This is a genomic window from Pseudomonas sp. PvP009 (assembly GCF_017832995.1).
Lineage (GTDB): Bacteria > Pseudomonadota > Gammaproteobacteria > Pseudomonadales > Pseudomonadaceae > Aquipseudomonas > Aquipseudomonas syringae.
The window spans coordinates 3603980-3719322 of the sequence record NZ_JAFIBG010000001.1 but is presented as its reverse complement, the minus strand read 5'-3'; the positions used below and the strand labels follow the sequence as shown (position 1 = coordinate 3719322).

General features: G+C 59.8%; 101 protein-coding genes and 1 other RNA gene (2 of these 102 running past the window's edge). 55 read left to right on the top strand and 47 right to left on the bottom strand.

What is annotated here, in order from left to right; all coding sequences use genetic code 11:
• The 4 genes from JOE29_RS15730 to JOE29_RS15715 all read left to right on the top strand — a co-directional run.
• On the top strand, positions 1-8393 hold the 3' portion of the coding sequence (locus JOE29_RS15730) for a non-ribosomal peptide synthetase (protein ID WP_210079684.1). It extends 673 nt beyond the left edge of the window; 8393 of the gene's 9066 nt are visible here — the last part of the coding sequence; the start codon falls outside the window, past its left edge; it ends in the stop codon at positions 8391-8393.
• Positions 8390-12502, top strand: a complete 4113-nt coding sequence (locus tag JOE29_RS15725) for a non-ribosomal peptide synthetase (RefSeq protein ID WP_210079683.1) — start codon at positions 8390-8392, stop codon at positions 12500-12502. The genes JOE29_RS15730 and JOE29_RS15725 overlap by 4 nt, the downstream gene beginning before the upstream one ends.
• Positions 12502-21681, top strand: coding sequence for a non-ribosomal peptide synthetase (locus JOE29_RS15720; protein ID WP_210080020.1), 9180 nt, complete (start codon positions 12502-12504; stop codon positions 21679-21681). The genes JOE29_RS15725 and JOE29_RS15720 overlap by 1 nt, the downstream gene beginning before the upstream one ends.
• Positions 21682-21776: 95 nt before the next feature.
• Positions 21777-22646, top strand: coding sequence for a TauD/TfdA family dioxygenase (locus JOE29_RS15715; protein WP_024662583.1), 870 nt, complete (start codon positions 21777-21779; stop codon positions 22644-22646).
• Between the two features lie 42 nt (positions 22647-22688).
• On the opposite strand, the gene JOE29_RS15710 is transcribed toward JOE29_RS15715, so the two are convergent.
• Positions 22689-23204 carry a GNAT family N-acetyltransferase gene (locus JOE29_RS15710; protein WP_003348960.1) on the bottom strand — a complete coding sequence of 172 codons (516 nt, stop codon included), beginning with the start codon at positions 23202-23204 and terminating at the stop codon, positions 22689-22691.
• A 154-nt stretch (positions 23205-23358) separates the two neighbouring features.
• Between JOE29_RS15710 and JOE29_RS15705 the strand changes: the two genes are divergently transcribed.
• Together JOE29_RS15705 and JOE29_RS15700 are read left to right on the top strand one after the other, a co-directional pair.
• Positions 23359-24486 (top strand): saccharopine dehydrogenase NADP-binding domain-containing protein, encoded by a 1128-nt coding sequence (locus JOE29_RS15705; RefSeq protein ID WP_210079682.1) that lies wholly within the window; start codon positions 23359-23361, stop codon positions 24484-24486.
• Positions 24487-24754: 268 nt separating this feature from the next.
• Complete coding sequence (locus JOE29_RS15700; RefSeq protein ID WP_016567635.1) at positions 24755-26683, top strand: methyl-accepting chemotaxis protein; 1929 nt, start codon at positions 24755-24757, stop codon at positions 26681-26683.
• Between the two features lie 205 nt (positions 26684-26888).
• On the opposite strand, the gene JOE29_RS15695 is transcribed toward JOE29_RS15700, so the two are convergent.
• A complete protein-coding gene (locus JOE29_RS15695; RefSeq protein WP_210080019.1) occupies positions 26889-27821 on the bottom strand; it encodes a DMT family transporter in 933 nt (310 codons plus the stop codon).
• Positions 27822-27895: 74 nt separating this feature from the next.
• Here JOE29_RS15695 and JOE29_RS15690 point away from each other — a divergent pair, with 74 nt between their 5' ends.
• Positions 27896-28750: a LysR family transcriptional regulator gene (locus JOE29_RS15690; RefSeq protein WP_003423353.1), complete on the top strand. Its 855-nt coding sequence runs from the start codon at positions 27896-27898 to the stop codon at positions 28748-28750.
• A gap of 44 nt (positions 28751-28794) precedes the next feature.
• Here the strand turns inward: JOE29_RS15690 and JOE29_RS15685 are convergent, their stop codons facing one another.
• The 3 genes from JOE29_RS15685 to JOE29_RS15675 form a co-directional block, all read right to left on the bottom strand.
• On the bottom strand, positions 28795-29079 hold the full coding sequence (locus JOE29_RS15685; protein ID WP_074997002.1) for a type II toxin-antitoxin system RelE/ParE family toxin: 285 nt from the start codon (positions 29077-29079) through the stop codon (positions 28795-28797).
• Positions 29069-29308: a CopG family ribbon-helix-helix protein gene (locus tag JOE29_RS15680; RefSeq protein WP_024648170.1), complete on the bottom strand. Its 240-nt coding sequence runs from the start codon at positions 29306-29308 to the stop codon at positions 29069-29071. Before JOE29_RS15680 ends, JOE29_RS15685 begins: the two co-directional genes overlap by 11 nt.
• Before the next feature lie 158 nt (positions 29309-29466).
• The gene (locus JOE29_RS15675; protein WP_003423368.1) at positions 29467-30483 is read right to left on the bottom strand and encodes a 1-aminocyclopropane-1-carboxylate deaminase; all 1017 of its coding nucleotides are present in this window, start codon (positions 30481-30483) and stop codon (positions 29467-29469) included.
• Positions 30484-30669: 186 nt separating this feature from the next.
• On the opposite strand from JOE29_RS15675, the gene JOE29_RS15670 reads away from it, so the two are divergent.
• On the top strand, positions 30670-31176 hold the full coding sequence (locus tag JOE29_RS15670; protein ID WP_003315203.1) for an Lrp/AsnC family transcriptional regulator: 507 nt from the start codon (positions 30670-30672) through the stop codon (positions 31174-31176).
• Positions 31177-31324: 148 nt separating this feature from the next.
• Entirely contained in the window at positions 31325-32233 is a 909-nt protein-coding gene (locus JOE29_RS15665; RefSeq protein WP_032660395.1) for a DUF808 domain-containing protein, read from the top strand.
• Between the two features lie 176 nt (positions 32234-32409).
• Here the strand turns inward: JOE29_RS15665 and JOE29_RS15660 are convergent, their stop codons facing one another.
• From JOE29_RS15660 to puuE, 6 genes are all read right to left on the bottom strand, one after another.
• Positions 32410-33195 (bottom strand): outer membrane protein OmpK, encoded by a 786-nt coding sequence (locus JOE29_RS15660; protein WP_003396313.1) that lies wholly within the window; start codon positions 33193-33195, stop codon positions 32410-32412.
• Between the two features lie 365 nt (positions 33196-33560).
• On the bottom strand, positions 33561-34853 hold the full coding sequence (locus tag JOE29_RS15655; RefSeq protein ID WP_003423374.1) for a urate hydroxylase PuuD: 1293 nt from the start codon (positions 34851-34853) through the stop codon (positions 33561-33563).
• Between the two features lie 5 nt (positions 34854-34858).
• Positions 34859-35371, bottom strand: coding sequence for an ureidoglycolate lyase (locus tag JOE29_RS15650; RefSeq protein WP_003396316.1), 513 nt, complete (start codon positions 35369-35371; stop codon positions 34859-34861).
• Positions 35372-35648: 277 nt separating this feature from the next.
• Positions 35649-36644: an allantoicase gene (gene alc, locus JOE29_RS15645; RefSeq protein ID WP_016567640.1), complete on the bottom strand. Its 996-nt coding sequence runs from the start codon at positions 36642-36644 to the stop codon at positions 35649-35651.
• A 41-nt stretch (positions 36645-36685) separates the two neighbouring features.
• Positions 36686-37201, bottom strand: a complete 516-nt coding sequence (uraD, locus tag JOE29_RS15640) for a 2-oxo-4-hydroxy-4-carboxy-5-ureidoimidazoline decarboxylase (protein ID WP_044311676.1) — start codon at positions 37199-37201, stop codon at positions 36686-36688.
• Entirely contained in the window at positions 37198-38127 is a 930-nt protein-coding gene (gene puuE, locus JOE29_RS15635; RefSeq protein ID WP_210079681.1) for an allantoinase PuuE, read from the bottom strand. The genes uraD and puuE overlap by 4 nt, the downstream gene beginning before the upstream one ends.
• 398 nt (positions 38128-38525) lie before the next feature.
• On the opposite strand from puuE, the gene uraH reads away from it, so the two are divergent.
• Positions 38526-38879 (top strand): hydroxyisourate hydrolase, encoded by a 354-nt coding sequence (gene uraH / locus JOE29_RS15630; protein ID WP_003396325.1) that lies wholly within the window; start codon positions 38526-38528, stop codon positions 38877-38879.
• A gap of 111 nt (positions 38880-38990) precedes the next feature.
• Positions 38991-39740, top strand: a complete 750-nt coding sequence (locus JOE29_RS15625) for a GntR family transcriptional regulator (protein ID WP_210079680.1) — start codon at positions 38991-38993, stop codon at positions 39738-39740.
• Between the two features lie 102 nt (positions 39741-39842).
• Here JOE29_RS15625 and guaD read toward each other — a convergent pair whose 3' ends face one another.
• The 4 genes from guaD to xdhA are packed head-to-tail and all read right to left on the bottom strand — an operon-like array spanning position 39843 to position 45976.
• Positions 39843-41156 (bottom strand): guanine deaminase, encoded by a 1314-nt coding sequence (guaD, locus tag JOE29_RS15620; RefSeq protein ID WP_177231928.1) that lies wholly within the window; start codon positions 41154-41156, stop codon positions 39843-39845.
• 17 nt (positions 41157-41173) lie between these two features.
• Complete coding sequence (gene xdhC, locus JOE29_RS15615) at positions 41174-42013, bottom strand: xanthine dehydrogenase accessory protein XdhC (protein ID WP_074996999.1); 840 nt, start codon at positions 42011-42013, stop codon at positions 41174-41176.
• On the bottom strand, positions 42010-44529 hold the full coding sequence (xdhB, locus tag JOE29_RS15610; RefSeq protein ID WP_210079679.1) for a xanthine dehydrogenase molybdopterin binding subunit: 2520 nt from the start codon (positions 44527-44529) through the stop codon (positions 42010-42012). The genes xdhC and xdhB overlap by 4 nt, the downstream gene beginning before the upstream one ends.
• Entirely contained in the window at positions 44522-45976 is a 1455-nt protein-coding gene (gene xdhA, locus JOE29_RS15605; RefSeq protein WP_074996997.1) for a xanthine dehydrogenase small subunit, read from the bottom strand. The genes xdhB and xdhA overlap by 8 nt, the downstream gene beginning before the upstream one ends.
• A gap of 276 nt (positions 45977-46252) precedes the next feature.
• Here xdhA and JOE29_RS15600 point away from each other — a divergent pair, with 276 nt between their 5' ends.
• The 5 genes from JOE29_RS15600 to JOE29_RS15580 all read left to right on the top strand — a co-directional run bounded on the left by JOE29_RS15600 (position 46253) and on the right by JOE29_RS15580 (position 55473).
• Positions 46253-46912 (top strand): GntR family transcriptional regulator, encoded by a 660-nt coding sequence (locus JOE29_RS15600; RefSeq protein ID WP_032660415.1) that lies wholly within the window; start codon positions 46253-46255, stop codon positions 46910-46912.
• A gap of 4 nt (positions 46913-46916) precedes the next feature.
• Entirely contained in the window at positions 46917-50405 is a 3489-nt protein-coding gene (gene smc, locus JOE29_RS15595; RefSeq protein WP_003423392.1) for a chromosome segregation protein SMC, read from the top strand.
• Between the two features lie 250 nt (positions 50406-50655).
• Complete coding sequence (gene zipA / locus JOE29_RS15590; protein WP_003343047.1) at positions 50656-51519, top strand: cell division protein ZipA; 864 nt, start codon at positions 50656-50658, stop codon at positions 51517-51519.
• Positions 51520-51648: 129 nt separating this feature from the next.
• Complete coding sequence (ligA, locus tag JOE29_RS15585; protein ID WP_003423394.1) at positions 51649-54012, top strand: NAD-dependent DNA ligase LigA; 2364 nt, start codon at positions 51649-51651, stop codon at positions 54010-54012.
• Between the two features lie 294 nt (positions 54013-54306).
• A complete protein-coding gene (locus tag JOE29_RS15580) occupies positions 54307-55473 on the top strand; it encodes a putative zinc-binding metallopeptidase (RefSeq protein WP_003423396.1) in 1167 nt (388 codons plus the stop codon).
• Between the two features lie 56 nt (positions 55474-55529).
• On the opposite strand, the gene JOE29_RS15575 is transcribed toward JOE29_RS15580, so the two are convergent.
• Positions 55530-56018 (bottom strand): GNAT family N-acetyltransferase, encoded by a 489-nt coding sequence (locus JOE29_RS15575; RefSeq protein WP_003423397.1) that lies wholly within the window; start codon positions 56016-56018, stop codon positions 55530-55532.
• On the opposite strand from JOE29_RS15575, the gene JOE29_RS15570 reads away from it, so the two are divergent.
• Both JOE29_RS15570 and ffs read left to right on the top strand, forming a co-directional pair.
• Positions 56017-56181: a hypothetical protein gene (locus JOE29_RS15570; RefSeq protein WP_154232056.1), complete on the top strand. Its 165-nt coding sequence runs from the start codon at positions 56017-56019 to the stop codon at positions 56179-56181. The two genes, JOE29_RS15575 and JOE29_RS15570, sit on opposite strands and share 2 nt — an antisense overlap.
• A 62-nt stretch (positions 56182-56243) precedes the next feature.
• An RNA gene (gene ffs / locus JOE29_RS15565) (signal recognition particle sRNA small type) lies at positions 56244-56340 on the top strand.
• Positions 56341-56521: 181 nt separating this feature from the next.
• On the opposite strand, the gene JOE29_RS15560 is transcribed toward ffs, so the two are convergent.
• A complete protein-coding gene (locus tag JOE29_RS15560; protein ID WP_210080018.1) occupies positions 56522-57175 on the bottom strand; it encodes a DUF1826 domain-containing protein in 654 nt (217 codons plus the stop codon).
• A 336-nt stretch (positions 57176-57511) separates the two neighbouring features.
• Here JOE29_RS15560 and JOE29_RS15555 point away from each other — a divergent pair, with 336 nt between their 5' ends.
• Positions 57512-58636: a mechanosensitive ion channel family protein gene (locus JOE29_RS15555; RefSeq protein WP_032660424.1), complete on the top strand. Its 1125-nt coding sequence runs from the start codon at positions 57512-57514 to the stop codon at positions 58634-58636.
• A gap of 5 nt (positions 58637-58641) precedes the next feature.
• Here the strand turns inward: JOE29_RS15555 and acpA are convergent, their stop codons facing one another.
• Together acpA and JOE29_RS15545 are read right to left on the bottom strand one after the other, a co-directional pair.
• Positions 58642-60327 (bottom strand): acid phosphatase, encoded by a 1686-nt coding sequence (gene acpA, locus JOE29_RS15550; RefSeq protein WP_032660428.1) that lies wholly within the window; start codon positions 60325-60327, stop codon positions 58642-58644.
• Positions 60328-60420: 93 nt separating this feature from the next.
• Positions 60421-61215 carry an ABC transporter substrate-binding protein gene (locus tag JOE29_RS15545; protein WP_024693052.1) on the bottom strand — a complete coding sequence of 265 codons (795 nt, stop codon included), beginning with the start codon at positions 61213-61215 and terminating at the stop codon, positions 60421-60423.
• A 100-nt stretch (positions 61216-61315) separates the two neighbouring features.
• Here JOE29_RS15545 and dnaX point away from each other — a divergent pair, with 100 nt between their 5' ends.
• The 4 genes from dnaX to pdxB all read left to right on the top strand — a co-directional run bounded on the left by dnaX (position 61316) and on the right by pdxB (position 65575).
• Positions 61316-63541 (top strand): DNA polymerase III subunit gamma/tau, encoded by a 2226-nt coding sequence (gene dnaX, locus JOE29_RS15540; protein ID WP_032660433.1) that lies wholly within the window; start codon positions 61316-61318, stop codon positions 63539-63541.
• Positions 63542-63602: 61 nt separating this feature from the next.
• On the top strand, positions 63603-63929 hold the full coding sequence (locus JOE29_RS15535; RefSeq protein ID WP_002552818.1) for a YbaB/EbfC family nucleoid-associated protein: 327 nt from the start codon (positions 63603-63605) through the stop codon (positions 63927-63929).
• Between the two features lie 159 nt (positions 63930-64088).
• On the top strand, positions 64089-64343 hold the full coding sequence (tusA, locus tag JOE29_RS15530; RefSeq protein ID WP_003315171.1) for a sulfurtransferase TusA: 255 nt from the start codon (positions 64089-64091) through the stop codon (positions 64341-64343).
• An 89-nt stretch (positions 64344-64432) separates the two neighbouring features.
• A complete protein-coding gene (pdxB, locus tag JOE29_RS15525; RefSeq protein ID WP_074996994.1) occupies positions 64433-65575 on the top strand; it encodes a 4-phosphoerythronate dehydrogenase PdxB in 1143 nt (380 codons plus the stop codon).
• A 74-nt stretch (positions 65576-65649) separates the two neighbouring features.
• On the opposite strand, the gene JOE29_RS15520 is transcribed toward pdxB, so the two are convergent.
• A complete protein-coding gene (locus tag JOE29_RS15520; RefSeq protein ID WP_003315168.1) occupies positions 65650-65820 on the bottom strand; it encodes a PA1571 family protein in 171 nt (56 codons plus the stop codon).
• Between the two features lie 287 nt (positions 65821-66107).
• Here JOE29_RS15520 and JOE29_RS15515 point away from each other — a divergent pair, with 287 nt between their 5' ends.
• On the top strand, positions 66108-67877 hold the full coding sequence (locus tag JOE29_RS15515; RefSeq protein ID WP_210079678.1) for an ABC transporter transmembrane domain-containing protein: 1770 nt from the start codon (positions 66108-66110) through the stop codon (positions 67875-67877).
• Positions 67878-67936: 59 nt separating this feature from the next.
• Here the strand turns inward: JOE29_RS15515 and JOE29_RS15510 are convergent, their stop codons facing one another.
• Together JOE29_RS15510 and JOE29_RS15505 are read right to left on the bottom strand one after the other, a co-directional pair.
• Complete coding sequence (locus JOE29_RS15510) at positions 67937-68218, bottom strand: pyrimidine/purine nucleoside phosphorylase (RefSeq protein ID WP_003343080.1); 282 nt, start codon at positions 68216-68218, stop codon at positions 67937-67939.
• 112 nt (positions 68219-68330) lie between these two features.
• Positions 68331-68873, bottom strand: coding sequence for an exonuclease domain-containing protein (locus JOE29_RS15505; protein ID WP_003315164.1), 543 nt, complete (start codon positions 68871-68873; stop codon positions 68331-68333).
• A gap of 252 nt (positions 68874-69125) precedes the next feature.
• Between JOE29_RS15505 and JOE29_RS15500 the strand changes: the two genes are divergently transcribed.
• A complete protein-coding gene (locus tag JOE29_RS15500) occupies positions 69126-69965 on the top strand; it encodes a transporter substrate-binding domain-containing protein (RefSeq protein ID WP_004418445.1) in 840 nt (279 codons plus the stop codon).
• 38 nt (positions 69966-70003) lie between these two features.
• Here the strand turns inward: JOE29_RS15500 and JOE29_RS15495 are convergent, their stop codons facing one another.
• Both JOE29_RS15495 and eat read right to left on the bottom strand, forming a co-directional pair.
• Complete coding sequence (locus tag JOE29_RS15495; protein ID WP_003315162.1) at positions 70004-70171, bottom strand: DUF2897 family protein; 168 nt, start codon at positions 70169-70171, stop codon at positions 70004-70006.
• Between the two features lie 118 nt (positions 70172-70289).
• On the bottom strand, positions 70290-71654 hold the full coding sequence (gene eat / locus JOE29_RS15490; RefSeq protein ID WP_003423452.1) for an ethanolamine permease: 1365 nt from the start codon (positions 71652-71654) through the stop codon (positions 70290-70292).
• Between the two features lie 291 nt (positions 71655-71945).
• Between eat and pyrF the strand changes: the two genes are divergently transcribed.
• The gene (pyrF, locus tag JOE29_RS15485; protein ID WP_016567669.1) at positions 71946-72644 is read left to right on the top strand and encodes an orotidine-5'-phosphate decarboxylase; all 699 of its coding nucleotides are present in this window, start codon (positions 71946-71948) and stop codon (positions 72642-72644) included.
• A gap of 77 nt (positions 72645-72721) precedes the next feature.
• On the opposite strand, the gene JOE29_RS15480 is transcribed toward pyrF, so the two are convergent.
• Complete coding sequence (locus tag JOE29_RS15480) at positions 72722-73729, bottom strand: NADP-dependent oxidoreductase (protein ID WP_003315157.1); 1008 nt, start codon at positions 73727-73729, stop codon at positions 72722-72724.
• A gap of 404 nt (positions 73730-74133) precedes the next feature.
• Between JOE29_RS15480 and JOE29_RS15475 the strand changes: the two genes are divergently transcribed.
• A complete protein-coding gene (locus tag JOE29_RS15475; protein WP_210079677.1) occupies positions 74134-75069 on the top strand; it encodes an LD-carboxypeptidase in 936 nt (311 codons plus the stop codon).
• A gap of 28 nt (positions 75070-75097) precedes the next feature.
• Here the strand turns inward: JOE29_RS15475 and JOE29_RS15470 are convergent, their stop codons facing one another.
• Together JOE29_RS15470 and JOE29_RS15465 are read right to left on the bottom strand one after the other, a co-directional pair.
• Entirely contained in the window at positions 75098-76291 is a 1194-nt protein-coding gene (locus JOE29_RS15470) for a benzoate/H(+) symporter BenE family transporter (RefSeq protein WP_029573361.1), read from the bottom strand.
• A 116-nt stretch (positions 76292-76407) separates the two neighbouring features.
• Positions 76408-76878: a MarR family transcriptional regulator gene (locus tag JOE29_RS15465; RefSeq protein WP_003423460.1), complete on the bottom strand. Its 471-nt coding sequence runs from the start codon at positions 76876-76878 to the stop codon at positions 76408-76410.
• Between the two features lie 82 nt (positions 76879-76960).
• Between JOE29_RS15465 and JOE29_RS15460 the strand changes: the two genes are divergently transcribed.
• From JOE29_RS15460 to JOE29_RS15450, 3 genes are read left to right on the top strand one after another with little or no spacing between them, the layout of a single operon-like run.
• Positions 76961-78127: a PLP-dependent aminotransferase family protein gene (locus JOE29_RS15460; protein ID WP_074953124.1), complete on the top strand. Its 1167-nt coding sequence runs from the start codon at positions 76961-76963 to the stop codon at positions 78125-78127.
• Positions 78128-78166: 39 nt separating this feature from the next.
• Positions 78167-78769: a glutathione S-transferase family protein gene (locus JOE29_RS15455; RefSeq protein WP_003315150.1), complete on the top strand. Its 603-nt coding sequence runs from the start codon at positions 78167-78169 to the stop codon at positions 78767-78769.
• 30 nt (positions 78770-78799) lie between these two features.
• Positions 78800-79186 (top strand): lysozyme inhibitor LprI family protein, encoded by a 387-nt coding sequence (locus JOE29_RS15450; protein ID WP_210079676.1) that lies wholly within the window; start codon positions 78800-78802, stop codon positions 79184-79186.
• Positions 79187-79207: 21 nt separating this feature from the next.
• On the opposite strand, the gene JOE29_RS15445 is transcribed toward JOE29_RS15450, so the two are convergent.
• Together JOE29_RS15445 and folE are read right to left on the bottom strand one after the other, a co-directional pair.
• Positions 79208-79585 (bottom strand): glutathione S-transferase N-terminal domain-containing protein, encoded by a 378-nt coding sequence (locus JOE29_RS15445; protein ID WP_003315148.1) that lies wholly within the window; start codon positions 79583-79585, stop codon positions 79208-79210.
• A 73-nt stretch (positions 79586-79658) separates the two neighbouring features.
• Positions 79659-80204: a GTP cyclohydrolase I FolE gene (folE, locus tag JOE29_RS15440; protein WP_003343112.1), complete on the bottom strand. Its 546-nt coding sequence runs from the start codon at positions 80202-80204 to the stop codon at positions 79659-79661.
• A gap of 488 nt (positions 80205-80692) precedes the next feature.
• Here folE and JOE29_RS15435 point away from each other — a divergent pair, with 488 nt between their 5' ends.
• Together JOE29_RS15435 and JOE29_RS15430 are read left to right on the top strand one after the other, a co-directional pair.
• Positions 80693-80902 carry a hypothetical protein gene (locus JOE29_RS15435; RefSeq protein WP_003343114.1) on the top strand — a complete coding sequence of 70 codons (210 nt, stop codon included), beginning with the start codon at positions 80693-80695 and terminating at the stop codon, positions 80900-80902.
• Positions 80903-80993: 91 nt separating this feature from the next.
• Positions 80994-81161, top strand: coding sequence for a hypothetical protein (locus JOE29_RS15430; protein ID WP_003405800.1), 168 nt, complete (start codon positions 80994-80996; stop codon positions 81159-81161).
• A 465-nt stretch (positions 81162-81626) separates the two neighbouring features.
• Here JOE29_RS15430 and JOE29_RS15425 read toward each other — a convergent pair whose 3' ends face one another.
• The 3 genes from JOE29_RS15425 to JOE29_RS15415 all read right to left on the bottom strand — a co-directional run bounded on the left by JOE29_RS15425 (position 81627) and on the right by JOE29_RS15415 (position 83286).
• A complete protein-coding gene (locus JOE29_RS15425) occupies positions 81627-82184 on the bottom strand; it encodes a Smr/MutS family protein (RefSeq protein ID WP_003315144.1) in 558 nt (185 codons plus the stop codon).
• Positions 82185-82229: 45 nt separating this feature from the next.
• On the bottom strand, positions 82230-82547 hold the full coding sequence (locus JOE29_RS15420; protein WP_003396385.1) for a hypothetical protein: 318 nt from the start codon (positions 82545-82547) through the stop codon (positions 82230-82232).
• Positions 82548-82695: 148 nt separating this feature from the next.
• Positions 82696-83286, bottom strand: a complete 591-nt coding sequence (locus tag JOE29_RS15415; protein ID WP_003315142.1) for a cysteine hydrolase family protein — start codon at positions 83284-83286, stop codon at positions 82696-82698.
• 261 nt (positions 83287-83547) lie between these two features.
• Here JOE29_RS15415 and prmB point away from each other — a divergent pair, with 261 nt between their 5' ends.
• Positions 83548-84456 (top strand): 50S ribosomal protein L3 N(5)-glutamine methyltransferase, encoded by a 909-nt coding sequence (prmB, locus tag JOE29_RS15410; protein WP_103363379.1) that lies wholly within the window; start codon positions 83548-83550, stop codon positions 84454-84456.
• Positions 84457-84530: 74 nt separating this feature from the next.
• Here prmB and JOE29_RS15405 read toward each other — a convergent pair whose 3' ends face one another.
• Positions 84531-85334 carry a hypothetical protein gene (locus JOE29_RS15405; RefSeq protein WP_003396390.1) on the bottom strand — a complete coding sequence of 268 codons (804 nt, stop codon included), beginning with the start codon at positions 85332-85334 and terminating at the stop codon, positions 84531-84533.
• 133 nt (positions 85335-85467) lie between these two features.
• Positions 85468-86496, bottom strand: coding sequence for an alpha/beta hydrolase (locus JOE29_RS15400; RefSeq protein ID WP_210079675.1), 1029 nt, complete (start codon positions 86494-86496; stop codon positions 85468-85470).
• Positions 86497-86637: 141 nt separating this feature from the next.
• Between JOE29_RS15400 and aroC the strand changes: the two genes are divergently transcribed.
• The 6 genes from aroC (at position 86638) to JOE29_RS15370 (ending at position 91828) form a co-directional block, all read left to right on the top strand.
• Positions 86638-87729 (top strand): chorismate synthase, encoded by a 1092-nt coding sequence (aroC, locus tag JOE29_RS15395; RefSeq protein ID WP_044311660.1) that lies wholly within the window; start codon positions 86638-86640, stop codon positions 87727-87729.
• Between the two features lie 30 nt (positions 87730-87759).
• Positions 87760-88923 carry an MFS transporter gene (locus JOE29_RS15390; RefSeq protein ID WP_010425964.1) on the top strand — a complete coding sequence of 388 codons (1164 nt, stop codon included), beginning with the start codon at positions 87760-87762 and terminating at the stop codon, positions 88921-88923.
• Positions 88920-89534, top strand: coding sequence for a methylthioribulose 1-phosphate dehydratase (locus JOE29_RS15385; RefSeq protein ID WP_003405783.1), 615 nt, complete (start codon positions 88920-88922; stop codon positions 89532-89534). Before JOE29_RS15390 ends, JOE29_RS15385 begins: the two co-directional genes overlap by 4 nt.
• An 80-nt stretch (positions 89535-89614) precedes the next feature.
• Positions 89615-90160: an acireductone dioxygenase gene (locus JOE29_RS15380; RefSeq protein WP_074953132.1), complete on the top strand. Its 546-nt coding sequence runs from the start codon at positions 89615-89617 to the stop codon at positions 90158-90160.
• 16 nt (positions 90161-90176) lie between these two features.
• On the top strand, positions 90177-90860 hold the full coding sequence (gene mtnC / locus JOE29_RS15375) for an acireductone synthase (RefSeq protein ID WP_074953135.1): 684 nt from the start codon (positions 90177-90179) through the stop codon (positions 90858-90860).
• A 245-nt stretch (positions 90861-91105) separates the two neighbouring features.
• Positions 91106-91828 (top strand): LuxR family transcriptional regulator, encoded by a 723-nt coding sequence (locus JOE29_RS15370; protein ID WP_099314946.1) that lies wholly within the window; start codon positions 91106-91108, stop codon positions 91826-91828.
• 110 nt (positions 91829-91938) lie between these two features.
• On the opposite strand, the gene JOE29_RS15365 is transcribed toward JOE29_RS15370, so the two are convergent.
• Entirely contained in the window at positions 91939-92217 is a 279-nt protein-coding gene (locus JOE29_RS15365; protein WP_003315128.1) for a DUF3509 domain-containing protein, read from the bottom strand.
• A gap of 346 nt (positions 92218-92563) precedes the next feature.
• Between JOE29_RS15365 and JOE29_RS15360 the strand changes: the two genes are divergently transcribed.
• The gene (locus tag JOE29_RS15360; RefSeq protein ID WP_003396406.1) at positions 92564-93109 is read left to right on the top strand and encodes an ankyrin repeat domain-containing protein; all 546 of its coding nucleotides are present in this window, start codon (positions 92564-92566) and stop codon (positions 93107-93109) included.
• Positions 93110-93209: 100 nt separating this feature from the next.
• Entirely contained in the window at positions 93210-93728 is a 519-nt protein-coding gene (locus tag JOE29_RS15355) for a hypothetical protein (protein ID WP_004418424.1), read from the top strand.
• Here JOE29_RS15355 and JOE29_RS15350 read toward each other — a convergent pair.
• Positions 93725-94651: a ZIP family metal transporter gene (locus tag JOE29_RS15350; RefSeq protein WP_016567677.1), complete on the bottom strand. Its 927-nt coding sequence runs from the start codon at positions 94649-94651 to the stop codon at positions 93725-93727. The genes JOE29_RS15355 and JOE29_RS15350 overlap by 4 nt on opposite strands.
• A gap of 156 nt (positions 94652-94807) precedes the next feature.
• Between JOE29_RS15350 and JOE29_RS15345 the strand changes: the two genes are divergently transcribed.
• From JOE29_RS15345 to JOE29_RS15310, 8 genes are all read left to right on the top strand, one after another.
• Positions 94808-94999, top strand: a complete 192-nt coding sequence (locus JOE29_RS15345) for a PLDc N-terminal domain-containing protein (protein ID WP_003315122.1) — start codon at positions 94808-94810, stop codon at positions 94997-94999.
• 200 nt (positions 95000-95199) lie between these two features.
• Positions 95200-96060 carry a polyamine aminopropyltransferase gene (gene speE / locus JOE29_RS15340; RefSeq protein WP_003305106.1) on the top strand — a complete coding sequence of 287 codons (861 nt, stop codon included), beginning with the start codon at positions 95200-95202 and terminating at the stop codon, positions 96058-96060.
• Positions 96061-96323: 263 nt separating this feature from the next.
• A complete protein-coding gene (locus JOE29_RS15335; RefSeq protein WP_210079674.1) occupies positions 96324-98411 on the top strand; it encodes an LTA synthase family protein in 2088 nt (695 codons plus the stop codon).
• 190 nt (positions 98412-98601) lie between these two features.
• Positions 98602-98838, top strand: a complete 237-nt coding sequence (locus JOE29_RS15330) for a hypothetical protein (protein ID WP_003315118.1) — start codon at positions 98602-98604, stop codon at positions 98836-98838.
• Positions 98839-99085: 247 nt separating this feature from the next.
• Entirely contained in the window at positions 99086-99427 is a 342-nt protein-coding gene (locus tag JOE29_RS15325) for a ribonuclease E inhibitor RraB (protein WP_003315117.1), read from the top strand.
• A 464-nt stretch (positions 99428-99891) separates the two neighbouring features.
• On the top strand, positions 99892-101301 hold the full coding sequence (locus JOE29_RS15320; RefSeq protein WP_004418420.1) for a circularly permuted type 2 ATP-grasp protein: 1410 nt from the start codon (positions 99892-99894) through the stop codon (positions 101299-101301).
• 12 nt (positions 101302-101313) lie between these two features.
• Positions 101314-102273 (top strand): alpha-E domain-containing protein, encoded by a 960-nt coding sequence (locus JOE29_RS15315; protein ID WP_003315113.1) that lies wholly within the window; start codon positions 101314-101316, stop codon positions 102271-102273.
• On the top strand, positions 102270-103100 hold the full coding sequence (locus JOE29_RS15310; protein WP_210079673.1) for a transglutaminase family protein: 831 nt from the start codon (positions 102270-102272) through the stop codon (positions 103098-103100). Before JOE29_RS15315 ends, JOE29_RS15310 begins: the two co-directional genes overlap by 4 nt.
• A 55-nt stretch (positions 103101-103155) precedes the next feature.
• On the opposite strand, the gene JOE29_RS15305 is transcribed toward JOE29_RS15310, so the two are convergent.
• Positions 103156-103527: a rhodanese-like domain-containing protein gene (locus JOE29_RS15305; RefSeq protein WP_003415870.1), complete on the bottom strand. Its 372-nt coding sequence runs from the start codon at positions 103525-103527 to the stop codon at positions 103156-103158.
• 609 nt (positions 103528-104136) lie between these two features.
• On the opposite strand from JOE29_RS15305, the gene JOE29_RS15300 reads away from it, so the two are divergent.
• Complete coding sequence (locus JOE29_RS15300; protein WP_024665202.1) at positions 104137-104865, top strand: amidotransferase; 729 nt, start codon at positions 104137-104139, stop codon at positions 104863-104865.
• A gap of 63 nt (positions 104866-104928) precedes the next feature.
• Here JOE29_RS15300 and JOE29_RS15295 read toward each other — a convergent pair whose 3' ends face one another.
• From JOE29_RS15295 to JOE29_RS15285, 3 genes are all read right to left on the bottom strand, one after another.
• Positions 104929-105900 carry a magnesium and cobalt transport protein CorA gene (locus tag JOE29_RS15295; protein ID WP_003396697.1) on the bottom strand — a complete coding sequence of 324 codons (972 nt, stop codon included), beginning with the start codon at positions 105898-105900 and terminating at the stop codon, positions 104929-104931.
• 123 nt (positions 105901-106023) lie between these two features.
• The gene (locus tag JOE29_RS15290; protein ID WP_122220080.1) at positions 106024-106713 is read right to left on the bottom strand and encodes a crotonase/enoyl-CoA hydratase family protein; all 690 of its coding nucleotides are present in this window, start codon (positions 106711-106713) and stop codon (positions 106024-106026) included.
• Positions 106714-106838: 125 nt separating this feature from the next.
• Positions 106839-107132 (bottom strand): DUF6388 family protein, encoded by a 294-nt coding sequence (locus JOE29_RS15285; RefSeq protein ID WP_003396701.1) that lies wholly within the window; start codon positions 107130-107132, stop codon positions 106839-106841.
• Between the two features lie 152 nt (positions 107133-107284).
• On the opposite strand from JOE29_RS15285, the gene JOE29_RS15280 reads away from it, so the two are divergent.
• Positions 107285-107614, top strand: a complete 330-nt coding sequence (locus tag JOE29_RS15280; protein WP_003343170.1) for an EthD family reductase — start codon at positions 107285-107287, stop codon at positions 107612-107614.
• 1 nt (position 107615) lies between these two features.
• Here JOE29_RS15280 and JOE29_RS15275 read toward each other — a convergent pair whose 3' ends face one another.
• The gene (locus JOE29_RS15275; RefSeq protein ID WP_074908223.1) at positions 107616-108035 is read right to left on the bottom strand and encodes a DUF4124 domain-containing protein; all 420 of its coding nucleotides are present in this window, start codon (positions 108033-108035) and stop codon (positions 107616-107618) included.
• Positions 108036-108192: 157 nt separating this feature from the next.
• On the opposite strand from JOE29_RS15275, the gene JOE29_RS15270 reads away from it, so the two are divergent.
• A complete protein-coding gene (locus JOE29_RS15270; RefSeq protein ID WP_003315102.1) occupies positions 108193-108363 on the top strand; it encodes a DUF6021 family protein in 171 nt (56 codons plus the stop codon).
• Between the two features lie 66 nt (positions 108364-108429).
• Here the strand turns inward: JOE29_RS15270 and JOE29_RS15265 are convergent, their stop codons facing one another.
• The 3 genes from JOE29_RS15265 to JOE29_RS15255 form a co-directional block, all read right to left on the bottom strand.
• Complete coding sequence (locus tag JOE29_RS15265; RefSeq protein WP_099314950.1) at positions 108430-108798, bottom strand: c-type cytochrome; 369 nt, start codon at positions 108796-108798, stop codon at positions 108430-108432.
• A gap of 66 nt (positions 108799-108864) precedes the next feature.
• Positions 108865-109395, bottom strand: coding sequence for a hypothetical protein (locus tag JOE29_RS15260; protein ID WP_032660476.1), 531 nt, complete (start codon positions 109393-109395; stop codon positions 108865-108867).
• 261 nt (positions 109396-109656) lie between these two features.
• Entirely contained in the window at positions 109657-110160 is a 504-nt protein-coding gene (locus JOE29_RS15255) for a cupin domain-containing protein (RefSeq protein ID WP_210079672.1), read from the bottom strand.
• Between the two features lie 214 nt (positions 110161-110374).
• Here JOE29_RS15255 and JOE29_RS15250 point away from each other — a divergent pair, with 214 nt between their 5' ends.
• The 3 genes from JOE29_RS15250 (at position 110375) to JOE29_RS15240 (ending at position 112958) form a co-directional block, all read left to right on the top strand.
• Positions 110375-110632, top strand: a complete 258-nt coding sequence (locus JOE29_RS15250) for a DUF1652 domain-containing protein (protein ID WP_003315097.1) — start codon at positions 110375-110377, stop codon at positions 110630-110632.
• A 603-nt stretch (positions 110633-111235) separates the two neighbouring features.
• On the top strand, positions 111236-111898 hold the full coding sequence (locus JOE29_RS15245; protein WP_210079671.1) for a hypothetical protein: 663 nt from the start codon (positions 111236-111238) through the stop codon (positions 111896-111898).
• A complete protein-coding gene (locus JOE29_RS15240; protein ID WP_210079670.1) occupies positions 111885-112958 on the top strand; it encodes an XRE family transcriptional regulator in 1074 nt (357 codons plus the stop codon). Before JOE29_RS15245 ends, JOE29_RS15240 begins: the two co-directional genes overlap by 14 nt.
• 222 nt (positions 112959-113180) lie before the next feature.
• Here the strand turns inward: JOE29_RS15240 and JOE29_RS15235 are convergent, their stop codons facing one another.
• The 3 genes in view from JOE29_RS15235 to JOE29_RS15225 are tightly spaced (at most 22 nt apart) and all read right to left on the bottom strand, a layout consistent with a single transcriptional unit that may run on beyond the window.
• Entirely contained in the window at positions 113181-113678 is a 498-nt protein-coding gene (locus tag JOE29_RS15235; RefSeq protein ID WP_280922618.1) for a histidine phosphatase family protein, read from the bottom strand.
• Positions 113679-113700: 22 nt separating this feature from the next.
• Positions 113701-114696 carry a nucleotidyltransferase domain-containing protein gene (locus tag JOE29_RS15230; RefSeq protein ID WP_210079668.1) on the bottom strand — a complete coding sequence of 332 codons (996 nt, stop codon included), beginning with the start codon at positions 114694-114696 and terminating at the stop codon, positions 113701-113703.
• Positions 114686-115343, bottom strand: partial view of an HD domain-containing protein gene (locus JOE29_RS15225; protein WP_210079667.1) — the 3' portion only. The gene runs 416 nt beyond the window's last position; the window shows 658 of its 1074 coding nt (coding positions 417-1074); the start codon falls outside the window, past its right edge; the stop codon is at positions 114686-114688. The genes JOE29_RS15230 and JOE29_RS15225 overlap by 11 nt, the downstream gene beginning before the upstream one ends.

Genomic DNA, 115343 nt, shown 5'->3' with positions numbered 1-115343 from the left:
GGTTTTCCTTCGATGTGTTCAGCGCCGACCTGATCCGCGCACTGGGTTTTGGCGGCACGCTCGTGCTCTGCCCGCGTGACACGCTGATGGACCCGCCCGCGCTGTATCGCCTGTTGCGCGAGGCGCGCATCGATTTCGCGGATTTCGTGCCTGCGGTGCTCAACCCTTTGCTGGTCTGGGCGCAGGAGGCGGGGCGCGACCTGTCGTTCCTGAGCACGGTGGTTTGTGGTTCGGACATCTGGACAGCGCACAGCGCGCGCCAACTGCGCGGTTTGTGTGGCGAGCAGGCACAGATCGTCCAGGCCTACGGTGTTACCGAAGCGAGCATCGACAGCACCTGTTTCGAGTTCGAGCCCGACAGCCACGTCGATGCGGTGCTGCCCATCGGACGGGCGTTGGCCAACACGCGGATTTACCTGCTCGATGCCGCTGACGAGAGGGTTCCCCAGGGCGTGACCGGCGAACTGTACATCGGCGGCGCGGGGGTTGCGCGTGGCTACCTGAACTTGCCGGAATTGACCCGCGAGCGCTTCATCGACAGCCCGTTCGTGGCCGGTGAGCGGTTGTACCGTACTGGCGATCTGGCCCGCTATCGGGCTGACGGCCATCTGGAATTCCTCGGGCGCAACGACTCGCAGGCCAAGCTGCGCGGCCTGCGCCTGGAACTGGGAGAAATCGAGGCGCGTCTGGCCGAGGTTGCCGGTGTGCGTGACAACGTGGTGGTGCTGCGCGAGGACAACGCCGGCGTACCCAGGCTGATTGCCTACTTTCGCGAACAGAGCGGCGCAGGGCTGACGCCCAAAGGCCTGCGCGAGCATCTGCAGCGCAGCCTGCCGGACTACATGATTCCTGCTGCGTTCGTGCGCATGGACGCGCTGCCGCTGACCGCCAATGGCAAGCTGGACCGCATCGCACTGCCCGAGCCGGGGGATGACGCGTTCGATCGGCATGTCTTCGAAGCCGCGCAAGGCGCGCTGGAAACGGCCCTCGCGGCCATATGGGCGGAGGTGCTGGGCGTCGAGCGAGTCGGTCGCCAGGATCACTTTTTTGCACTCGGCGGCCACTCGCTGCTGGTGATGCGCGTGCTGGCCAAGGTTCGGCAGGCACTGCATCTTGAGGTGTCACCCTCAGCCCTGTTTACCGCCCCCGTGCTGCAGCAGTTCGCCGAACGACTGAGCACCGCTCAGCAGGGCAACGCTCGCCCACCGATCACGGCTGTAGAGCGTAGCGGGGCACACACATTGTCATCTGCCCAGCAGCGCCTGTGGTTTCTGGCGCAGATGGAAGGCGGCAATGCGGCTTACCACATGCCCTTGAATCTGCGCCTGCGCGGGCCGTTGCAAGTGGCCGCGCTGGAGCGCAGTTTCAATCAGCTGGTGGCCCGCCACGAGGCGCTACGCACCACCTTCTTCGCGGTCGAGGGCGAGGGGCGGCAGCGCGTTTGCGCTGCGGAGACGATCATTCCGTTACCAGTCATCGATCTGCGCGGCGAGCACGATGCCCAGGCGCGTCTGCTGGCGTTGATCGACGCAGAGGGCAGCAAGCCGTTCGACCTGGCGGTAGGGCCGTTGATGCGCGTCAGCCTGGTCAAGCTGGCCGACGACGATCACGTATTGTTGCTGACCCAGCACCATATCGTCTCGGATGGCTGGTCGATGGGCGTGCTGACCCGTGAACTGGGGCTGCTCTATGAGGCGGCTATTCAGCAACCGGCCGCGCACGGGCAGTCCCTGCCACTGCCGCCGCTGGCTGTTCAGTATGTGGATTACGCGGCCTGGCAACGCCAGTGGCTGTCCGGCGAGGTACTGGATGCGCAGCGGCGCTACTGGCGTGAAACCCTGAGCGGTGCACCGCTATTGCTGGAGTTGCCCACCGATCACAAACGTCCGGCCGCCCAGGATTACCGCGGCGGCTTCGTGCCACTGGTCTTTGACCGCGTGCTGACGGCACGGCTCCGAGTGTTGGCTACGCAGCAGGGCACCACGTTGTTCATGAACCTGCTGGCGGCCTGGTCGCTGTTGCTGATGCGCCTGTCGGGGCAGGATGACGTGGTCATTGGTGTGCCCTCGGCGAACCGCAGCCAGCAGGAGCTGGAAGGGCTGATCGGGTTCTTCGTCAATACCCTGGCCCTGCGCATGACCCGCGCCGGCAGCCCGACGGTGGCCAGCTGGCTGCAACAGGCGCGCAGCGTTGCGCTTGCCGCTCAGGAACATCAGGACTTGCCGTTCGATCAAGTGGTGGAGTTGCTCAACCCGCCGCGCAGTCTGGCTTACAGCCCGGTGTTTCAGGTGCTGTTCGCCTGGGAGCAGCATCAGGATTCGGATCTGGAGTTGTCCGGGCTCGACGTCAGCGTGCTGCAAAGCGTCCAGCCAGTGGCTAAATTTGACCTGCAACTGGCACTCAGCGAACGCGACGGGCAAATCGTCGGCGGCCTGGAATACGCGTCGGGGCTGTTCGAGCCGGAGACCGTGGTGCAGATGGGCGAATACCTGCGCCGCATCCTCATGCAGATGGTCGAGGACAGCGAGCAGCCGCTGGCGACGCTCGACCTGCTCAACGCCGAGCAGCACCGACGGATCGTCCACGACTGGAACCGCACCGAACGCGATACCTCGGCGCAGCCCGATTGTGTCAAACGCTTCGAAGCCGTGGCGCAGCGCACACCCGACGCCGAGGCGTTGCTGGCCGATGAGCGAGCGCTGACTTACGCCGAGCTCAATCAGTCTGCCAACCGGTTGGCGAATTACCTGATCGAGCAGGGCGTGAGGCCCGAGCAGCGCGTTGGGCTGTGTCTGGAGCGCTCGCCGCAGATGGTCATCGGCCTGCTGGCCATTCTCAAGACCGGCGCCGCTTACGTGCCGTTCGATCCTGCATACCCGGTCGAGCGTCTGGCGTTCATGTTCGCGGATGCCGCACCGAGCCTGCTGCTGACCCAGACTGTACTGCGTGCCGGTCTGCCGCCGTTGCCCGACACGCTGCCGATCTGCTGCCTCGACGTTGAAGCGCAGCGCTGGTCTGGGTATTCCGAGGCCAACCCGCAAGTCCCCGTCAGCCCCGGCAACCTGGCTTACGTGCTCTACACCTCCGGTTCGACCGGGCGGCCCAAGGGCGTGGCGCACAGTCGTGCGGCGCTGGATAACCTGATCGCCTGGCAACTGGAACAGACGCCTGTTGCACAACGCGTGCTGCAATTCGCGTCGTTGAATTTCGACGTGTCGTTTCAGGAAATCTGCAGCACGCTGTGCCAGGGTGGCAGCCTGGTGCTGATGAGCGAGGCCGGCCGCAAAGATCTTGCCGCGCTGCGCCCGACGCTGGTGGCCGAAGATGTACAACGGGCGTTTCTGCCGTTTGCCGTGCTTCAGCAACTGGCCAGCCTCACTGAAGCCGAGGCGTCGGTGCCGATGCCTTTGCCAAAGGGCGGCTGCGAAATCATCACTGCTGGCGAGGCGTTGCTCGTCAATGACGAACTGCGTGCCTTTGTCTGCGGCCTTGGCGGTGCGCAACTGCACAACCAGTACGGCCCGACCGAAACCCACGTGGTCAGCCAGTTCAGCCTGAACTGCGATCAGGCCGGGCAGTGGCCGGATGCGCCGCCGATTGGCCGGCCCATCGCCAATGCGCGTTTGTATGTGCTGGACGGCGACCTGAACCCGGTACCGGTCGGTGTGGCGGGCGAGTTGTATATTGCCGGTACTTGCCTGGCCCGTGGTTATCTGAATCGTCCAGACTTGAGCGCCGAACGCTTCCTGCCGGACCCGTTCAACCCGCAGCCTGGTGCGCGTATGTACCGCAGCGGTGACCTGGCGCGGTTCGCGGCTGACGGCAACGTTCACTACCTGGGACGCATCGACCAGCAGGTCAAGTTGCGCGGCTTTCGCGTCGAACTGGGCGAGATAGACAGCCTTCTGCACCAGCAACCCGGTGTGCGGGAAGCGGTGGTGCTGCTGCGCGAAGATGTGCCGGGCGACAAGCGTCTGGTGGCCTATGTGGTGGGGCCTGCAACTGCCGAAACATTGCGTGCCGAGCTACACCTGCACCTGCCGGAACACATGGTGCCGACGGCCTGGGTGGCGCTGGCGCAGTTGCCGCTGACCCGTAACGGCAAGCTCGACCGTCAGGCGCTGCCAGTGCCAGAGCGGCAGGCCGCCAGTGCCTATGTGGCACCGCGCGACGAGACCGAGCGGCAGATGGTGTGTATCTGGGCCGAGGTGCTCAAGTGCCAGCAGGTCGGCATTCACGACAACTTTTTCGAACTGGGCGGGCATTCGCTGCTGGCCACGCGAATGATCTACATGATCAACCAGCGCATGGGCGCGCAGCTGTCCCTGAGCAGCCTGTTCAAGACGCCGGTGCTGATGGACCTGGCCGAGCAGGTGCGGCTCGGGCGGGGTGACGGGCCTCCGCTCGACACACCCTTTGCCCCGATTGAAGCCGATCGCAGCGCACGTTACGCGCCGTTTCCGCTGACCGATATCCAGCAGGCGTACTGGTTTGGCCGCGAAGCGTCGGTCAGCCTCGGCGGGGTCAGTGCCCATGGCTATGAAGAACTGCGCATCCCCGGCCTCGACGTGCCACGTTTCGAGCAGGCGCTGAACCGCATGATCCAGCGGCACGACATGCTGCGCGTGGCGTTCCTTGGTGATGGCACGCAGCAGGTCCTCGACAGCGTGCCTATCTATCACATGCCACGCAACGATCTGCGCGGCCTGTCTGCCGCCGCCGCGCAGCAGGCCCTGCAAGTCACCCGCGAACGTCAATCCCATCAGGTGCTGGACGCCAGTCGCTGGCCGTTGTTCGAGTTCAGTCTGTCGTTGCTCGATGAGGGCATCAGCCATCTGCACATCAGCCTTGACGCCCTGATCGTCGATGCCGCGAGTACGCAGATTCTGGCGCGCGAGCTGATGGCGTTTTATGCCGACCCGCAGTTGCAACTGCCCGAACCGGGGCTGACCTTTCGCGATTACGTGCTGGCCGAGCAGCGCTTGCGCAATGACAGCCGCTACGCACAGGCACTGGACTACTGGCGCGAGAAGGTTGCCACGCTGGCACCTGCGCCGGACCTGCCGCTGGTGTGCCAGCCGGAAAGCATCAGCCAGCCGCACTTTACCCGCCGCGACCGCGAGCTTTCAGCGCTGCAGTGGTCACGGCTCAAGGAACTCGCCAGGCAATTTGCCGTGACGCCGTCGGTGATGCTGCTGACCGCGTTCAGCGAGGTGCTGGCGCTGTGGAGTCGGCAGCCGCGCTTCACGTTGAGCCTGCCGCTGTTCAACCGCATGCCGCTGCACCCGGATGTCGATGAGATCATTGGTGACTTCACCTCGCTGGTCTTGCTTGAAGTCAGTCTCGACGGGGCCGCGAGTTTCATCGACAAGGCGCGTGCCGTGCAGGCACGGTTGTGGCAAGACATCGACCATTCGGTGGTCAGCGGCGTGCGGGTGCTGCGTGAACTGTCCCAGGCCCGAGGCGTGCAGCAGACCGCCATGCCGATCGTGTTCAACAGCACCTTGTCGGAAGCTGCGCCGGAACTGGCCGAATTCAACCTTGCCGACGCGTTGAATGCCGAGCACATGCACAGCATCACCCAGACCCCGCAGGTCTGGCTTGACCACACGCTGCTGGAGCTGGAAGGGCGCCTGCTGTTCAACTGGGACAGCATCGACGAGTTGTTTCCGCAAGGCCTGATCGAGCAGATGTTTGTCGCCTACAACGCGCTGCTGGATCGCCTGCTGGACGCCGATGCCTGGAACGCTGGCACGGTGGAGCTGATACCGCGGGCGCGCTTGCCGGTGCCCGATGCCAGCCCCGTTGACTCGGCGCTGATGCACGAACTGTTTGATCGTCAGGCACTCACTGCCCCGGATGCGCTGGCGGTTATCGGCACCCAGCGTCAGTTGAGTTATCGGCAGCTGCGAACCGAAGCGCGACAACTGGCGGCGCTGCTTCAGCGTCGCGGCGTGGTGCCTAATCAACTGGTCGCGGTGGTTATGGAACGTGGCTGGGAACAGGTCGTCGCGACGCTGGCGATCCAGTACGCCGGCGGGGCCTACCTGCCGCTCGACCCGGCACTGCCGACCGAGCGTCTGGAGCACATTCTGCAACGTGCCGAAGCCAGCCTGGCGCTGACTCAGCCGGCACTGCTGCAACGTATCGAGTGGCCCGTGCAGGTCCAGGTCATCAGCGTGAGCGACCCGATCGTTGCCGACGATGGCCTTTCCGATCAATCCGAATTACACGCCGTGCATCTCACTCCGGACAATCTGGCCTATGTGATCTACACCTCGGGCTCGACCGGCCTGCCCAAGGGCGTGGTCATTGATCATCGCGGGGCGGTGAACACGCTGCTCGATATCAACCGGCGCTTTGCCGTCGGCGCTGGGGACCGGGTGCTGGCGGTTTCGTCGCTGAGTTTCGACCTGTCGGTCTATGACTTCTTCGGCACGCTGGCCGCTGGCGCAGCGGTGGTGCTGCTCGAACCGCAGCAAGCCCTCGACCCGGCGCACTGGCTGACGCTGATCGAGCGGCATCAGGTCAGCCTGTGGAATTCGGTGCCAGCCTTGTTCGGCATGTTGCTGGAGTATGTGCAAAGCGAGCGCAGCGCGTTGCCGTCGTGCCTGCGCGTGGCGATGCTGTCAGGCGACTGGATTCCCCTGACGCTGCCCGAGCGTGCCTGGGCGCTGCAGCCGGCGTTGCAACTGGTCAGCCTTGGCGGGGCGACCGAAGCGTCCATCTGGTCGATCCAGTATCCGCTGCAGCAGGTCGACCCCGCGTGGCGCAGTATTCCCTATGGCAAGGCGCTGGATCACCAGCGCTTCTATGTGCTGGATGACGCCTTGCAGGTTCGCCCGACATGGGTGGCTGGCCAGTTGTATATCGGCGGTATCGGCCTGGCCAAGGGCTATTGGCGTGATGAAGCCCTGAGTGCCGGCAGTTTCTTCGCTCACCCGCTGACTGGCGAACGTCTGTACCGGACCGGCGACCTGGGGCGCTGGCTGCCCGACGGCAATATCGAGTTTCTCGGGCGTGAAGACACCCAGGTCAAGGTCCAGGGGCACCGCATCGAGCTGGGCGAGATCGAAGCGGCGCTCAATCGCCATCCCGGCGTGCAGAGCGCCGTGGTGCGGGTGCTCGGCGAAGCGCTGGGCGAGAAGCGGCTTGCGGGCTACATACTCAAGGCCGATCCCTCGTTACAGGCCAGTGATTTTACCCAGTACCTGGCAGACAAACTGCCGGCCTACATGGTGCCGACGTCGTTTACCTTCGTGCAGGAATGGCCGCTGTCGGCCAACGGCAAGGTCGACAAGAAGCGCCTCCCGGAGCCAGCGCAGGTCCAGGATGCCGGTCCTGCGCTGGAAGTGGAGGGGCCACAGGAGCAACAACTGGTGATGATCGTGCAGGGCGTGCTCAAGCGCCCGTCGATCGCTGCCGACGCCAATTTGCTCAACCTGGGCGCCACCTCGATCGACATTGTCAGGATCAGTAATGCGCTGTCCGGCGAACTGCAATTCCGTCCCAACGTTGCGCAACTGCTGGCGCAGCCGACCCTGCTCAACCTGCTCGGCATGTACCGCCGCAATCTGGCCAACGGCAGTGTGGTCGACAGCGTTCGTCAGCGCGCGGGTTCGCCTGAGCAAGTGATCGAGGATCCGCAGCAGCGGGCGCGCTTCAAGGCCGACCAGCGCGGTCGGCGGACTTTCACCCCAGAGGTTGCGGCGCTGAATCTTGCGCGTCCGGATGATCCGGTGTTCGCGCGACGCTTCAGCGATTACCGCTCGGTACGCCAATTCGCTGAGGGGCCCATTCCGACCGAAGCGTTTGCCGGATTACTGGCCAGCCTGGCGCAGGGGCAACTGCACGGCGAGGTCAAATACCAGTTCCCGTCCGCAGGCGGTCTGTACCCGATCCAGTGCTACCTGTATGTCAAACCGCAGCGGGTCACCGGCGTTGCTGCCGGCGCCTATTACTACGACCCGGTTGAGCACCGCCTGCTGATGCTCGACAGCGAGCCGCTCGACCCGGACACCTACGATTATTTCGTTAACCGACCGGTGTATGAAAACGCCGCGTTCTCGCTGTTCTTCATCGCCGACATGGCCGCGATACGGCCGCTGTATGGCGAGCGCAGTCGCGACTTCTGTCATATAGAAGCCGGGGGCATGGCGCAATTGCTGACCATGACGGCGGTGGAGCAGGGCCTTGGCCTGTGTGGCATGGGCTCGCTCGAAGAGCAGCAATTGTCGGCCCTGTTCGACCTGGGACCGAATCATCAGTTGATCTACTCGATGGTGGGCGGCCTGCGCACTGCCGACGAACAACGCCGCGCGCAGGTCGAGGCGTTCGCTTCTGCCGCCGATCAAACGGACGACGCCAGCGACATGGAGGAGATAGAGATATGAATGCCTATCAATTGCTGGAGTTGTTCGATCGCCACGCCGTGGTGCTTGAAGTGGACGGCGACAAACTGCGCTGCAAGGCGCCGCGCGGGTTTCTGAATGACGAGATGTTGCAGGCGCTCAAGCAGCACAAGGCAGAACTGATTGCCTTGCTGAGCGGCACCGACCCCGCCGCGATTCCTCGGCGTGCTGCCGGGCAAACGGCTGTTCCGCTGTCGTTTTCACAACGCCAGCTGTGGTTTCTCGATCAGATGGAACCGGGCAATGCGTTCTATAACGTGCCCACTGCGGTGCTGCTGAAAGGCGCGCTGGATGTGCCGGTGCTGGAGCGGGCGCTGAACGAATTGATCATGCGCCATGAAATATTGCGCACCACCTTTGCCAGCGTGGACGGCGAGCCACGGCAGCTCGTGCACCCGGCGATGCCGCTGGTGATGCCAGGTGTCGACCTGCGTGACCTGTCGCCGACAGCGCGCGATGCGCACGTCAGCATGGCGGTGGAGCAGGAGGCCAAAGCGCCGTTTGACCTGGCCAGCGGCCCGTTGCTGCGGGCCTCGCTGCTGCGCCTTGCCGATGAGGAATACCTCTGGCTGTACAGCGTGCACCACATCATCGCCGACGGCTGGTCGATGGGCGTGATCCTTCAGGAAGTGACTACCGTGTATGGCGATTTTCTGCGCGGTCAGGCGTCCAGTCTGGCGCCGCTGGCGGTGCAGTACGCCGATTATGCCTGCTGGCAGCAACAGCGGCTGAGCGACGAGGCGCTGGCCGGGCAACTGGACTTCTGGCAGCGCACGCTGGCCGACGCGCCGCCGCTGCTCGACATGCCTGCCGACCGGCCACGTCCGACCGTGCAGCGCTACGTCGGGGCGACCTTCAACTCGACGGTCGACGGCACCACCTTGCGTGCGCTCAATGCGCTGGCCAGACAGACCCAAGGCACGCTGTTCAACGTGCTGATCGGCGCGCTGTCGGTCCTGCTCTGGCGCCACAGCGGTCAGCGGGACCTGTGCATCGGTACGCCATTCGCCAACCGCAGCCGTCCGGAAATCGAGCCGCTGATCGGCCATTTCGTCAACACTCAAGTGATTCGCCAGCGTCTCGATCCGCAGCAGACCTTTGCCGAGCTGTTGCGCGAAGTGCGCGCCACTCTGCTGGATGTCCATGCGCATCAGGACGTGCCTTTCGACCGCGTGGTGGAGGCCGTCAACCCGCAACGCGATACCGCGTATTCGCCTCTGTTTCAGGTGATGATGGTGTTGCAGAACACCCCAGGCAACGCCGCACGGATGCCGGGCCTGAGCATGGCCTCATACGGCACCGGGAGCGCCACGGCCAAGTTCGACCTGGCGTTCGAATGGGTCGAGCGCGACGGTGTGCTGAGCCTGCTGGTGGAATACAACACCGACCTGTTCGACCAGACCAGCATCGAGCGTCTGAGCGGGCATTATCGTCAGCTGCTGGAACAGGTGGCGCTGAACCCCAAGCAGCCTGTCGGCGCACTGACGCTGATCAGCGATGCCGAACGCGAACAGATACTGCATGCGTGGAACAGCCCGGCACCGCTGGCCCAGCCCGTCGATTGCGTGCATCGCCTGATCGAAGCTCAGGTCACGCGTCGGCAGGCCGAGTGTGCGGTCATCTTCGAAGGTCGATCGCTGAGCTACAGCCAGCTCAACAGTCAGGCTAACCGCCTGGCGCATCACTTGCTCACCCTCGGCGTCGGCCCGGATGTGCGCGTGGCGGTGTGTATCGAACGTTCGCTGGAACTGCCGGTGGCCGTGCTGGCGGTGCTCAAGGCCGGGGGCGCCTATGTGCCACTGGACCCGGATTATCCATCGGGTCGCCTGCGGCATATTCTCGATGACACGTCCCCGGTGGTGCTGCTGGCCCAAGGGCCGACGCGCAAGATCCTGCGCGAGGCCCTGCAAGGCGCGGACTGTGAAGTGCCGATCCTCGACGTGCAAGCCGATGCCGTGCTTTGGGCCGAGTGCCCGTCGGACAATCCGCAGCCGCAGCGTGTCGGTGTGAACGCCGACCACCTGGCGTATGTGCTGTACACCTCCGGCACCACCGGGCTGCCCAAGGGGGCGATGGTCACGCATCGCGGGCTGAGCAACCTGCTGCTGTGGTGTCAGCAATTCTGCGGCGAACACGGGAGCATGCTGCACAAGATTCCATTCGGTTTCGACGCCTCGGCCTGGGAGATTTTCTGGCCGTTGCTCACCGGGGGCAGGCTGGTCATCGCCCGTCCCGGCGGGCATTTCGAACCCGGCTACCTGACGCAGGTGGTGCGCGAACAAAGCGTCACCGCGATGGTGTTCGTGCCGGCCATGTTGCAACTGTTTCTGGAGGTCGAAGAGGTCAGCGCCTGTCTCTCCCTGAAGGATGTGTTCAGTGGCGGTGGGGAGCTGTCGCCCGCAGTCGCCAGGCTGTTTCAGGAGCGTCTGCCGCATGCCCGCCTGCACAACGTCTATGGCCCGACCGAAACCACAGTGATCAGCAGCGTCTGGACGCTGGAGCCCGGTGCTGACGTTCCGCCACGCCAATTGCCCATCGGCCGACCCATTGCCAACACCCGTTTTTACGTGCTCGACGAGCGTGATGCGCCGGTGCCGGCCGGGGTCACCGGTCAGTTGCACATTGGTGGTGTCGGCGTTGCACGGGGTTATCTGGGGCAGGACGAGCTCACCGCCGAACGGTTTATCGACAACCCCTTCGTTGCCGGTGACCGGCTGTACCGCAGCGGCGATCTGGCGCGTTATCGCCCGGACGGTCAGTTGGAGTTTCTCGGTCGCAACGACTTTCAGGTCAAGCTGCGCGGCATTCGCCTGGAACTGAGTGAAATCGAAGCGCGGCTGGACCTGTTCCCCGGTATTCGCACCAGTGTGGCGTTGATCGTCGGTGATACGGCGCAGAACCAGCGCCTTGTGGCGTGCTGCGTTACCGACAGCACGGTGGACGAATCCGCACTGCGTGCGCACCTGTCAACGACTCTGTCCAGCGCCGTCATGCCCAGCGCGTTTCTGTGGCTGGACGCCTTACCGTTGACGGTCAATGGCAAAGTCGACCGTGCCGCCCTTGCGGCACTGGCCGATCAGGATCTGGCCGACCGGCAGGTCAATCTCGGCAGCCCCCGTGACCATATCGAGCTGACCCTGTATCAGATCTGGAAAGACCTGCTGCTAGTGCCGCAGATCGGCATTCGCGACAACTTCTTCAACGTCGGCGGGACATCGATTGCGGCGATCAAGATGGCCTACGAAATTGGCCGGGCGTTCAGCGTCGAGGTGCCTGTGCGCGTGATCCTCGGCCACCCGACCATCGAGGCGTTGGGCGGCTGGCTGCGTAGCGGGGCCAGCCTGGCCGCGGCACAGGACAACCTGATCGAATTCCGGCGCGGTGCCGGGCAACGCAACGTGGTGTGCATTCACCCGGCGGGGGGCACAGCGTTCTGCTATCTGTCGCTGGCCAAGGAACTGCCGGAAAGAATCGGTGTGTACGGTGTGCAATCGCCAGGGTTGAACCCCGGAGAGAGCACCGAGCCGAGCGTCGAAGCGATGGCCGACGCCTATTTGCGGCGGATCGCGGCGTTGACCTCACAACCGCTGGTGCTCACCGGGCTGTCGTTCGGTGGCCTGGTGGCGTACGAAATGGCCCGCCGTCTGACGGCTGCCGGCCATCGTCAGGTGACGGTGGTGCTGCTCGACACCCAAGGCTCGGATGATCCGGGGTTTCGGCAACAGATCGGGACCGTGGACATGGCGGAGTTTCGCGACAAGCTGGTGCGCTTCAACGGCATGTACCCCGGCATCGAAGACGAGCAGGTCGAGCGATATTTCCACCTCTACAACCACAACCGCCTGGCCATGGCCGCATACGAGTGCGCGCCGCAAGCCGGGCGCATCGTGCTGATTCAGGCTCGCGAAGGCTTTACCCGCCCGCAGTTGCATGAGCTGCGCAGCTTCTGGCGTCGTCGCGCGGGCAATGGTTACAAGGCCCGGCTGGTACATGGCGGGCACTGGGACATGCTGGAAAGCGCTGAGGTGCATCGGGTCTCGCAGACGCTCAGGCAAGAGCTGCAACGTTTCGACACGCAGGAGGCGCAATGATGAACCGGCACGAGGAGAATATCGCCCGCAACCCCCAGACCCTGCTGTCGCGTTTTGCCGAGCAGGTACGCCGTGAGCCCCAGGCGCTGGCCGTGATCGACCGCCAGGTACGGCTGACCTACGCGCAACTGGCCAGCGCCAGTGAACGCATCGCCAAAGGGCTGCTGGCACAAGGCACCGGCCCTGCGGATCCGATTGCCCTGTGCATGCCGCGCTGCTGGCAATGGGTCGCCACGATACTGGCCGTGCTGAAAGTCGGGGCTGTGGTGGTGCCGCTGGATCGGGCCAGTCCGGCCCGGCGTCGACAGCTGATGCTCGACGACGGAGGTTGCGTCGGGCTGGTGACCCTCGGCGAAGACGCGGACAGCCTGGCAGCGCCACAACGTGGCTGGTACGTCAGCGTCGAAGCCCTGCTGGAATTCCCTGATCAACCGGCACTGCCGCTGCCCAAGGACTTCGCCGCGTCGAGCTTCCTGTTCTACACCTCGGGCACCACCGGTACCCCGAAGGCCGTGGACGTAGGGGAGCGCGGCCTGTTGCGTCTGGCCCGGACCGACAGTTGCCTCGACACTCGCGCAGGCGAGCGCGTGGCCTGCCTGTCCAACCCGGCGTTCGACGCCTGTAATTTCGAACTGTGGGCGCCGCTGCTCAACGGCGGTTGCTGCGTCATCATTGCCGACGCAGACCTGCAGGACGCACAGCAACTGGCCAGAGTGCTGGAAACGCAGCAGGTCGATAGCCTATTCATGACCGTTTCGCTGTTCAACACCTTGAGCGCAGATAACCCCGCCTGTTTCGCCAGCCTGCGCCAAGTGCTGATCGGCGGTGAGCAGGTCAGCGCCGCGGCGGTGCGGGCCTGGTATCAGGCCAATCCCGACAGCCGTTGCCGGATTTTCAACGCCTACGGACCCACCGAATGCACCACCTTCGCCGTGTGCTATCCGATCCCCCGCGACTTTGCCGGGGACGCGGTGCCGATCGGTCGGCCATTGCCTGACACCGGCGTGCAGGTGCTTGATGCGCAACAACGCCCGGTTGCCAGTGGCGAGGCGGGTGAGCTTTACCTGAGCGGCAGCGGGGTCGCATGCGGTTACCGCAACCGTCCGACCGAGACTCAACAGCGTTTCCTGCGCCTGCCTAAAAGCGACGCCGGGGATGTACTGCATTACCGAACCGGCGATCAGGTGCGGGTCAATGCCGACGGGCTGATCGAGTACCTGGGGCGGATTGATCGTCAGGTGAAGGTCCGCGGTTTTCGCATCGAGCCGGGCGAGGTCGAGCAGCGTATTCTGGAGCACCCGCAGGTGGCGCAGGTGCACGTCTGTACGCGCCGGCAGGCGGCTGAAGACCACCAGTTGCTGGCCTTCATCGTGCCGCGCGAGGCGCTGGACTATCGCGATTTCGACCAGCACCTGCGTGACAACCTGACGGTATGGATGCGCCCGCATCAGCTGTTTGTGCTGCAGCGCCTGCCGTTGACCGCCAATGGCAAGATCGATCAGCGTGCGCTGCTGGAGCAGCCCTTGAAACCGTGGCGACTGCAGGCGGGTTCGCGTGCAGACGAGCAACACTCGCCCACGCTTGACTGGCTGCTGACTCAGGCCCGCAGGTTGTTGGCGCAACCTGAGCTGAGCGGCGAGGATGACTGGCTGGGCAGCGGCGGCGACTCGCTCAAAGCCATGCGTCTGCGTTCGGCAATCCGCACCCACTGGCGGCGGGAAATCACCCTGGGTGCGCTGCTGAGCGAATCGTTTTCGGCACTGGCCGAGCGACTCGGTGATGAGCAGGGTGCGGCGTCTGCCTATCCACCCGCGCCGCCCGTCAACCGTTCAGGGCGTGCGCCAGCGACGGCCGAGCAAAGTCGCCTGTGGCTGATGCAGCAGCGCACGCCGCAGGCGACCGCCTACAACGTGCCGCTCATCCTGCACCTGGCGGCGGGTGTTCAACTCCCCGCGCTGGCCGACGCCGTGCAGCGCCTGCTGACTCGGCACAGCGGGCTGCGCACGGCGTTCGTCTCCGCTGCCGACGGGCTGCATCAAGAGGTTCACCAACGGGACGCGGTGTGCCAGACCTTTGCTAAAGGGGCGTTCAGTGAACAGACCTGGCGCAGCTTTGCAGCCCTGGTCTTCGGCACACCTTTCGATTTGGCGACGTCGGCGCTGTGCAAGGCCTGGCTGTTGCCGTTTGCCGATGGCAGCTGCCGCTTGCTGCTTAACCTGCATCACGTGGCCATTGATGGCTGGTCGATGAACCTGTTGTTCGATGACCTGGTGCAGCTGTACGACGATGCGCTGCAGGGGCTGCCGAGTGCCGAGCCTTCGCCGGGTCTGGGCACGCTGGAGTTTGCCCTGTGGCAACGGCAATGGCGTGTCGACCCGCGTTACCGCGATCAGCGTCGCGCCCTGGCCGGGTTGCACCGTCAGCACCCGGCGTCTTCTCCCGCGCTGCTGCCGGTTCGCGAGCCTGGCCCGCAGGCACTGCTTTATCGTCAGCCGCTGGGAGCCACGCGCAGCGCTGCACTGGATCGTTTTTGCAGCCGACAGCGCGTCACTCGTTATGAGGTGCTGTTCAGCGTTTATGCCTGGAGCATTTACGCCCTGACCGGCTGTGAACGGCCACGCATCGCCAGCCCGGTATCCAACCGTCCGCTGAGCGAATTCGAAGACGCAATCGGTATGTTCGCCAATACCGTGCTAATCCCCACGGCGTTCGACGGCGACAAGGCGCTCGGCCAGCAATTGCATCAGCAGACCGCCACTGTGCGTGAGGTGCTGGCCTTGCAGGACGTCGCGCTGGCGGATCTGGTGGAAGACCTGCGGCTGTCGTCGAGCAGTGCGCTGTTCGATTTCATGTTCGTGCTGGAAAACACCGACTACGCCAGGCTGGCCCATACCGGCCTGCGGGCCACGCTGGAATTCAACGAGACGGTGCAGGCCAAGTGTCCGCTGACCTTGCTGGTGGTCGATGCCGGGTCGCAGCTGGAATGCTGGTGGGAGTACCAGTGCAGTTATTTCGATGCGGCACAAATGGTCGCCGTCAATCAGCTGTTGCAACAGGGGCTTGATCTGCTGTTGGAGAAACCGTCGGCGACCCTTGATGCGCTGCTCACGCCTTACCGCTTCAGCCTGCCGCCCGCCAGTCAGGGCGACAGCGCTGAGCCACCGTTCAACACCGTGGCCGACTGGTTCGCTTACCAGGTGAGTTGCACACCGGATGCTCCGGCACTGGTCGACAATCAGCAGTGCATCAGCTACGCCGAACTGGATGCACTGGCCGATACGCTGGCGGCCACCCTGATCGAGCAGTGCCCGTTGCCGGAGGATAACGATGCGCCGCTGCAAGTGGTCCTGTACCTCCAAGCGTCGGTCGAGCACATCGTGGCCTTGCTGGCGCTGGCCAGGCTCAACCTGACGGCGGTACCCGTCGATCCTGGCTATCCGCTGGCGGTGCAGCGTCAGGTCATGCAGCAGGCACAACCCGGCTGCGTGCTGTACAGCGCGACCACTGAGGCGGCACTGGAACAGTTGAACGCAGACCGACGGGTCTGTCATCGGGTCGACCTGAGCGCTACGGCACGGCCGTTCGAGCGTCGCCGTCATGCGGGTCAACGACCGTTGTACACGCTGTTCACGTCCGGTTCGACGGGGACACCAAAAGGGGTTCAGGTGCCGGACCGAACCCTTTGCAATCTGTTGCACTGGCAGCGCAACGAGGGGCAGTTACCCGCGAAGTCAGTGACCCTGCAATTCTCCATGCTGTCGTTTGATGTGTCGTTTCAGGAGATTTTCAGCACCCTCTGCGGCGGGGGTTGTTACCACCTGATCAACCCGCGTTGGCGGCAGGATGCCCAGGCATTGTTGAGCTATCTGGTGCAGACGCGTATCGAACGGCTGTTCCTGCCCTGCGTGGCCTTGCAGCATCTGGCGCAGACCGCTGTGAGGCAGGGTGTGTATCCGCAGGCGTTGCGCGAGGTGATCACGGCGGGCGAGCAACTGCTGTGCACCGAGGCATTGCGCAACTGGTTCGGCGGCATGCCGCAGGCACGGCTGTTCAATCATTACGGCCCGACCGAAACCCACGTGGTCAGCGCCTGGCGTTTGCCTGCGGCGGTTCAGGACTGGCCGCTGCGCGCGCCGATCGGGCGGGCAGTGAGCAATGCACGCCTGCTGCTGGTGGACGAATACGACCGGCCGGTGCCGCGTGGCAGCCAGGGCTATCTGCTGGTGGCAGGGCCGATGATTTCGCGCTGCTATCTCGCTGACCCGGCGCTGAATGCTGCGCGCTTTGTCGAGTTGCCGCAGCCAGAGGGCATGACCCTGTTCTATCGCACCGGCGACCTTGCGCGGGCTGATGCAAACGCCTGTCTGCACTACCTGGGCCGGGACGATCAGCAGATCAAAATCAGTGGTCAGCGTATAGAACTGGGGCAGATCGAGGCCGCGCTGTTGCAGGTCGCTCAGGTGAGCAACGCGGTGGTGGCCATACAGGCTGAGCCGCCCCGTCTGGTGGCCTGGTTGCACAGCGAAGGCACGCTGCCCGATGCACTGCAGCTTGATCGACAGATCAGCCTGCACCTGCCGGCGCATGTGCGTATCGACGAGTACCGGCGGGTCGACGCCTGGCCGCGCACGCCGAGCGGCAAGATCGATCGCAGGGCACTGGGGGATCTCGGCGAGGTATTGCAACGGCAACGCACCGGGCTGCCTGCGGCACCGTTGAGCGCACTTGAACAACAACTGAGCGAGTTGTTCGTGGCGGTCATCGGTCGCGACATCGAGCCTGATCAGACTTTCTTCGAAGCCGGCGCCACCAGCCTCGGCCTGATGCGCCTGCATGCCCGTTACAACGAGGTGCTGCCGCAGCCAGTAGCAATGGCCGCGTTGTTCGAGCATGTCAGCGTGCGCCGCCTGGCACAGCATCTATCCATACCGGCAGGGCAACTGTCCGGTGCAGGGAAGGGCAGTGAGCGGGGTGCCAAGGCTGGCGAACAACCCATGGCGATCATCGGCATGTCGGTGAATGTGGCCGGGGCGAGCAACCTTGCCGAGTTCTGGGCGATGGTTCAAGGAAATGGCTTGGGCATCGAGCGGTTCGACGCTGCCGAGGGGCTGGTCGGTGCGCGCAGTCAACTGACCGGCCTGCTGGATTTCGATCCCGACTATTTCGGCATCAGTCTGCAGGAAGCGCGGCTGATGGACCCGCAACAGCGGCACCTGCTGATGGGCTGCGTGCAGGCGCTGCAACATGCCGGGCTGACACCCAAAGCCGACGGGCCGCGCATCGGCCTGATCGCCAGTTGCGGCGAAACCACGTATTTCCAGCAAATGCTGCGCGAAACCGCTGAGGGCGATCTGCCCGACGGTTTTCAGATGGCGCTGCACCACGACAAGGACTTTCTGGCCACCAAGGCGGCTTACCACCTCGACCTCGGCGGGCCGGCACTCAGCGTTCAGGCGGCGTGCGGCAGTTCGCTGATTGCCGTGCACCTGGCGGCGGCGATGCTGCGTCAGGGCGACAGTGACGTGATGCTGGCCGCCGGGGTGCTGATCGACCCGACCCTGACCGATGGCTATCGTTATCGCCCGCAGCACATTTTTTCCCGCGACGGTTTGTGCCGTCCGTTCAGTGACGACGCCAGCGGCACCATCGGTGCCAGCGGTTACGGGGTAGTGGTACTCAAACCGCTGGAGCGCGCCCAGGCTGACGGCGACCGGATCTACGCGCTGGTCGAAGCCTCTGCGCTGAACAACGATGGCCGCGCCAAGATGAGTTACACCGCGCCATCGGTGGCGGGGCAGAGCGCAGTGATCAGCGAGGCGCTGCGCAAGGCCGGGATCAATGGCGCCGACATGGGCTACATCGAGGCTCACGGCACCGGCACGCTGTTGGGCGACCCTATTGAAGTGGCTGCATTGACCAAAGCGTTCGGCGCGGCACCAGCCGCCGGTTGCGCGCTGGCCTCAGTGAAAAGTCAGGTGGGTCATCTGGGCGCGGCTGCCGGCGTGGTCGGGCTGATTCGCGCGACGCTTGCCGTGTTTCACGGGGTGATCCCACCCAACCTGGGGTTTACCCGGATCAATCCGCAAATCGATCTGCAGCACTCGCCGTTCTACATACCCACCACCTCCGGGCCCTGGCCCGAGGGGCGTCGGCGTCTGGCCGGGGTCAGCAGTTTCGGCATCGGTGGCACCAACGCGCATGTGATTGTCGGCGCCGCACCGCAGCAGACAGCGCGCGTCGAGAATAGCCCGGCGTGCCTGCTGCTGTCGGCGCACAGCCGCACTGCCCTGGAGCGGGACATGCTGGCGATTGAAGCCTGGCTCAACGCCTTTCCCGAGCAGCAGGCTGCGCTGCTGCATTACCTGCAACACGGTCGACGCGCGTTGCCTTGGCGCTTCGCAATGATCTGCCAGCCCGGTCAGACGCCGCGCCTGCAAGCATCGTCGATCAAGCAGGTGCCGCTTTCGGACGTGCGAGTGAACGCCAGCGAGCATTCGCCCCAGGCCGTGCTGGACGCCTGGTATGCGGGGGCCAGCATCGAAGGGTCGACCGGTTCGACGCCGTCCCCCTGGGACTTGCCTCCGTCGGCATTCGATCTGCAGACCTTCCGTTTCAAACCGGCCGCTCGCGCCGAACTGCAGAAGTCGTCAGCCGTCGAGCGCCAGCCGCTGGCGGACTGGTTCTATCAGCGTCAGTGGCAGCGGGTAAACCGTCTGCGTACAAAACCGACTGGCGAGGGTCGTGAAGTGCTGGTGGTGTGCAGCCATGAACGTCTGGATGCCACCATGCTTGGCAGTCTGCAGGGTGTCTATCGGCATGTCATTGAGGTGCAGGCCGGCAATGGCTACCAGCAACTTGGCCCGAATCGTTATGAACTCGACCCGCTGGACCCAGTGGCGTTTGGCCGATTGATCGCTACGCTCGATCAGAATGGGCAGACGGCAAGCGAACTGGACTGGCTGCATGCCTTGCCGCTGTCGGTGGGCGGAGCGGTTGACGAGCAAAGCCTGGCGGCCGCGCAATGGGCTTGTCTGGATACGCTCAGCGCGTTGTTGCAGGCCTGGGGGCAGAACGCACAGAAGAGCGTTCTGCGGCTCTGGCTGTTGTCTTGGCAAGCGTGCCCGGTGAACGGCCAGGTCATGCGCCCTGAACTGGCGGCGCTGGCCGGCATCACCGAAGTGGCGCCGCAGGAGTACCCGATACGCTGTCATTGGCTGGACCTGCCCACGGCGCAGTTGAGCGTTCAGGCTCGGCACCTTGCGGCGCTGCTGGCCGAACCGGCGTCGCTGCCGCGGCGCATGGCCATTCGTGATGGTTATCTGTGGCAGCCTCAGCTGTTGGCCAGTCCGCTGGCGAATCCGATGGCTGATTCGAATCTGCTGCCGGCGAACGGCACGTTTCTGGTGCTCGGCGGTACAGGCGGCATCGGCCGTACCTTGTGTGAACACCTGCTGCAATCCAGCCAGCGGCGGGTCGTGCTGCTGTCGCGAGGTGGCGAGTGTCCGAAACAACTGCACGCCTATGCTTCGCGCATCGATAGCATCGCTGCGGATATCGCCGACCTGGCGCGCTGGCCCACGGTGCTTGAACACTTACGTGAGCGTTATGGGCACTTTGACGGCGTGATTCACGCCGCCGGCACCGGAGCGGGCAGCCTGATCCGTCAGCGCGATGCTCAGGTGCTGTCTGATGCGATGGCCAGCAAGACGCGTGGCATGCTGGCGGTCGAAGCGTTGATCGAGCAGATGACTCCGGGGTTCGTCCTGTATTGCTCTTCGATGTCGGCACTGTTCGGTGGCGCCGGGCACCTGGACTACGCCGCCGCCAGTGCCGTGCTTGACGGTTTTACCCACTACCGCCCGCATGCCGAAAATGGCTGTGTGCGTCTGGGCATCAACTGGGACATCTGGCGCGATGTCGGCATGGCCGCTGCCAGTGGCGTCGGGGATGACGCGCACCAGCGGCATCTGGCGGTCGGCCTGTCGGCGCAGGAGGGCTGCCGGGTATTCGATGCGGCCATGACGGCGCAACTGCCGCAGTTGCTGATCTCGACCACCGATCCGGACACGGCGCGACAGTTTTACCCGGTTCGCCACAGCGCGGGCTCGACGCTGGCCGATACTGCGCCAGCGCTGACGGCAGACACTGAAGCGCCGGACCGTCTGCCCGAGCATCTGCATGACTGCCTGTGCAAATGGCTCGGTGTGAGTGCGCTGCAGCCGGATGCCTCGCTCTATGAGCTGGGCGCCGATTCCCTGACCCTGCTGGACCTGATCGACGAACTGCAGGCCGCGACCGGCGTGGTCTTCCAGTTGTCGCAGTTCAGCCACAAAGTCAGCCTGGCCGAGGTGTTGACGTTGGTGCAGGCGTCAGGGGCCGTAACGGCTGCGGACGAAAACCAGTGGGCCGATGCGGTGCGGATCGATCAGTGGCATGCGGGCGCGGGCCGCGAGCGCCTGTATCTGATTCACCCGGTGGGTGGCGACGTGCAGGCGTACCGCGAGCTGGCCTCGGCGCTGCACCCTGATCTGGGCGTGTGGGTAATCGCCGATCCGGCCTTGCGCCTGCCCGACCTGCCGAACATCAGCGTGGATGAGCGCGCGCAGCTGTATCTCAAAGCGTTGCAGGCCCATCACCCCGACGGCACGGCATGGCGTCTGGCCGGCTGGTCGTTCGGCGCTTGGGTGACACAGGCAATGTGCAGCCTGCTGACGGAGGATTGCGAGCAGCCATTGTTGTACCTGATCGATCCCCCCGCGCCGGATGCGGGTAACGAGCTGGCGCAGATTGGCGAAGCGCAGATTCAGCAAGTTTTCCAGCGCGAGTTTTCTGCACGGCGCGGCGTCAACACGGCCACCAGCACGGCCAGCGAAGATGCATCGAGTTACCTGCAAAGCCTGATTGTCTGCTGCCAGAACAATATGGCGAGCATGGCCGGCCATCAGCCCGAAGCGCTGTTGCGCACTCCAGTGCGACTGTTCATCGCCACACAGCCCAATCCTTATGGCATGGGCAGCGCCTGGCGGATCGCCGATCTACAGCGGGCCTGGCAAAGACTGTTACCGCATATGCTGAGCTGGGAAGCACTGGACACCGATCACTACGGTATTGTCGCAGCGCCCTGGGCGCAGGTGATTGCCGAGATGATCAATGCCGACCTGTCGTCGATAAAGGGCTGAACGTTAACGACAGGCTTTTCAGGCGGGGCTGAAGTACCCGCAGACGAACCACGGGCATGGTGACCGGCCATGCCAACAACTGAAGGTGAGGGATCATGGATCAAATGGCACTCAAGGCCATAGAAGGCATCGCAGGCGCCGTGCGTGCGCCGTATCAGAGCATCACGGTCAACCGCCTGACACCGATCATCGGTGCCGAGGTCGGCGGCGTCGATCTGTCGCAACCACTCAGCGCCGAGCAGCTGACGGAAATCCGCCGGGCCTTTCTGGAAAATCACGTGCTGGTGTTTCGCGATCAGCACCTGACGGTCGAACAGCACAAGGCATTCGGCCGACTGTTCGGTCCTTTGCGCGCCTTGCCGGTGGATAGCATCGATGGCGATGACCCGGAACTGGTCGTGGTGCGCGCCAATGCCCAATCGCGTTTCGCTGCAGGCGAGCTATGGCACACCGACGGCACCGCTGATCTGGAGCCGTCGATGGGCTCGATGCTGTACGTCAAGGAGACACCCGCCATCGGCACCGGCGGCGACACGCTGTTTGCCAACATGCACCTGGCCATTGAAATGCTCTCGCCAGCGATGCAGCAGTTTCTCGGTGGGCTGACGGCCATTCACGATGGCGAGATTCCGTGGAAAGGCTATCAGCCACCTGCCGGCCTGCCGAAAAGCGAGCATCCGCTGGTGGTTCGCCACCCCGAAACCGGACGTCGCAGCCTGTTTGTCAATTCCGGGTTCACCTCGCATATCGTGCAACTCTCACCCGGCGAGAGCCACGCGGTGCTGACCATGCTGTTCGATCTGATCGCCCGCGAACCTTCTCTCAGTTGTCGCGTTCGCTGGGAGCCGAACACCTTGGTGTTCTGGGATAACCGTTGCACCCAGCACCACGCGGTGTGGGATTACTTCCCGCACTCGCGCTATGGCGAGCGGGTGACGATTCTCGGAGGGCGGCCCCAGGCCTGAAGGCGCTTGCGATTGACTGGCGAACGCCGGTCAGCTGCTTCATCAGCGCAGTGGAAGGTGGTATATCAGGTCGTCGAACCACTGATCGCCGATCTGATAGGCCTGCGGGACGCGGCGCTCGAAGCTGAAGCCGCATTTCTCCATCACCTTGCAGGAGGCGATGTTGCCGTCGGTCACGGTCGATTCCAGTGAATCCAGGCCGATGGCGGCGGCGTAGTCGATGATTGCGCGACATGACTCGGTGCCGAAGCCCTTGCCTTGATGTTCCGGCAGCAACAGATAGCCCACTTCGGCATGACCCGGCGACAGGATACGAAAGCCGCTGACCCCCAGTTCGGCATGGCTCTGGGCGTCCATGACCACCAGGCACAGCCAGTGATCGGACGCCGGCGTCCACTCGGGCAGGCGATGATCGAAGCCTTTGCGGATCTGCGGCTCTTCGATTTTTCCGAATACGTACTGCATGGTCTCGGGCTCGGAGTGCAGCCTGAAAAACAACGGCCAGTCACTGGCGAGCAGGGTCCGCAGATAAAGCCGTTCGGTGTGTAGTTCCAGCATCCGTTGCTCCCGGGGCAATCAAAAAAGGCACCGGGTTTTGTACCCGGCCTGCGGCCAATGATCAATAATGCACGCGTATTTCATCGCCGTTGCTCACGGTAATCGTGATGCAACCAGACAGGATCAAATCCTTCGGCAGGTCAGGGACGAGTCAATGGCATTTCGCGTATTGGTCATCGGTGGCTACGGCAACTTCGGCAGCCTTATCTGTAATCATCTGGTGATGATGCCGGACATCGAACTGGTCATTTCCGGTCGTGACCCCCGCAAGCTTGCGGAAAAGGTCGCCGCACTGCAAACGCTGGGGGGCAGGTTCTGCGAGAGCTGGTGCGTGGACATCATGCAGGATGGCGCGGGCAGTGAGCTGGGTGAATTGGGCATCGATCTGCTTATCCACACCGCGGGGCCTTTTCAGGGCCAGTCGTATGCCGTGGCCCGGCATTGCATTGAGGCGGGTGTGAATTATTGCGACCTGGCGGATTGCCGGGCGTTTGTCGCCGGCATCGCCACCCTCGATGCCCGAGCGCGCGAGGCAGGTGTCAGCGTGCTGAGCGGGTGCAGCTCGGTGCCGACGCTTTCGGCGGCGATCATCGATCAGCATCGCCAGCGTTTTCTGCGCATCGATTCGATAGAGCATGGCATCTCCTCGGCAGCGAAAATGCCCGGTCTGTCGACCGTGCGCGGCGTGCTGGCCAATGCCGGGCGGCCGATCAGGCAACTGCGCAACGGCAAGGTCCACGACGTTTACGGCTGGATGGACCTGAGCCTGCGCCGGATGCCCGGCATGGGCACGCGGCTGGTGGCCAATGTCGACGTCCCGGACCTGGATGTATTCGCGACGCGCTACGCCGCGCAGAATCTGAGCTTCAAGGCCGGTTCCGCGCTCAAGGCCGGCGGCATCGCGACCTGGCTGGTGGCGCTGGCGATTCGCTGCGGGCTGCTGCGCGATCCTGCGCCGTGGGCCGAGCGCCTGTACCGTTGGGGCGCGCGCTTTGAACAGTGGGGTGATCGAAAGAGCGCGATGTACATCGATGTCGATGGCGTCGACCTCGACGGCCAGCCGTTGCGCATGCGTGCGCAACTGACTGCACTGAACGACAAGGGGCCGGAGATTCCCGGCAGTGCCGCCGTCGCGCTGAGCAGCAAAATGGCCGGTGGCTATCGTCCACAGCCCGGTGCTCGGGCCTGCGTCGGAGAAATCACCGTGGACGAGTACCTGGCGGCGATTGATGAGCCGGAAAACATCCGGCTGGATGTTCATTTCAATAACCACAACGCCTGACGCAGCAGCAGATGTCCGATGGCTCTGTACAGGCGGCTTGTGTGGCTTTTTGATTGCACTTTTTTGCTGTTTTCTACAGCACCAATCATCGGAAAATTCTGCTCAGGCAACTTAAATAAATCTTAATCATCGATCCCTGACCCCGTAACTCATGGGGTGCGAGGTCCTCTCTCTCGACCGGTCCGTTATTCCAGACACATTAACTATCAAGTTAAATCTTTCAGCGCCGACTCACGGGTATTCCGCAAAAATTAAAGGCACACACGTAATGAGCGCAAAATGGTTGGACAATTTGAACGTCAGCAAGAAGCTCGGGCTGGGCTTTGCCGCTATTTTGCTCGGAGTACTGACCGTCACCGTCATCGGCTACTCCAGTACCAACCTGCTGATCGAGCGCATGGGCAAGAGCAGCAAGGTCGCCGAGATCAAAGCTGACGTCCTGAGTGCCAGGATCGCTGCGCAAGCCTATGCGACCGGTCCTACTGCTGCAGGTGTACAGAACTACGCTGGCGCTCTGGATACCTTGAGCCGCAGTGTCGATAAGGGCCTGCAGGTGTTCGTGGTATCGAGCAACCTGGCCAAGCTGCGCGATATCAAGGAGCAGGTGGGCGGTCTCAAGCAGACCTTCGATCAATTGGTCGGTATTAATCAGAAAGTCGATGAGGCGTTGAAACCGATCATCAAGGTTTCCGATGACGTCAGCGCGACCTTCGAGAATCTGCTGAACAAGACCATTGACGACACCTTGCGCGCGCCGAATGAAACCGGCATCAGGCAGGTCAAGATCGCTGGCGACTTGCGTAACGGCATGACCAATTTCCGTCTGGTGTTTCGCCGCTACCTGAGTGTTCCGAATGCCGACAACCGTCAGGCCACCTATAAGTCCGCCGATGCCCTGATCGCGCAAGTGGATGCCGCTCGCAGTCAATTGCCTGTCGAGGCAAATGCCGCAGTGGATGCTGCGCTGGTCGCGTTGAAACAGTACAAAGTGCTGATGACGTCGATCTCGGACATGCTTCAGCAGACCGAGCAGATCCGCAACGACCTGCAACAGCAATCTATAGCGACCGCAGCCCGCGCCGATGACTTGGCGGCACAGCAGGTCATCAGTGCCAAAAAAGAACAGGAAACCGCTGTGGTGCAATTGCTCAGCGTGGCGCTGGTCGTGCTGCTGGTCGGCATCTTTGCTGCGTTCCTGATCACGCGCCAGATTACCGTGCCGTTGAGCAGCACCGTGATTGCGGCGCGCCGGATCGCCGACGGCGATCTGACCCATGACACCAGCACCACCCGCCAGGACGAACTGGGCCTGTTGCAGAACACCATGCAGCACATGACTGTTTCGCTGCGCGGCTTGATCGGTGGGATCGGCAACGGTGTCACGCAGATCGCCACGGCGGCCGAACAGTTGTCTGCCGTCAGCGAGCAGACCAGCGCGGGCGTGACCCTGCAGAAAAACGAAGTCGACCAGGTCGCCACCGCCATGAACGAGATGGCCTCTACCGTACAGGAAGTGGCGCGCAACACCGAAGACGCTTCGCAAGCCGCCAAACAGGCCAGTGAGCGCGCCGCTCACGGCAGCAGTGTGGTGCAGCATGCCACGCGCGAAATTGGTCAGTTGGCCGGTGAAGTGCAGCAACTGGGCCAAGCCATGCAGCGCCTGACCGAAGACAGCGGCAAGATCGGCAGCGTGATTGACGTGATCAAGGCGGTCGCCGAGCAGACCAACCTGCTGGCGCTCAACGCAGCCATCGAGGCTGCACGGGCAGGCGAGCAGGGTCGTGGTTTTGCGGTGGTGGCTGACGAAGTCCGCTCGCTGGCTCAGCGTACGCAGAATTCCACAACCGAAATCGAAGCGCTGATCCAGGCGTTGCAAAAAGGTACAGGCGCCGCCTCGGGCCTGATGGACGCCAGCCTGCAACGCACTGAAGGCACCGTGGTGCTGGCTCGTCAGGCCGAACAGGCGCTGGTGGAAATCAATCAGTCCATTGGCACCATCGAACAGATGAGTCAGCAGATTTCCGCCGCGGCCGAGCAACAGAGCGCTGTGACCGAAGAAATCAACCGCAGTGTACTCAGCGTGCGCGACATCGCCGATCAGTCGGCTTCAGCCACCGAGCAAAGCGCAGCATCGACCGTCGAGCTGGCCCGTCTGGGCAGCGATTTGCAGAGCATGGTCGCGCGTTTCAAGATTTAACCTGCGCTAGGCTCTGTACGAAAAGTCGGCGAGCGAAGGTCAGGCGAGGCAAAAACAGGCGAGGAACGGCCGGGGTCGCGTTCGACTCTACGTGTTGTAAATGAGCATTCCGATTGGACTCGCATCCGAGCCTGTTTTTAACGAAGCATCACCGAGCGCAGCCACTTTCGTACAGAGCCTAAGCAAAGTCGGCCTCCTGAGCCCATCAGTCGGCCGACTGCTGTTGTTCCGCTCGCACCACCATCCACACGCCGATACCTGACACCGCCATGCCTGAGGCCATCTGCCAGGACAGCGGTTCGTCGAACATCGCCCAGGCCCAGAGCATCGTCACCGGTGGGCTGAGGTAGAGAACGCTGGCGACGCGGGTGGCTGTCGCGCGGCGCAGACACACCCAATACAGTCCGTAACCGCCCAGGGTTGCCAGCCCGACCGTCCATAGCACGCTCAGCGCAAAGCCGGTACTGGCTACAGGCGCCAGGCTGCCCTGTGTGCCCTGAATGATCGCGAAGGCGACGCTGGAGACGGCGCATTGCAGCCACAGATTGGGGAGCAGTGCCATAGGCTCTGCGGTGCCTGACTGTTTCTGCCACAGCGTCGCGATGGCCAGTGACAACATGCCCAGCAGCGGCAGGCCGTAGGCCCACAACGGTGCGTCACCCACCGCAAGCGCGCTGTAGGTCACCAGCACTATGCCGATCAGCCCGACAAACAGTCCCGCCCAGATTTGCCAGGCCAGCCGTTGTCCGAGCACTACTGCCGCCAGGAGTGCCATGCCCATCGGCAACAAATCGGCAAACAGCGCAGCGAGGCCGGCTGGCACGCCCAGCGCAATACCCTGCGTGACACCGGCGACGTAGCCGGTCATGGCCAGCAAACCGATGCCCGCGTTTTTCAGCAGCGTGCCAGCCGGGATCGACCTCAGTTGCCTGGCAACAAAAGGCAGCAGGATCAGGGTAACCACCACACAGCGCCAGAACACCACCAGCAGCGGCGGCGCATGTTCCAGCGAAAAGCGTGCGCCGACGAAGCCCGAACTCCAGGTCAGAATAAGCGCGGCTTCAAGCAGAGGAAGGGGAATGGCCTGATGCCAGGCAGGCCGCGAGACGTTAGGAGCAATCGACAGGTATGGGTTCATGGACACAGGTTACGAAACCGGCGTAGTCTAATAAATCAAAATTAAATGCATAAGTTGTTCAGGAATAATGAATCATGACGGCCATTCTCGACATCGAACTGGTGCGCACCTTCCATGCGGTGGCGCGGATAGGAAAGTTTTCAGCCGCCGCCGAGCAACTTCATAAAAGCCCGGCAGCAGTGAGTGTGCATGTCCAGCGCCTGGAGGCCGTGGCGGGCGGGCGCTTGCTCAATCGGGACAACCAGGCAGTGTCGCTGACGGCGCTGGGCAAGCGCCTGCTGTTGTCGACGACAGAGCTGCTGTCCACGCATGACCGGGTGCTGGCGGATCTGCAAGGCACTCATCTGGCCGGACGCATCACGCTGGGTGTTCCGGATGAATACGCCGTGCATGTCATTCGCGACATCCTGCCGGTTTTCGCGGCCGCGTGGCCCAATGTTGTGCTGGAATTGAAATCCGCACCCAGCTACGCCCTGCGCGAGCAGGTTGCGCGTGGCAAGTTGCAGACAGCAGTGATCGCGCAACCCAAAGGGCAGCTGAGTGCTGATACGCAGTTTCTGGTATCGACCAAACCGGTCTGGGTCGGGCCGGCCAGCGTTGCACTGGCATCCGCTGACCCGGTGCCGCTGGCGATTCACGCAGCCCAATGTCCCTATCGTGAAGCCATGCTGGCGTCACTCAAAGACAACGGCCGCAAAGTCCGCGTAGTTCTCGAAAGCCCGTCCAATCAGGCGATCAAAGCCTGCGTGGAAGCGGGCCTTGCGATCAGCCTCATCGATCGGAGCGGGGTCACAGACGCCATGCAGATTCTCGATGACCTGCCTGAAATAGCCGAGCACGAAATCGTCTTCCTGCGCTCGCCGTCGTCACAGAACGACGAGGCGGTGAGCCTGCTGGCGCAGGCCCTGCAGAAGTATTTTCGGGTTTGATAGCGAAGCTGTGTGCAGTAAACGTCTTTAAACGTCTTTGCGGTTTACCACACGGGTGGCGACTGTCTTCTGGTGTGGAAAATCCGTAGAACCTGTAGTCGGCCGCTACGGATGCGATATGGACTCAGGTAAGGCAGGTCTGGCAGAGGCCATTCTCTGGTTCCGGCAATCCGTCCTTCCCGGCCCATGGCGGGAAAGCTCGCGAGCTGCGTTACGCTTGATTGAATGGCTTTCACGAAAGCAGCGGCAGCAGCTGGATTGTCCAGTGCGATATACGCAGCCTCCTCATCCAGATTCTTTAGTGCTGTTTTGAGCCACTCAACCTGCATTGCCTGACCATTTGTCCATGACAGCTTTTACGTCTTCTTGGCTTGCGAACTCGCCGGCGTCGGCTTCTTCGATGGCACGCTGAATTTCGGCAATCTGCCAAGCCTCGCGTGTCAGGTATTCGCGGAGCGCGTCGAGGGCCAAAAATGACTTGCTGCGCCCGGTCGCCTTTGCAAGGTGTGCAAGGGTATCTGCCATTTCGTCCGGCAGACGTAGAGACATTGTGGACATATGCACCTCACACGTAGTTATTTGTATTACATGAGGGTGCAGTGTAATACATGTGAATACGCCTGTAGATGCCGTTTCCATTTCTGGTTTGTCGGTTTTTTATCGGGTGCAAAATGGCCCGCGAATTCGCGGGCCATTCAAGCAGCTTTCGGGGTGGCTCAACCGTCCTTGAACAGAAAGCTGTAGGCATTCAGCGCCGGCACGCCGCCGAGGTGGGCGTAGAGCACTTTCGAGCCTTCGGGGAATTCGCCGTTGCGCACCATGTCGATCATGCCGTGCATGGATTTGCCTTCGTAGACCGGGTCGGTCAACACGCCTTCCAGGCGGGCGCAGAGGCGGATGGCTTCGAGGGTGCCATCGTTCGGCAGGCCGTATTCCGGATAGGCGTAGCGGGTGTCGAGCACCACGTCTTCGGCGCTGATTTCGCGGCCCAGCTCCACCAGTTTTGCGGTGTTCTGGGCGATACGCAGGACCTGCGCGCGGGTCTTTTCCGGCTTGGCCGACGCGTCGATACCGATCACACGCTGTGCCCGGCCATCGGCTGCGAAGCCCACCAGCATGCCTGCGTGAGTGCTGCCGGTTACCGAGCAGACCACGATGTAGTCGAACTTGAAGCCCAGCTCTTCTTCCTGCTGGCGCACTTCATCGGCAAAACGCACGAACCCCAGGCCGCCATAAGGGTGTTCCGAGCAACCCGCTGGAATCGGGAACGGTTTGCCGCCGCCTTCCTCGACGTCGGCCATGGCCTTTTCCCAGCTCGGGCGAATGCCGATATCGAAGCCTGCCGAATCCAGACGCACATCAGCGCCCATGATGCGCGACATCTCGATATTGCCGACCCGGTCGTACAACGCGTCCGAATAGTTGACCCAATTCTCCTGAACCAGCACGCACTTCATGCCCAGATGCGCCGCTACGGCTGCCACCTGACGGGTCTGGTTGGACTGGATGCCACCGATCGATACCAGTGTGTCGTAGCCACCGTCGATAGCTTCCGGCACCAGGTATTCCAGTTTGCGGGTCTTGTTGCCGCCGAAGGCCAGACCGCTGTTGCAATCCTCGCGCTTGGCATACAACTCGACCTTGCCGCCCAGATGCTCACTCAGGCGTTTCAGTGGGGTAATGGGCGAGGGGCCGAAGGTCAGAGGGTAGCGCTTGAACTTGCTCAGGTTCATATCGGGTCTCCGTTGATAAGTTGTTCCGGACATTGAAGGTGGGTCTCGATATCTTTATCGAGCCGCCCGGCATGGCTCCCATCATAGGAAAACCGCGAATAATCGTGGTTGCAAAGAATTGTCTATCTACAAAATAAGCGTTAGCCTGAATGCAACTAAACAGACTTTTATTGTGTGAATTTCATTATGAAAGCAATAAATGAACGCACTAAAAAGTCCGGTGCTGATGTGACGCCGCTGCTGGACAGGATTGACCGCGCCATCCTCAAGACCTTGCAACGTGACGCGTCCATTTCCAATGTGGCACTTGCCGAGAAGGTCAAACTGAGTCCGCCTGCGTGCCTGCGGCGCGTCGAGCGGCTGAAAGAGGCGGGCGTGATCAAGGGCGTGGTGGCGTTGCTCAATGGCGATGTTCTGGACGCGGGCATGGTGGTGCTGATCGGTGTCGTGCTGGACCGCTCGACACCGGATTCATTCGCCCAATTCGAAGCCGCTGCGCAGAAGGTTTCCGGCTGTATGGAGTTTCATGTCGTCACTGGCGAGTTCGACTACTTCATGTTGTTGCGCACCAGGGACAGTCAGAGCTTCAACCGTTTGCACGCCGAACAGTTACTGTACTTGCCCGGTGTCAGACAGATTCGTTCGTTCATGGGACTGCGTCAGGTCGTTTCCACCACACAGTTACCTCTCTGACGGGGTTTGGCGTGGCCTGTTTGCTGCATGCAGCGTCAAACGTTCACGTTTGACCAAGGTCAGAGTTGCTGACTGCCACACGATTGACTCTGGCGCATGATTCAATCAGTGCCGTTTCCTTTTTTTTACTTGCTCAAGGATTTTCATTTTGGCTGCTGGAAGCTTGCTTACCCTGCTTGACGATATTGCGACGCTGCTCGATGACGTGGCACTGGCCACGAAGAAAACGGCGGGTGTGCTGGGTGATGATCTGGCGCTCAATGCCCAGCAGGTCACCGGCGTTTCAGCGGATCGCGAATTGCCGGTTGTCTGGGCCGTGGCCAAGGGGTCGCTGCTCAACAAGGCCATTCTGGTTCCGGCAGCGTTGCTGATCAGTGCCTTCGCACCCTGGGCGATTCTGCCGTTGCTGATGATCGGCGGTGCGTTTCTGTGCTTCGAGGGCTTCGAGAAAATCGCCCATAAATGGCTGCATCCCGAAACCGGCGAAGAGCATGAGCAGCGTAAGCAGGCGTCGGCGGATGCGTCCGTGGACATGGTGGCGTTCGAAAAGGAACGCGTCAAAGGCGCGATCCGCACGGACTTCATTCTTTCGGCGGAAATCATCGTGCTCGCACTGGGTGTGGTCTCGGCCAGACCCTTCATGGATCAAGTCGGCGTGCTGGTCATCGTTGCAGTGCTGATCACTGTGGGTGTCTACGGGCTGGTGGCCGGTATCGTCAAACTCGATGACCTGGGCCTGTACCTGAAGAAAAGCGCAGCTTCGGCTGCACAAAAGATCGGTGCCGGCCTGCTGTGGTTGGCACCGGTGTTGATGAAAGTGCTGTCGATCGTCGGTACGGCTGCGATGTTCATGGTCGGCGGCGGGATTCTGGTCCACGGTCTGCCGTTCGCTCATCATTGGGTCGAGGGTGTGACCGAAGCGGCAGCGGGTGCGGTAGGCGGTCTGTCGATGGTCGTTCCGACGCTGATCGATGCTGTTGCCGGGGTCATTGCCGGTGCCGTGCTGGTGCTGGTCGTGACATTGATTGGCAAGGTCTGGAAAGCTGCGAAGGAGTGATTGAGGCGGTCATCCACACTTCTGATCTAAGGCCGTGGAAGCGAGCCGGGCGACGCTTCGCTTGCTCGCGAAGGGGTTGGTACAGCCAACCGAAGGGTGGCTGAAACACCGCCTTCGCGAGCAAGCGCGCTCCCACAGAATTCCGCAGTGAGCGTCATCACCGTCAAACAACGTGCTTAGAAGAACACCTTGACCAGCAAGCTCGCGGTGTTCTGATCGGTGTCGAAGGAGCGGGTGTCCTTGATGCCGTATTTGTTGGTCCAGTAGTCATATTCGATACCCACGTACAGCTGCCGCTCCGGGTAATTCAGTGCCTTGCCCAGGTCGTACTTGATCTGCGGGTTGAAGTGCAGGTTGGAGTGGTAAGTGCCACGCGAGGTCTTGTCGTTGTCGACTACCCAGTCCATGAAACCGTCGATCAGCACATCCGATTTGCCCACCGGAATGGTGTAGGACCACACCGGAGTGATCTGCCACACGCCGTCGCCCGGGCGATTGCCTTCGGTCTGGCGCTGGTAGAAGTTAAGCTGGAAATAGTCGAAACCCGGGATCTTCAAGTCGAACGCCGGACCGATCAGGTACGACTCGTTATCGCCCTCACCAAACTCGTAAGTTGCGGCAATCAGCACATCGCTGATCGGCCCGAACTCGAACTTCTGGCCGAAGATCTTGCCCAGCGAAAGCCGTGGCGAGAACTCGCCGTAATAGGTGTTATCGCCAGCGGTTGCGTCTTTCTTGCCGTTGTAGAAGATCTTGTCGACGAAGAAAAAGTTGTCGCCGTACTTCCAGCTGTCCGCGTGCTCAAAGGTGAAGGTCTGCTGATTTTCCGGGTTGACAGCAAAGTCTCGTCCATTGAGATAGGTCAGGCTATTACTCTGCCACTGGAAGATATCTCCTGCCATGGCGGGTGCAGCAGCCAGCAGACTGCTGGCCAGTAATGCACTGGAAATCGTACGGTTCATGCGGTGAGCCCCTTGATGTAGATCGTGATTTTTTCGGACTGGCGTTCTATGCGTGACGCCTTGTCGGTGGTTGCAATAATTTGTCTGTCTGGTCAGCTTTGTGTTGTTAGCAAGAGCTGCGCCAATCAGTGAAAAAAAGTTTAAGTAACCCTTCAAACCGATATCGAAGTGTCGATTTCAGGTTATTTTTTTCAATGGGCTGCGTTCTGAGTGCCGTTCAGCCAGTGGGCCGCCCGGTCAGGTTCAGCTATCGGGAAAAAGAGGGGCGGGTGAGCAGCGGCGGCGGAGGATACTGACTCGCGTCGCCGTGCTCAAGTGCTCCAGAGCAGGGCGTCCGGAGCGAAAACAGGGCAATGCCCGTTGCTTCAGTTGATGTGCGCGCCCTGATCGATCCAGGCGCCTACCAGATCACGTTCCTGCTGGGTCATCTGGGTGATATTGCCCAGCGGCATGATCGGCGCGGTGATTGCCTGCGCCTTGATGCGCGGCGCCTGTTGCTGGATCTGTTCAGGCGTATCGAACATCACGCCGGCCGGAGCGACGCTGAATAGCTGGCTGGTAGGCGTGGCCGAGTGACAGACCGAGCAACGTTGCCGGATGACGTCGTGCACCTTGTTGAAGTCTGCACCTGCCACCTTGGCAGGCTCGGGCTGGGCAGGTGCTGCCTGGGCAGGTGCAGCAGCGGGTTGCGCAGGCTGCTCATCAGCCCGATGCCCGCCGACCGCCGTACCGGGCAGTGGCTGATAGACAATTTTTGCCGGCGCTTGCGCAGGGCCGGTGACATACGCCAGGCACAGCATGCCCAGCGCCGCGACCGGCAGGGTCCAGGCAAATCGATGGCTGTCGTGGCGTGTATTGAAGTAATGGCGCACCAGCACGGCCAGCAGCGCGATGCCTGCGAGAATCAGCCAGTTGTACTCACTGCCGTAGGTGCTTGGAAAGTGATTGCTGATCATGATGAACAGCACGGGCAGGGTGAAGTAGTTGTTGTGTCGTGAACGCAACAGGCCTTTTGCCGGAAGGCTTGGGTCCGGCGTGCGGTTCTCGGCAATCGCGGCCACCAGCGCGCGCTGGGCCGGCATGATGATGCGGAACACGTTGCCGACCATGATGGTGCCCATGATCGCGCCCACATGCAGATAGGCACCGCGACCGCTGAACACTTTGCTGAAACCATATGCCGCCGCCACCAGCAGCACGAACAGGACCACGCCCAACAGGGCTGGGCGCTTGCCCAGTGGCGAGTCACACAGAAAGCTGTAAATGAACCAGCCGACGAACAACGAACCCAGGCCGATGTGCACGCCCTCGGCGCCACTCAGGCTGCTGCCCGGTGCCAGCAGGTACAGCGTCGGGTTGGCGTAGAACACCACGCACAACAGCGCGACACCGGACAGCCAGGTCGAATAGGCTTCCCATTTGAACCAGTGCAGATTCTCCGGCATGGTCGGCGGTGCGAGCTTGTACTTCTCCAGGTGGTAGATGCCACCGCCGTGGATCGCCCACAGGTCACCCGACAGGCCTTCACGCGGGTTGCTGCGGTTGAGGTTGTTCTCCAGCCAGACGAAGTAGAACGATGCGCCGATCCAGGCGACGCCGACAATCATGTGAATCCAGCGCACGCCCAGATTCAGCCATTCCATCATATGTGCCAGCACGGTGTTTACCCTTCCAGTGGGTGGGGATCGAGAACCAGCAACTGGCTCTCGGCAAAGTAATGCTCGTCGCAGTTGTTGCCTTCGCCACTGCGATCAACCACCAGGAAGTCATCCCGCTTTTCGATCGTCAGCACTGGATGGTGCCAGACGCCGCGATGGTAATTGACACCTTGCCTGCCGTTCGACACGAAGGCGCGGGTCGCCTCTGATTCAGGCTCATCGCCAACCGGCGCGACCACGATCAGAAAAGGGTTGCCGAGCAGCGGCACGAACGCCTGGCTGCCCAGCGGATGACGCTCCAGCATGCCGATGGTCAACGGCATCGGCAGCGCTTCAGCGCGGAAAATGCTGATGATCGCCTTGTCCTCCGGCTGCGCGGTCTGCACGTCAGCCAGACGATGAAAGCGCATGGTCGAGCCGTTGTTGATCATGAAATGATCGCTGCCGTCGGTTTCAATCACATCACCGAATGGCGCAAAGGCTTCCTTGGTCAGTGGCTCGATTATCAGTTTGCGCATGCGGGTTCTTCTTCAATGGTTTTGAGGGTGCGCTCATCGTTATACACACATCCGCTTTGGATTCTGGCCGGAGGCCGTAGGAGCGGACCGGGCGACGCTTCGCTTGTTCGCGAAAGGGCCGGTACATTCTCCAAAATGCGTCGTCTGAAACACCGTCTTCGCGAACAAATTCGCTCCTACGCCCTTCGGGCAGAAGCCTGGCAGCCTTTTATTCAGGGCGCTCCAGGACTTATGTATATGATGAGCGCCGAACGTAGGAACGAGAGTTTATGCGTTGTTACCTGGACACCTTGCCCAGCACCCGCAACCGGCTCACACCACCGTCCGGGAATACGTTCAGGCGGATGTGGGTGATCGGGCCGATCGCCTTGATCTGCTCGGCGAACTCGTGTTCGGCGTGCATGGTCAGCTTCTGGCTGGGCAGCAACTCGCGCCAGAACAGGCTCTGGGTTTCGATCTGGCTGTCGGTACCACCCTTGACCAGGGCGCCCTGAATCGAGCAGCTGTCCGGGTAGTTGCCTTTGAAGTGCAGGGTATCGACGATGACTTTCTCGACTTCGCCCTGGTGCCCAAGCGCCACGATCACCCAGTCGTTGCCGGGTGTGCGGCGGCGCGCGGTTTCCCAGCCGTCGCCCATGTTCACACCGCGACCAGGGTTGAGGATGTTGCTCATGCTGCCGTAGTGTTCATCGGAGCAGGCAATCGATCGGCCGCCATTGAGCGCCGCAACCAGATCGATCTGCTCGTCCTCGCTGACTTTCGACCAGTCGCGATGCGGCACACCGTACACGCGCAGACGCGCGACTCCGCCATCCGGGTAGATGTTGAAGCGCAGGTGGCTGAACGCCTGATCGTTGCTGATCTCGTGGTAATGATGGCTGTTGCCTTGCAGCTCCACAGACGGCAGCACTTCGGTCCAGGCGGTGTTTTCATCGGGCTCGCCCGACGCCAGGAAGCACGCTTCCAGCGATGCGGAAGGCGGGAAGTTGCCGGTGAAAAACGAGGTGTCGATGTCCACACCCTTGATGGTTCCCGCCACGCCGAGGCGAATCACCGCGCTGTCGTACCCTTCGAAACGCTTACGGCGCGACTCCCAGCCGTCCATCCACTTGCCGTTGTCGTCGAACACGCCTTCTTTCCAGACGGCCGGTGTCGGCTGGAACAGCCGGTTGGCGTCGGCGAACCAGTCATCGGTGACCGAGAGGATTTTGGTGCCCAGACGCGCGTCGGCCAGGTTCACGAACTTCTCGAACGGTGCGGCGTAAACTTTCATGCTCTTTGTCTGCCTTCTGAATACGGTTATGACTGCGACGCTCAAAGCGCCTGTAGACGAAACAGTGCGATCTTGTTGATCTCGGCCAGGGCGCAAGCGAACTCGACCTCGGGCGAGTGGTGGATGCGTTGCTCGAACGCCGCCAGAATCTTATGTCTGTCGCTGCCCTTGACCGCCATGATGAACGGAAAGCCGAAGCGGGCCTTGTAAGCCTCGTTCAACTCGGTAAAGCGCTGAAACTCTTCAGGCGTGCAATGGTGAATACCGGCGCCGGCCTGTTCATCGGTACTGGCCTGAGTCAGCTCGCCCTGAACGGCAGCCTTGCCTGCCAGGTCCGGGTGGGCATTGATCAGTGCCAGTTGTTGCTCGTGTGTGGCACCGAGCAAGATCTCGCTCATGCGAGCGTGCAGGGCCTCCACCTGATCGAGTTGCGAGCCTGTGCTTTGGTCGAACGCTTGCTGCGCGACCCACGGTGAGTGTTCGTAGATATCGGCGAAGGCCGCGATGAACGCATCCCGGCGCAGGCTTGAAGGTGTCAGTGTCTTGAACGTGCTCATTGCTCGGCCTTGCCGGTAAACGGATGTTCAGTGTGCCAGTGCCGGGCGATATCGACACGACGGGTAAACCACACTTGCTCATGGCCTTTGGCGTACTCGATGAAACGCTTGAGTGCGGCGAGGCGGGCGGGGCGGCCGATCAGGCGGCAATGCAGGCCGATGGAAAGCATCTTCGGTGCGTCTTCGCCTTCGGCATACAGCACGTCGAACGCATCCTTGAGGTATTGGAAGAACTGCTCGCCATTGTTGAAACCCTGCACCTGGGTGAAACGCATGTCGTTGGTGTCCAGAGTGTACGGAATCACCAGATGAGGCTTGCCGGTCGGGTTGTTCGGCTCCCAGTACGGCAGGTCATCGTCGTAGGTGTCGCAATCATAGAGAAAACCGCCTTCCTCCATGACCAGGCGCCGGGTGTTGGGGCCGGTGCGCCCGGTGTACCAGCCCAGCGGCCGTTCGCCGCTGATCTCGGTGAGGATCTGGATCGCCTGGCGCATGTGTTCGCGCTCATGGGCTTCGTCCATGTTCTGGTAGTCGATCCAGCGATAGCCGTGGCTGCAGATCTCATGACCTTCGGCGACCATGGCGCGGATCACCTCTGGATGACGCTGCGCGGCCATGGCCACGGCAAAAATGGTCAGGGGGATATCGAACTGCCTGAACAGCTTGAGAATGCGCCACACACCGGCGCGGCTGCCGTATTCGTACAGCGACTCCATGCTCATGTTGCGCTGGCCCTGGACTGGCTGCGCGGCAACCATCTCGGACAGGAAGGCTTCTGATTCCTTGTCGCCGTGCAGAATATTGCGCTCGCCACCTTCCTCGTAATTCAGCACGAAAGACAAGGCAATGCGCGCATTACCCGGCCAGCGTGGGTGAGGCGGGTTGTTGCCGTAACCGATCAGGTCGCGTGGGTAGTCAGCGCTCACTGCAAGCTTCCTTCTTGTCCATGGGGTGCGTTGGATGCGTTAAGTCAGGTGCAATACCAATAGCGGTCAAGGCACTGTCGAATCAAGATTGTATACAATTTTATTTTCAGCTTGTAACCCTGTACGTTTCTGCACCGAAGCGTCTCGGCAAGAGTAAAACAAGCAAGAAACCTGCCTGACTGGTCAGCTAATCGTAAAAAACCTGATATTTTTCCTCTGCTTCCTTCTTGTATGGCCAATCCCGCGCCCAGCCAGCGTCCTGGCTAAGGGCTGCGGAACGATGAAGAATTTATTGTGTACAGGTTTTCCCGAAAGTGTCTTAATCGGTCGCAATCGCACGATGTAGAGCACTTCATTGGTGCACTGCTTCACCATGGCCGGCTGTGAGGAGTGAAGTTTTGGGAAAATTGACCACACATGTACTGGACGCCGCCCACGGCTGCCCCGGCAGCGCCATCCGCATCGAGTTGTACCGGGTCGAAGACCAGCGACTGCTGCATATTGTCAGTACGCTTACCAACAGCGATGGGCGCTGCGATGCGCCGCTGTTGCAGGGTGAGACTTATCAATCCGGCGTCTATCAATTGCACTTCAAGGCTGGCGATTATTACCGCACGCGGGGCGTGGTTCTGAATAAGCCTGCCTTTCTCGATGAGGTGGTGCTGCGCTTCGGCATTGATGCAGGTCAGGAACACTTTCATGTCCCGCTGCTAATCTCGCCGTACAGCTACTCGACGTACCGGGGCAGCTGAATACCTCTTGCCCGCCCCACACTGCGGGCTTTTTTTTGCGCGTGTCTGCGCGTTTGCCCTGTGTACAATGCGCCAGTCCCGACGCCGTAATTCACCTGCGCACGAGTGCCCATGAACGACCAGTCTCTGCCTCTCAAGAAACAGCCGCGCAGGCTTGGCCTAAGCCGTAACGTCACGCAAGACGATATCGTTTACGAACATGTCTTCGATGCCATCCTGGAACAGCGGCTGGCGCCGGGTACCAAACTGAGTGAAGAGGCGCTGGGCGAGATTTTCGGTGTCAGCCGCACGATCATTCGTCGCGCTCTGTCGCGGCTGGGGCATGAGGGCGTCGTGCTGTTGCGCCCCAATCGTGGCGCGGTGGTCGCCAGCCCCAGCGTTGAAGAGGCGCGTCAGGTGTTTTTCGCGCGGCGCATGGTCGAGAAGGCAATCACGCAACTGGCGGTCGAGCACGCCACTGCCGAGCAGCTGGCCGAGCTGCGTCAGATGGTCAGCGACGAGCGCGACAGCTTTGCTCGCGGTGATCGGGGCGCCGGTATTCGTCTGTCCGGCGAGTTTCACCTTCAGTTGGCCGTGGCGGCGAGAAACGCGCCGCTGATCAGCTTCCAGCGCAGCCTGGTGTCGCAGACCTCACTGATCATTGCCCAGTACGAAATCGGTAATCGCACGCATTGTTCCTACGATGAGCACAGCCAGTTGATCGACGCCATCGAAGCCCGCAATGCAGCGCTGGCCGTCGAATTGATGATGCATCACATGGACCACATCGACAGCAAGCTCAACCTTGATGAAGACAGCACCTCTGACGACCTGCATGCAGTGTTCTCGCATGTCATGAGCCGGAAAAAGACGGAGCGTTAAGGCCTCGCGGATAATTCAACTTTCGTGCGACGTTCCGTGTCGTCATGCCGTTGCGGACGCTCCGCATCCTCTTGACGACGCTGGAACGTGAGGAACGAGGCGCTAGCCTCTGTCATGCACCAATCGGCCACCCGACCAGGTCTGCTTCACCGTCCGGTCATCACCGATAGTCATCAGCACGAAGAGAATCTCTTCGATAGTCTTCGCCTGCTTCAAGCGATACGACAGCAGCGGGGTGGCGTTGTAGTCGAGCACCAGGAAGTCGGCCTCGTTGCCGGGCTTCAGGCTGCCGACCTTGTCTTCCAGACGCAGCGCCCGCGCGCCGCCCAGCGTTGCCAGGTACAGTGACTTGAACGGATTGAGCCGCGCGCCCTGCATCTGCATGACTTTGTAGGCCTCGTTGAGGGTCTGCAGAATCGAAAAGCTGGTGCCGCCGCCCACGTCGGTGCCCAGGCCGACATTCACCTTGTGCTTCTCGGTCATTGGCAGGTTGAACAGGCCGCTGCCCAGAAACAGGTTGGAGGTCGGGCAGAAGGCAATCGCCGAACCGGTCTGCGCCAGTCGGGCGCATTGTTCGTCGCACAGGTGCACGCCGTGGGCGAACACCGAGCGCTCGCCGAGCAGGTTGAAGTGATCGTAGACGTCCAGATAATGCTTGCGCTCCGGGAACAGCGCCTTGACCCACTCGATCTCCTGAAGGTTCTCGCTGATGTGGGTCTGCAGGTACAGACCGGGGTATTCGGTGAGCAACTGGCCGGCGAGGCTCAATTGTTCCGGGCTGCTGGTCGGCGCGAAGCGCGGCGTCACTGCGTAGCTCAAACGCCCTTTGCCATGCCAGCGTTCGATAAGCGCCTTGCTGTCGGCGTACCCGGTTTCTGGCGTATCGACCAGGTAATCCGGTGCATTGCGGTCCATCATCACCTTGCCGGCGATCATGCGCAGATCAAGTGCCTGGGCCGCACTGAAAAATGCCTCGACCGATTCCTTGTGCACACTGCCGAACACCAGCGCCGTGGTCGTACCGTTGCGCAGCAATTCCTTGATGAAGATGTCGGCCACCTGCGCCGAATGCGCGGGGTCGGCGAACTGGCTTTCGCAGGGAAAGGTGTAGGTGTTGAGCCAATCCAGCAATTGCTCGCCGTAGGAGCCGATCATGCCGGTTTGCGGCAAGTGAATATGGGTGTCGATGAACCCCGGTGTGATCAGGGCGTCCGGGTATCCGATCAGCTCGACATCGTCGTCGAGGCGCTCCAGCAGATCGGCAGCGTGACCCACCGAAACGATCTTGCCGTCCTCGACCAGCAACAGGCCGTCGGCAAAGTATTCATAGGATGCCTCCAGCGCCACTTCGGCCGGGTCGGCGAGGCTGTGAACGATGGCGGCGCGGTAGGCTTTACGGCGGGAAACTGAACTCATGGCACTCTCGTTGGGACTCATTGCGACTGACTGCGGCGCGATGCAGGCAGCAGTCTGGCGATAGGTTCGGCGTTGGCGGTGTGTTGGCCAAAGCTGACATTGTAAGTGGCGATTATTTCCGCGGCGATCGACACCGCGATCTCGATGGGTAGCTTGCCTTTGACCTCGGCCAGGCCCATCGGGCAACGCATGCGTTGCAGCAGACTGGCGTCGAAACCGCGCTCCCGCAAGCGATGTTCGAACTTGACCCGTTTGGTTTTCGAGCCGATCAGCCCGAAGTAACCAAAGTCGCCACGCCTGAGGATGGCGGCCGTCAGTTCCAGATCCAGCTGATGGTTGTGGGTCATCACGATGCAATAGGTGCCGACCGGCAGTTGCGCGACCTCGTCGACCGGCTCGTCGTTGATGATCTTCGTCACGCCCTCGGGCATCGACTCGGGGAATTCCTGCTCACGGCTGTCGATCCAGCGTACCCGGCAGGGCAGGCTGGCCAGCAGCGGCACCAGGGCGCGGCCGACGTGACCGGCACCGAACACGGCGATCTGCGCGACGGGCTCGCCCATCGGTTCGAACAACAGCACGTTCACGCCGCCGCAGCACTGGCCCAGGCTTGCACCCAGGTTGAAGCGTTCCAGGCGCGTCTGCCGGGTGCCGCTGGCAAGCATCTCGCGGGCGATTTCCATGGCCTTGTATTCCAGGTGGCCGCCACCGATGGTGTCGTGGATGTGCTCGGCGCAGACCACCATTTTCGATCCGGCATTACGTGGCGTGGAGCCCAGCTCCTCGATGATCGTCACTAGAATGCCGGGTTCTCCACTGGCCTGCAGCTCGGCCAGGGCGCTGATCCAGTTGTTCATTTCTGCTCCAGGACAGAGTGATCCAGGCCAGGCGCCTTCGCGAGCAAGCTCGCTCCCACGGGAGCATCCTGAATAGGTGAAGGCGAGCCTGGAGCCTCTTCATTTGCTCGCGAAGCGGCAGAAACAATCGGCTCGGCGCCTTCGCTGGGTGCGCGACGCGCAGCGCTGTGCTGGCGCATCTGTTCGCAGCCCCACAACACTTTTTCCGGCGTCGCCGGGGCGTCGATGTCTGGTTGATGACGATAGTCACCCAAGCTCGCCACGGCGTCCTTGATGGCGCACCAGGCGGCGATGCCGAGCATGAACGGCGGCTCGCCGACGGCCTTGGAATGGAACACCGTGTCTTCCGGGTTCTTGCGGTTCTCTACCAGCTTGATGCGCAGATCGAGCGGCATGTCTGCCACTGCCGGGATCTTGTAGGACGCCGGGCCGCTGGTCATCAGCTTGCCCTTGTCGTTCCACACCAGTTCCTCGGTGGTCAGCCAGCCGGCGCCCTGAATATAGCCGCCTTCGACCTGACCGATATCGATGGCCGGGTTCAGCGACGCGCCGACGTCGTGAAGGATGTCGGTGCGCAACATCTTGTATTCGCCGGTCAGCGTATCGACGATGACCTCCACGCAGGCTGCGCCAAAGGCGTAGTAATAGAACGGCCGGCCACGCGCCTGGCTGCGGTCGTAGAAAATCTTCGGCGTCTTGTAATAGCCGGTGCTCGACAGCGACACCTGGCCCATCCATGCCAATTGCGCCAGTTCGGCGAACGGCAGGTACAGCTCGCCGATCCGCACATGGCCGTTGCGGAATTCGACCTCTGCTTCGCTCACCTGATAGTGCATGGCAGCAAACTCCACCAGCCTTTGCTTGAGGATTTCAGCGGCATTTTGTGCGGCTTTGCCGTTAAGGTCCGTACCGCTCGAAGCGGCAGTGGGCGAGGTGTTCGGCACCTTGTCGGTGTTGGTCGCGGTGATCTGTATGCGCTCGATGTCCACCTGGAACACCTCGGCCACGACCTGCGCGACCTTGGTGTTCAAACCCTGGCCCATTTCGGTGCCGCCATGGTTCAGGTGGATGCTGCCGTCGGTGTAGATATGAATCAGCGCACCGGCCTGATTGAGAAAGCTGGCGGTGAACGAGATGCCGAACTTGACCGGTGTCAGCGCCAAGCCTTTTTTCAGCACCGGGCTGCCGGCATTGAACGCACGAATCGCTTCGCGGCGCTCGGCGTACTGGCTGCTTTGCTCGAGGTCGGCGGTCATCTCTTCCAGCAGGTTGTGTTCGACCGTCTGGTAATAGTGGGTGATGTTGCGCTCGGTCTTGCCGTAATAGTTGGCCTTGCGCACGTGCAACGGGTCCTTGCCGAGGAAGCGTGCAATGCAGTCCATGACCTCTTCGATGGCGACCATGCCCTGCGGGCCGCCAAAGCCCCGGTAGGCGGTATTGGACGCAGTGTGCGTCTTGCAGCGGTGACCGTTGACGGTGGCTTCGCCCAGGTAATAGGCGTTGTCGGCATGAAACATGGCGCGGTCGACGATGGACGCCGAGAGGTCCGGCGAATAGCCACAGTTGCCGGCCAGATCCAGCTGTATGCCCTGCAAGCGTCCGTCATCGTCGAAGCCCACGTCGTACTCGATGTAGAACGGGTGGCGCTTGCCGGTCATCTGCATGTCTTCGAAGCGTTGCAGGCGCATCTTGGTGGGCTGGCCGGTCAAGCGGGCAATCACGGCGCACAGGCAGGCCGGACTGGCCGCCTGGGTTTCCTTGCCGCCAAAACCACCGCCCATGCGGCGCATGTCGACCACGATGCGGTTCATCGGCACGCCCAGCACCTCGGCCACCAGCTTCTGGATTTCCGTGGGGTTCTGGGTCGAGCAATAGACGATCATGCCGCCGTCTTCGGTCGGCATCACCGAGGAGATCTGGGTTTCCAGGTAAAAATGTTCCTGGCCTCCAATGTGCAGGTTGCCCTGTAGGCGGTGGGTTGCGCGCGCCAGGGCAGCGGCAGAGTCGCCACGCTTGTGGGTATGGCTGTCGAGCACGAAGTGTTTCTGGCGCAGGGCCTGGACCACATCCAGCACCGGTTGCAGGTCTTCGTATTCGATGATTGCCGCCATGGCTGCCTGGCGTGCAATGTCCAGGTCGCGAGCCGCCACCGCGAGCACCGGTTGCCCGACGAACTCCACCTTGTCGATGGCCAGCAGCGGGTCGCCGGGCAGCAACGGCCCAATGTCCTTGAGCCCCGGAATATCCTGATGGGTAATCGCGATGCGTACACCTTCGAAGGCGTAGCAGGGCGTGGTATCGATGCTGATGATGCGCGCATGGGCTCGGTCGGAAAGGCGTGCGTAGACGTGCAACTGGTTGGGGAATTCCAGGCGATCATCGATGTACACCGCTTCGCCTGACACGTGTTTGTCGGCACTGTCGTGCTTGACGCTGCGGCCCACGCCGGTGTTCAGACCCTGCTGAAATACCGCAAGCATCTCGGCCTGGGTGGTGTTTGGGGAATGCTCAGACATAGTCAGTCACCCGCGTTGGAACGGCTGGGGTCTGTAATTCGATGAAGTACTTGCGCAGCAGGTTTTGCGCGCTCAACAGGCGGTATTCCTTGCTCGCCCGGAAATCCGACAGCGGGGTGAAGTCCTCGCGCAGCGCAGCGCAGGCGCGCTCGACGGTTGCATGGTTCCATGGCTGCCCGATCAGCGCCTGTTCGCAGGCCGCTGCACGTTTCGGAATCGCCGCCATACCGCCGAACGCTACGCGAGCCTCGTGGATCACGCCATCTTCAAGGGTCAGGCGAAAAGCAGCGCAGACCGCCGAGATGTCGTCATCCAGACGTTTGGAGACTTTATAGGCGCGGAAAATCTGTCGCGCAGAGGCGGTGGGCACGATGATTTTTTCGATGAACTCGCTTTCCTGACGGGCCGTGACCTTGTAATCGATGAAATAGTCTTCCAGTGCCAGGGTGCGCTGACTGTTGCCTTTGCGCAGCACGACCTGCGCACCAAGGGCGATCAGCAGCGGCGGGGAATCGCCGATGGGGGAGGCGTTGCCGATGTTGCCACCCAGCGTGCCCTGATTGCGGATCTGTAACGAGGCGAAGCGCTGCAGTAACTCGCCAAAGTCCGGGTATTCGGCCTTTAGCGCTGCATAACAATCGGTCAGTGGGGTTGCCGCACCGATCTCCAGGCGATCGTCGAAACGCTTCACGCCCTTCATCTCGTCAATGTGTCCGACGTAAATCATCACTGGCAACTGTTTGTGAAACTGCGTGACTTCCAGGGCCAGATCGGTGCCGCCGGCCAGCAGACGCGCCTGTGGATGGCTGTCGTAGAGGTCCGCCAGATCCGCAACGGTCAGCGGAATGAAGCAGCGTTTTTCGCCGTCATTCAGTTCTTCGGTGCCGGCCGGGGCGATGGCGCGCAGGCGTTCGACGGTTTGCGCCTGGCGCTGATCGAACTGGTCCGGCAGGCGCTGCGCGCAAGACTGCTCGGCGGCGGCCAGAATAGGGCGATAGCCGGTGCAGCGACACAGGTTGCCGGCCAGGGCTTCGTGGGCCTGATGGGCATCGGCTTCGCTGCTGTTCTTTTGCAGGGCAAACAGCGACATCACGAAACCCGGGGTACAAAAGCCGCATTGCGAGCCATGACACTCGACCATCGCCTTCTGCACGCTGTGCAACTGGCCCTGATGTTTGAGGTCCTCGACGCTGATCAATTGTTTGCCGTGCAGCGACGCCATGAACGTCAGGCATGAATTGAGGCTGCGATAACGCAGCGTTTGCTCGCCGTCGGCGTCACTGTGCAACTCGCCTACCACGACGGTGCAGGCACCGCAGTCACCACTGGCACAACCTTCCTTGGTACCGGGCTTGTGTGCCTGCTCACGCAGGTAGGTCAGCACGGTCATGTTCGGATTCAGGCTGCGCTCGGTTTTTAGCTCTTGGTTCAAAAGGAACTGAATCACGGCGCAAAGCCCTCACGTTTATTGTCATCAGACATGTCGATGAATCTATCAGCTATGTTTATTGGGTCAATTTGTTTCTGACTTCAGAGTCAGGAAATTGAGTTTTTCGGCCATCTGCCGATCAAACAACCTCTGGTTCTTGAATTGCCTGCCGGCTGTATTCAAGGTTTTGCGTATTTCGTGCCAGTTTCCGCGTTTATGGCCCTGCGCCACCGGTGCCGGTTGCGATACACTCCGCGGCTTGCATGCGGAACTGGTTTTTTCTGAAGGATAGTCATGACGTTCAAGGCCCCGGACAGCCTCGCTGAGCAAATTGCTCATCATCTTGCCGAGCGGATCATTCGCGGTGAGCTCAAGCCTGGAGAGCGTATCCAGGAACAGAAAGTCACGCAGGCGTTGAACGTCAGCCGTGGCTCCGTGCGCGAAGCATTACTGATTCTGGAGCGCCGCCACCTGGTGGTGATCCTGCCGCGTCGTGGCGCACAGGTCACGGTGCTCAACGCACACAATGTCACCAGCCTGTGCTGCATGATGAGAGAGCTGTACATTCTGCTGGCCAACGCGGTGGTCGAGCGCTGGACGACCGAGGCGGATCTTGCGCCGTTCATGCAGATACAACAGCGTCTGCAGGCCAGTTTCGAGCAGCAGGACGTCAATGCATTCGTCGAAGAGAGCTTCAATGTGATGCGCGCAGCCTATCCGTTCGCCAACAACCCGTACCTTGAGGAAACCGTCGAGAATCTGCAGCCTTCCATGAGCCGCAGCTATTTCATCGCGCTCGAGCAACGCAAGGCCGATATGGGCGACTACCTGGCGTTGTTCGACGAACTGCTTGGCGCAGTGGTGGCACGGGATATCCCGAAGATTCGTGTTGTGCTGGTCAGCTACTGTCAGCGCAGCTGCCAGTTGGTGCTGGCCGCCCTGGCAGCGGGCTGACGCCGTGCGCCTGAAGTGCATCAAGCTGGCGGGGTTCAAATCTTTCGTCGACCCCACCACGGTGAACTTCCCCAGCAACATGGCGGCTGTCGTCGGCCCCAATGGCTGTGGTAAATCCAACATCATTGACGCCGTGCGCTGGGTCATGGGCGAAAGCTCGGCCAAGAACCTGCGCGGCGAGTCGATGACCGACGTCATCTTCAACGGCTCCACCAGCCGCAAACCGGTCAGCCAGGCCAGCATCGAGCTGGTCTTCGATAACTCCGACGGCACGTTGGTGGGCGAGTACGCGGCGTATGCGGAAATCTCCATTCGCCGCAAAGTGACCCGCGACAGCCAGAACAGCTACTACCTCAACGGCACCAAGTGCCGCCGTCGCGACATCACCGATATCTTCCTCGGCACCGGCCTGGGGCCGCGCAGCTATTCGATCATCGAACAGGGCATGATCTCCAAACTGATCGAGGCCAAGCCTGAAGACCTGCGCAACTTCATCGAAGAAGCCGCGGGGATCTCCAAGTACAAGGAGCGGCGCCGGGAAACCGAAAACCGCATTCGTCGCACCCACGAGAACCTGGCGCGCCTGACCGACCTGCGTGAAGAGCTGGAGCGCCAGCTGGAGCGTCTGCACCGGCAGGCTCAGGCCGCCGAGAAGTATCAGGAATACAAGGCCGAAGAGCGCCAGCTGAAAGCGCAATTGTCGGCCCTGCGCTGGCAGGCGCTGAATGATCTGGTGGGTCAGCGCGAGGCGGTGATCGGCAATCAGGAAGTGGGCTTCGAGGCGCTGGTGGCCGATCAGCGCAGTGCCGATGCCAGTATCGAAAGGCTGCGCGACGGCCACCATGACCTGTCCGAACGCTTCAACCTGGTGCAGGGCCGCTTTTATTCGGTCGGCGGCGACATTGCCCGCGTCGAGCAGAGCATTCAGCACGGTCAGCAGCGGCTGCGCCAGTTGCAGGATGACCTGCGAGAAGCTGAGCGTGCCCGCCAGGAAACCGAATCGCACCTTGGGCACGACACCACCTTGCTCGCCACCCTCGGCGAAGAGCTGGAGATGCTCGAGCCCGAGCAGGAAATGACCAGCGCCGCCGCCGAGGAGTCGGCCATCGCTCTGGAAGACGCCGAAGCGGCCATGCAGGGCTGGCAGGAGAAGTGGGACGTCTTCAATCAGCAATCCGCCGAGCCGCAGCGTCAGGCACAGGTCCAGCAGTCACGCATTCAGCAGCTGGAACAGAGCATCGAACGCCTGGCAGAGCGCCAGCGGCGTCTGGCCGAAGAGCGTCAACTGCTGGCCGCCGACCCGGAAGATGCGGCCATTCTGCAATTGAGCGAAGACCTCGCCACCCGCGACATGACCCTTGAAGAGCTGCACATGGGCGAAGAGCAGGCGGTCGAGCGTCTTGAGCAATTGCGCGAGGCGTTGCAGCACGCCAGTCAGGCGCAACAGCAGGCGCAGGGCGAGCTGCAACGTCTCAATGGCCGGCTGGCGTCCCTGGAGGCGCTGCAGCAGGCTGCACTTGACCCGGACACCGGCACCGCCGAGTGGCTGCGTGACCAGCAACTGGCCGAGCGACCGCGTCTGGCCGAGGGGCTGAGCGTCGAAGCCGGCTGGGAACTGGCCGTGGAAACCGTGCTTGGCGCTGATTTGCAGGCCGTGCTGGTGGATGACTTCGACGGCCTCGATCTGGCCGGTTTTCAGCAGGGCGACCTGCGCTTGCTCAGCGCGGGTGCTGACACGGTTCGCGCGCCGGGCAGCTTGCTGGAAAAGGTCGACAGCACGGTTGATCTGTCCGCCTGGCTGGGCCAGGTGATTCCGGTGGAGAACCTGGATGAGGCGCTGGCGCGACGCGTACAACTCAGCGCCGGACAAAGCCTGATCAGTCGTGACGGCTACTGGGTGGGGCGGCACTTTTTGCGCGTACGCCGCGCCAGCGAAGCGCAGAGTGGTGTGCTGGCGCGCGGTCAGGAATTGCAGCGGCTGAGTCTGGAGCGCGATGAGCGCGAGGCGACGCTGGCCACTTTGGAAGAGCAATTACTGGTCTTGCGCGAGCAGCAGTCGCAGGAGGAAGACGCCCGTGAGCAGTTGCGCCGTCGCGTGCAGGACGAAACCCGTCAGCAAAGCGAACTGAAAGCGCAGCTGTCGGCGGTCCGGGTAAAAGTCGAGCAGTTGACCCTGCGGCGCACCCGCCTTGATGAGGAACTGGCCGAGCTGGGCGAGCAGCGCGCAGTCGAGCACGAGCAACTTGGCGAATCGCGCCTGCAATTGCAGGACGCGCTGGACAGCATGGCGCAGGATACCGAACAGCGCGAGGTGCTGCAGGCTCAGCGTGATGCGCTGCGTGAGCGTCTGGACCGGATACGTCAGGATGCGCGGCAGCACAAGGATCACAGTCATCAACTGGCGGTGCGTCTGGGCTCGATCAAGGCGCAATACGATTCGACCCGTCAGGCGCTGGAGCGCCTGCGCATGCAGTCCGAAAGGCTTACCGAGAAGCGCGAACAACTGAGCCTGAATCTGGAGGAGGGCGAGGCACCGCTCGAAGAGCTGCGCCTCAAGCTTGAAGAGTTGCTGGAACGGCGCATGGTGGTCGATGACGAAATGCGCATCGCCAAGAACGCACTCGAAGACGCTGACCGCGAATTGCGTGAGGCAGAAAAACGCCGCACCCAGGCCGAGCAGCAATCGCAACTGCTGCGTGGCCAGCTGGAACAACAGCGTCTGGAGTGGCAGGCACTGACGGTGCGTCGCAAAGCTTTGCAAGACCAACTGCATGAAGACGGCTACGACTTGCACGGCGTGCTCGCCACGCTGACGCCGGAAGCCAGCGAACAGGCTGCCGAGCAGCAACTGGAAAGCATCGCCGGGCGTATTCAGCGTCTGGGCGCAATCAACCTCGCGGCCATCGACGAGTATCAGCAGCAGTCCGAGCGCAAGCGCTATCTGGATGCGCAGGATGCCGATCTGGTCGAAGCGCTGGACACTCTGGAAAACGTCATCCGCAAGATCGACAAGGAGACCCGAAACCGCTTCAAGGATACCTTCGATCAGATAAATAGCGGAATTCAGGCACTTTTCCCAAAAGTTTTCGGTGGTGGCTCCGCTTATTTGGAACTGACAGGCGAAGATTTACTCGATACTGGGGTGACAATCATGGCGCGTCCCCCTGGCAAGAAGAACAGCACCATCCATTTGCTCTCGGGTGGTGAAAAAGCCCTGACCGCGCTGGCGCTGGTGTTTGCCATTTTCAAACTCAATCCTGCGCCGTTTTGCATGCTTGACGAGGTGGATGCGCCGCTGGATGACGCCAACGTGGGGCGCTATGCACGATTGGTGAAAGAAATGTCACAAACGGTGCAGTTCATCTACATCACCCACAACAAGATCGCCATGGAAATGGCCGATCAACTGATGGGGGTGACGATGCACGAGCCCGGTTGTTCGCGGCTGGTAGCGGTGGATGTGGAGCAGGCGATGGCGCTGGTGGATGCCTGATTCGACGCCTCGTTCTGCGGACAAGTGGCCGCCCGGAGGCCTGAAAATGAGACGCTGGTACATGAGATGGCAATTTGGGCGGCGAAGAGACGTAACAGACGGTGTAAAGTTACCTTTGGTCGTGCTAGTTTAGTGACCACTTTTTATTTTCGCGTGGGCGAATTGCCAGTCAGAACATAGACTTGGCACCACGTATTAAAGGGGTTTAGGCCCTTATTTTCAGATTTCTTCATTAGAGGCACTGGATTACATGGAAATCGGTCTGCGCGAGTGGCTGATCGTCATCGGCATAATAGTCATCGCCGGTATTCTCTTTGATGGCTGGCGCCGTATGCGCGGCAGCAAGGGTAAATTGAAATTCAGACTGGATCGGAGCTTCTCCAACCTTCCGGATGAAGAAGAAACCACGTCTGCCGAAGTGCTGGGTCCGCCCCGTGTGCTGGATACGCACAAGGAGCCGCAGCTCGACGAGCAGGATCTGCCGTCCATGAGCGCCAGCCCGCGTGAAGGCAAGCGCAGCAACAGCGACAAGCGCAATGACAAGAAACGCAAAGATGAGCCACAGCAGGGCGACCTGAACCTGGATCTCGATGGCCCGAGCCTGTTCACCGGCCGCGACGACGATTTTCCGGATGACAAGCCTGCCCAGCGCATCACCGAAGACAAGGACCTGCCTCCGGTTGAGGAAGTACTGGTCATCAGCGTGATCTCGCGCAGCGAAGGCGGTTTCAAGGGCCCGGCACTGTTGCAGAACATTCTGGAAAGCGGCCTGCGTTTTGGCGAGATGGACATTTTCCACCGTCACGAGAGCATGGCTGGCAACGGCGAAGTGCTGTTCTCGATGGCCAATGCGGTCAAGCCCGGCGTGTTCGACCTGGACGATATCGACCATTTCAGCACCCGTGCGGTCAGCTTCTTCCTCGGCTTGCCAGGCCCTCGTCATCCCAAGCAGGCATTCGACGTCATGGTTGCCGCCGCTCGCAAGCTGGCTCACGAGCTGGATGGCGAACTGAAGGATGATCAGCGCAGCGTCATGACCGCGCAGACCATCGAGCATTACCGCCAGCGCATCGTCGAGTTCGAACGTCGTGCGTTGACCCAGCGTCGCGGTTAAGCAAGCCCTTGGGCAGGTCCCCGATCATGAGCGTGCTGCGGCACGCCCTGCCGGGGCCTGACCTGAACAGAACAGAGCCAACAGATTAAGCAGCCTCGGCTGCTTTTTTGCTTTTTGAGAGAACACCGTATGAAGGCCGTCGAAACCCGAATCCTGGAACTGCGTGCAGAGCTGGATCAGCACAACTACCGCTATCACGTTCTGGATGAACCGAGCATTCCGGATGTCGAGTACGACCGCCTGTTTCACGAGCTCAAGGCCCTGGAGGCGGAAAACCCCCATCTGGTCACCCCTGATTCGCCGACGCAACGGGTCGGAAGCGCTGCCTTGTCGGCGTTCACCCAGGTGCGTCACGAAATGCCGATGCTCAGCCTGGGCAACGCGTTCGAAGAAAACGACATGCTTGAGTTCGACCGGCGGGTGACCGAGGGGCTGGACTTGCCGGCCGGCGACCTGTTTGGCGAAGGCAGCAAGGTGCAGTACAGCTGCGAACCCAAGCTGGACGGTCTGGCAGTCAGCCTGCTGTATCGCGACGGCGCTCTGGTGCGGGGCGCGACACGCGGCGACGGAACCACCGGCGAAGACATCAGTGTCAACGTGCGCACAGTGCGTAACATCCCGCTCAAGCTGCAAGGCAAGGGCTGGCCGGATGTGCTGGAAGTGCGTGGTGAAGTGTTCATGTCCAAGGCCGGTTTCGAGCGCCTCAACGCCAGTCAGCTGGAAATCGGCGGCAAGACCTTCGCCAACCCGCGCAACGCAGCAGCGGGCAGTCTGCGTCAGCTGGATTCCAAGATCACGGCCAACCGGCCGCTGGAGTTCTGTTGCTATGGTCTGGGCCAGACGTCGGCGGAAATCGCCGACACTCACATCGGCGTGCTTGAAGCGCTGAAAAAATGGGGCATGCCGGTCAGTCGCGAGCTGAAACTGGCGAATGGCGTCGAGGAGTGCCTGGCCTATTACCGCGATATCGGTGAGCGACGCCTGGCGCTGACTTACGAGATCGACGGTGTGGTGTTCAAGGTCAACAACCTGGCAGCGCAGCGCGAACTGGGCTTCCGCGCCCGTGAGCCACGCTGGGCGATTGCCCATAAATTCCCCGCCATGGAAGAGCTCACCGAGCTGCTGGATGTCGAGTTTCAGGTGGGCCGTACCGGCGCAGTGACGCCGGTCGCGCGGCTCAAGCCGGTCAAGGTGGCAGGCGTCATGGTCGCCAACGCCACGCTGCATAACATGGACGAAGTGGCGCGGCTCGGCCTGATGATCGGCGACACGGTGATCATCCGGCGTGCCGGTGACGTGATTCCACAGGTGGTGCAGGTCGTTGCCGAGCGCCGCCCCGAGAATGCCAGGGCAGTGCAGGTTCCACAGACCTGCCCGGTGTGCGGCTCGCACGTCGAGCGCACGCAGTTGATCAAACGCAGCAAAGGCAAGGAAACCGTCACCGAGGGCGCGGTGTATCGCTGTGTCGGGCGTCTGGCCTGCGGTGCGCAACTCAAGCAGGCGATCATCCATTACGTCTCGCGTCGCGCCATGGACATCGAAGGGCTGGGAGACAAGACCATCGAGCAGCTGGTCGATGAGAAACTCATCGGCTCGCCTGCCGATCTGTACAAGCTGAAATACGAACAGATCATCGACCTGGAAGGCTTCGCTGAAATCTCCAGCAACAAGCTGCTCAAGGCCATCGCCGACAGCCGACAGCCAACCCTGGCGCGCTTCATCTATGCCTTGGGCATTCCCGATGTGGGTGAAGAGACGGCCAAGGTCCTGGCGCGTTCGCTGGCGTCGCTGGAGCGTGTCAAACAGGCTTTGCCGGAAGTCTTGACCTACCTGCCGGATGTCGGCCTGGAAGTCGCTTACGAGATTCACAGCTTCTTCGAGGACGAGCACAACCGTAGCGTCATCGATGCGCTGCTCGGTGAATGCGGTCTGCAATTGCAGGACCAGGGCGAGCTGGGCGCCGAGTTCGCGGCCAGCACCACACTGGAAGGGCTGATCGACAAACTGCACATTCCGTCGGTAGGGCCGGGTGCTGCGCAGAAACTGGCGGACCGGTTCGGTACGCTGGAGGCCATCATCAGCGCCGACTGGCTGGACATGCGTCAGGCACTGCCGGAGAAACAGGCCAAGTCGGTCCGCGATTTCTTCGACGACAGCGCAAACGCCGAGCGTGCCCGCGCCATCGAAGCCCAGCTCAAGGACTTCGGCATGCACTGGCGCAGCGAGAAAAAAACCGTCGAAGGCTTGCCGCTGGCAGGCCAGACCTGGGTGCTGACCGGCTCGCTGGAGCGCATGAGCCGCGATGTCGCCAAGGAAAAGCTCGAAAGCCTCGGTGCCAAGGTGTCCGGCTCGGTCTCGGCCAAGACCCACACCGTGGTCGCGGGGCCTGGTGCCGGCTCGAAGCTGACCAAGGCCAACGAACTGGGTCTTACCGTGCTGGACGAAGATGCACTGCTCAAACGCTTGACCGAGCTGGGCGTGGCGGTTGATTGAGGGAGGCCGACGCTCCGTATGCCCTGATGATCGTGCGACGCTCTGCGTCGCAGGCAGTTCTGGACGCTCTGCGTCCGATCTTGAGTGTGAGGGTGCGGCGTAGATCTGTGACGCGGAGCGTCACGCACTGCATTCCCACGCTGGAGTGAGGAACGATAATCGCAACGACTTTCGACGCACCGTTTTGGCCCATGAACACGCCGTCAGCCTTATCATTCATGCCGCTCGATAATATTTTTGAACCCCTGAAGCGTCGGCATGATCTAGTCCATGCAAGGTCAACGAGAGATCGCCATGTATCGCTTCTTCGAGCAGCTGAGTTCACGCATCACCGCCCCATTTGTCGGCGAATCCAAACGTAACAGCAAGGTCTGGCAGTGCACCTGTGGCCAGTCGGTGTTTTTCCCTAATACCCAATGCCTGGCCTGTTCTGCAGCGCTGGGCTATCTGCCTGAGCAGGGCCGCGTCGCTACGCTCGAAGCAGGGCCTGAGCCCACCACCTGGCGCTTGAGCGATGAGCCAGGTGCCGGGCTGTATCGGCGTTGTGCCAACCTCGGCACCCCGGCAGCCTGTAACTGGCTTTTTCCAGAGCACAATGCCGGCGAATTCTGTGTCGCCTGCAGCCTCAATCACACCATTCCCGACCTGTCCGTGGTTGAAAACGGCGAGCGCTGGCGCAAGGTCGAGACCGCCAAACGGCGTCTGGTCGCGCAGTTGATTTCTCTGGGCCTGCAGGTCATCCCCAAGACCGTCGACGAAGAAACCGGCCTGGCCTTCGATTTTGTCGGTGTCGATCTGGAAGGCAACTTGCCAACCACAGGCCATGCCAACGGCCTGATTACCCTGAACATCGAAGAAGCCGACGACGCACACCGTGAAGCGATGCGCGTACAGATGCACGAACCCTATCGCACCTTGCTCGGCCATTTCCGTCATGAAGTCGGTCATTACTACTGGGATCGTCTCATCGCCAATACCCATTGGCAGGACAGCTATCGCAACCTGTTCGGCGACGAGCGCGCCAGCTATGCCGACGCCCTCGATCACCACTACAAGAACGGCGCGCCGGACAACTGGCAGGAAAGCTTCGTCAGTGCCTACGCGACCATGCACTCATGGGAAGACTGGGCCGAAACCTGGGCGCATTACCTGCACATGATGGATGCGGTCGACACCGCGCTGGGGTTTGGCATGAGTGCTCGCGACATGGAGCTCGATTACCAGCCGTTTCCGCTGGAAGTGCTCTACGACCCTCAGCATCCGGGCGGCCCGGCGTTCCTGTCGTTCGTCAATGCCTGGATCGAGCTGGCGAGCATGCTCAACGAGCTGTCACGCAGCATGGGGCAACCGGATTTCTATCCGTTCGTGCTGCCGCCAGCGGTCATCGCCAAGCTGCACTTCATCCATCTGGTGATTCAGGATGCCGGTGGCAAGGCCGATGAGGTTCTGCAGGCCCAGTAACGCGGGTCGTGCCTAACACGCTTTGGCGGCGAGTCAGGCACTTGCTCAAAAGCGGGTCAAAGCGTCAGGGTCAGCCTGCGCTCGAAACCGATACGCCCGCGATACGCCTCACCGGTATCCACCCAGCCCTGGCCTGTATAAAGCCCGATGGCAGCCAAGTTGTCCGCGTCCACCGACAGCATCAATTGAGTAATGTCCGGCCATTTCAGGCGCAACGCTGCAGGCAGCGCTTGCAGGCACGCCTTGCCCAGCCCCTTGCCTTGCTCACGATGATCGATCTGCAACGCATGCAGTGTCGCCGTCAGATCCTCCTGAGCCCAGTGCGGCAGACAGTCGTCGCGCTTGAGCAGGAAAAAACCCACGGGCTTCTCGTCACCGAGCAGCACGAAGCCGCAAATGTTCGGGCTGGGTCTGACCAGAAGCGTATTGAGCGCTGTGTAGATGTCGCCGGAGAACTGGATCTGTTCCTGCGTAACCTCGAGGTATCCGAGCTGCTGGCGTTGAGAGGCGCTGAGGTCGTGGTAGTCGACCAATCGAGTCTGCATGAGCAACCTGCTGGCTGATTATGTTGAGGCGGGCAGGGTACAGGATCGAATGGGGCCGTTTCGAGGATTTGTCACGCCGCGGAGCAATACGCAGTTGCCTTTCAGCCCCGGCACACAAGTGCTTGAGCCCCCTCGAAATTTTTATCCGCAGCAACGGTTGTAAACTCGCGCAAGACCGGTACAATGGCGCGGCTCGCCAACTGGTGAGTGTCGTTATGGTGACCCCATCGGTCCCCCCGCAACGATTACCCGTGAACCTGGTCAGAGCCGGAAGGCAGCAGCCACAGCGGGAACATTGTGTGCCGGGGTGTGGCTGGTGGGGGCACCACCTATCTCAAGGTCCTTTCTAAAAGGGGCCTACTCGTAAAAATGAAAGCTTATTCCTGTTCCGACGGCACCCTGCGCTGGCGAGAACTTCGTGCGTCTGTAAAAACAGTCTGCCCGCCACGGAGATAAAACCGCCGGATGTCTCTGTCCCGGCGGTTAATCCTGCGTGGCCTGCCTTACTGCCATCGTGCCAGGAAGATGGAGCGACCACTCTGATGTGGCGAGCGGTGTACTAGTTTGGGAATGCTGTCTTCGCAAATACCTTTGCCCGCAAAGAAATAGAAGCGGTCTTGCTTGGCTTCCCTGGTTCTCTGCTCGACAGCCTTGGCGTCCAGAGGCGTCATTTTCCCAAAATACCCCGCTTCAAATATTCCTTCCGATTCTGCGCGCTTCACGTATTCGGTGCCGCGGCCCTCGATAGTGGCGATGCAGATGACCTTTTTCGGCCCCTTATCCTGATGCCATTGGTCTGCGCCCTGATTTTTGGCCCTTCGCAGTTGGAACTCATGAGGCCTCAATTGTTGTTGCTTCCCGGTATGAGTGGTTGCAATGTCCTTCGCTACGGCTGTTGTTGATCGTTCGTAGTCGGTTGCTTTCAAATCAATAACCTTTCCAACGGTCTCCTGTCTCCAGGCGGGGTTACTGAGACTGCTTTGCTCATGCAAAAAACGTCTTGTAGGTTCTGCTATGGGAACGGTGAAATACCCTTTCTCCATGAGTTTTGCCGTCTTTTCCTGAATCTGTTCCGGCTTCAGTTTCAACTCATCAAAAGGCTGGGGCTGGGTGTAGTAAGCCGATGTGCCAACTCCGCCGCGAATGCCGTAGGTCACGGATATTTTCCTCTGGTTGAATGTGGTGTTAACCACGAATTGGCCTTTTGGGCCGCTTGAACGCTTGGGGCTTGGTAGCCCGTCGCTCGGGGCCGTGAGTGGCAACTCATTGAGGAGCAGTTCCATGCTGTCCGATCAGTTTCGACGAACAGTGAAAACTCGGTGTGCGTTCAGGTGATCGATCAATAGCCAATTCAACTGAACCCTCACTTCCACACATCCCCTAACTCCTTACGCGTCGCTTGAAACCGTTTTACGGCAAGGGGCAATTCAAGTCGCTGCGGGTGTCACAGGCTTTTCGGTCAGGCGTCTCGCAGCAGTGGAGCCGGGGGCCGGATGGAACAGGACATCATCAGATTTTTCACAGACTCGCAATTTCTGGGCATATCGCTCGCTAACTGGATACTGGCTATCTTCGCCTCGACCCTGAGTTTTATTCTGGTCAGGGGCGTGATCGGTTTTGTGCTCAGAAAGATGCGTTCGCGTGCGGATGCGCCCAGCACGCATATGCGATACATCGTGGTGCAGGTGCTGTCGGGCACCAGTAATACCTTATTGCTGCTGGCTTCCATTCTGATCGGCATCGGCATGCTCGATCTGCCGGAACGCTGGCTCGGGCGGGTCAGCAGTCTGTGGTTCGTGGTCGCCGCATTACAGGTCGGGCTGTGGGCGAACCGGGCGATCGCGCTCGCGTTGCAGCGCTACTTCGTGCGTCACAACGCTGGCGGCACCTTTCAGGGCAGTGCGCTGGCCACGTTGAGTCTGTGGGGCGCGAAAGTATTGCTGTGGGCCACGGTGGTCATGGCGATGCTGTCGAACGTCGGGGTCAATATCACCGCGTTCGTCGCCAGCCTCGGGGTCGGCGGTATCGCGGTCGCGCTGGCGGTGCAGAACATTCTGGGCGACGTGTTTGCCTCTCTGTCCATCGCAGTAGACAAGCCTTTCGAGGTCGGCGACTTCATCGTCGTCGGCGCGCTGTCCGGCACGGTCGAGCACGTGGGCCTCAAGACCACACGGATCCGCAGCCTGGGTGGCGAGCAGATCGTGATGGCCAACGCCGACATGATCAACAACACCATCCAGAACTACAAGCGCTTGCAGGAACGACGCATTGTCTTCGAATTCAGGCTGACCTATGACTGCTCGGTCGATCAGATAAGGGAAGTGCCGAAGAAAGTCGAAGCGATCATCAACGCGCAGAAACTGGCACGTTTCGACCGTTCGCATTTTCGGGGTTTTGGCGAGACATCACTGGAGTTCGAGACCGTTTTCATCGTGCTCGACCCCAGCTACAACGTCTATATGGATGTGCAGCAGGCGATCAATCTGGACATCATGGAAGCCTTTGCCGAACTGGATGTGCGTTTCGCGTTCCCGTCCCGCACGGTGTACGTGGCGTCCCTGCCACCGGTTAAAACTGCTCGTCCGACTGCGCTGGAGGCAGCCGACGCGACCAGCTGATGGAATCAGGCCGGAAACTGCAGCGCGTTGGTCAGGTCGCCCATCGGTGCCTGGCCACGTGCGATCATGGCCTCGTCGCGGCGTTTCAGACCGTCGAGTTTTTCCAGGCCATGCACGCGAGTGATCAGGCGCAGGATCGAGGCGGTGTCGTAAACCGTGTGGTCGACCTTGCCCTTGCGGGCGAAAGGAGAGATGACCAGAGCGGGAATGCGCGTGCCAGGACCGAAGCGATCGCCTTTTGGCGGCGCGACGTGGTCCCACCAGCCGCCGTTCTCGTCAACGGTGACGACGATTACCATGTTGTCCCACTGCGGGCTCTTGCGCAGCACCTTGATCACCCGGTCGATGTGCCGGTCACCCGCAGCCACGTCGGCGTAACCGGCGTGCATGTTCAGGTTGCCCTGGGGTTTGTAGAAGGTCACCGCAGGCAACTTGCCCGCTTCGGCATCGGCGAGGAAGCGATTGGTGCTCGACTCGTCACCCAGCCCACCATCACGCAGGCGCTTCTTGCGCTCTTCAGGGTGCTGCGGCCCCTGCTGCTTGAAGTAGTTGAACGGCTGGTGATGGTATTGAAAGTTGGGGATTTTCGGGATCCCGGTGGAGTCCTTGAACTCATCCAGCGTCACTTGCCAGGCGCCGGCATACCAGGCCCAGTCAACATTCCTTTTCGACAGCTTGTCACCGATGTGCTCGTGGCTTTGTGGAACCAGTACGTTGGGCAGATCCGGTTTCGAGTAATCAGGGTTCTGCGGGTCGCGCAGCCAGGTTGGCCAGTAGGGCGGAGCCATGGTGTTGACCGCGTAGTTGTCCGGTGTGATGGCGCTGGGGCCGAATTGTGGCGGCCCGTCCATGGCGCTGGCCGGCGACTTGTCGAGCGGTTTGAGACGCGGGTCCAGCGGATTGAAGCTCTGCAGGGTGGCGATTTGCGACTTGGCCGGAGATTCGGCGGCGTTCGGGTAAACAGGCGCGGTGGCTGAAATCAGGTACTGGTGGTTGAGGAACGAGCCGCCGAAAGCACCCTGAAAAAAGTTGTCACACAGCACGAACTCCTCGGCCACGTCCCACAGGCGCAATGAGTACTGAGTCTGTGCGTAGTTGCCCATGGTCAGACCGCCCGCATCCGCCCAGGCCACGAACCGGTCGTTCTTGCCGTCGTTGATCTGCATCTGGTTCTGGTAAAAGACGTGCCACAGGTCGCGGGTCACCAGGCTCAGCGGCAGGTCTTCACCGTTTGGCCCCTTGAGCGGGAACGGCGCGTTGGGCAGGTCTTGCTGAAACTGCTCGCCCACCGGATAGGTCACGCCATCGACGGTTTGCGGTCCGACCTGCAGCACGCCGCCCCAGGCCGGTGGCAGTTTGGACAAGCGCGTGCCGTCGCGGTCGCGCTGCTCGTAATCGGAAGGCCTGAGCGAGGCGAGCGGCTTTTCGACACCGGGGAAATCGCCGAACAGGTTATTGAAGCTGCGGTTCTCGGCGTAGATCACCACAATGGTTTTCACATTTTCGCGCAAGGCGCGATCCAGCGCGGGTCCGGCAAGGTGATGATGCCGTTCGTTGTCGCCAGGCGGCTTCTCGTGGGCGGAAACGTAACTGCTAAGGGTGACACCTGCACCCAAGGCAGCCATCCCGCCCAGAAAACGACGGCGGCTGGGGTTTTCGTTGGTATCTTCGTCGTCTGGTCTGTCGCTCATCGCCAAATACTCGCGCTGGTTAATGTGTTGCCAAAGATTTCAGGCGAGCGTAACGATGGAATATGACGCTATTGCGACAACGCAGATGAAGGGTCAGGGGACGGTGGGCGTGGTGTAGTGATCAATGATCTGCTGGATCTCCCCCGACAGACGCATCTGCACCAGCGTGCGCAAAATCCTGCCCACTGGCAGGTCGGGGTTATTGCGGATCACGCAGGCGGCCGGCTGTTCGGCGACCATTGATATCGGCATGAGCTTCTTGCCGGCAGGCAGGTTGCGGTTGGTCCATTCGAGGATCAACTGATTGGTCACCGCATAGTTGTAGCGCCCGGCCATCAGTTTGCCGAGCGTCTGGTTCTGCGTGCGTGCATCTTCACGGACCAGTTTATGCGCCTCGAAAAGATGCTGCAGGGCCGGGTAGGTGTAGCCCAATACGGTGCCGACGGTTTCGTTGTCGAACTGCTCGGGGTAGGGGCCGGCAGCCGTTGCCGCCGAAGCGACCAGCCAGTCGCGCTGATAGAGAATTGGCAGGCTCCACAGGTAGTCCCCGGACAGGTCCGGATACCACGCCTGGGCGCTGTAGCAGTGCATGTCGACTTCGCTACGCTCTAGCGCCGACTGGATGCGCAGGCGTGGCATCACGTGATAACTGGCTTCGAGGCCCACATGGTGCGCAAGGCTTTGCATGATGTCGAACAGAATGCCGGATTCGGGACGAAACTCGGTGATGTGCATCATCGGCATGGTCCAGCCTTCGTTGACCGCAAAGCTCAAGGTTCCCTGCGCCGCGCGGCCGGTTTGCGGCAACAGCAATAGCAGACAGAGCGCCGCTGCACAAGGCAGCGGCGGTGTGGTGAAGGCCCGAATAAAGCGCATCAATTGAGTCATTTGCACAGCTTAGCCACAATAGAGACGGACACCAGATGCAATTTTGCCCCTGCTCGGCTAGCATTGGCGGTCTTCCGCTTACCAGTTGCGACGGTTTTAAATGAGTTATCAGGTTCTTGCACGTAAATGGCGTCCGCGCTCGTTCCGCGAAATGGTCGGCCAGGCTCATGTGTTGAAGGCCCTGATCAACGCGCTGGACAGCCAGCGCCTGCACCATGCCTATCTGTTTACCGGCACACGGGGCGTTGGCAAGACGACTATCGCGCGCATCATCGCCAAGTGCTTGAACTGTGAAACCGGCATCACCTCGACGCCTTGCGGCACCTGTTCGGTGTGCAAGGAGATCGACGAGGGCCGTTTCGTCGACCTGATCGAAATCGACGCCGCCAGCCGCACCAAGGTCGAAGACACGCGCGAGCTGTTGGATAACGTGCAGTACGCGCCAAGTCGCGGTCGCTTCAAGGTCTACCTGATCGACGAAGTGCACATGCTTTCCAGCCACTCGTTCAACGCCTTGCTCAAGACGCTTGAAGAGCCGCCGCCCTACGTCAAGTTCATCCTCGCCACCACCGATCCGCAAAAGCTGCCGGCGACCATTCTTTCGCGCTGCCTGCAGTTCTCGTTGAAAAACATGACGCCTGAACGCGTGGTCGAGCATCTGACCCACGTGCTGGGCGTCGAGAACGTGCCCTTCGAAGACGACGCGCTGTGGCTGCTCGGGCGCGCCGCCGATGGTTCGATGCGTGATGCGATGAGCCTCACCGATCAGGCCATTGCCTTCGGTGAAGGCAAGGTAATGGCTGCCGATGTACGAGCCATGCTCGGCACGCTGGACCACGGCCAGGTTTTCGATGTACTGACGGCGCTGCTGGAAGGCGATGCCCGAGGGGTGCTGGAGGCGGTGCGCCACTTGGCCGAGCAGGGCCCTGACTGGAATGGTGTGCTCTCGGAAATCCTCAACGTGCTTCACCGTGTGGCGATTGCCCAGGCGTTGCCGGAAGGCGTCGACAACGGTCATGGTGATCGTGACCGGGTGTTGGCGCTGGCGCAGGCCCTGCCTGCCGAAGACGTACAGTTTTACTACCAGATGGGCTTGATTGGTCGCCGTGACCTGCCGCTGGCCCCTGATCCGCGTGGCGGCTTCGAGATGGTCCTGCTGCGCATGCTGGCGTTTCGTCCTGCCGACAGCGAGGACGCGCCGAGGCAGCCGCTAAAGCCAGTGGGGATCAGCCAGGCCACGGTTGATTCCCGAAAAGCAGTGGCTGATGCGACACCTGTTGCATCGGCAGCTCCCGCAGTGTCTACCGCCCCGGTGATGGCTGCGCCCGATCCGGCCTTCGAAGCGCTGCCGCCTGCAGCAGCTCCGATGCCGGTCTCGGCTGCCCGGCCAGAGCCCGCGGTACAGCCGGAATCGAAGCCAGAGCCACAAGCCGCGCCAGTCGAAGACCTCGACCTGCCGTGGAATGAACCGAAATCCCCGGCTGCCGAACCCGCCGCCGAAACTGCGCCCCCTACCGAATCTGAGGGCGAATCTGATGCTGAGCCAGTAGCCGAGCCGGTTCTGGAGACCGTTTCCGAGCAGCCCGACCTGACGCCCATGCCGACGCCTGCACCCGCCAGCCCGGTGCCGGCCGCACCTGAAGCCGAGCCTGCACAGCCGGCCGCCGAGCAGCCGGTCACGCCGGCAATGCTCGAAGCCATTCCGGACTCTGCGTATCTGTCCATGCACGCCAATTCGATGTCTTCCGACTCCGGGCCCATGGGGCGTGACGACGAGCCGCCAGCGGACGACGATTATGTCGAGCCGGATATCGACATAGACCCGGCGTCCTACAGCTATCTGGATGAGTTGGCCCACGAAAGTGTCGTCGAGCTTGAAGCCGTCGAACCGGAGCCTGCTCCGGCTGCCAAACCGGCCACCGGTCTTGCGGCCGAGTGGCTGGACGTGTTTCCCAAGCTGCCGATCTCCGGGATGACCGGCAGCATCGCGGCCAACTGCACACTGATCTCGGTCGATGGCGACAACTGGCTGCTGCACCTGGACCCGGCGCACAGCGCGCTGTTCAACTCGACGCAGCAGCGGCGTCTGAACGATGCGTTGAACCAGTACCATGGGCGCACGATCAATCTGAGTATCGAGCTGATCAAGCCCGAGCAGGAAACCCCTGCGCAGGCTGCTTCACGGCTGCGTGCCGAGCGCCAGCGCCAGGCCGAAGCCTCGATCCAGGCCGACCCGTACATCCAGCAGATGCTGCAACAGTTTGGCGCTGTGATCCGGGAAGACACGATCAAACCGGTGGACGCGCCTGCGGTGCCGGCTCAATAACTGAACACAGGGCGCCGCTGGCGCCACGCAAACGAACCATCCATTTTCGAGGAGATATCCCATGATGAAAGGTGGCATGGCTGGCCTGATGAAGCAGGCGCAGCAAATGCAGGAAAAAATGGCCAAGATGCAGGAAGAACTGGCCAACGCGGAAGTCACCGGTCAATCGGGCGCAGGCCTGGTGAGCGTGGTGATGACCGGTCGTCATGACGTCAAGCGCATCAATCTGGATGACAGCCTGATGCAGGAAGACAAGGAAGTGCTGGAAGACCTGATCGCCGCCGCCGTCAACGACGCTGTGCGCAAGATCGAGCAGGCCAGCCAGGACAAGACGGCTTCCATGACCGCTGGCATGCAGTTGCCGCCCGGTATGAAGCTGCCGTTCTGACGGTCGCCCGGCTTATGAACAATGCCAGGCCCTGTGCCTGGCATTTTTCTGTCTGCTGTCTGTATGCCATGCGCCGCCACCCGACCCCAGTAAAACCATCAGCATTTGGCCTGATCGACTGAATTGAGCGACAATCTTCCCCCGTCTCTGGAGTGCCCCATGTCTGAGCCCATTGAAAACCTCACTGTCGACGCCGAGCTGGATGCCGTCGGGCTGTTCTGTCCGGAACCGGTGATGATGTTGCACCAGAAGGTGCGTGATCTGCCTGCGGGCGGTCTGCTCAAGGTCACTGCAACCGATCCGTCCACGCGTCGCGATATCCCGAAATTCTGTGTATTTCTTGGCCATGAGCTGGTTGCGGAGCAAGCCGAAGAGGGTACGTTCCTCTACTGGATCCGCAAGAAGTCCGACTGATCGCCACATCGCTGCAACCCGCGCCTGTTCACGACGCACCTGTTCCCGATTCGAGCAGGTCCCTGTTCGCCAGACCCAGAGAGTCCTCCATGCGCATTGTTGCTGACGAAAATATTCCCCTGCTCGACGCCTTTTTTGCTCATTTCGGTGAGATTCATCGTTTGCCGGGCCGCGCCATGGACCGAGCCGCCGTGGCTGATGCAGACATCCTGCTGGTTCGCTCGGTCACTGCAGTGACCCGCGAACTGCTTGAGGGTAGCCCGGTGCGTTTTGTCGGGACCTGCACCATTGGCACTGATCACCTCGATCTGGACTGGTTTCAGCAAGCTGGTATCCAGTGGGCCAGCGCTCCGGGCTGCAATGCGCGCGGTGTGGTGGACTACGTGCTCGGCAGCCTGTTGACCCTGGCTGAAATCGAGGGTGTCGACCTGGCGCAACGCACCTACGGTGTGGTCGGTGCAGGGCAGGTGGGTGGTCGGTTGATCAGCGTATTGAAAGCTCTGGGCTGGAACGTGCTGGTCTGCGATCCGCCACGCCAGGCTGCCGAAGGCGGTGACTTCGTCAGCCTCGACGAGATCCTGCAGCGCTGTGACGTTATCAGCCTGCACACGCCGCTGAGCAAAACCGGGACGTCACCGACCTGGCACCTGCTCGACGACGCGCGTCTGCGTCAGCTCCGGCAGGGTGCCTGGCTGATCAATGCCAGCCGTGGCGCCGTGGTGGATAACGCAGCATTGCACGATGTGCTGCTTGAGCGAGAAGACCTGCAGGCCGTGCTGGATGTGTGGGAGGGCGAACCGCAGGTCAACATCGCGCTGGCTGACTTGTGCGTTCTGGGTACACCGCATATCGCCGGTTACAGCCTGGATGGCAGGCAGCGCGGTACGGCACAGATCTATCAGGCGCTGTGTGGCTTTCTTGATCAGCCTGCGACGATCGAGCTGGACGATCTGCTGCCAAGACCCTGGCTGGCGCAGGTCAGTCTCGACGCGGCCTGCGACCCGGTCTGGGCGCTTAACATGCTGTGCCGTGGCGTGTATGACCCGCGTCGTGACGATGCGGATTTTCGCCGCAGCCTGACCGGTGACACCGCCAGTCAGCGTCTGGCCTTCGATGCACTGCGCAAGCAGTACCCGCCACGCCGGGAAATCGAAGGGCTGAAGGTGCACCTGGAGGGAGAGTCCGAGGCGTTGGCGCAATTGGTGCGGGCGCTGGGTGCGGTGCTGGTCTGATCGCCAGGCGGGCTATCGTGCAATAAAAAACCCGACCAAGTGGTCGGGTTTCAAGTGTCTGGTACGGCTCGGTCTTATTTTTCCGGGGTTACCCAGTTCTTATCGCATTCCTGGCAGGCAGCCTGAACCATTTCTTCGGTGATCAGGACTTCTTCCCCGTGCTGGTCGAGAACGGCACCGCCAACCGGCAGATTGGGCGTGGCTCGAACGACTTGAACTTCGTTGCTGCGCTCTTGCGGGTTCATGGTGTTTCTCCTTTCATCAGGTAACGGCGTTAAGTTAACCGCGCTTGATGACCGGTCCGTGACAGGTACTGTCAGCCGCTCAAACGCGCTCCAAGTGCAACAGATATGATGCAAATCTGCCAGCAGGCGCTTAGATCGATGTCTTATAGCGGCCTCTGTAAAGCAGTCATAACCTGACTCTTGAAGCCAGCCGCAAGTTCATTCGAAATGATGTTCGGCGCGCCCGGCAACACCGGTGTAGGCTTTGCAATTCAGACAGATCGGGCAGACAGGCAGGTTCATCGTTCATGATTTCACGGATTACCCGACGTCATCGCCAGGCCTTGCGTCTGGCTGTGAGTTTCATCGCGCCGTATCGCTGGCAGGCGCTCGGCGCATTGCTGGCACTGGTCATTACTGCGGGCATTACTCTGTCGATCGGGCAGGGCATCAAACTGATGGTCGATCAGGGTTTCATGACCCGTTCACCACAGTTGCTCGAGCGCTCGATCGGGTTTTTCATGCTGCTGACGGTCGGCCTCGCCGTCGGAACCTTCGCCCGTTTCTATCTGGTGTCGTGGATCGGCGAGCGTGTGGTTGCCGACTTGCGCAAGAAAGTATTCGATCACCTGATCGAACTGCATCCGGGCTTCTACGAGAACAATCGCAGTTCGGAAATCCAGTCGCGACTGACCGCCGACACCACGCTGTTGCAGTCGGTGATCGGCTCGTCGCTGTCGATGTTCCTGCGCAATGCGCTGATGGTCATCGGCGGCATCGTGCTGCTGTTCATCACCAACCCCAAACTCACCAGTATCGTGGTGGTGGCGTTGCCGCTGATCATCGCGCCCATTCTCATGTTCGGGCGGCGGGTACGAAACCTGTCGCGCGAGAGTCAGGACCGGGTCGCCAATGTCGGCAGCTACGTGGCTGAGGCCTTGGGGCAGATCAAGACGGTGCAGGCCTACAATCATCAGCAGCAGGACAAGCAGCGCTTTTCGCATACGGTGGAGCAGGCGTTCGAGACCGCTCGTAAACGCATCCTGCAGCGCTCCTGGCTGATCACGCTGGTAATCGTCCTGGTGTTGGGTGCGGTGGCCGTGATGCTGTGGGTGGGCGGCATGGACGTGATCAGCGGTCGCATCTCCAGCGGTGAGCTGGCAGCGTTTGTGTTTTACGCGCTGATGGTCGGTATGGCGTTCGGTACGTTGAGCGAGGTGATTGGCGATCTGCAGCGCGCCGCCGGTGCGGCGGAGAGGATCGGCGAGCTGCTTCAGGCGCGCAGTGAGATCAGCGTGCCGACCACGGACCTGCAGAGCCTGCCGCAGCGCATCAGTGGGCGCCTGGCGCTGGAGAATGTCACCTTCGCCTACCCGTCGCGTCCCGAGCGCAACGCGCTGGATGATCTGACCCTGAGTATCGAGCCCGGTGAAACCCTGGCGCTGGTCGGGCCCTCCGGCGCGGGCAAGTCGACCATCCTCGATCTGCTGTTGCGTTTCTACGACCCGATTAAAGGGCGCATCCTGATCGAGGGCGTGCCGATCGCGCAGCTCGATCCCCATGACTTGCGTCGCTGCTTCGCGCTGGTTTCACAATCGCCCGCACTGTTTTTCGGCAGTGTCGAAGACAACATTCGCTACGGTAACGCCACCGCGAGCCTTGAGCAGGTAGAGGCGGCGGCGCGCATCGCCCATGCGCATGAGTTCATTCTCGACATGGCCGACGGCTACCGTACGCATCTGGGTGAGGGCGGGGTGGGATTGTCCGGCGGACAGCGGCAGCGTCTGGCGATTGCCCGCGCTTTGCTGGTCGATGCGCCGATCCTGTTGCTGGACGAGGCGACCAGTGCGCTGGACGCACAGAGTGAGCATTTGATTCAACAAGCCCTGCCGAGCCTGATGCAGGGGCGTACCACACTGGTCATCGCCCACAGGCTGGCCACGGTGCAGAATGCCGACCGGATTGCCGTCATGGATCAGGGGCGGTTGGTGGCCGTGGGCACCCATCAGCAGTTGATCGCCAGCAACCCGCTTTATGCGCGACTGGCGGCGTTGCAGTTCAATGCCGGGGTTGAGTAGGAGAGGGCGAGAAGGGCTTGTGGGGAACGTGGGAGGTTAAGCCTCCCACTCGCTCAGCCTCAGCGATATTCGCACAGGTAGGCGGTATCGACTTTGACCTTGATCTGGAACTTGCTGTTGGCCGGTACGTTGAACTGGTTGCCGGTGGCAAAGGTTTCCCAGTCAGTGCTGTCCGGAAGCTTCACGCTCAACTCGCCGGAGATCACATGCATGATTTCCCGTTGCGCCGTACCGAACTCATATTCGCCCGCTGCCATGACACCGATGGTTGCCTCACCATCGGCCTGGGTGAAGGCGATGGATTTGACGGTGCCGTCGAAGTACTCGTTGACCTTGAACATGGGCGGTTCCTTTTGAAAGGGCTGAAAATGGCTCGCCAGTATGCCCAACACGGTAAAACTCGTCACGCCCCTTGCACGTGAACGCTGACGAAACGTCGACCTGCAGCGGCATTCAATTGGGCAGGATCAACGGCAGCAGCCTGGCAGTATTGCGCGCATCGACCAGGGCGCGGTGCTGTTGCCCGCTGAACTGCATGCCTGCCAGTTGCAAGGCACTGTTCAGTCCCATCGGTTTCTGCAAGTGACGGGCCTGGGCGAAACGCTGTTTGAGATTGACGTGCGGCATGCTGGACAGCGCACTGTCGAGGTGATGGTGGCGCCATTCCTCTTCCAGTTGCTGACGATCGTAGTCCCCCCAACTGGCCCAGCCCACGATGCGTGCACGGTGATGGCTCAACCAGCGCTCGAATTGCGGCCACACCGTCGTCAGCGGCGCAGCGCTGTCGATGCTGCTCTGGTTGATGTGGGTCAGCTCGCGGCAGAAATGGGTCAGCAGCGGCCTGCGTGCCGGGCGCACGAAGCGCTCGAAATGGTCCAGCTCGCGTCCGTCCTGATTGACCAGTGTCGCGCCTATCTCGATGACTTCCATTTCTGCGACTGGCCATCCACCTTCTTCGGTCGTGGCCTCAAGATCAATCACCAGCCAGTGCGGCATCATCAAGCTTCCTTACGATAGTCAATGGCTTCAGCGTAGCCAGATTAACCCGTTGCGCACACTCTGGGCTTTGCATCGGCATGCTTGTTGTTACAACGGCCTCTACAGTGACCACAGGTGATTGCATTGGTGCCTCGCAGGCGGCTGTCACGTGCCTGGATGAATACTGCAAGCGCACCGCAGAGCGCTGACGCCGTCGATTTGACAGTTGTTTAAATCACGGAAACCGCATAGTTTGGACGGCTTTGATTGATGTCGTGTTTTATGAAAAGACTTGCAGTGTTAATTGACGGTGTGGCGCGCAAGCTTGTGACCGGCGTTATGCTCTTCATTCCGTTGATGGCAGCGCCGCAGGTCTTTGCCGCGCAGATCGTGCGGGTGGCCGCAGTGCATTTCCCCCCTTACATGGTGCGCCCTGAAAAAGGTGAGGACGCTGGCCTTTTACCCAAGCTGGTCGATGCCCTGAATGGCGAGCAGGACGAATATGAATTCGTGATGATTCCGACATCGGTGCCTCGGCGTTTTCGTGATTTCACGGAAGGGCGTTTCGATCTTGCAGTTTTCGAAAACCCCGACTGGGGCTGGAAGGACATTCCCCATGAACAGATCGATATGGGGCTCGAGGATGCCGAGGTCTATGTGGCGCGCCGGGTGGAAGGACGCGGGCAGGATTACTTCGACACCTTTGCTGACAAGCGTCTGGCATTGTTCAGTGGCTATCATTATGGATTTGCCAACTTCAACACCGATCAGAAATACCTGAGCGAGCACTTCAGTATTACCTCCACGTACTCCCACGACAGTAACTTGCTGATGGTGGTGCGCGGCCGCGCCGATATTGCACCTGTTACCCGTTCGTACCTGATTGATTTCATGGCGCATAACAAGGATGAAGCGGCGCAGCTGATGGTGTCCGACCGTATCGATCAGACCTACCGTCAATATGCGTTGTTGCGTCCGAATGGCAGCATCGATGTGGCGCACTTCAAACAGCTGCTGGAGCGGTTGCGTGCAGATGGGCAGTTGGCGAAGATTTTCGAGCCGCTTCACATCAAGGTGCTTGCGGTCAATGCCGAGATGCCCGGTAAATAGCAGGGGGGGCAGGTTTTGCGCCTGCCACCCAGAAGCACTCAACGGTCGTTGGCGTCCTTGGCATCCATTTCTGCGTTGCGCTCATGGACGCGCTTGAGCTGTTCTTCAGTGAGGGGCAGTTTCTTGGCTGTGTCGCGCAGCATCATCAGACCGCCGACGACCGAGCCAATGGCTACGAGCAGAATTAACCAGGCATACCAGGGCATAGCGCTCTCCTTGTTGTGATACCGGTTGGAGCAGCAAAGCTGCCCAATGGTTCAAGTGTATGCGCCCTGAAGGGGGTGCGTACGAAAGCATTCGCCCGCAACCCTAAGATTCTGCCAACTACTTCCCGGTCAGCATCGCGTCGGTCGGCGCGTCGGCGCGCGATTTGGCGGTCAGGCTGAAATAGATGAAGCCGATGGCCATCAGGCCCAGAAAAATCAGGCCGATCAATGCGTTGAACCAGGCCATTGCCACCAGGCACACGACGGCCAGCGCCAGCGCGATGCCGGGCACTACCGGATAACCGGGGGCGCGGAACGTGCGTTCCAGGTCAGGCTCGGTCTTGCGCAGTTTGAACAGGCTGAGCATGCTCATGATGTACATGACGATCGCGCCGAACACGGCCATGGTGATCATTGCAGCGGTCAGTGTCATGCCGCTCAGGTTGATCAGCCCGTCGCTGTAGATCGCGGCGATGCCGATCAGGCCGCCGGCGATGATTGCCCGGTGCGGTGTCTGGAAGCGCGAGAGTCTGGCCAGCGAGGCGGGCAGGTAGCCAGCGCGGGCGAGGGCGAAGAACTGGCGCGAGTAGCCCATGATGATCCCGTGGAAGCTGGCGACCAGACCGAACAGGCCGATCCACACCAGCATGTGCAGCCAGCCGGAGCTGTCACCGACCACGGCTTTCATGGCCTGCGGCAGCGGATCGTTGATGTTGGCCAGGGTGCGCCAGTCGCCCACGCCACCGGCAAACAGCATGACGCCGATAGCCAGAATGACCAAGGTCAGAATGCCACTGATGTAGGCCTTCGGAATGGTCCGTTTAGGGTCCTTGGCTTCTTCGGCGGCCATAGCTGCACCTTCGATGGCCAGGAAGAACCAGATGGCAAAGGGGATGGCAGCGAACATGCCGGCAATGGCTTCGGGTCCGAAAGTTTGTGAACCGGCCCAGCCGTTCAGGGCGAAGTTGCTGAAGCTGAATGCAGGTGCGACGACGCCCATGAACACTAGCAACTCGGCCACAGCCAGAATGCACACCACCAGCTCGAAAGTTGCCGCGAGCTTCACGCCCACGATGTTGAGCGCCATGAATACGATGTAGGCGCCGACTGCCGCATGCTTGGGGTCAAGACCCGGGTATTGCACGTTAAGGTACGCACCGATCGCCATGGCAATGGCCGGTGGTGCAAAGACGAATTCGATCAGGGTGGCCATTCCGGCGATCAGTCCGCCTTTTTCGCCAAAGGCGCGACGGCTGTAGGCGAACGGACCGCCGGCGTGCGGGATGGCCGTGGTGAGTTCGGTAAAACTGAAGATGAAACAGGTGTACATGGTGGCAACCATCAGGGCTGTTACCAAAAAGCCCAACGTACCCGCGACGCCCCAGCCGTAGCTCCAGCCAAAGTATTCGCCGGAAATCACCAGCCCTACCGCGATCCCCCATAAATGAATCGTGCCGAGCGTCGGCTTGAGTTGTGTGCTCATTGTTTTCTCCCTGGGATTCGATAATCGTTGAAACATCCTGTTGCAGAGGCCGTGCCAGTGCACTGTTCAACGTCGTGTTGCTTCAAAACAGGTCGTTTGTGGAACGTTTGGGTGAACTGATTCACCTTGTTGTGCAGATTCGGTGCAGGCTAGTGCAATGACGGTCGCTGCAGGTGCAGGAAATCGTGACCTTTTAAGACCGCCATTGGACAAATGCCGACCTATGGGTCCCGCCTGTGCGCCGGTTCGGCTACAATGCGCGCCGATTTCGACTTACCTGAGACCACGCTCATGTCCGCCTGCCAGACTCCTGTCATCGTCGCCCTGGATTTTCCGACCCGCGAAGCCGCCTTGCGCCTGGCTGATCAGCTCGATCCCAAGCTGTGCAGGGTCAAAGTCGGCAAGGAACTGTTCACCAGTTGTGCGGCCGACATCGTCGAGACCTTGCGCGACAGAGGCTTCGAAGTGTTTCTGGATCTCAAATTCCACGACATCCCCAACACCACGGCAATGGCGGTCAAGGCGGCGGCCGAGATGGGCGTGTGGATGGTCAATGTGCACTGCTCGGGTGGCTTGCGCATGATGGCGGCCTGTCGGGAAGTGCTTGAGCAGCGCACCGGTCCACAGCCGTTGCTGATCGGTGTGACCGTTCTGACCAGCATGGAACGTGAAGACCTGGCCGGTATTGGTCTGGACATCGACCCGCAGGTGCAGGTGCTGCGCCTCGCTGCTCTGGCCGAGAAGGCCGGGATGGATGGTCTGGTCTGCTCGGCGCTGGAAGCGCAGGCCTTGAAAGCCGCTCACCCGTCGTTGCAACTGGTGACACCTGGCATCCGCCCGGCGGGCAGTGCGCAGGACGATCAGCGTCGTATCCTGACCCCTCGTCAGGCACTGGATGCAGGCTCTGACTACCTTGTCATCGGTCGCCCGATCAGCCAGGCGGCTGACCCGGCTAAAGCTCTGGCGGCGGTGGTTGCCGAGCTGGCTTGAGTGGATGGATGCGTAGCGTCACGGCGCTTTACCCGCATAGCGGAGAAGGGCTGTGACGCTGCGAAAAGCCTGCGGGTTTATTCCACTTTCAAGATCAGCTTGCCCTGATTCTCACCGCTGAACAGCATCTGGAAGGTTTCCGGGAACGTCTCGAGACCGTCCACGATGTGCTCCTTGCTCTTGAGCTTGCCTTCTTTGATCCAGCCGGCCATGACCTGGCCCGCTTCTGCAAAGCGCTCCGGGTGGTCCAGTACGATGAAGCCTTCCATGCGGGCGCGATTGACCAGCAACGACATGTAGTTGGCCGGGCCTTTGATTGCCTTGGTGCTGTTGTACTGACTGATGGCACCACAGATCACGACGCGCGCGCCGACCGCCAGCTGGCTGAGTGCCGCGTCGAGAATGTCGCCACCGACGTTGTCGAAGTACACATTCACGCCATCCGGGCAGTGGCGTTTCAGACCGTCCATGACGTCTTCGGATTTGTAGTCGATGGCTGCGTCAAAGCCTAGCTCCTCGGTCAGCAGACGACATTTTGCCGTGCCTCCCGCGATGCCGACGACCCGGCAGCCCTTGAGCTTGGCGATCTGCCCGGCCACGCTGCCGACAGCACCTGCCGCACCGGAAATCACCACGGTGTCACCGCTTTTCGGTTGACCGACGTCCAGCAGCGCCAGGTAGGCAGTCATGCCGGTCATGCCCAATGCCGATAGATAAAGCGGCAGGGGCGCAAGGCTGGTATCTACCTTGTAGAAGCCCTTCGGTTCACCGGCAAAGTAGTCCTGCACGCCCAGGGCGCCCTGGACGTGATCACCTACGGCGAACTTGGGGTTTTTCGATTCAAGTACTTCACCCACGCCGAGGGCGCGCATCACTTCGCCCAGCTTCACGGCTGGAATGTAGGATTTGCCGTCATTCATCCAGCCACGCATTGCCGGGTCCAGTGACAGGTATTTGTTCCTGACCAGAATCTGCCCGTCGGCAAGTGCGCTGACCGCGGCTTCCTGATAGGTGAAGTCATCACGGCGCGCATCGCCCGAAGGGCGCTTGGCGAGCAGGAACTGGCGGTTGGAAAGATCGGTCATGGCAGGGTCTCCTGAAAAGGGTTCAAGAATGGATTCAAACGCTCATCGCGCCATTCGGGCAAGAAGCGATCACCCAGCGAATGCCGTTTGATCCATGTGGTTGATAGGAGTCCGTTGCGCCGCTGGCGTTCAGACGGATCTGCGGATGAAACATGCTGATGACGGATATGGCTTGAGTCGCCCCCCCTCAGTGCTCTAGGCTCTGCACGAAAAGTGGCTGCGCTCGGTGATGCTGCGTTAAAAACAGGCTCGGATGCGAGTCCAATCGGAATGCTCATTTACAACACGTAGAGTCGAGCGCGACCCCGGCCGTTCCTCGCCTGTTTTTGCCTTGCCTGACCTTCGCTCGCCGACTTTTCGTACAGAACCTAGATTCCTTGTTCGATCAACGCTTGGACGACATTATGCCTGCCACCTCTTCAAACACTCTCCACCCCGGTGCTCTGCGAACTGGCGACGCCGTGGCACTGGTGTCTCCGGCAGGGCCTGTGGACCCCGGCAAGATCCAGGCGGCGGTGGCGGTACTCGAAGGGTGGGGGCTGCGTCCACGGGTCTATCCGAATGCGCTGGGCAGCTACTCGTTCTATTCGGGGACCGATGAAGAGCGGCTCGCCGACCTCAACGCCGCGCTGGCTGATCCGGAAATCCGCGCGGTCATCTGCACTCGCGGGGGTTATGGCGTACAACGGATCGTTCAGCAGGTGGATATGGACGCGGTGCGTCGCGACCCCAAGCTGGTGACCGGCTTTTCCGACATCACCGCGTTGCACGGTGCGCTGTGGAACCACGCGCGCCTGGCGACCATTCATGGGCCGGTCGCTTCGCAGCTGGAACGAGGCGGCCTGTTCGTCAGTGGTATGCGCCATGTGCTGATGAGTAGCGAGCCGGTGTTGCTCAAGGCTGATCCGGCCTCGCCAACGGCCAGGGTCAGAACTGGTGGTAGCGCACAGGGCCTGCTGTTGGGCGGCAACCTGTGCATCCTCGATACCTCTGTGGGTACGCGGTTCATGCCTGACCTGAGCGGCGCGATCCTGCTCATCGAAGAGGTCAACGAACCCGCCTACCGGGTCGACCGCATGCTCACCCACTTGGGTAACTGCGGAATTCTTGCGTCTCTGGCGGGCGTTGCCGTCGGCGAATTTACGCCTGCCGCCAACACTGGCCGCACCATCAGCCCCGCCGATGTGCTGCTGGAGCGGCTGGGCAGTCTTGGCATCCCGGTGCTCGGCGGTCTGCCGGTAGGCCATGGAGATCTCAATCAGGCAGTGCCACTGGGCACTCAGGCGATACTTGATGCCGACGCCGGAACCCTGTTGGTAGCGGCTGCCGCGCGTAGCTGATGTCTCTGCCACGCTGCTGGTGGTTGGCCTAGTCGGTTTTGCGTGTGTTCAGGATCAGTAAGGTCAGCAAGCCCGCGACGATGCCCCAGAACGCCGAGCCTATGGAGAACAGCGTCAGTCCCGAAGCAGTGACCATGAAGGTGATCAAGGCGGGTTCGCGTTCCCTCGGTTCGGCCATCGCAACGGTCAGGCCATTGGTGATCGATCCGAGCAGCGCCAGCGCAGCAATCGAGAGCATCAGTTCCTTGGGGAACGCACTGAACAGACCCGCCAGGGTGGCACCGAAAATGCCGGCTATTGCATAGAAAATCCCGCACCAGATCGCCGCTGTATAGCGTTTGGATTTGTCCTCATGGGCATGAGGGCTGGTACAGATGGCGGCACTGATCGCCGCCAGATTGATCCCGTGACAGCCAAACGGTGCCGTGAGCAGTGAGGCAAAGCCTGTCACCGATATCAGTGGTGAGGTCGGCGGGAAGTAGCCGTCGGCTCGCAACACGGCCACACCGGGCATGTTCTGCGAGGTCATGGCCACCACGAACAGCGGGATGCCGATGCTGACCGTCGCCGCCCATGAAAACTCTGGAGTGGTCCAGACCGGCATGGCGGCTTCCAGCGCCAGGCCATCAAAGTTCAGCAAGCCCAGCAGGCCTGAGAGGCCGATACCGACCAGCAGCGCGAGCAGCACCGAATAGCGTGGCGACAGGCGCTTGACCAGCAGGTAAGTGAAAAACATACCCAGCACCAGGCGGGTGTGGTGCTGTGCGGCAATAAAAATCTCACTGCCGATCCGGAACAGAATTCCTGCCAGCAAAGCCGCGGCCAGCGAGGCTGGCAGGCGCCGCACGATGCGCTCGAAACTGCCGGTCACCCCGCACAGAGTCACCAGCAGCGCGCTGGTGATGAACGCGCCAATGGCCTGCGGGTAGCCGACGCCGCCCAGGCTGGTGATCAGCAGGGCGGCGCCGGGTGTCGACCACGCCACGGTAATCGGCATGCGGTAGCGCAGCGAGAGGCCGATGCTGCACACCGCCATGCCCATGAACAGCGCCCACAGCCAGGATGAAATCTGCACGCTGCTCAGCCCTGCCGCCTGGCCCGCCTGGAACATCAGCACCAGCGAACTGGTGCAGCCGGTCATCATGGCGATGAAACCGGCAACCACCGCCGACGGCGATGAGTCTGTCAGCGGGCGCAATGGCACCTTGAGGGATTGGTTCATGCAGGGCGTTCCTTGAAACGGGCAGTTAGCAAAGGGCGCCAAGCCTAAACGCATGGCCGCTCGGCCTTGCAATACAGCGACACAAGTAAACGCCAGCACAGTTGCAGACGTGGCGTTTACTCGGCGTCAGCCCCGGTCGGGCAGGCGCCGGATTGCAGGGTCTGCCCCAGCGCCCGATTGACCGTCAGCCAGCCATCCACGGCATCCTGACCCGCTTCGGCGAACACCCGCTGCAGCAGTTTGACCTGTTCGCGGCGCAAGCCCTGTTCAAAAAGGGCGCCTTCATCGGTGAGGCCCAGCAGTCGTTTGCGCTTGTCATTCTCGGGGGCCGCGCTGTGCACCAGATTCATGGCGATCAGCTGGCGCAGCGGGGCATTGAGGGCCTGTTTGCTGACGCCCAATACGGTGAGCAGCTCCTTGACGCTCAGGCCGGGGTAACGGGCGATGAAAAATACGATGCGCTGGTGCACACGACTGAAGCCGCGTCTGGCCAGCATTTCATCAGCCTTGGCAGTGAACGCCTGATAGCCGAAGAAGAAGGCTTCCATGGCCATTTGTTGATTGGCAGGTTTTTTAAGGTCAAGCATGTTGACGTATCCGGGTTGGTCGTCGTAATTTGAGTCAACCAGTTTGACGTATTTCCAATTGTCTCGGCTACAGGTAACTGCCATGGCTTTCTCCGAACGCGTTTCCCGTCTGAAAAGTTCTCTGATCCGCGAGATCCTCGCCGCCGCTCAGCGTCCGGAAGTGATGTCGTTCGCCGGTGGTCTGCCCGCCGAGTCGATGCTGCCCAAAGTAGAGTGGGCCGACATGCCTGTTGCGCTGGGCCAGTACGGCATGAGCGAGGGCGAACCTGCGCTGCGTGAAGCGCTGGCCGCCGATGCCCGTGCCTTGGGTATCGAGTGCGACGCCAGTCAGGTCATGGTGGTCAGTGGTTCTCAGCAGACACTGGACCTGGCGGCCAAGCTGTACATCGACAAAGGCACCGAAATTCTCCTCGAAGCGCCCACCTATCTGGCGGCGTTGCAGATATTCCAGCTGTTCGGCGCCGACTGCATCACTGTGCCGCTGCAGGCCGAAGGCCCGGACCTGCTTGCCATGCGTCAGCGTCTGGAGCAGCACACGCCAGCGTTCGCTTACCTCATTCCGACGTTCCAGAACCCCTCGGCGGTGCGCTACAGCCAGGCCAGTCGCGATGCCGTTGCGGCCTTGCTTGACGAGTTCGGTGTCACGTTGATCGAGGACGAGCCGTATCGTGAACTGAGCTTTGATGGCGGCAGTGCCAGGCCGATCGTCAGCGGTTTGAAGACAGCCAGCTGGATTTACACCGGCACCGTTTCCAAGACGCTGCTGCCGGGCCTGCGAGTGGGCTATCTGATCGCCAGCCCCGATCTGTTTCCGCACTTGCTGCGTCTGAAACAGTCGGCCGATCTGCATACCAATCGCCTCGGCCAGTGGCAGGCCTTGCAGTGGATTGGTACTGAGCACTATCGTGAGCATCTGGTGACGCTGTGCGAGTTTTACCGGGGCCGTCGTGATGCGTTCGAGAGCGCCTTGCAAACGTATTTTTCCGACCTGGCCACCTGGAACAGCCCGCAAGGCGGACTGTTCTTCTGGTTGACGCTGAAGCAGCCGCTGGACACGCGCACCTTGCTGGATACAGCGCTGGCGCACGATGTGGCGTTCATGCCGGGCGAACCTTTCTTTGCCGATCCGGACGCCAATCACGGTCACTTGCGGCTCAATTTCAGCCATATCGACCCTGCACGGCTCGATGAGGGTATAAAACGTCTGGCGTCGGTGGTCCGCGCAGCACACCTTCTGCAGGCCGCCTGATTCAAGACGTCAACATAGACGCAGCAAGGGAGCAGTCTGATGTACAAGGTTTATGGCGATTACAACTCGGGCAACTGTTACAAGGTCAAGCTGATGCTTAACCTGTTGGGCAGCGAGTACGAGTGGATGCCGGTGGATATTCTCAACGGCGAAACCCAGACCCCGGCGTTTCTGGAAAAGAACCCCAACGGTAAGATTCCGGTGCTGGAGCTGGAAGACGGCACTTGCCTGTGGGAGTCCAACGCGATTCTCAACTTTCTGGCTGATGGCTCTTCATACCTGCCGAGCGAACCGAGGTTGCGCACCCAGGTGCTGCAGTGGCAGTTTTTCGAACAATACAGCCATGAGCCGTCGGTCGCGGTGGCCCGTTTCATCCAGTTCTATCTGGGCCTGCCGGCCGAACGCATGACCGAGTACCGCGCCATGCAGAAGGCCGGCTATCGCGCACTGGCAGTCATGGAGCAGCAGCTCGACCGTACGCCGTTTCTGGTCGGCGAGAATTTTTCCATCGCCGACATTGCCTTGTATGCCTACACCCACGTCGCGCATCAGGGCGGTTTCGATCTGGCACCCTATACCGGGATCCGCCGTTGGCTGGATCGGGTCAAGGCGCAGCCGGGTTATATCGGTATGCTGGACTGACACATCCGTCATGTGAGCAAAGGGAAATGTATGCGCGTTCCAATCGTACTTCTGGGCGCTTTCATTGCGCTGGGTATCGGCTGCTCGGCCCAGGCTGAGGACTGCGATGCCAATCAGGCCAGCATGAACCGCTGCAAGGCCAATGAGCAGGCAGCGCTCGATGCCGATCTAAACAAACAGTACAACGCGCAAATGGCGTGGTTGAAGACCCCGGCGAAAAAGCAGGCACTCAAGGATGCACAACGAAAGTGGATAGCCCTGCGTGATGCCGATTGCCTGTATCAGGCGGGCAAGGCCGAGGACTCAGGCTCTATCTGGCCCTTGCTGCAGTCGCAATGCCTGGCCGAGCAGACCCGTGTGCGGCTTAAGCAGTTGCAAGCCTATGTGGCCTGTCGCGAGGAAGGTTGCCCGCGCTGAGATGCGCCGGGCAAACAGGCGTCAGATCGCTCCGAAGCGCTGGTTCAGGTAGTCGATGATCACCTTGGATTCATACATCCACACGGTTTTGTCGCCTTCCTCGATGCGCAGGCAAGGCACTTTGATCCTGCCGCCCTCGTTGAGCAGGGTCTGGCGATCGAGCTCGTTGTTTTTCGCATCGCGCAACGCGACCGGAACATTGAGGCGGCGCAGGGCGCGACGCGTCTTCACGCAGAACGGGCAGGCATGAAACTGATACAGCGTCAGGTCCTGAGCCGCTTCAGCGACAGCCGCTTGGGCCTGCGGGTCACGTTTTTTCCTGCTCGGGCGAGTCAGGAAATCGATGCCGATGACGAGTTGGCCGAGGCCGACTCTTAACGCTTTCATGAACAAGGTCATACCTCTTGCGGGCGGTGGCGTGCTCAGCCGTGCGTTCAGCTTGCCTCATGGCAGGTGAACGCAGGCTGAACGATCACTTGATCAGGCTGAGAAACTCACTGCGGGTGGCCGCGTTTTCACGGAACTCGCCCAGCATCACCGAGGTGATCATGGCCGAGTTCTGCTTCTCGACGCCACGCATCATCATGCACATGTGCTTGGCTTCGATTACCACCGCTACACCCAGCGCGCCGGTGACCTGTTGGATAGCCTCGGCGATCTGGCGGCTGAGATTTTCCTGGATCTGCAGACGGCGCGCATACATGTCGACGATTCGCGCCACTTTCGACAAACCAAGCACCTTGCCCTGCGGGATGTAGGCCACATGTGCCTTGCCAATGAACGGCAGCAGGTGGTGCTCGCACAGCGAGTACAGTTCGATGTCCTTGACCATCACCATTTCACTGGCATCGGAGCTGAACAGTGCGCCGTTGGTCACTTCTTCCAGGGTCTGCGTGTAACCGCGACACAGATACTGCATGGCCTTGGCGGCGCGCTTGGGGGTGTCCAGCAGACCTTCGCGCGAGACGTCCTCGCCCAGTTGCCCGAGGATGGCGGTGTAATTCTGTTCCAGTGTCACAGAGGGTGATTCCGTATAGGTTTCAGAGCGGTACGTTTGGGGCTGTACCGATTTTTTACCAATCGAGCTGGTGTCCCGTTTGCCGATCCCGCTCCAGTGGAGTTGGGCGATTTCGCATACGTAACCTACGGATCTCGTTGATTGGCGATGAATGCGGGGTTTATCCCGGCGATTGGGCACATGGTAGCGTAGGTGTGCTCGCAGTTGTACTGCCGTGGCCTCGTAATGCTTTCGCAATCAGCGCCGGTTTTTAGACTTTGCCCGGCGTTGCGCTATAGCCCGGTGCTTTTCAGTGTCGCAGAAAAGCGAATGCAGGGAGCATGCGTTTTGGCTTGGGCTCTCCGACATGCGTTTCTGTTGCCTTGATTGGAGCGCTGGAATGAAATACGCCGTAGCTTTTTCAAGCGTTTGCAAAGCAGATGTGAAGCGTATCCTTGCTTCATGAAGGCGGCTTGTGAGATGCAGGCCAGAGTCTGATAGGAGGTTGGATGCCGAGTCAAAAGGACGAGCTGGAACTTGAGAAACTCCAGGCTGAGGTTCACAAGTTTGTGGCTGAGGCACGAAAAATGATCGCGGAGACCAATAAGCTCCAGCGCGAAACGAGCTTTTATCCATTTGTGGCGGCTGGTGGGTTGATCACCGTAATCGTTACTGCTGCCGCTTTCATCCACAAGCTCCAGGCAGCCAGTATCCAGTAGCGGACAGCGACTTGCAGCGCTTGAGATTCAGTCTGGACCAAGCGAAAGTGTGTACGCAACGCATGAATCGGCATTTCGAGAGAAGATGAGTATGAGTCACGATCAAGTCATAAAGCGGATGCGCGAAGACCTCGAGCAGTTGGGCAACGAGGTCCGCAACATGCCTGCCCATGAACCACGAAACGTTCTGGTGTCTGCTGCATCCGGTGCAGTATTTGCTCTGGTTTTTTCATGGCTTGCATTCAAGGTCTGGTTCTGAACGCCTGCGATAGCTATGCCAGGGCAGTGAGTCGTCTGAGTCAGGTCCAAAGTCGTATGGCTTTTTTGTGTCTGGCGGTTGTTTTGTTTGCCCTGAAAAATCCGCTTTTACAGCTTTTGTATCCTCTCGCTTACACGTTGGCGACCAGATCGCTACCCACTTCCGGGGTCCATTGCGGTCTGAGTAGGCAGGTTATCAATCCATTGCCTGTCTAGAGAGTAAATCCGGATGTTGAGTCGAGTAGCAAAAATAGCGTTGTTCGCGATTGTACTGTCGTCGGTTTCCGGTTGCTGGCCGTTCTGGCCTGGTCCGGGTGGACATGGCGGTGGCGGTGGCGGGCATCATGAGGGCGGTGGCCCTGGCCCTGGCCCTGGCGGTCCTGGCCCGGGTCGCTGAGTCACCAGCGGGGCGGCGGCTTGCTGCCCGGCGTAGAGGGGCGGACTGACTGCAAGGGCGCGGCGGGTTCTACTCGTCGCGCCCTTCCATCATGATGCGCCTGAGGATCACGTACACCGCACCTGCACCGCCGTGTTTGGCCAGGCAGGAGCAAAAGCCCAGCACCTGCGAATGCTGACGCAGCCAGGTGTTGACGTGGCTCTTGATCATGGGTCGCTTGCCGTCCAGGCGTACCGCCTTGCCATGAGTGACGCGTACGCAGCGTATTTCCAGACGGGTCGCTTCAGCCAGAAATTCCCACAGCGTCTCACGCGCTACTTCCACGCTCATGCCATGCAGGTCCAGGCTGCCCTCGAAGCTGATCTGCCCGAGTTTGAGCTTGCGCATCTGACCTTCCTGCACGCCGTCACGCGACCAGCTCAGGACATCTTCAGGGCCGACATCGATCACGAATTGATCCGACAAGCCGTCGACGGTCACCGAGTCGGTGCGCACAGTTGCAGACTGGCGCAGGCGGGCGAGCATTTTTCGATCAGTCTTGGGTTTGCCGACATCGGCGTGTTCATGCTTGAGCGGCTTGACGCCGCGCGTCTCGCTTCTGAACAGGGAAAAATCGTCGTCTTGCATGGGGCCTCCGCGAAGGAGGCCATTCTAACCGCTCAGGCGAGGGGGTCAGTTGTGTTTTTTCATCAGATGCGAAGAGATGCTCAAGCCGCCGCCACTACGCTGACGACGGCAGCGGCGCCACAGCCAGACGCCGATGTACAGCACCAGCAATCCGCCGATGGCGACAAACGCCGCGCCGCCCGGGCTGGCATTGAGTTCGCCCAGCATTTGCGGATGGACCGTGAGGCTGGATGCACCGGCAACCGCCAGCAACAGGCCCGCGACCACAAGGAGCAGTGCGATCAGCGTGCCGATGCGTTTGCCCCAGTTGCCCTGACCCCTGGGGCGCAGGCGACGTGCATCGAAACCATCTGACGTTTTCATGCCTTTTCCTCAACAGGTATCAGCTCAATGGAGTATCGGCGCTCTGACCCGGGGAAGGAGGGGTGGTTCCCGCCTCCGGGACGATCCATAACGGCACAGGATGGGCGGTTATGTGAGCGGTGTCACATGCTCCCTTACCCGTGCAGCTTCAAACAAGGTCTTTGGTCAGCGCCAGGGTGGCGAAGTTGTCGGCCATGATTGCCATCTCGGTTCTGTGCACGACCTCTGCGCTGACCACGCCGTGCGGGCTCGGCAGGTCACGGGTTGCGCAGGCATCGTCGACCAGGGTGCAGCGATAACCGTAGTCCTTGGTGGCGCGAACCGTGGTGCTGATACTCGAATGACTCATGAAACCACAGACGATCAGGTCCAGATGCCCGAGACTCTGCAGCAGTTCATGCAGTCCGGTGCCATTGAAGGCATTGGGCAGGCGTTTCTCGACCAGGTGTTCATCGCCCTGCGGCAACAGCTCCGGCACCAGTTCACCGCGCTCGCCATGTGGGTCGAACGGGCCGCCCACGGTGCCCAGATGGCGGATGTGAACGATCGGGCACTTGACCGCACGAGCCTTCTCGACCAGCCGGCCGATGTTGGCCATCGCTTCCCTGACGCCGGTCAGGGCCAGCGGGCCGCGGAGGTATTCTTTTTGCGCGTCGATGATGATCAGCGTCGCGTTACTCAGATGGGCGGGCGCATGCACCCGGCCGCTGAGCTGAAACATGGTCTTTAAATCGGACATTCACGGGCTCCTTTGTGTGGGGCTTTTGCCACATTGTCCTCTGGCTGAAGCGTTCTGGGAATGGCAACCATCGCAGGCCACGGTTTTTATGGCCTGCAGGGCAGTTGAAGGAGGGGGTGGCTGGCGGTTTGCCTTGATGGCGGTAGACGAATCATGGAAACTTCCCCGCCTATCGGGTACGAAGAATGCACGTTGTTCGTAACCAGACTGTTCACCGGGGCTCGTCTTACAGCAGTTCGTTGCCTTTCAAGGAGTTTGTCCATGATCACTTCCCGTCTGCGTACCGTGCGCGACCATATACGCTGGGCCGTCAGCCGCTTTCACGAGGAAGACGTATTTTTCGGTCATGGCACCGACAATGCCTGGGATGAAGCGCGGCAACTGGTGCTGGGGGCGCTGCACTTGCCTTGGGAAATTGCCGACAGCTACCTGGATTGCCGTCTGGAAGTCGACGAAATATCCGACCTGCAACGCTTGATCAAGCGGCGCATCGACGAGCGTGTGCCAACCCCGTATCTGCTGGGCGAGGCCTGGTTCTGTGGCCTGTCGTTCATTGTCGATGACCGCGTGTTGATCCCGCGTTCGCCCATCGCCGAGCTGATCGAAGAGCGTTTCGCCCCCTGGCTGGCCGATGACCCCGCGCGGATTCTCGATCTGTGTACAGGCTCCGGTTGCATCGGTATCGCCTGCGCCGAGGTGTTTCCCGATGCCGAGGTGGCCCTGGCCGACCTGTCCTATGACGCACTGGAAGTGGCCAATCAGAACATCGAGCGTCACGGCATGGAGGATCGCGTCTACACCGTTCAGGGCGACGGATTCGATGGCCTGCCGGGTCAGCGCTTTGACCTGATCGTGTCCAACCCGCCTTATGTGGACGCCGAAGACTTTGCCGACATGCCCGACGAGTATCAGCATGAGCCAGAGCTGGCGCTGGCCTGTGGCAGCGATGGTCTGAACCTGGTCCGCCGCATGCTCGCCCAGGCCGCCGATCATCTGAACGAGAAGGGCCTGTTGATCGTCGAGGTCGGCAATAGCCAGGTGCACGTGCAGGCGCTGTACCCGGAGGTCGATTTCGCCTGGCTGGACTTCCAGCGGGGCGGGCATGGCGTGTTCATGCTCACGGCAGAACAGTGCCGCGACCATCAGGCGCTGTTCCAGTCGAAGGTTTGAGGTCAAGAGCCGCGATAAGCGGCTGAGACAAAAGGGAGGCTGATATCAGCCTCCCTTTTTTATCGGCGTGTCTTTTATCGGTGCGTCGCGATCCAGATCAGCAGGCCGGCCTGGAATACCGCGAAGGTCACCAGACAGGCAATCGTGAAGCGCAGGCCGCTGTCTTCACGCTTGTATTTGCTGACCCGGTCTTCATGCTGGCGTATCGTCACTTCTTGCTCGATCAGATTTTTCTCGGCCTTTTCCAGCATCTGCGACGCTTCGAGAATCTCGATGATCTGCACCTTGTCGTTGTTCCAGGTGCTGTGCAGGTTGCCGACGTGTACATCCTTGATCGCGCCTTTCATGTGCTGGGCATCGGCATACGTCACTTCAAAACCCAGAGTGCGCAGAAAGTGATCGCGACGCAGACGTGTGTCTTCGTTCAGACCGTCCTTGCTGGCCAGCGCCACGCCTTCAATCTTGTAGGAAGACCATCTTTTCTGCGCCCAATGCACCGCATGAGCAATCATGAAGCGTCCGATACCGCGGTTCCAAGGCTCGATCTGCAAGCCTGACTCGGGACCGAAGCGCACCATGCGTTTTTCGTGGTCGGCCCAGATATCCAGATGGTTCTGTTCCTTGCGGACCCGCTGACCTGGCAATTGCACCGTGATGCGCAGCAGGCTCAATGCCTTGCTGTGCCGCTCGGCACGGCCGAACTGTACGAAGCGCAGAGGGCGGCCGCCGGTAGCACGGTCGGTGGGCAGTGGCGACAGACGCAGCATTTGAAAGCTTTCGGGCAGAACGTCTTCCCACGGCTGCGGGGGCACCGGCACTGCAACTTCTGCGCTGGCCGGTTCTGCGAGGGTTTCAGTCATGGTATTTGCGTCTGTCATAAGGGTGTCCTTTCCTGGGCCTTGCCCCGGGGCACGTTTGCCGGGGCATAAAGGTGCCGAAACACTAAGGTGCCGGAACACAGGGCCAGCACATTGCTATCGGCCAGATTCGCCAGGACTGAAGGACTTTTAACTAGCGCGCGTCAGATCTTTTTTCCGGGTGGGGCTGCGCCTTGATGAAGCTCAGGATCCGCTCGGTCACTTCGCTGGCCAGCGGTTGGGTCGGATTGCGGTAGGAGAGCAGTTGCTGCTGCAAATCGTCCGGGACGATGCGCAGTACATGATTCATGCCGTCGATCAGGGCCAGTTGGGCATCCGGTTTGGCTTTCTGCAGCAGCAGGGCGTCACCCACACCGACCTGAATGTCGTTGCGACCCTGAACGATCAGCGCCGGAATGTGCAAAGCACCGAAAGCCGCCGCCGGGTCCTGGCGGAACAGCGAGATCAGGTAAGGCTGGACACTGGGGCGGAAGACCACTTCCAGCTCGGCGGGCACGTTGTCATCGGTCTTGCCGGCCTTGAGTTCGTCGAGCAACTGATCGCTGCGCTGCAGCAGGTCCGGTGGCAGGCGCTCCTGAAACTGTTCGCGCAGGACCTGATCCACCGGTCGTCCGGTGCCGGCTACGGAAATCAGTGCGGCTGCACCTACCTTTTTAGCTGCCAGCGTCGCCACCAGCGCACCTTCGCTGTGGCCCAACAGAATCAGCTGGCCCAGGCGCGGGTTGGCTTTCAGCGCTCTGGCCCAGAGCTGCACATCGGCCACGTAGCGCTCGACACTCAGGTTGCGTTCATCCGGTGTAACCGCCTTGCTGGCCGCGACGCCGCGTTTGTCGTAGCGCACGCTGGCGATATTGTTGCTGGCCAGGATCACCGCGAGGCGCTTCATGCTGTCGTTACGTCCACCTTCCGGGTTGTTGCCGTCGCGGTCAGTGGGGCCGGAACCGGCGACGATCAGCACCACCGGCACCGGTTTGTCGGAACGCGGCATGAGCAGCGTGCCGTACAGCTTGCCGTTTTCGGTGTCCACGCTTATCGGTCGCTGCACCGCGCTGGGCGCCGCAGCGCTGGCGGTTGCGGCGGCCAGACTCAGGATCAGGGTTATCGGCAGGGCCAGCAGACGCAGCGCATTGGGAACTCGGAGCAGGGAAATACCGGATAACATCGCAAGGCCATCATTGGGGGAGTCACGCTTGGACGCACGCCGTGACAGAAGGTTCGAGGATGAACTGAACCGCGAGCCTGCGTATACTGGCGCGCTTGGTTTAACGATCTGGTTTTTTGGCTGATTTTTCGGAGCGCCCGCATGTCCGGCAACACTTTCGGCAAGCTGTTCACTGTCACCACCGCCGGCGAAAGCCACGGCCCGGCGCTGGTCGCTATCGTCGACGGCTGCCCGCCGGGGCTGGAGCTGGACCTGCAAGACCTGCAGCGCGACCTCGACCGGCGCAAGCCGGGCACCAGCCGCCACACCACGCAGCGTCAGGAGGCCGATGAAGTCGAGATTCTCTCGGGGGTCTTCGAGGGCAAGACAACCGGTGCGTCCATCGGCCTGCTGATCCGCAACACCGATCAGAAATCCAAGGACTATTCGGCGATCAAAGACCTGTTCCGCCCGGCCCACGCCGATTACACCTATCACCACAAGTACGGCATCCGCGACTACCGCGGTGGCGGACGCAGTTCGGCAAGGGAAACCGCCATGCGTGTGGCTGCAGGCGCGATTGCCAAGAAGTATCTGGCAAGCGAGGGCATCGTCATTCGCGGCTACATGAGCCAGCTGGGCCCGATCCAGATCCCGTTCAAGACCTGGGATTCGGTAGAGAACAATGCGTTTTTCTGCCCCGACCCTGACAAGGTGCCGGAACTGGAAGCCTACATGGACCAGCTGCGACGTGATCAGGACTCGGTCGGTGCGAAAATCACCGTGGTCGCAGAAGGCGTAATGCCGGGTCTCGGTGAGCCGATCTTCGATCGTCTGGACGCTGAACTCGCCCATGCGCTGATGAGCATCAACGCGGTCAAGGGTGTGGAAATCGGTGCCGGTTTCGACTGTGTTGCCCAGCGCGGCACCGAGCACCGCGACGAGATGACGCCACAGGGTTTCCTGTCCAATCACGCGGGCGGCATACTCGGCGGCATTTCCTCCGGCCAGCCGATCATCGCGCACCTGGCGCTCAAGCCGACGTCCAGCATCACCACGCCAGGACGTTCGATCGATGTCGATGGCAACGCCGCCGACGTCATCACCAAGGGTCGGCATGACCCGTGTGTCGGCATCCGTGCCACGCCGATTGCCGAGGCAATGATGGCCATCGTTCTGCTCGATCACTTGTTGCGTCATCGCGGTCAGAACGCCGACGTCAGCGTCAACACACCTGTGCTGGGGCAGGTGTAATGCACGCCGTCACGGTTGCGGACTGCTAGCGTGGCGCAACCTGCCGGCGGACAGCTGCCTTACTGGCGGCTGTCCGGGTTCTACGTATGCTATTTCGCCTTGCTGGGCCTGTCGGCGCCGTTCATGGCCCTTTACCTGCATCATCTGGGTTTTTCCAGCGCACGGATCGGCGAGCTGGTCGCCATCCCCATGCTGATGCGCTGCGTCGCGCCCAATCTCTGGGGGTGGCTGGGTGATCACACCGGTTGGCGTCTGACCATTGTGCGGTCTGGCGCCATCTGCACGTTGCTGGCGTTTTCGCTGATTCTGGTCGAAAAAAGCTATGCCTGGCTGGCGATGGTCATGGCGCTCTATGCGTTCTTCTGGCACGCCGTCCTGCCGCAGTTCGAAGTCATCACCCTCGCACACCTGCAAGGCCAGACCTCGCGTTACAGCCAGATCCGCCTGTGGGGCTCGATCGGTTTCATTCTGGCCGTCGTGGTGCTGGGGCGGGTATTCGAATGGTTCAGCCTGGACCTGTTTCCCTACATCGCGCTGGCGATCATGTCCGGTATCGTTGTCAGCAGCTGGTGGGTGCCGAATGCGCATCCCGCACCGTCGAGCCGCGAAGCCGGGGCGGGCGGTTTTCTCAGGCAACTGGCGCGCCCCGGTGTATGGGCGTTCTACCTCAGTGTCGCGCTGATGGTGCTCAGCCATGGCCCGTACTACACCTTCTTGACCCTTCACCTCGAAGAACTCGGTTACAGCCGCGGCCTGATCGGCGTGCTATGGGCGGTCGGCGTGGTGGCTGAAGTGCTGATGTTCATGGTCATGAGCCGGATTCTGCAGCGCTTTACCGTGCGCCAGGTACTGTTCGCCAGCTTCCTGCTGGCCGCATTGCGCTGGCTGCTGCTGGGCCTGTTTGCCGATCACCTCACCGCACTGCTGATTGCCCAAGTGATGCACGCCGCCACGTTCGGCAGCTTTCACGCCGCTGCCATTCATTTCGTGCAAAGTAGCTTCGGTCCGCGTCAACAAGGTCAAGGGCAAGCGCTTTATGCCGCCTTGTCCGGGGTCGGTGGGGCGTTAGGCGCTCTGTATTCCGGTTACAGCTGGAACGCGCTGGGGCCGACCTGGACCTTTGCCATTGCCAGCCTTGCAGCGTTTGCCGCTGCCGTCATGATTGTCACACCCAAGAAAGAGGAAGGTGTATGAGCCGCGAACAATTGAGCCTGGAGATCATCGAAGCCGGGCGTTTTCTGTATGGCCGAGGCTGGTCGCCTGCCACCAGCAGCAATTATTCCGCGCGCCTTTCTGCCAGCGAGGCGCTGTTGACCGTGTCCGGCAAGCACAAGGGCCAGTTGGGCCCTGATGATGTGCTGGCCACCGATCTGGCTGGCAACAGTCTGGAGCCCGGTAAAAAGCCGTCCGCCGAAACCTTGCTGCATACCCAGCTGTACAGCTGCAGGCCGCAAGTCGGCGCGGTGCTGCACACCCATTCGGTGAACGCGACCGTGTTGTCGAGGCTGACCACGGCCGATCATCTGGTGTTCGAGGATTACGAGCTGCAGAAGGCCTTTAGCGGCGTGGTCACTCACGAGTCGCAGGTCGTGGTACCGATTTTCGACAACGATCAGGACATTGCCCGTCTCGCGGCAAAGGTGCAGCCTTGGCTGGACACCCATCCCGAGTGCGCCGGCTACCTGATCCGCGGTCATGGCCTCTACACCTGGGGGGCTAAAATGAGCGACGCCTTGCGCCAGATCGAAGCGTTCGAGTTCCTGTTCGAATGCGAACTGAAAATGCGCGCGGTAATGAACCGCTGACAACGTCTTGCCAAACCAGTCTGTAAGCCTGACCGGCCTGTAAAAGCCGGAAGGCGTTGCACCAAACCGAGGATTCACGCATGAGCAGCCTGTCCGTTTATCACGTTTCAAGCCCTGATATGCCCAACAAGGTGCTGACCCATCTGGAAGACATCGCGTCGACACTGGCCGAGCACGGCGTGGCGTTCGACCGTTGGGAAGCCGCGACGCCGATCACTCCCGGTGCCAGTCAGGAAGAGGTGATCAGCGCCTATCGCACGCAGATCGACAAGCTGATGACCGAACGCGGTTATGTCACCGTGGACGTCATCAGTCTCAACAGCGATCACCCGCAAAAAGCCGAATTGCGCGCCAGGTTTCTTGAAGAGCACCGCCACGGCGAAGACGAAGTACGCTTTTTCGTCGCCGGGCGGGGCTTGTTCACCTTGCACATCGACGACTATGTGTACGCCGTGCTGTGCGAAAAAAACGACCTGATTTCCGTACCGGCCGGCACGCGGCACTGGTTCGATATGGGCGAGAACCCGCACTTCGTGGCCATCCGCCTGTTCAACAACCCGGAAGGCTGGGTGGCCAATTTTACCGGTGAAGACATTGCCGGCCGTTTTCCACGGCTGGAAGACTGACAGGAGCCCCATTCTGATGCCCATCAAAGCTATCCTCACGGATATCGAAGGCACCACCAGTGCAGTGAGTTTCGTTTTCGACGTGCTGTTTCCGTTCGCCAGAAAGCACCTGCCCGCATTCGTTCGCGAACATGCCGAGCAACCGGCTGTGGCGCAGCAGCTGCAGGCGGTGCGTGACCAGGCCGGTGAGCCTGACGCTGAGGTCGAGCGCGTCATTGCAATATTGCTGGAATGGATCGCCGAAGATCGCAAGGCCACGCCGCTCAAGGCTCTGCAGGGGATGGTCTGGGAGCAGGGCTACAACGCCGGACAGCTCAAGGGCCATGTTTATCCGGATGCTGTCGATGCCTTGAAGCGCTGGCATCAACAGGGTTACCGGCTTTACGTTTATTCCTCGGGCTCGATTCAGGCTCAGCAATTGATTTTCGGCTGTTCCGAGGCAGGCGATCTGTCCGGCCTGTTCAGTGGTTACTTCGATACGACGTCCGGCCCCAAGCGCGAAGCGCAGTCCTACCGGACCATTGCGCAGGCAATGGACTGTCCTGCCGAGGACATTCTGTTCCTGTCGGATATCGTCGAAGAGCTTGACGCTGCAAAAGCCGCCGGCATGGCCACCTGTGGTCTTGCGCGTGATGGCGGGGCGCTTGCCGGGCACACGTATGTGGCCAGTTTTGCGCTTATCGATCCAGCCTCTTTCTAGAAAACTCCCGCCCGCTGTGCGCGGCATCGTCCTGATGCCGCTGCATCGAAGTCCAACGCTTAAACACTTCTTTTGTAAGGCATTTCCTGCTTTTTGGTGAGCGATTGCCTGGTCGAAAGTACGTTGAATCTGTTTGTTCTGTTCGCCGTTTTTCAACGTGATTATTCGTGTAAGTTCTGCGCCATCGTCAACGGGGTCACGGTCAACACCTGTACCGATTTCCCGGCGAAGAAGGAGCGGCAGCGATGGGCAGTGCCATGACAGAAAGCGCAACCAGGGACTTATTGATACAGCAGATGGTGAGCACGATTACCGAGCTCGATGGGCAGGCCGCCATCGAAAACGCACTCGAGTGGTTACGGCGCGAATGCAACAGCGAGCGCGCGATGTTCTTTCAGTTCAAGGGGCCGCTGTTGCTGACGTTCATCACCTCCAACGTCGACGAAGCGTGGGGCGATGCCTACCGTCAGCACGATCTGATCATGCAGGACCCGGTAATCCGTTGTTATCGCAATCAACTGGGCTTCCTTAACTGGCAGGATGCGTTCAGGCAATACCCGGTATCCGCCTTTTATGACGCGCTCGTCGATACCTGTGAACTGCTTCCGGCCATCTCCTACGGCTACACCAATCATTGTCGTGGTGCCGACAGCGTGACATCGGTGTGTACCCTGGGCGAAGTGGAGCGGCCCATCAGCGCTGAACAAAAGTACCTCATGAGCAGTCTCATGCCGGTGCTGCACAGTGTCGCGCGGGGTCTAAAGTTCTGTTCACGCGGTCTGACCCATCGTGAGCTGGAAGTATTGCAGTGGGCCAGGGATGGAAAGACGGCCTGGGAGATCTCGATGATCCGCGACGTGTCGGAGTCGACGGTGAAGTATCACCTCAAGACCATCTACTCCAAGCTGGGCGTTGCCAACAGGGCACAGGCGGTGGGCGAAGCACTTTGTCGGGGGCTGATCAGGTAGCCGACCAGGAAAACGCAGGCAAAAAAAAGCCGCGAGAACAAAGTGTAATCGCGGTAAACAAGGGATGAGAGAGCGTACAGCGGATGCCACCCATCAGGGTGGCGGGCAAATCAACGTGTGTGGTACGTCGGCAGATCAAAACGGTGCTGGCTTTGCAGCATCGAGATAGCTGGCAGCTCGCTGGCTTGTGCAGCCAGATCGCGGCGAATAGCGCTGATTACCCATTCCAGTTGAACCGGAGTGTGCAGCTGAGCATAAGAGACTGAGCGACGGATCTGCTTACCATCCTGAGTACGCAGTGACAACAGAACACCACCATCAGGACGCGGCTGAGTGGTGACGGTGTAGTCGGAGAATACGGAAGCGAATTTTTCTTGAATAAAAGTCATGTGAGGCGGCTCCATTGCTCATGGGATAACAAGCTTGCAAGTACTATTGCAGTGTCTGTGCCAGACTTTCTCTTAAATTAAACCCTTTAAAATCAATAGTTTGAAATATTTTCTATTTTCAGGCTTCGTGCATTTTGCATGAACACCCGTCGTGCGCCCTGCATTTTGCCGTTTCTTGCACGATGGGGATCGGGCAGAAGGGGGATTGCATAGCTTCTGGCGATCAAGAGCAGGCATTGCGCATCCGGATCGATGCTGATCGAACAGCTGGCGAGAGTTGAGGTCAGTGTGTTTATCAGTGCCGGGTCAACATATGTCCGGAGTAACGTGCGCCAAGGAGTAGTTAATGACCGATACAGATATCAGCGCCTCGAAAACCATGACTGAAGACGAAGCCGCCGAGTTCGCCGAGCAGGTATTCGATGTGGCTCGCCAGGGAAATGCCGTCATGCTGGACCGTCTGCTTGAAAAGGGCGTGCCCGCAGATCTGCGCAACCACAAGGGCGATACGCTGCTGATGCTGGCCAGCTACCACTGCCAGGCGGATGCGGTCCGTGTGCTGCTGAACCACAAGGCTGATCCTGAAATCCGCAACGATAACGGCCAGAGTCCCATCGCCGGCGCAGCGTTCAAGGGCGATTTGGCAGTGGTCAGGTTGCTGGTCGAGGCGGGCGCCGATATAGACGGTGCCTCTGCTGATGGCCGTACAGCATTGATGATGGCGGCGATGTTCAACCGCAATGAGATAGTCGATTACCTGATCAGTCAGGGCGCAGACCCGCATGCCACCGATGCCAAGGGCATCACTGCACTGGGCGCCGCTCAGGCAATGGGCGCGACCGTCACCATCGAGCAGTTGACCAAAATGGGCGTGCAGCCAGCCCGGTCCTGACAGCGAGTGCACTGACAGCAAGGCATGAACACATAGAGGCGCGATGGATTTACCGTTATCCTTCGCGCCTCTTTTTTTGCCCGCTATCAGGATCGCCCCCATGAAAGACTCACTGGTCGAATTAATCAGCAAAGTCAGCTCCGGCTGCATGGGCGACGATGAAATCGTGCATATCGCCGATGAAGCCGCGCAGGCGTATGCCGATCCGCAGGCATTTCTGGCCGCCAACCCTGATATCAACTACGACGATACATTCCCGATCCCGCTGGGCGAGTGGGTCGTGGTGGGCAGCCTGCCGGAAACCGTTCTGTTCCAGGCCGACAGCTACATGGACCTGTTCGAGCAGATCGTTCAGTCGTTTGGCAAGGACGTGACCTTCAACATCAAGCCCAAGCAGCTGGCCAAGGTCGAGCCGCTGGTTGCGCTCAATCGCATTCAGATTCAGTTGAGCAGCATGAACAAGGAGATGGGCGGCTATGTGCTGATGAACTTCAGCCAGCCACTGGATGATGAGTTGCAAGCGGTGCTGGTATACGGTTGTGACGAAGCGCGCGTAGTCGAGCTGGCAGCATCGGCCGGCATCCATGCCGCACCTGCACTGCAAGCACTGCGCGGTTAACCCAGCGCCGTATCGAGAAACATCATCACCGCAAACCCGCCCATCAGGCCCAGAGTTGCCGAGGTCTGATGGCCATTGCGGTGGGTTTCCGGGATGACTTCATGGGACACCACGAAGATCATCGCGCCTGCCGCCAGCCCCATGCTCAGCGGGTAGGCGATGGCAAAGCCACTGGAGATACCCAGGCCCACCAGTGAGCCCAGTGGCTCCATGAGGCCGGAACCGATGGCCACCAGCATCGCCTTGAAGGCCGACAGGCCGGTCGCACGCAGGGCCAGCGCAATGGCCAGACCTTCGGGAATGTCCTGAATGGCGATGGCGGTGGTCAATGGCAGGCCGACATTCATGTCGCCGCTGGCGAAACTGACGCCAATCGCCATGCCCTCAGGCAGGTTGTGCAGGGTGATCGCCAGCACGAACAGCCAGACCCGGCTGATCCGTTCCGAATGAGGTCCCTGGCGGCCTACGCTTTCATGCTCGTGCGGGGTGAACTTGTCCAGCCCCAGCATCAGCAGCACACCCAGCCCCAGACCGGCGACAACCGTCGCAGCGGCCCACGGCCCGCTGTCGGTAATGTCCCGGGCGGCTTCCAGGCCTGGAAGAATCAGCGAGAACGAGCTGGCCGCCAGCATCATCCCGGCGGCAAACCCGAGCATGATGTCCTGAGCGCGTTGCGAAACATTGCGCAGTGCAACCGCCATTACTGCGCCTAGCGCCGTCGCTAGAAAGCCCGCGATACCGCCCAGCAAGGCGTGATTGAAGTTGACCTGACTGGTGCCATAGAAAGCGTTGTAAAGACTGATGCCACCCAGGCCGACGACGATCAGCAGGGCGAGGGCGAAGCCCAGGCTTACCAGCGGGCTGCCCTGAAGCTGGTTTAACCAGGCCGCCCAGGGCGTTCGGGATGATGCGGGCGTAGGCATTGATAGGGCTACCTTTGTAAAGGGGGAGAAAGCAATGGTGACTGAAATACAAAGTCGACCCCGTCTGGGAGCCCGAGAATATAAGGTTGGTTCAACGGAACCCCCGAACGGCGCGACTATCCTAGGAGGGTAAGCATTCAATTTAGGGGCAACACCATGGGTTCTAGCTTCAACGGCCTGGTCGGCTTGATCATTCTGGCGCTCGATATCTGGGCCATCATCAACGTCTTGAAAAGCGGTGCCGAGACCGGCAAGAAAATCCTCTGGGTATTGCTGATCGTACTGCTTCCTGTGGTGGGCCTGATCATCTGGGCAATCCTCGGGCCGCGTGGCAACGTACGTATGTGATACGTCCATACGCTGGGCAAACAACGCTTGATTACCCTGGGTAATCAGGCGTTTTTCGTTTCATGCGCCGGGCATTCGCGGCGGCAGTGACACGCTAAGCTGCATAGAGGTTCGACCTGTCATGTTCCTCGACGTAGAATGCGCGCCTTTGTTGTGGGCGGTCGGCCGTCCTGTCATCAGTACCCAGCGGGAGCTTACCCATGAGCGATTATCAGGAAACGTTATACGAAGGCTACGGCCAACGCTTTCGTATTGAAAAAATGCTTCACGAAGTACGTACCGATCACCAGCATCTTGTGATCTTCCAGAACCCGCGCATGGGCCGTGTCATGGCGCTGGACGGCGTCATTCAGACCACCGAAGCGGACGAATTCATCTACCACGAAATGCTCACCCATGTGCCGATTCTGGCGCACGGTGCAGCCAAGCGTGTGCTGATCATCGGCGGTGGCGACGGCGGCATGCTGCGTGAAGTCGCCAAGCACATGAGCGTCGAACATATCACCATGGTCGAGATCGATGCGACCGTGGTCGAGATGTGCAAGGAATATCTGCCCAATCATTCCAGCGGTGCCTTCGACGATTCACGTTTGAACCTGGTCATCGACGATGGCATGCGCTTCGTCGCGACCACCGAAGAGAAGTTCGACGTGATCATCTCCGACTCCACCGATCCGATCGGCCCGGGTGAAGTCCTGTTCTCGGAAAACTTTTATCAGGCCTGCCATCGCTGCCTCAATGAAGGCGGCATTCTGGTCACCCAGAACGGCACGCCTTTCATGCAGTTGAGTGGCGTGCAGACCACAGCCGGGCGCATGAACGGTCTGTTTGCCGACTGGCATTTCTATCACGCTGCGATCCCTACTTACATCGGCGGAGCAATGACCTTCGCCTGGGGCTCAACCAACAAGAGCTATCGCAAACTGCCGCTGGAAACCCTGCGTCAGCGTTTCTCAGGCAGCGGTATTGTTACGCGTTATTACAATCCGGAAGTCCACATCGGTGCGTTCGCCTTGCCGCAGTACGTCCTGCAGGCCGTAGGCAAGGCCAGCAACGCCTGATGAGTCGGTCCGGCTTCGCGAGTCGGATTTTCTCGAGCGTGGCCTGTAAGGCTTTATAAGCGCTTAATTCGCGACAGAAATTTCACACGTTCTGTCACAAAATTGCGCGCGAAGCTGAACAGGCACGCGTCTTCATCGGCCGAGCTGGCCCCTGGCGACCCGCAATCAAGTAATATCTGCGCCCTGTCGCGCGCCGTCTCCTTCAAGAGGAGGGTGGCGCTGCACTCTGAACCTACCCCTGAATCCACCGGATCCTGACAACCATGGCCAAAACGGACGCCCAGATTCATCGGCAAGCCCGCCTGCAAAACCCCACTGTCAAATCGCATCTGGCGTACATCCTGCTCAGCGGCTTCGCCCTGATGGTGATGTACACGCTGTTGCGTATCGGTCTGCTGGTCTACAACCGCGAGATGATTGGCGACACGCCTGCCTCGACGTTCCTTGAAGCACTGTTCAACGGTACGCGCTTCGACCTGCGCCTGACCGTGTACCTGCTCATTCCGCTGGTGCTGTCGCTGTTCAGCGCACGCGCCATGGCGGCACGCGGGTTTTTCCGTTTCTGGCTGACGCTGGTTGGCAGCATCACGCTGTTCTTCGGCTTGATGGAAATGGACTTCTACCGTGAGTTTCACCAGCGCCTGAACGGTCTGGTGTTTCAATACGTCAAGGAAGACCCAAAGACTGTTCTGAGCATGCTCTGGTACGGTTTTCCGGTGGTCCGTTACCTGCTGGCATGGGCCTTGGTGACCTGGCTGCTGAGCCTGGTGTTCAAGGGCATTGACCGTGCAACCCGTCCACGTGTCGCTGCAAAAACCAGCCCGGAGGCCACTCGCTCTGTTGCGCCGTGGTATGTGCGCGCCGGGGTGTTCGTTCTGGTGTTGCTGGTCATGGTGGTCTGCATCCGTGGCACTCTGCGTCAAGGCCCGCCGCTGCGCTGGGGCGACGCTTACACCACTGACTCCAACTTCGCCAACCAGTTGGGCCTCAACGGCACACTGACGCTCATCACTGCGGCCAAGAGCCGTATGTCCGAAGATCGCGACAACATCTGGAAAGCCACGCTGCCACAGAACGAGGCCCAGCAGACCGTGCGCGACATGCTGCTGACCCCGAATGACAAGCTGGTCGAGCCGGATATTGCCGCTGTGCGTCGCGACTTCACGCCGCCGGTAGAGAACACCTTGCCGATCCGCAATGTGGTCGTGATCCTGATGGAAAGCTTCGCCGGTCACTCGGTGGGCGCCCTGGGCAACGATGCCAATATCACGCCGTACTTCGACAAGTTGTCCAAGGAAGGCCTGTTGTTCGATCACTTCTTCTCCAACGGTACCCACACCCACCAGGGCATGTTCGCCACCATGGCGTGTTTCCCGAACCTGCCGGGCTTCGAGTACCTGATGCAGACGCCGGAAGGCAGCCACAAGCTGTCGGGGCTTCCGCAATTGCTGAGCACGGGTCGCAACTACGACGACGTCTACGTCTATAACGGCAACTTTGCCTGGGACAACCAGTCGGGTTTCTTCAGCAACCAGGGCATGACCAACTTCGTCGGCCGTGAAGACTTCGTCAACCCGGTGTTCTCCGATCCGACCTGGGGTGTTTCCGACCAGGACATGTTCGACCGTGGCGCGCAGGAGCTCAAGGCCCGTCAGGACGGCAAGCCGTTCTATGCCTTGCTGCAGACCCTGTCCAACCACACGCCGTATGCGCTGCCGGATCCTCTGCCGGTCGAGCGCGTCACCGGGCACGGCTCGCTGGACGAGCATTTGACCGCCATGCGTTATGCCGACTGGGCGCTGGGCCAGTTCTTCGAGAAGGCCAAAAAAGAGCCTTACTACAAGAACACGCTGTTCGTGGTGCTGGGCGACCATGGTTTCGGTAACGACAAGCAACTGACCGAAATGGACCTGGGCCGTTTCAACGTGCCTCTGCTGTTGATCGGCCCTGGTGTGCAGGAGAAGTTCGGTCAGCGCAGCAGCATCGTGGGGACGCAGGTCGACGTCGTGCCGACCATCATGGGACGTCTGGGTGGCCTGAACCGCAACCAGTGCTGGGGCCGCGATCTGCTGAACCTGCCTGAGGGTGACAAGGGCTTCGGTGTGATCAAGCCGTCGGGCAGTGAGCAGGTGGTCGCTATCATCAGCGGCAACCGTATCCTGATCGAGCCGACCGAGATGCCTGCCAAGTTGTTGACCTACACCCTTGGCGCCAAGCCGCATGCCGAAGAAGTGCCTGATGCGCCCGACACGCAGGAGCTCAAGCGCAAGCTGGAAAGCTTCCTGCAGACGGCCACCAAGAGCCTTCTGGATAACACGGCAGGTGTAGAAGCCAGCAAGAACCGCAACTGATGACAACCGACTCGTCCGGGCGACCGGCGAGTCTGTTCAGTCAAGCGACAAGGGCCCTCGGCATTGACTGCGAGGGTCTTTTTTTTGCCCGAAATGCCTGGTCCTGCGGCGTAATCGGTTGAACGAATACACGGGCCAAAAGGTCCAGATCACATAAGCCAGAGTGCCTGGCTTCGTATGGGAGGCATTGATGAAACAGTGGGCCATTTCGTATCTGGACAAGGATGGTGTGCAGCAGCACCGCGAGGCTGGTTTTGATGAGCGTCCGAGTGAGGAGGAGGCGGCGCGTTTCCTGCGCAAGGATCTCTACCCAGTTACCGACGAGCTGAATCTGAATGATCTTGATGGGCGTACTGAAGATCCTACCGTGAAGACGCTCAAGGACCATAACAGTGTGCAGATCATTTCCATTACAGAAGTCGCCTGATCTGCGCTGATCAAAAACCTTTTAGTGGCAACCACTTGGCATCCGGCCCACGATGGGGCTACTCTGCAGATGAGGCTGTTCAGGCAGCCTCTGACATCTCGATACCCGACCGGTGCCAAGCCTGGTCCGGTCAGCTACATGCTTGATTCCCCGCGTCGGATTATCTGTCGCGAGGCGCCCTCCGAAGACTCGGCGGTCGCTCAGGAAGAGTTGAAACTCTATCTATCGTTGCATAGGAGGACGTTTCATGAGCACAGCCTATCAAGAGGACATCAGCAGTAACGTACTGCGCCGCATGAAAGAAGGCGGTTTTGACTTCGCGCGAATCTATCCCATCGAGTTCTACGCCATCTTCCCGGACGAGGAGCGGGCACGGCAGGCCGCAGAGCAATTTCGCGGCGAATCCCTCAACACCCAGGTAAACGTACGTGATGACGGTCATTGGCATCTTCAATTGAGCAAAGTCATGTACGCCACCTATGACGGCATTGGTGACTTCGAGCAGGACTTCCAGACGGTCATTTCACCTATGGACGGCGAAGTCGAGGGATGGGGCGTTACTCAGGAGATCAGAAGACTGCACGCTTGATGGCTGCGGATTGTCAGGCACTACACCAACACCGGCTGATTCGGGATACGTTCCGCATCGGCCGGTTCTGTTTCTGGGCCTGGTTCATAAGCAGTGGTCAAAAAAAAGCCACTCAAACGAGTGGCGCAAAGGGAAGTCTGTTTAAAATCCGCAGGCATTTTTGGCTTGCTGGACAAAATATCGTTTAGGGCAAAATCGGCGTTTGGCGCCCTGTTTGCTCGGTTGCTGTGGAGTGTGGCGAACTAATGCCGTTGGCGGAAATCAACTCTGACTATGCTGATCATAGATTTCACGGTTGAATGACGCTTCCGAATGAGGCGCAAAAGAATTGGCTTGGGCGTTTAGTGCACAGGAATGGTGCGTAGAGCGTCGAGTGTTTACCTAACCTTTTGAAATCAAAGCGTTTATGCCGGTGGCACGGGCTTTGCGATGGTCTTGGTGTCCATGGTGACAAGGAGTACGGCATGATCCGCACCTTTTATGACGAGATGTACGATGCGGCCGGCGTAGTCCGTCCGCACTATCGGGAGTTCGCCCGCTGGCTGGGTGATACACCTCCCGAGCTTTTGGCTCAACGCAGGCGCGAAGCTGATCTGCTGTTTCACCGTGCCGGGATCACATTCACCCTCTATGGTGATGAGCAGGGCACCGAGCGGCTTATCCCTTTCGATACCATCCCGCGCAGCATCCCGGCCAGCGAATGGCGGGTTGTCGAGCGTGGCTGCATTCAGCGCGTCAAGGCGCTGAACATGTTTCTGGCCGATCTGTATCACGACCAGCGGATTATCAAGGCCGGGATAATTCCCGCCGAACAGGTGCTGGCCAACGAGCAGTACCAGTTGGCAATGCAGGGTCTTAATCTGCACCGCGATTTGTACTCGCATATTTCCGGCGTCGATCTGGTGCGCGACGGTGACGGCACCTATTACGTGCTGGAAGACAATCTGCGCACCCCGAGCGGCGTGAGCTATATGCTCGAAGACCGCAAGATGATGATGCGCCTGTTCCCGGAGCTGTTTTCCGCGCAGCGCATTGCGCCAATCGATCACTACCCGAATCTGTTGCTCGACACGCTCAAGAGTTCCAGCCATCTGGACAACCCGAGTGTCGTGGTGCTGACGCCTGGCCGCTTCAACAGCGCCTTTTTCGAGCATGCGTTTCTGGCTCGCGAGATGGGCGTCGAACTGGTGGAAGGTGCTGATCTGTTTGTTCGCGATGACCGCGTGTTCATGCGCACCACCGACGGCCCGAAAGCCGTTGACGTGATCTATCGTCGCCTCGATGACGCATTTCTCGATCCTCTGGCCTTCAACCCTGATTCGATGCTGGGCGTCCCTGGGCTGCTGTCTGCCTATCGATCCGGCAACGTGGTCCTGGCCAATGCCATCGGTACCGGCGTCGCGGATGACAAGTCGGTTTATCCCTACGTCACCGACATGATTCGTTTCTATCTGGACGAAGAACCGATTCTCAAGAACGTGCCGACCTGGCAGTGCCGCAAGCCTGAAGAGCTGTCACATGTGCTGGCCAACCTGGGCGACCTGGTCGTCAAGGAAACCCAGGGCTCCGGTGGCTACGGCATGCTGGTCGGTCCCGCAGCGACCGCCGCCGAGATCGAAGCCTTCCGTGCACGCCTCAAGGCCAAGCCGCATGCGTACATCGCCCAACCCACCTTGTGCCTGTCGACCTGTCCGACCTTTGTCGAGAACGGCATCGCCCCGCGACATATCGATTTGCGCCCGTTTGTTCTGTCCGGTCGTGAAACCCGCGTTGTGCCTGGCGGGCTTACCCGAGTGGCCTTGCGTGAAGGCTCGCTGGTGGTTAATTCGTCACAGGGTGGCGGAACCAAAGACACCTGGGTGGTCGAGGATTAAGGATGCCTGCCAATGTTAAGTAGAACTGCCTCTGATCTTTTCTGGATGTCGCGTTACCTGGAGCGAGCGGAGAACCTCGCCCGAATGCTGGACGTGAGCTATTCGCTGTCGCTGATGCCGCAGGACGGGCGGGGCGACGGGCTGGATGAAATAGCCATGCCGTTGCTGATCACCGGAACGCTGGAAACCTATATCGAGCGTCATGGCGAGCTGCACGCCGAACGCATGCTGCATTTCTTTGCCCTGGACGCCACCAACCCGGCGAGCATCTACAGCTGCCTGGGCGCAGCGAGGGCCAGTGCGCACGCGGTGCGCGGGCGTATCACCGCAGACATGTGGGAGAACATCAACTCCACCTGGCTGGAGATTCGCGGCATCGCCCAGCAGGGCCTGACCCGCTACGGCATGAGCCGTTTCTGCGAATGGGTCAAGGAGCGTTCGCACCTGTTCCGTGGCGCGACCTATGGCACCATCATGCGTAACGATGCGTTCCGCTTCATCCGTCTGGGCACGTTCATCGAGCGCGCCGACAACACGATGCGAATGCTCGATGCCCGTTATGAAATGCTTGAATTGCGTGGGCCACAGGCCAACGCTGCGGCAGACAACTCGGCGGCCGGGTATTACCAGTGGAGCGCCTTGCTGCGCGCGCTGTCCTCGTTCGAGGCTTACACTGAGGTCTATCGGGATGCGCCAGGCGCGCGTCAGGTTGCCGAACTGTTGCTGCTGCGTGCCGATATTCCGCGCTCGCTACGCGCTTGTCTGGAGGAGATGGACGTCATTCTGGCCAGCCTGCCCGGCGTCAACGGTCGACCCGCACAGCGCATGGCGGCCGAGATGGACGCCAGATTACGCTACACCAGCATCGACGAGATTCTGTCTGAAGGCCTGCACGAGTGGTTGAACGAATTCATTCCGATGCTGGCTCAACTGGGTGATGCCATTCACACTTCGTATCTGGAGGCTGCATGAGACTTTCGATAAGCCATGAGACCACCTATCACTACGATGACCAGGTGCGCTCGAGTATCCAGTATCTGCGCCTGACACCTCACGACAGTGAGCGTCAGCAAGTGCTCAGCTGGCAGCTGACGTTGCCACGTCCGGTGCGTGCGCAGATAGACCCGTTTGGCAATATCCTGCATGTTCTGAGCCTGGAACAGCCGCACGAATCGATCATCATCGGCGCGCGCGGGCAGGTGGAGATCGACGAGACCCGCGAGGCCGAGCACGAAAGCCAGTCGGCGTTGCCGTTTTTGCGCGTGACCCGACTGACCGAGCCTGACGAGGCGATTCGCAGTTTTGCGGCGATGGAGTGCCGCAAACGAGCTGACCGCACCGGGTTGATCGACCTGATGCAGGCGCTCAACCAGCACATGACCTACACCCAGGGCGCGACCGAGGTGGACACCAGTGCCGCGCAGGCTTTCGCCGGACGCTCGGGCGTGTGTCAGGACCATACCCACGCGTTTCTGGCCTGTGCCCGCAGCCTCGGGGTGCCGGCTCGTTATGTCTCCGGTTATCTGTGCAGCGAAGACAGCGAACACTTGTCCAGCCACGCTTGGGCCGAGGCCTGGATAGACGACGCCTGGTACAGTTTCGATGTCACTAATCAGTTGGCCATTCCCGAGCGTCATTTGAAACTGGCGGTAGGGCTGGATTATCTGGACGCCTGTCCGGTGCGCGGCATGCGGCGCGGTGGCGGATCCGAGCATATGCACGCCAAGGTCGTGGTGTCGCCCATGACCGGCACGCCGAAAGTGAAAACCCGTGTGCAGGTCCAGGCGCAGCATCAGTAACGCGTAACTGGGCTGTGCATCATGCAATGGCCGGGCTCAAGTTCCCGGCCGTTGCTTATTCGGCGGGGTCGTCGGTGATGTCGTAGAGCGCGTTGTGCAGCTCTTCATAGTTGCCGCCATTGATGACGCTGAAGTAGCCCGCAGCCCTGAGCTGGTCCTGAGCCTTGTCGGCCTTGCTGTCCGTGCTGCTGAAAATCACGAACACCGCATTGCGGTCGTTGAGCACCTGTTTCATCTGATTGACCAGCCGTCGGTCATCGACGCGCACGGCGTTCAGTACCGTGCCTGCGTCATAGTCGGTCTGACTACGCACATCCATCGCCAGCTTGCCTTCCTTCAGCGCTGCCACGGCCGCAGCCTGATCGACCATCCCCGCGTGTGCTGCGAAACTGCTGACAAGTGCACAAACAGCAATCCATTGGCGCATACCTTCAACCTCCCTCAGTGCGAAGGGAAAGAGTGGCACAGTTGAACGTTGATCGAAAGCGCGTGGATCAGCCAAACAATCGATTCAGGTTAGGCACGATCAATAACAGCGCAGTGGTGAAGAGGATCAATCCCGCCTGACGTACTTTGGAGTGTTTGTACTTGAACATGGCTGACCGCCTTTTGTTGTTATTCCTGAGCGACAGAAGCAGGCGCGATCTGCAAAACAGATAATCGACTGCTGGCAAGGTTGTGCATTGAACAGGTGGGTCCGGTCATTCGACCGCTGGCCCGAGCGCTGAAAGGATTTTGCGCGCCTCCTGTTACAGATATAACCATAGAGCCGAGGTGCCGTTCAGCTTAGAACTGTTGGGAATCTAAATTTGTTTATCTAGAAGCGAACGTTATTACCGGGTGCGGCACTGAACGCACAGTCCTTTTCTAGACGCTTCGTCTTTGCCCGTCAGCTATACACCGTTCGTCCGGGACAGAATTTTCCTACATGGAATAAACGGCTGAAACGGGCCGGGGTGCTGCTTGATTTGCCGAGGTCTTCAAGGCAGGCTCTGCCGGTGCGCTATTGCCTCATTACTGCTTCAGGGTCACTTTTATGTCTTTACGCATCTGTATTCTGGAAACCGACAATCTGCGACCTGAACTGGTCGAGCAATACCATGGGTATGGGCGGATGTTTGAAACACTCTTCGCCCGCCAGCCCATCGCCGCAGAGCTGACGGTTTACAACGTGGTGCAAGGGGACTATCCACCTGCAGACGAGCAGTTCGATGCTTACCTGGTCACCGGCAGCAAGGCCGACTCATTTGGCACCGACCCGTGGATTCAGACCTTGAAGGTCTACCTGCTGGAGCTGTATCAGCGCGGCGAAAAACTGCTGGGCATCTGCTTCGGTCACCAGTTACTGGCCTTGCTGCTGGGCGGCAGGACCGAGCGTGCGGCGCAGGGGTGGGGCGTCGGCATTCACCATTATCAACTGGCCCCCGCCAGGCCGTGGATGACGCCGGCGATGGAAAAGCTCACGCTGCTGATCAGCCATCAGGATCAGGTCACCGCGCTGCCCGAAAACGCGACGGTGCTTGCGTCCAGCGAGTTCTGCCCGTTTGCGGCCTACCATATCAATGATCAGGTGCTTTGTTTCCAGGGGCATCCCGAGTTCATTCATGACTTTTCCCGCACCTTGCTTGACCTTCGCCAAGAAGCGCTGGGCGAGCAGATTTACCAGCAGGGTGTCGCCAGCCTGGATCACGACCATCATGGTGCGACGGTGGCGGAATGGATGATGCGCTTTGTGGCGCACAAGCCGGAAAAACAGTCCGTCTGACCCGACGCATGACTCATCGTCATCGGCTCGGCGGACTGTTTGAACGGGAATGCGGTGGCGGGGTTAGAGCCAGCCGGAGCGCTTGAAGCTGGCGAACAGCGCCGTACACCCGCCCAGAATGACGCCCAGCACGATGAAGTAGCCGTATTCCCACTTGAGTTCAGGCATGTTCTCGAAATTCATGCCGTAGATGCCGGCAATGGCCGTCGGGAATGCCAGAATCGCGGCCCATCCGGCAAACTTGCGTTGCACGATGCTTTGCCTCGACGACTCCAGCAGCAGGCCGATTTCGATTGTCTGGCTGGCGATGTCACACAGGTTGCCCAGGTCTTCCATCTGCCGCTTGACGTGAATTTCGACATCGCGAAAGTAAGGACGCATGTTCTTGTCGATGAACGGAAAACTCAGTTTCTGCAATTCCTCACCCACTTCCACCATCGGTGCTACGTAGCGGCGCATGCGTAACAGATCGCGGCGCAGAGCATGAATGTGCTGGATGTCGGACTCGCGCAACGAACCACCAATGACGCTCTGCTCCAGTTGCTCGAGCTCAGCGTGGATGGCTTCGGTCACCGGCTGATAGTTCTCGGTCACGAAGTCCAGAAGCGCGTAGAGCACGAAGTCTTCGCCATGCTCCAGCAGCAGTGGTCTGGCTTCGCAGCGCTGACGCACCAGCCCGTAGGACTTGGAGTGACCGTTGCGCGAGGTGATGATGTAACCCTTGCCGGCGAAGATATGGGTTTCGATGAACAGCAGCTTGCCGTTGTCGCGAACGGGGGCGTAAGTCACGATGAACAGTGCATCGCCAAAGGTTTCCAGCTTCGGACGGCTATGCACCTCAAGCGCGTCTTCAAGGGCCAGCTCATGCAGGTTGAACTGCTCCTTGAGGCTGGTCAGCTCCGCGTTGGTGGGCTGCTCCAGTCCTATCCAGACGAAATGATCGGGCTTGGCTGCCCAGGCAGCGCCCTCATCGAGGGTAATATCACGGACTTTTTTGCCCTTTGTGTACACCGCTGCTGCAACAACTCGGCCCATGGCGCTATCGCTTCTTCAATTTGTCAGTGGCGCAAAAACATGCGCGGTCGCTGATCAGATTGATCAAACGCGTATGAGTTCGCCGATAAACGAAAGCCCGTCTACACGGGCTTCGGTTGGGGATCAGAGCATGTGCTGCCGATCCTGCTCGATCGCTGCCTCCAGCGTGTCGAGCAAGGCCTTTCTGACCTTGAGTTTGGTCTTCTTGTGCGCGTTCATATTGATCTTCTTTAGCTGCCCGGCGACGGCCAGTGCGGTGCTCTGCAGCTCCTCGACGCTGACCACCCGGTCGAGGAAACCGGCGGCCATCGCTGCTTCAGGGTCGAACATCTCGGCGTTGATCACCGAGCGATTGAACGCCGATTTGCGCAGGCGATCGCGCGCCAGTTCTATGCCGGCGTGGTGCATGGTCATGCCGATCTGCACCTCGTTCAAGCCGATACTGAATGGCCCGGCGACACCGATTCGATAATCGGCAGACAGCAGCAGGAAGGCACCCTTGGCAACCGCGTGGCCGGTGCAGGCGACGATGATCGGGAAGGGGTGCGACAGCATGCGCCGCGCCAGCGTCGAGCCCTGTGCGACCAGATCGATCGCGGCCTCGGCGCTGGAGGTCATGACCTTGAGGTCGTAACCGCCCGACAGAATGCCCGGCTGGCCGGTGAGAATAACGATGGCCCGATCCTTTTCGGCCTGGTCCAGTGCGGCGTTGAACGCAACGATCACGTCCGGGGAAATGGCATTGACCTTGCCGTTGTTCAGGGTCAGCGTGGCGACACCGTCGTCCAGATGGTACGAGACCAGATCACTCATGACGTGATTCCTTTATTGAAGTGAGCAGACGTTACTCATCCATAAGGAACAGGTAAAGCGCTGACTGCCGGGTCACTGAATGGCGTGCCGATCAATGGCTGATTTTGCGCCGACTGCGCGTCGCGTCATGGCTGGATATCGTTGAATCCGCAATATTCTTCCCAGTCCATCCCCAGCGCTTCGGCGACCTGGCGGTGTGCTTCCAGGCGCATGCTCTGCAATTGTTCGGGCGACTCGGCAATCAGCTCCAAGGCCAGCTCCCAGGTCTCGATACCCTGGCTCTCTGCCTCGTCTTCGAACGCCCACTGCACTTGCTGCTGTTGCTCCTTGGGGCTCAAGGCGCTGATTTCATCCTTCAGGGTCGGATGGGTCGCGAGGTATTTCGCCAGCGCGGCCTCGTTCCACTCAAGTGTATTCATATGGTTTTGCCTCAAACGTTTCGATAGCCAGGCTGTCTCTTTGAATAGTCTGGCAAGACCGCGTGATTGTGAGGGAGGTGGCTTTTGATGTCAGCACTTGCAAACGGTTGTCCGCACGAATTTATCGATCATTTGAAGAGGAACCTGTCGTTATGATCAAAGTGAGCGTGCTGTATGCGTATGAAGAGGGTGCCCGTTTCGACCACGATTACTATCGTGACAGACACATGCCGCTGGTGCAGGAGCTGATGGGCAAGTACTGCAAGGGCTACAGCGTGGACCGCGGCATAGGCGGAGCAACGCCAGGTTCCGACCCCGTGTATATCGGCATGTGCCACATTTACTGTGATTCCATTGAAGACTTCGAAGCCGGCATGGGGCCGCATTCAAAGCAGATCAATGCCGATATCATCAACTACACCGACCTGATCCCTGAAATTCAGATCAGCGAAGTGCGTGCCGATGTGAAAACCGCTCAGTAGGTTATCGAGCGGTATCCCGAAAGGCCGCCTGTTTTTTCGAGGACATTCCACCCGATGGATCGAAACATTGGCTGTCGTAACGCGGGCTTTGGCACTGCGAAGGAATGTTCGGGGGAGGCGGGCGGTTTCTCTGGAAGGCCTTGTAGCGCTCGGTCTCGATCACCTGCACTCGAGTGCGACCGCCGACCTTCAGGTATTCGGTCGCCTTGAGGTTGGTCTTGTGAACGTAGTCCAGCGGCTCGTCTGCGTGCCGCATGTAGGCTGGGCCTTTGCGTTGCAGTGCGCTTTGCGCGCTTTCATCACACGGGATCGATGCATAACTCACCTTGCCTTGGGGTGATGTGCATTTGAAGATCTCGCCGTACGCTGCGCCGCTGCCCAGCAAAGCGAGCACCGACAGCGTTATTGAAAGCCTTTTCATGAGGTTATCCCTACTGGACGCGAGCATGGCGCAAGGCTACCACTTGCTCTTTGTCGCTGCCATATCCCTCTGCCAGGCCCGTTCGTCAGACACATCGCACGGCTGTGGCCTCAGGCTCTCTTAATATCAGGTCCTGAATTTAAAAACGGAGGCGCATATGACCGGCACCCAGCCAGGCAGCAACAGCGGAAACAAGAACGATCCGGGTTTCGACGAGAAGTCGCCGAACACCCAAGACCCGCAGATCGACCCCACCGAGCCAGCGAAGACGCCTGCTACCGATAAAGGCAGTAAGGATGATTACCCGCCTTACACGCCGGACAAGTAACTGACAGATTGCCCTCGGTGAGTACCGGGGGCGATTTATATCCGGACTTCGCTTTACCCCCTCGTACTACTTGTTGGCATCAAGGTATTCCAGCAGATCTTCCATTCGCTCATCGTTACCCATCCACCACAGCTTCATGCGAGTGCCGGGGACAGCTTCGCTCGGGTCCTTGATGTAAGTGCGTAACTCTTCGCGCGTCCATACCAGCCCCGAGTTCTTCATCGCGTCGGTGTACACGTAGCCTTCCTGTTGCCCCGCCTGACGACCAATGATGCCGTTGAGGGGCGGGCCAAATGCGCTGCGTGCAGAAGGGCCGATCTTGTGGCAGCCCGAGCAGAGGCGGGTGAACACGGCTTTCCCGGCCTCGGCATCGCCTGCGCCCTGAGCAAGCGCAGGCAGGGTCAGTGCCATCAGGAGTAATGCGGTTTTTTTCATCGGTCATCCACTGCGCGTTCGGCCTTGCGCTTAAAAGCGGCAAATTTTAGCGCAATTATCGCGGGATCACTTGCTGGCCGGTATCTGGCTCGACAGTTCGTCGAAGTCACGCTTGTAACTCGCCATCTCGGCTGCGCTGACAAAGCTCTGTTCAAGGACCACCTTCTTCGCTCCGGACTCAATGGTGTCCAGTTGATGAAGGAAGCGCTTCTTCTTTCTGGCCTCCATCCGTGTGCCAGTCTCATCAATAGCCGTGCGTAGCTCAGTTGCTCGCTGGTTTACAAAATCCTGGCCTCGACGGTCAACCGTGAGGCCGTCATTTTCGACATAACCTTCCAGCCCGGTTTTTTTCAAGACCAGCCACAACGCCTGATCCGGGGTAAAGGTGCCCTTGAATTTCTTGACCTTTCTGCTGCTGTCCGCGCCCAGGTTGACCTTCACCGGGCAGCCGGACCGATGCGCCAGTTGCTGCAAGGCCTCGTCCAGACGTTGCGAAGGCATGTCGTACGCCACTGGCGTCATCTGACATGCAGCGAACGCGGGAGCCGCCGCCAGACAAGCCACGGCGAGGAGCAGTTTTTTCAGGGTGTTTTTCATGATTGACGGGTTTCATCCGGGAGGTAGGGCTTGGAAATCGTATTCTGCATGATGTTCCCTGTCTGCCCGACGCTTGCTTGAGCAGTCGTGTCCCTGATGTCTCTTGACCCATGCCAAACGCTGCATGCTCAAATCGCAGACAAAGAAAAGCCCGCGATGGGGGGTAGCGGGCTTAAGGTCTTGCTGGGAATTGAGTTAACAATAAACCCGCGAACGTGAAAAAAGCGTGAACTGCCGGATACAATTTATAAACAATTCAAATCACGGTTCGCCGTCCCAGTAATCGAGGTTTTCCGTGGTCCGCTGGTTGGCGGTGAACACTCGGGTGCCTTGGAGAGAAACCATGGCCTGGTACTTGCCCGAGTCCGGGTATTCACACACTTCGGGTGTTTCCCGGGTGCTGATCGACAGGTATTTCAGCGGCGCATGCGAGGTATTGATTAGCTGATGCGGGTAATCGGCACCCGCAGGGATAAACAAGACGTCCCCCGTCTTGATCGGCAGCATCTCGCCCGCAACACGCAAACTGCCTTCGCCCTCGATGATCACGAACATCTCTTCCTGCACATGATGAAAATGATAAGGGCAGGAGCGCTTGCCCGGCGCCACGACATCAATCGATGCCCCCAGCTTTTGCGCGGCCGTGCCAGTGCCCAGGCGGGCTGCCGAGCTTTCATAGAGCGGTTCACGAACTTCATGTTCGAGGGGAGCCTCGTTGAAATTGCGAATCAGACGAGACGCCAGTTCACGTGCGCGTTCATTCATGTCGGTCGAGGCTCGGGGAGTTCAGGAGAGGGTACTTTAGACCAGAGAGCGTGAGGTGTTGCAGGCAGTTGCCTTGATCAGGCAAAACAGTCCCAGGCAGCCGCCACAAAAAGCCCCACGCGCCGCGTGCATCCGGCGCGCAGCTCGGAAACCTATTCGCCTGAAACTCGTCTACACTTCACATCACGATTTGGCCCCTTCCAGAGGACGCACCATGTTTTCAAAACCCGATATTCAGCGAGTTCTTGAAACAGCCTTTCTGCCTTCAAAGTGCGAGTGCGTCGTCGCGCCAAATGAAACCTTCTCGGTGAAGCTTCTCCACCCCGAGTCAGGTGATATCCAGCTCTACGTAACGGGGCTGTCCCTGTCCGAGGTAGACAGCAGCCGATCCATCGCGCGGCTGGTGCTGTCGCTGAGAGAGCAACGAGACCTGATGGGGCAGATGAATTTGTCCATGAGGCGGATGGCGTAAGGGCTGGGGTCGTAATTTGATTGCGGTTATTTGATCGCATTTACGAAGGCCTATCGTCTCCAGCAGGCTAATAGCGGGCATTCGCTCATGCAACGTCGCACAGCCGATTTTTGAAGCGTCAGAAGCCGCAAAGCCCCTGAATCACCCTCAGAATTTAGGTGCCTTGTGGTTTATCAATATTGCGGTGTAGAAGTCCGCTGTTTTAGCGACCTCTGAAGGTCAGTGATGCGTGGTGATCTCAAAAAACCTCGAAAGATCAGTAGGCTAAGCCAATCTTTCTCTTTTGCGCTCCAAGCTCGGTCAATGAGCAAGCGCTCGCACATACGATTGAAATGCGGTCGAGACTGCTTATAGACGAGGTGATCTTTTCGAGAAGCACCGAAGGATGATGGAGGATTGGGGGCAATATGCCATCGGCCACGTTGTGAAGAGCGCAACAGTAAGATGGATGCCTTTAAAGCGCTTGGTTTGTAAGTCTTGTGAGTACCTTGCTTGACCCCACCCACCTTCACTGGCAAAGAAGCCCTCAAATAAACAGCTGAGCTTGCATGTTAATTTTTTCTCCCTACAATGTAGGTATGGAAAATTGACATCGGAGCCTCCATGCAGAACCTCGATACCATAGTGATTGATGAGCCGAGTGACGTCCAGGCGGCGTTAGCTATGCTTGGGTTGACCAAAGAGAAGGTCGTCATAATTGCTAAAGCTGCGGTGTATGCGAGAGCTGAGTACCTGCCAGGGGTCGACCCTATCAATTTCCCTGGTACGCGGGCTTACCAAGCGGGTATCCGCCAGCTTCGTCTGCTTACTTATCCTGATGGGTGGCGTCCCTGCCGCTATCGGAATATCGAATTGGTTTACAACGAAAGCATGGGGCTCATGTTTAGCTTTCAAAACGTTGATCATGCGTGTCAAAAGGATGAACCTCGGTCAATTTCGTCGAGAGGTGAGGCTACGCGTGAGCTCGTTGGAAGGGGGTACGAGGTGGATCTATTCGGTTCTGCGGTTCCTATGGGTGCGGTCTCGCCGCCCAATGCCTTCCCTACGATTTGGTATATTTGTACCGCGGCGGATGAAAGGCGCCTCCAAGTCGAAGTATCGCGACCTAAGCCATTTGAGGGCGATCAATTTGAAGGCTTCCATGAACGAATCTTTATCGAAGATCAAGATTTAGATACTGACGCTATCCTGTCTGCTCCTACTGAGCCGCTCGATGAGCTTGATACTGAAATAGTGGTAACCAAGAAGAAAAATGGCAACATTTAATTTGTCTAGGTTTGCTTTCGCTAGAAAGCGCAGGCAGCTTACCAAGAAAGAATTGGCCGAAATGGCCGGTGTCGCTCAGGCGACTTTAACTAGAATTGACACTGGTATTACGTCAGCGCCGAGTAATGAAACTGTTGCAGCACTTGCGAAAGCATTGGGTTATCCAGTCGATTTCTTTTATTTGGATGATGTTGATGAACTTGACATTAGGCAGGTTAGCTTCAGAAGTTTAAAATCTATGACGGCCAAGCAAACTGAGGCGGCACTTGCAAGCGGTGCACTGGGCTGCATATTCAATGATTGGATATCCGAGAGATTTAACCTTCCAGCCCCAAACTTACCAGAGCTGCGAGTGGAAGATCCCGTATCTTCGGCTTCTGCTATAAGAAGACATTGGGGTATTGGTTTTAGGCCTATACCAAACCTGGTTAAGTTGCTTGAGTCCAAAGGTGTTCGGATATTTACTCTTGCTGAGGGAAAAGATGTTGACGCATTTTCATTTTGGCGAGATGGCGTGCCATTCATGTTTTTAAATACCTTAAAGTCTCCTGAGCGGAGCCGGTTTGACGCAGCTCATGAATTGGGGCATCTGTTGATGCATGTGCATGGCTACATGGACGGTCGAGATGTTGAGCGCGAGGCAGACCTATTTGCATCTCACTTTCTTGTTCCTCGGGAGGACTTGATTGCTCATTTGCCGTCTGCGCCGTCTCTCAAGCAGGTTATATCCAGCAAACACCGTTGGGGTATATCTGTAGCGGCTTTAGCTAGATCGGCAAAAGACTCGGGGCTTTTAAGCGACTGGCATTATAGGGAATTATGTAAGCAAATTGCAGTAGCTGGTTATCGAACTAGTGAGCCTAATTCGATTGAGCGTGAGAGCTCAGTACTGTGGCGAAAGGTATTGGAGGAACTTTGGAAGGATCGCCACACCAAAGAAACCATCGCCCAAAAACTAAGCTTACCTTTAGACGAGATTAATTCGTTACTAAAAGGCATACTAAGTGATGGATCGCGAACACAGCGCTATGTCCAACAGCCTCCTCTCCGCGTAATTTAAATTTTCCCCGTTGAATAGGCGGGCAGTGCAGCAGCATCTGTCGAGGCCATACGGTATAGCTCGCTTCTGCGCCGCCCAGTTTATTCCCTTAGATGTAAGGCTTGAGCCGACTTGCGTACTTAAAGTGGGAGGAAACTCTATCAAAAGGCTTAATTATTACGTAGGCTTCGTAAAGCCTATGTCAGCAGACAATAAAACTCTGCTTGGATCAGAAAGCCAGCTTCATCTATCCAGCTGTACGATCTGGCAGTTCATAATTCTCACCAGCGATGGCCTGGTTGAATAACCAAGCTTTTCTACTAGACAGCGAAAAACGGCTGAGTGAGAAACAATCAAAGTGACTCCATCGTTGTGGATAGACTCCATAGAATGCTCAATACGACCAACAAAATCCTCTTCACTTTCCACGCCAGAATAACAAGCTAAATCGCCTCTAGCCATCCTAACTTTAACTTTGCCTTCGAGCTCTCCAAAACAGCGCTCTCTTAAATCAGTCAAAATTATAATTTCAGGCAATTTTTTTTGCTTCTCAGCTATAAGCTTAGACGTCTCATACGCCCTAGCTAGTGGACTGCTATAGATTTTATCTATACATATATTTGAAAGCTCTTCAGCCACATTAGCGGCCTGAGTACGACCTTCTCTATTAAGAGGGCGGTCAATGCTTCCCATCCATAGGTTCTCCCTATTGAAATCCGTTTGGCCGTGCCGAACATACAATATCAAAGCTTGTCACTCTACATTAAAAAATTAGCGCATTATGAATTGGGTGAGGGTTATTTTCGTTATCCGGATATTGTAGCTTCAGCCAATTATCAAGGACCTTGGAAAAGTCTTTGCTTTTTTCTCTCATCTGTAAAAACAAGTCAGAGTTCGTGCGATTATCCTTTGTCACGACTTCTAAAAGTTCTCTATTCTTTGGACATTCGATTGTTGCCAAAAAGTCTTGATATATATTAAGGATTTCAAGAGTATGAGGATTATCTGCGCCTATATCTTGAACCCTCTCAAGCACGGTTTTATCCAAAATCTCTACAATTAACCCGTTTTTATCTGCTTGGGCAACAAAAGCTGTCTCGGCCACTGAGATCACGCCTCCAAAATACAGAAGCTTGCGGGAAAAACGAAGCTTTACATTCCGCAATCCCCAAGACTTACTACTCTCAGTAACTTTGAACTCAAAGTCGGTAGCAATTGTTCTATAATATCGAATTATATCATTGAGGAGAAAGCGAGATATTTGTCTCTCCGGATCCCCGGCCTTGATATATTTATTTAATAGATCTGTTCGGTACGCTTTAAAGCGTTCTTCCCCGTACAGCCACTTACCTTCAAGCAGAAACAACATTCGCCGAGTTAGGAGGACGTTGAAATCTTTATCCCCGCCCAGATTCTGCAACATTTCACTGAAATTAACGACTGCTTCAGAGCCAAAAGTCCCAGTATCACCGGCAGGCTTTTTTACATATCTATCAACTACATCCTGAATAGACTTCTTTTCCTCAAGCAAGCTGTCCTCAGGCTTGTCAGAATCGAAAAATATAAACAGATCAAGATCTGACTCTGCCGAAGCCTCACCTCGACCAAAAGAACCAGTCGTAACTACAGTCAACCTATCTTTTAAATTACTTTCTGAAAGCGCCGATTCAAGGTCACGTCTCAAAGAACTGATCACACTCGCAGAATGTTTATATGCTGCGTCTAAAGACTTAAATTTTGAAAATCTTTCAATGTTCATTAATAATTCCATTTAATTCTATTGAGTGCTGTTTGTTTACAGGTTCAATTCTCACATCGAAAATTTTAGTCTTCTTTTCTTTCTTGCAGCCATATCGAGTGCTGTCATCTCTGTCAGACAAAACAAAGTATTTTCTATCAATAAAGCTTACTTGTTCATTCGAAAACCAACTCGGCGCCGACTTGCTTTTTAGTATCTTGTTCAAGCGAGAGAACAAAGATTTATATGTCTGCTGCCAACTTTTCTCGCTTTTATATAAATCACCTTCACTCAAGCAAACTGATGATTCCAGAAAAAATATTTCACTCGTTTTGTCGGATATAAGACCGATTTCATCATTTATCAACCCTGAATAAACCCGTTCTTTCATCATCCAGAAATCGTCTAAAACTCTATGGTCTTTCGACGGAGAACTGACAAACGACGCGCGTGCAATAGCCAATGTTGAATGCGCTGAAGAAAAACCAGTGAAATAAGTGTGCGAACGAGTAATGCCGTCAATTGTATCTATATTGATAGGGCTATAAAAAAGATCGCCGCCGTCTTCTTTTGTAGCTTTCATGTTCAATAATGAATGGATAAAGCTCAGATCGCAATGCCTTTTAAGATTAAGACTTAGATCTTTACCAAGCTGTTGCTTGCCATCG

Coding starts and splice junctions, on each gene's coding strand:
- JOE29_RS15580 (WP_003423396.1), top strand. CDS start 54,307: ATGTATCGCTTCTTCGAGCAGCTGAGTTCACGCATCACCGCCCCATTT.
- JOE29_RS15445 (WP_003315148.1), bottom strand. CDS start 79,585: ATGACCTTGTTCATGAAAGCGTTAAGAGTCGGCCTCGGCCAACTCGTC.
- JOE29_RS15270 (WP_003315102.1), top strand. CDS start 108,193: ATGACCGGCACCCAGCCAGGCAGCAACAGCGGAAACAAGAACGATCCG.
- JOE29_RS15520 (WP_003315168.1), bottom strand. CDS start 65,820: ATGAACCCGCAAGAGCGCAGCAACGAAGTTCAAGTCGTTCGAGCCACG.
- JOE29_RS15350 (WP_016567677.1), bottom strand. CDS start 94,651: ATGCCTACGCCCGCATCATCCCGAACGCCCTGGGCGGCCTGGTTAAAC.
- JOE29_RS15325 (WP_003315117.1), top strand. CDS start 99,086: ATGAGCACAGCCTATCAAGAGGACATCAGCAGTAACGTACTGCGCCGC.
- tusA (WP_003315171.1), top strand. CDS start 64,089: ATGTCTGAGCCCATTGAAAACCTCACTGTCGACGCCGAGCTGGATGCC.
- JOE29_RS15685 (WP_074997002.1), bottom strand. CDS start 29,079: ATGCAGGTTGAGTGGCTCAAAACAGCACTAAAGAATCTGGATGAGGAG.
- JOE29_RS15505 (WP_003315164.1), bottom strand. CDS start 68,873: ATGCCGCACTGGCTGGTGATTGATCTTGAGGCCACGACCGAAGAAGGT.
- JOE29_RS15510 (WP_003343080.1), bottom strand. CDS start 68,218: ATGTTCAAGGTCAACGAGTACTTCGACGGCACCGTCAAATCCATCGCC.
- JOE29_RS15455 (WP_003315150.1), top strand. CDS start 78,167: ATGTACAAGGTTTATGGCGATTACAACTCGGGCAACTGTTACAAGGTC.
- alc (WP_016567640.1), bottom strand. CDS start 36,644: ATGAAAGTTTACGCCGCACCGTTCGAGAAGTTCGTGAACCTGGCCGAC.
- JOE29_RS15425 (WP_003315144.1), bottom strand. CDS start 82,184: ATGCAAGACGACGATTTTTCCCTGTTCAGAAGCGAGACGCGCGGCGTC.
- dnaX (WP_032660433.1), top strand. CDS start 61,316: ATGAGTTATCAGGTTCTTGCACGTAAATGGCGTCCGCGCTCGTTCCGC.
- mtnC (WP_074953135.1), top strand. CDS start 90,177: ATGCCCATCAAAGCTATCCTCACGGATATCGAAGGCACCACCAGTGCA.
- uraD (WP_044311676.1), bottom strand. CDS start 37,201: ATGAGCACGTTCAAGACACTGACACCTTCAAGCCTGCGCCGGGATGCG.
- prmB (WP_103363379.1), top strand. CDS start 83,548: ATGATCACTTCCCGTCTGCGTACCGTGCGCGACCATATACGCTGGGCC.
- JOE29_RS15690 (WP_003423353.1), top strand. CDS start 27,896: ATGACGGCCATTCTCGACATCGAACTGGTGCGCACCTTCCATGCGGTG.
- JOE29_RS15465 (WP_003423460.1), bottom strand. CDS start 76,878: ATGCTTGACCTTAAAAAACCTGCCAATCAACAAATGGCCATGGAAGCC.
- JOE29_RS15420 (WP_003396385.1), bottom strand. CDS start 82,547: ATGAAAACGTCAGATGGTTTCGATGCACGTCGCCTGCGCCCCAGGGGT.
- JOE29_RS15545 (WP_024693052.1), bottom strand. CDS start 61,215: ATGACTCAATTGATGCGCTTTATTCGGGCCTTCACCACACCGCCGCTG.
- JOE29_RS15470 (WP_029573361.1), bottom strand. CDS start 76,291: ATGAACCAATCCCTCAAGGTGCCATTGCGCCCGCTGACAGACTCATCG.
- JOE29_RS15330 (WP_003315118.1), top strand. CDS start 98,602: ATGAAACAGTGGGCCATTTCGTATCTGGACAAGGATGGTGTGCAGCAG.
- JOE29_RS15475 (WP_210079677.1), top strand. CDS start 74,134: ATGCCTGCCACCTCTTCAAACACTCTCCACCCCGGTGCTCTGCGAACT.
- JOE29_RS15305 (WP_003415870.1), bottom strand. CDS start 103,527: ATGCGCCAATGGATTGCTGTTTGTGCACTTGTCAGCAGTTTCGCAGCA.
- JOE29_RS15435 (WP_003343114.1), top strand. CDS start 80,693: ATGCCGAGTCAAAAGGACGAGCTGGAACTTGAGAAACTCCAGGCTGAG.
- JOE29_RS15260 (WP_032660476.1), bottom strand. CDS start 109,395: ATGAAAAACACCCTGAAAAAACTGCTCCTCGCCGTGGCTTGTCTGGCG.
- JOE29_RS15705 (WP_210079682.1), top strand. CDS start 23,359: ATGGCATTTCGCGTATTGGTCATCGGTGGCTACGGCAACTTCGGCAGC.
- xdhC (WP_074996999.1), bottom strand. CDS start 42,013: ATGAACAACTGGATCAGCGCCCTGGCCGAGCTGCAGGCCAGTGGAGAA.
- JOE29_RS15555 (WP_032660424.1), top strand. CDS start 57,512: ATGGAACAGGACATCATCAGATTTTTCACAGACTCGCAATTTCTGGGC.
- JOE29_RS15675 (WP_003423368.1), bottom strand. CDS start 30,483: ATGAACCTGAGCAAGTTCAAGCGCTACCCTCTGACCTTCGGCCCCTCG.
- JOE29_RS15625 (WP_210079680.1), top strand. CDS start 38,991: ATGAACGACCAGTCTCTGCCTCTCAAGAAACAGCCGCGCAGGCTTGGC.
- JOE29_RS15535 (WP_002552818.1), top strand. CDS start 63,603: ATGATGAAAGGTGGCATGGCTGGCCTGATGAAGCAGGCGCAGCAAATG.
- JOE29_RS15285 (WP_003396701.1), bottom strand. CDS start 107,132: ATGAATACACTTGAGTGGAACGAGGCCGCGCTGGCGAAATACCTCGCG.
- JOE29_RS15380 (WP_074953132.1), top strand. CDS start 89,615: ATGAGCAGCCTGTCCGTTTATCACGTTTCAAGCCCTGATATGCCCAAC.
- JOE29_RS15725 (WP_210079683.1), top strand. CDS start 8,390: ATGAATGCCTATCAATTGCTGGAGTTGTTCGATCGCCACGCCGTGGTG.
- JOE29_RS15495 (WP_003315162.1), bottom strand. CDS start 70,171: ATGCCCTGGTATGCCTGGTTAATTCTGCTCGTAGCCATTGGCTCGGTC.
- JOE29_RS15670 (WP_003315203.1), top strand. CDS start 30,670: ATGAAAGCAATAAATGAACGCACTAAAAAGTCCGGTGCTGATGTGACG.
- JOE29_RS15650 (WP_003396316.1), bottom strand. CDS start 35,371: ATGCGCAAACTGATAATCGAGCCACTGACCAAGGAAGCCTTTGCGCCA.
- JOE29_RS15315 (WP_003315113.1), top strand. CDS start 101,314: ATGTTAAGTAGAACTGCCTCTGATCTTTTCTGGATGTCGCGTTACCTG.
- zipA (WP_003343047.1), top strand. CDS start 50,656: ATGGAAATCGGTCTGCGCGAGTGGCTGATCGTCATCGGCATAATAGTC.
- JOE29_RS15355 (WP_004418424.1), top strand. CDS start 93,210: ATGAAAGACTCACTGGTCGAATTAATCAGCAAAGTCAGCTCCGGCTGC.
- acpA (WP_032660428.1), bottom strand. CDS start 60,327: ATGAGCGACAGACCAGACGACGAAGATACCAACGAAAACCCCAGCCGC.
- JOE29_RS15500 (WP_004418445.1), top strand. CDS start 69,126: ATGTCGTGTTTTATGAAAAGACTTGCAGTGTTAATTGACGGTGTGGCG.
- JOE29_RS15345 (WP_003315122.1), top strand. CDS start 94,808: ATGGGTTCTAGCTTCAACGGCCTGGTCGGCTTGATCATTCTGGCGCTC.
- JOE29_RS15310 (WP_210079673.1), top strand. CDS start 102,270: ATGAGACTTTCGATAAGCCATGAGACCACCTATCACTACGATGACCAG.
- JOE29_RS15695 (WP_210080019.1), bottom strand. CDS start 27,821: ATGAACCCATACCTGTCGATTGCTCCTAACGTCTCGCGGCCTGCCTGG.
- aroC (WP_044311660.1), top strand. CDS start 86,638: ATGTCCGGCAACACTTTCGGCAAGCTGTTCACTGTCACCACCGCCGGC.
- JOE29_RS15430 (WP_003405800.1), top strand. CDS start 80,994: ATGAGTCACGATCAAGTCATAAAGCGGATGCGCGAAGACCTCGAGCAG.
- JOE29_RS15415 (WP_003315142.1), bottom strand. CDS start 83,286: ATGTCCGATTTAAAGACCATGTTTCAGCTCAGCGGCCGGGTGCATGCG.
- guaD (WP_177231928.1), bottom strand. CDS start 41,156: ATGAGTTCAGTTTCCCGCCGTAAAGCCTACCGCGCCGCCATCGTTCAC.
- JOE29_RS15600 (WP_032660415.1), top strand. CDS start 46,253: ATGACGTTCAAGGCCCCGGACAGCCTCGCTGAGCAAATTGCTCATCAT.
- JOE29_RS15295 (WP_003396697.1), bottom strand. CDS start 105,900: ATGGGCCGAGTTGTTGCAGCAGCGGTGTACACAAAGGGCAAAAAAGTC.
- JOE29_RS15405 (WP_003396390.1), bottom strand. CDS start 85,334: ATGACAGACGCAAATACCATGACTGAAACCCTCGCAGAACCGGCCAGC.
- JOE29_RS15250 (WP_003315097.1), top strand. CDS start 110,375: ATGTTTTCAAAACCCGATATTCAGCGAGTTCTTGAAACAGCCTTTCTG.
- JOE29_RS15265 (WP_099314950.1), bottom strand. CDS start 108,798: ATGAAAAAAACCGCATTACTCCTGATGGCACTGACCCTGCCTGCGCTT.
- JOE29_RS15275 (WP_074908223.1), bottom strand. CDS start 108,035: ATGAAAAGGCTTTCAATAACGCTGTCGGTGCTCGCTTTGCTGGGCAGC.
- JOE29_RS15570 (WP_154232056.1), top strand. CDS start 56,017: ATGAGCAACCTGCTGGCTGATTATGTTGAGGCGGGCAGGGTACAGGAT.
- pyrF (WP_016567669.1), top strand. CDS start 71,946: ATGTCCGCCTGCCAGACTCCTGTCATCGTCGCCCTGGATTTTCCGACC.
- JOE29_RS15385 (WP_003405783.1), top strand. CDS start 88,920: ATGAGCCGCGAACAATTGAGCCTGGAGATCATCGAAGCCGGGCGTTTT.
- JOE29_RS15720 (WP_210080020.1), top strand. CDS start 12,502: ATGAACCGGCACGAGGAGAATATCGCCCGCAACCCCCAGACCCTGCTG.
- JOE29_RS15320 (WP_004418420.1), top strand. CDS start 99,892: ATGATCCGCACCTTTTATGACGAGATGTACGATGCGGCCGGCGTAGTC.
- JOE29_RS15335 (WP_210079674.1), top strand. CDS start 96,324: ATGGCCAAAACGGACGCCCAGATTCATCGGCAAGCCCGCCTGCAAAAC.
- JOE29_RS15575 (WP_003423397.1), bottom strand. CDS start 56,018: ATGCAGACTCGATTGGTCGACTACCACGACCTCAGCGCCTCTCAACGC.
- ligA (WP_003423394.1), top strand. CDS start 51,649: ATGAAGGCCGTCGAAACCCGAATCCTGGAACTGCGTGCAGAGCTGGAT.
- JOE29_RS15255 (WP_210079672.1), bottom strand. CDS start 110,160: ATGAATGAACGCGCACGTGAACTGGCGTCTCGTCTGATTCGCAATTTC.
- JOE29_RS15450 (WP_210079676.1), top strand. CDS start 78,800: ATGCGCGTTCCAATCGTACTTCTGGGCGCTTTCATTGCGCTGGGTATC.
- JOE29_RS15480 (WP_003315157.1), bottom strand. CDS start 73,729: ATGACCGATCTTTCCAACCGCCAGTTCCTGCTCGCCAAGCGCCCTTCG.
- JOE29_RS15710 (WP_003348960.1), bottom strand. CDS start 23,204: ATGCTGGAACTACACACCGAACGGCTTTATCTGCGGACCCTGCTCGCC.
- JOE29_RS15515 (WP_210079678.1), top strand. CDS start 66,108: ATGATTTCACGGATTACCCGACGTCATCGCCAGGCCTTGCGTCTGGCT.
- pdxB (WP_074996994.1), top strand. CDS start 64,433: ATGCGCATTGTTGCTGACGAAAATATTCCCCTGCTCGACGCCTTTTTT.
- JOE29_RS15360 (WP_003396406.1), top strand. CDS start 92,564: ATGACCGATACAGATATCAGCGCCTCGAAAACCATGACTGAAGACGAA.
- eat (WP_003423452.1), bottom strand. CDS start 71,654: ATGAGCACACAACTCAAGCCGACGCTCGGCACGATTCATTTATGGGGG.
- JOE29_RS15700 (WP_016567635.1), top strand. CDS start 24,755: ATGAGCGCAAAATGGTTGGACAATTTGAACGTCAGCAAGAAGCTCGGG.
- JOE29_RS15230 (WP_210079668.1), bottom strand. CDS start 114,696: ATGAACATTGAAAGATTTTCAAAATTTAAGTCTTTAGACGCAGCATAT.
- JOE29_RS15370 (WP_099314946.1), top strand. CDS start 91,106: ATGGGCAGTGCCATGACAGAAAGCGCAACCAGGGACTTATTGATACAG.
- JOE29_RS15240 (WP_210079670.1), top strand. CDS start 111,885: ATGGCAACATTTAATTTGTCTAGGTTTGCTTTCGCTAGAAAGCGCAGG.
- JOE29_RS15280 (WP_003343170.1), top strand. CDS start 107,285: ATGATCAAAGTGAGCGTGCTGTATGCGTATGAAGAGGGTGCCCGTTTC.
- JOE29_RS15460 (WP_074953124.1), top strand. CDS start 76,961: ATGGCTTTCTCCGAACGCGTTTCCCGTCTGAAAAGTTCTCTGATCCGC.
- JOE29_RS15715 (WP_024662583.1), top strand. CDS start 21,777: ATGGATCAAATGGCACTCAAGGCCATAGAAGGCATCGCAGGCGCCGTG.
- JOE29_RS15680 (WP_024648170.1), bottom strand. CDS start 29,308: ATGTCCACAATGTCTCTACGTCTGCCGGACGAAATGGCAGATACCCTT.
- JOE29_RS15245 (WP_210079671.1), top strand. CDS start 111,236: ATGCAGAACCTCGATACCATAGTGATTGATGAGCCGAGTGACGTCCAG.
- JOE29_RS15660 (WP_003396313.1), bottom strand. CDS start 33,195: ATGAACCGTACGATTTCCAGTGCATTACTGGCCAGCAGTCTGCTGGCT.
- JOE29_RS15300 (WP_024665202.1), top strand. CDS start 104,137: ATGTCTTTACGCATCTGTATTCTGGAAACCGACAATCTGCGACCTGAA.
- xdhB (WP_210079679.1), bottom strand. CDS start 44,529: ATGTCTGAGCATTCCCCAAACACCACCCAGGCCGAGATGCTTGCGGTA.
- JOE29_RS15365 (WP_003315128.1), bottom strand. CDS start 92,217: ATGACTTTTATTCAAGAAAAATTCGCTTCCGTATTCTCCGACTACACC.
- JOE29_RS15290 (WP_122220080.1), bottom strand. CDS start 106,713: ATGAGTGATCTGGTCTCGTACCATCTGGACGACGGTGTCGCCACGCTG.
- JOE29_RS15400 (WP_210079675.1), bottom strand. CDS start 86,496: ATGTTATCCGGTATTTCCCTGCTCCGAGTTCCCAATGCGCTGCGTCTG.
- speE (WP_003305106.1), top strand. CDS start 95,200: ATGAGCGATTATCAGGAAACGTTATACGAAGGCTACGGCCAACGCTTT.